This window comes from Modicisalibacter sp. MOD 31.J (assembly GCF_020147985.1).
Classification (GTDB): domain Bacteria; phylum Pseudomonadota; class Gammaproteobacteria; order Pseudomonadales; family Halomonadaceae; genus Modicisalibacter; species Modicisalibacter coralii.
Genome location: NZ_JAGXFF010000001.1, coordinates 554,316 through 667,182 on the forward strand (window position 1 = coordinate 554,316; position 112,867 = coordinate 667,182).

A 112,867-nucleotide genomic window follows, 5' to 3' on the forward strand; every position below is an offset into this window, starting at 1 on the left:
CGCGGCACGCCGACGATCGTCGACCTGCAGCCCTCCGGGCGCTATCTGATGGAGGAGTTCTACTACGCCGGCGGGCTGCCGGCGGTACTCAAGCGCCTCGGCGAGGCCGAGCGGATTCCCCACAAGGACGCCCTGACCGTCAACGGCAAGACGCTGTGGGACAACGTCAAGGACGCCCCGCTGTACAACGACGCGGTGATCCGTCCCCTCGAGGATCCGCTGCGCGAGGACGGCGGCATGTGCATCCTGCGCGGCAACCTCGCCCCCCAGGGCGCGGTGTTGAAGCCCTCGGCGGCGACTCCCGAGCTGATGACCCATCGCGGCCGCGCGGTGGTGTTCGAGGACTTCGACGACTACAAGGCGCGCATCAACGACCCCGATCTCGACGTCACCGCCGACGACATCCTGGTCATGAAGCACTGCGGGCCGCGTGGCTATCACGGCATGGCCGAGGTCGGCAACATGGGCCTGCCCGCCAAGCTGCTCGAGCAGGGCGTCACCGACATGGTGCGGCTCTCGGATGCGCGGATGAGCGGCACCGCCTACGGCACCGTGGTGCTGCACGTCGCCCCCGAGGCCGCCGCTGGCGGCCCGCTGGCGGCGGTCGAGAACGGCGACTGGATTGCGCTCGACGCCTACGCCGGCACCCTGCACCTGGAGGTCGACGACGCCGAACTCGAACGCCGGCTGGCCGAGAACGACCCCACCGCGGCGTCGCGCCGGATCGCCAGTAGCGGCGGCTACCGCCAGCTCTACATCGAGCACGTGCTGCAGGCCGACGAGGGCTGCGACTTCGACTTCCTGGTCGGCTGCCGTGGCGCCGAGGTGCCGCGGCACTCGCATTGAGGACGACACGACGATGATTGCCGCGACAACGCTGGAATGCGTCTGGCAGGGGCGGGCCATGCTCGGCGAAGGGCCGGTGTGGTGCCCGGAGCGTGGCGCGCAGGGGGAGTTGCTGTTCGTCGACATCCTCGGCGGGCGCCTGCACGCCTTCGACCCGGCTTCGCAGAGCGCGCGTAGCTGGTCGCTCGACGAACCGGCCTGCTGGCTGGTGCCGCGCGACGACGGTGACGGTTTCGTTGCCGGGCTGCGCTCGCGGCTGGTGCATCTGCGCCTGGGTGAGGCAGGGCCGGTGATCGTCGCCGACTGGCCGACCCCCGAGGAGCCCGCCGGCAACCGCTTCAACGACGCCAAGGCGGACGCCCGCGGGCGGCTGTGGTTCGGCTCGATGGACGATGCCGCCGAGCGAGCCAGCGGTTCGCTCTATCGCTGGGACGGGCGCGGCGTGACGCGCGTCGACGCCGGCTACCGGGTGGCCAACGGACCGGCGCTGAGCCCCGACGGGCGGACGCTCTATCACAGCGATACGCCCAATCGCACGATCTACGCCTTCGACCTGGACGAGTGGGGCGCCCCCGGCAATCGCCGCGAGCACATCCGTTTCGGCGACACCCAGGGCTACCCGGACGGCATGACCTGCGACGCCGAGGGCGGGCTGTGGGTCGCCCACTGGGACGGCGGCCGGATCAGCCGCTTCGGCCCCGACGGCCGGCTCGACGAGACGCTGCCGGTACCCGCCTCGCGGGTGACCTCCTGCTGCTTCGCCGGGCCCGAACTCGAGCGGCTCTACATCACCACGGCGGCCGTCGAGCGCGATGGCGAGGCGCTGGCCGGCGGCCTGTTCCGCGTCACCCCGGGCGTTCGCGGCCTGCCGGCGGCGCGGGTGGCCACGCGGGTGGCCACGCGGCTGGCCGCGAGGGCGCCGGCGTGAGCGCGCGGCTGGCCGGCAAGCGGGTCTTCGTCACCGGCGCCGCGGCGGGCATCGGTGCGGCGATCGCCCGGGCCTGTGCCGAACAGGGCGCGGCGGTGTGTCTCGCCGATATCGACCTTGACGGCGCGCGGCGCCTGGCCGGGGAGCTAGCCTCAGCCGGGCATCGGACGCTGGCCGTCGAGTGCGATATCGCTGAACGGGCCTCGGTCGAGATGGCCGTGGCGCTGGCCCGCGAACGGCTGGGGCCGCTGACCACGCTGGTCAACAACGCCGGCATGAACGTCTTCCACGAGCCGCTGGCGATGCCCGACGATGCCTGGCGGCGCTGTCTCGCCGTCGATCTCGAAGGGGCCTGGCTGTGCAGCCGGGCGGTGTTGCCGGACCTGCTCGCCAACGGTGGCGGGACGATCGTCAACATCGCCTCGACCCATGCCTTCTCGATCATTCGCGGCTGTTTTCCTTACCCGGTCGCCAAGCACGGCCTGATCGGTCTGACCCGGGCACTGGGCGTCGAGTACGCGGCACGCGGTGTGCGGGTCAACGCCATCGCGCCGGGCTACATCGCCACGCCGGCGGTCGAGGCGCACTGGCGGACCTTCGACGACCCGGCGGCGGCGCGCGGGCGCATCGAGGCCCTGCTGCCGCCGGGGCGGCTGGGGCGCCCGGAGGAGGTCGCCATGACCGCCGTGTTCCTGGCCTCGGACGAGGCGCCGTTCATCAACGCCAGTTGCATCACCATCGACGGCGGGCGCGGCGCCGTGCATCACGACTGAGCCGGCCGAGGGGCGCTGTCGGGGGCGAGTTGCGTCGCGGCAGCGGCGGCCTGCGCTAGGCGGCCGGCCGGCGTGCCAGTGCCATCAACAGGCCGGCACCCACCAGACTGCCCGCACCGCAGCGATGCAGGCAGCGGCGCAGGCGCGCCGTCATCCACCGGGCTCCCGTGGTGGAAAGCAGGGTATAGCCCAGGTCCGAGACGATGCCGACACCCAGAAACGTCGAGAAGAGGATCGCCAGCTGGGGCAATACGGGGGGTGGCGGGATTGACGAATTGCGGCATGAAGGCCATGAAGAACAGAATGCGCTTGGGTTCGACGATAAGAGACAAGGAGGGGAGTGTGGACATGATGCTGTTGCTGGCATTTCTGCCGGCGTGCTTTGCCTTGAACATGGCGTTTGGCCCCAACAACCTGTTGGCGACGACCAATGCCGCCCGTGTCGGTCCCTTGAAGGCCATCATCGCCTCGCTGGGTCGGATCGCCGCCTTCATCCCCATGATCACGATAGCGGGCGTCGGCCTGGGAACACTGCTGGCGACATCGATGTGGTTCTTCCTGGCCCTGAAATGGTTGGGTGCGGCCTATCTGGCCTGGCTGGGCGTCAAACTCTTGATGAGCAAGCCACAGGCGGTGACGTTCGAGGACGCGGCGCCGCAGTCGGCATGGCGCCTGATGCGCCAGGAGTTTCTGGTCGCGGCCGGCAATCCCAAGGCGATCCTGATATTCACCGCCTTCCTGCCGCAGTTCGTGACACCCGAACATTACGCGCTGAGCTTCACGGTCCTGGGTGGGCTGTTCCTGATGATGGAAGTGCTGGCCATCGCGATCTATGCCGTCCTGGGCAGCAAGATCGGCCAATACTTGCGTAGCGGCAAGGCCATGCAGTGGTTCAATCGGGCCAGTGGCGGCTTGATGTTGCTCTTCGGTCTTGGCCTGATGACGCTGAAACGCCCCGCTACCTGAACTCGGCACTTGCACTCGGCGATGCAAGGCCCGGGAGCGAGGAGCGCGGTATGCTGGGACGATTCGACCGATCAAGGAGCCAAGGCATGACGCTGACCCTCGAGAATACCCTGTTGCGCCTGGAGGTCGCCCCCGAGGTGGGCGGTTCGGTGGTGCGCTTCGAGGCATTGCGCCGGGACGGGCCGGTGGCGCTGTTCCGGCCGGGCGATCCCGACTCCGACGACCCCAACGTCATGGGACTCTACCCGCTGGTGCCCTGGTCCAACCGGATCAGCGGCGGGGGCTTCGAATGGCAGGGCGAGCACTATCCGCTCGCCGCCAACCGCGACGGCGAGCCGCTGCCCATCCACGGTGACGGCTGGCAGGGCGTCTGGCGGGTGGCCCATCGCGCCTCCACCCAGGTGACCCTGGAGCGCGAGTCCGCCCATCAGCCACCGTTCGACTACCGCTCGCGGCTGATCTATCGGCTCGATGGCGGCACGCTGACGGTGGAGCTGGTCGTCACCCATCGGGGCGAGACGCCCGCGCCCTATGGCCTGGGCGTGCATCCCTGGTTCCCGCGAACTCCCGGCGCGACGGTCACGGCGGGTGCCGACGGCGTCTGGGACGTCGACGCCGCGCAACTGCCCACCGCCTGGCGCGGTATCGACGACGCCGGGCAGTGGGACTTCCGCCATGGCCGGGCATTGCCCGACGGCGCGATCGACAACCTGTTCACCGGCTGGAATGGTCATGCCCGGCTGGACTGGCCCGAGCGCGACCTGAGCCTGTTCATCGATACCGACCCGCCCTGTCCGCGCTATCTGGTCTACTCGCCGGGCAGTGAGGCGACGTTCTTCTGCTTCGAGCCGGTCACGCATCGGGTCGACGCCCATCATGCCCAGGCACCGCTCGAGGAGGGGTTGGTGGAACTCGCCAAGGGCCAGACGTTGCGTGGGCGATTCCGCTTCCAGGTCATGGCCTGAGTACCGAGCGGACCAAGCGGCGCGAGGCGCCCACGCGCTGAAGTGACTACGCCGACAAAAAAACGGGGCGAGCCTGAGCTCGCCCCGTCGCCTGGGTTGCTAGCGCCGGGTGGCGCTCAATCCTCGTCCTCGGGCAGTGCGTAGGCGACCACCTGATCGCCGACCTGCTGCTTGAGGATGGTGTTGCCGCCACCGATGAACACCACGTATTCGCGCCCTTGGTACTCGTAGACTGCGGGGTTCGAGACGGACGGCGCCTGGGCCTGATCCGCCCACAGCTCCTCGCCGGTCTCGAGCGAATAGGCGCGCACCTTGGCATCCATCGAGGCGCCGATGAACACCACGCCGCCGGCGGTGACCGCCGGGCCGCCGATGGTCGGCGAGCCCCAGCTTTCGGGCATGAAGAAGCCGTACTGCTGGGACGCCCCGACGGGCCGACGCCATTTCACGTCGCCGGTGGTCATGTCCAGGGCGACGATCTCGCCGTAGGGCGGTTCCCAGCAGGGCATGCCGAGCCAGTTCAGGGCGACCTCGAGGCGCATGCCATAGGGCGCCCCGGTCTGCGGGGCGAAGCCGCTCTCGTTGCCCGAGCCGCTGTTGGCCTTCTCGTAGGCCTGGCGATCGTACAGCTTGACGTACTGCACGAGCCGCGAGGTGTTGACGATGGCGGTCTGGCTCTCGGGATCGAAGGCCACGCCGCCCCACTGTACGCCACCGGCGCTGTCGGGGAAGGTCAGTGCCCCTTCGCCCTGGGTGGTGGGCGGCGTGTACATGCCCTCGTAGTGGAGCTCGTCCCAGAGCGCCGAACACTCGCCGCCGCTCACCGCGTCGGCCAGCCACCAGACCTTGGGCTTCTCGGACTGGTCGAGCAGCGGCGCGGGCTTGGTCGGGAAGGGCTGGGTCGCCGCGTACTTTTCACCCTTCACGGAACCGTCGCCCTGGGGCACCGGGCGCTCCTCGATCGGCCACACGTCCTCGCCGGTCAGCCGGTTGACGACGAACAAAAAGCCCATCTTGGTCGACTGGATCAGCGCCGGGATCTGCTCGCCGTCGACGGTGATGTCCATCAGCGTCGGCGCGGCATTGATGTCGTAGTCCCAGACGTCGTGATGTACCCACTGACGTGACCACACCACTTCGCCGGTATCCACGTCGAGCGCGGTGGTCGAGGTCGCCAGCGGCGCCTCTTCGGTCCGGTTGCCGCCCCAGTAGTTGGGCGAGGGCGAGGAGACCGGCAGGTAGACGAGGCCGTGTTCCTCGTCGGCCGACATGTGCGTCCAGACGTTGGCGGTGCCGCTCTTCTCGCGCATTTCGTCGGACAAGGCCTGGAAGGTCCATTCCCGCTCGCCGGTGCGGGCGTTGATGGAGAACACCGTGCCCGGCGGCGCCTGTTCGAAGGCCCAGTCCTTGCCGGCCCAGCCGAGAATCAGGTGATCGCCGACCACCGTCGGCGGCTGCAGCAGCGACAGCGGCCACTTGGCGTGGGTGTCGTTCCACTGGTTGACGTCGAGCACGCCGTTGTCGGCGAACGACTGGCAGGCCTTGCCGGTATCGGCGTCCACGGCGAACAGGCGGGCGTCCATGGTGCCGATGTAGACGATCTTCTGACACGGCTCGCCGTCGACCGGATCGTCCGCCTCCCAGTAGGCCACGCCGCGGTTCTTCAGCGCGGGCTGGGTCATGGCCTCGAGCGTGGACTGGGTGTCGAAGCTCCACTTCTGCTCGCCGGTGGCCGGGTCGAGCGCCAGGATCCGGTAGAACGGGGTGCCGATGTAGAGCGTGTCGTTGGCGAAGATGGGAGTCGCCGACCAGACCGTGGCGGGCAAGTCGCCCGAGCCGTCGGAGACGTCGCCGGTATGCACTTCCCAGACCTTTTCGAGATCGTCGACGTTGTCGGTGGTGATCTGATCGAGCGGGCTGTACTTCTGGGCGTTGAGCTGACCGTGGAAGCTGTCCCAGGTCGGCGTCTCGGGCACCAGCGGAATCGGCGGGCCGGAGGCTTCGTCGCCCGCGGCGGCGTCGCTCGTCGCGTCCGCCGTCTGCCCGGGCGTCGGGGCCTGGGGCTCGGTCGACTGCTGATCGGGTGTCTGTTGCGGGTCCGCGGACTGCGTCTGGGCCGAGGCCATCAGGGGCACGACACAAAGCGTCAGGGCGGTGGCCGTGGCGAGACGCTTCAGGGCGAATCGGGGGGTCGACATGGCGTGCTCCTCAGGCATGGGTGGGGCGGTTGGTACGGGGCGAGCGGATCATGTCGATGATCAGCCCGACGAGACCCACGGCCATGGCGACGGTGATCCACCATTGGTGCAGCAGGAGTCCGGCAAAGCCGGTACCGGCCAGCCCCAACAGGATCAGCACGCGCAGCGCGATACGGCTACCGCGACCCGAGGCGGCGGCGAGTCCGAGCGCCAGGATGGCGAGCACGACACAGGCGAGAATGGCGACCAGCGCGCCCAGCGTGCCGTTGACGCCGGTCAGCGGGGTGAAATAGGCGTAGAGGGCGACGGCGAGCCCGGCCAGCGAGGCCGCTAGCAGCAGGATGGCGCCCGATCGGGACGAGGCGGATTGCGACATGGCGTTTCTCTCTCCTTGGGAAACCGAAGGCGATGTGAGCGTCCTGACCGGCGTAGATCGTTAGCCGGTAAACGATGGGGTCGTGATATTAGCAGAAAGTCGTAGGCTTTTATCAGGGCCGGCGTTTGCAACCGCCGACATTCAGCCACTCAACCGGGCCACGGCCACCACCAGGCCGAAGGCGGCGACACCGGCGATCACCGGCCACCCCAGGGTGCGGGTGCGCCGCCACACGATCAGGGTAGCGCCGATACCCACCAGTGTCGCGCACCAGCCGACGGGATCCTGGCGCTGTGGGATCAGTGACACACCGAACAGTGCGGCGATCATCAGCGGCCCCAGCATGCTCAGCCACGCGGGCAGGGCGCCGGCAGCATCGGCGTCGTTGCCGGGGCGACGCAGGCGGTGACGCATCCACAGCAACGGAACCAGGCGCAGGGCCAGGGTACCGAGCGCGGCGATCGCCACGCCCAGCCACAGCGAGCCGTTCATGCGCCACCTCCGGCGCCCGGCCGGCGAGGCTGTCCGGCCAACTGGAAGCAGAGGGCGCCACACAGTGCCGCCAGGGGGATGCTGACATTGGTGTAGCCACCCAGGGAGAACGCCAGCGCCGCCGCCACGCTGACGCCCAGCGCCAGCGACCAGCGTGGCGAGGTGAAGCGCGGTGCCAGCAGTACCAGGAACAGCGCCGGCAGCGCGAACGGCATCACTTCGCCGAGCAGCGGCCAGCGCCGGGTCAACCATTCCCCGGCGACGGCGCCGAGCAGACTGCCGGCGATCCAGCTCAGCCAGGCCAGCCCCGCGGCGCCCGCGAACCAGCCGAGGCGCCGCTCCGGCGGCATTTGCGGCAGGCGGGTGTGGGCCAGGGCGAAGATCTGGTCGGTCAGGCCGTGCATCAGCCACGGCCACCAGCGGCTGGCGGTCATCCAGGGCGCCAGGTTGGGGGCATAGACCAGGTGGCGAACGTTGATCAGCAGCGTCAGGGCCACCGTCAACCACAGCGGAGCGCCGCCGGCGGCCATGCCGACGAACAGGAACTGCGAGGCACCGGCGTAGATCAGGGTCGAGATGGCGACGACCTCCCAGGTCGAGAAACCCGCCTGGACGGCCACGAGGCCGAACGAGACCGCCACCGGGACATACCCGCCGAGCAGCGGCAGCGCTTCGCGCAGCCCGGCCCTCCAGGCCGGCGACGGGTCGTGCAAGCGAGCATCGTTCATGGTTGCTGCCCGCCGGCGTAGACGATCGTCACCAAAAACGTCGCCGCCTCGCGAGTGGTGCGATAGGCGTGGGGGCGGTCGGCGGCGAAGGTGTGCCGATCGCCGGCGCCCAGGGTCTGCAGCGACTCGACGGGGCCGGCCGCGAGCGAGCCGCCGATCATGCAGATGGTCTCCTGTGTTCCCGGCGAGTGAGGCGCGGCGAGACGCTCGGTGTCGGGCTCGCAGTGCATCCAGTAGGCATCCACGGCCGGGATGTCGTGGCCGCGATCGAGCAACTGGACCCTGACCCCCGCCTCGCCGAGCGTGGCGGTGATCGGTGCGACCAGGGCACCGAAGGGCACGTCGAGCTGGATCGCCAGGCGCCACAGGGTATCCAGCGTGGGATTGCCGTCGCCCTGTTCGAGTCGCGACAGGTTCGACTTGGCGATGCCCGCGCGTGCCGCCAGTTGCGACAGCGACCAGCCGCGGCGCTGGCGCAGCGTCTGCAGGTGCTTTCCCAGGGTATGCAATGACGGCTCGTCCATGCGCGCTCCGTACCTATCGGCTGTTCTCTAAAAAGAACGTTCTATAAAAGGAACGACGCGGCGTCAACCCATGAATTGCGCGGCGTGGCCCGAAACGCCCGCCGCACGGGGCCGGCAAGGCCGGTAGCGGGCTCGGGCAGGGCGCAGCGGGAGGGGCCGTCCGCTCGGCCAACGTCGCATCAGCGACACCCATGACGCTTTTGGGATTCCCCCCGTCGCTTCCAAGCGTCGAGTCGGCCGGGCGCAGGGCTATTCTGCGGCCATGACGCCAATCCTCGGGAGCCGACCATGACCCCGCAAGCCCTGCACGACGACGCCATCGTCATCGACGGCCTGATCATCGCCAAGTGGAACCGCGCGCTGCTGGAAGACATGCGCAAGGGCGGCCTGACCGCCGCCAACTGCACCGTGTCGGTGTGGGAAGGCTTCCAGGCGACGGTCGACAACATCGTCAGAAGCAACGCCCTGATGGCCGAGTGCAGCGATCTGGTGCGCCCGGTGTACACCACCGCCGACATCACCCGCGCCAAGGAGGAGGGCAAGACCGGCATCATCTACGGCTTCCAGAACGCCCATGCCTTCGAGGATCAGATCGGCTACGTCGAGATCTTCAAGAAGCTCGGCGTGGGTATCGTGCAGATGTGCTACAACACCCAGAACCTGGTCGGCACCGGCTGCTACGAGCGTGACGGCGGCCTGTCCGGGTTCGGCCGCGAGATCGTTGCCGAGATGAACCGCGTGGGCGTCATGTGCGATCTGTCCCACGTCGGCGAAAAGACCTCCCGTGAGGTGATCGAGGCCTCCGAGAAGCCGGTCTGCTACTCCCACTGCCTGCCCGCCGGCCTCAAGGAGCACCCGCGCAACAAGTCCGACGAGGAACTCAAGTTCATCGCCGACCACGGTGGCTTCGTCGGGGTGACCATGTTCACGCCCTTCCTGCGCGCCGGCGTCGACGCCACCGTCGACGACTACGTCGAGGCCATCGAGTACGTGATGAACATCGTCGGCGAGGATGCCATCGGCATCGGCACCGACTTCACCCAGGGTCACGACCAGGACTTCTTCGAATGGCTGACCCATGACAAGGGCTACGCCCGGCGCCTGACCAACTTCGGCACGATCATCAATCCCGAGGGCATCCGCACCATCGGCGAGTTCCCCAATCTCACCGAGGCGCTGCTGCGTCGCGGCATGAGCGAGACCCAGGTGCGCAAGATCATGGGCGAGAACTGGGTGCGCGTCCTGAAGGACGTCTGGGGCAGCTAAAGCATTCAGAAGGAAGAGGAGAGGAGCAAGAGCGCGGCCGCCGCGCGTTTTTCCACCCTCTTCCCCCTTATCTCTTCTTTCTTCTTATAACGATAATTCGAGGAATCCAACCGTGACCAAAATGGCCCCCGAACTGCCCATCGAAGTGGACAGCGAGACCGGCGTGTGGACCACCGACGCGCTGCCGATGCTCTATGTGCCACGCCACTTCTTCATCAACAACCACATCGCCGTGGAAGAGGCGCTGGGTGCCGAGAAATACGCCGAGATTCTCTACCACGCCGGCTACAAGAGCGCCTGGTACTGGTGCGAGAAGGAGGCCGAATGCCACGGCCTCGCGGGGGTGGACGTCTTCGAGCACTACATGACGCGGCTCTCCCAGCGCGGCTGGGGACACTTCATCACCGAGGCGATCGACCTCGACGCCGGCACCGCCCAGGTGCGCCTCGAGCACAGCGCCTTCGTCTATCAGCTCGGCAAGGTCGGGCGCAAGGTCGAGTACATGTTCACCGGCTGGTTCGCCGGGGCCATGGACCAGATTCTCGAGGCCCGCGGCAGCGATCTGCGCACCATCGCCGAGCAGACCCAGAGCGCCGCCGAGGAAGGCTGCGACGTCGGCCGCTTCACGGTCGTTCCCCGTCACTACCTGGCAGGTTGAGGTTCCCGAGATGGCATTCGATGCGTTGTTCAAGCCGATCGAGATCGGCAATCTCACCATTCGCAACCGCGTGGTCAGCACCGCCCACGCCGAGGTCCATGCCACCGACGGCGGCATGACCACCGATCGCTACGTCAAGTACTACGAGGAGAAGGCCAAGGGCGGCTGCGGACTGTGCATCTGCGGCGGCTCCTCGCCGGTGTCGATCGACAGCCCCCAGGCTTGGTGGAGCTCGGTCAACGTCTCCACCGACCGGATCATTCCGCACTTCCAGAACCTGGCGGACGCCGTGCACAAGCATGGCGGCAAGATCATGATCCAGATCACCCACATGGGCCGCCGCTCGCGCTGGGACGGCTTCGACTGGCCGACCCTGCTGTCGCCGTCGGGCATTCGCGAGCCGGTGCACCGCTCGACCTGCAAGACCATCGAGGAAGAAGAGATCTGGCGGGTCATCGACGACTTCGCCCAGGGCGCGCGGCGCGTGAAGGAAGGCGGGCTCGACGGCATCGAGCTGTCGGCCGTGCACCAGCACCTGATCGATCAGTTCTGGAGTCCGCGCGTCAACAAGCGCGAGGACCAGTGGGGCGGCAGCTTCGAGAATCGCATGCGCTTCGGCATGGAAGTCATCAAGGCGGTGCGCGCCGAGGTCGGTGACGACTTCGTGGTCGGCCTGCGCATCTGCGGCGACGAGTTCCACCCGGACGGCCTGACCCACGACGACATGAAGCAGATCGCCGCCTACTACGATGCCACCGGCATGATCGATTTCTTCGGCGTGGTCGGCTCGGGGTGCGATACGCACAACACCCTGGCCAACGTGATCCCCAACATGTCCTATCCGCCGGAGCCGTTCCTGCACCTGGCGGCGGGTATCAAGGACGTGGTCAGCGTGCCGGTGATCCACGCCCAGAACATCAAGGACCCCAACCAGGCCAGCCGTATCCTAGAGGGCGGCTACGTCGACCTGGTGGGCATGACCCGCGCGCACATCGCCGACCCGCACCTGATCGCCAAGATCAAGATGGGCCAGACCGACCAGATCCGGCAGTGCGTGGGCGCCAACTACTGCATCGACCGACAGTATCAGGGGCTCGACGTGCTGTGCATCCAGAACGCCGCGACCTCGCGCGAATACCTGGGCCTGCCCCACGAGATCGCCCCCAGCGACGGGCCGAAGCGCAAGGTGGTGGTGGTCGGCGGCGGTCCCGGCGGCATGGAGGCGGCGCGCGTCGCTGCCGAGCGCGGCCACGACGTTACCCTGTTCGAGGCATCGGAGCAGATCGGCGGCCAGATCACGCTCGCCGCCAAGGCGCCGCAGCGCGACCAGATCGCCGGCATCACCCGCTGGTACCAGCTCGAGCTGGCGCGGCTCAAGGTCGACCTGCGCGTGGGCACCCGCGCCGACGAGGCGACCATCGCCGACCTGCGGCCGGACATCGTGGTGCTCGCCACCGGCGGCCAGCCGTTCCTGTCGCAGGTGCCCGAATGGGGCTATTCCGAGGATCGCGGACAGAGCCTGGTGGTCAGCACCTGGGACATCCTCGGCGGCGCCGTGGAGCCCGGCAAGAACGTGCTGATCTACGACACCATCTGCGAGTTCGCCGGCGTCTCGGCGGCGGACTACCTGGCCGACAAGGGCGCCAAGGTCGAGATCGTCACCGACGACATCAAGCCCGGCGCGGCGGTCGGCGGGACCACTTTCCCGACCTATTACCGCAGCCTCTACGAGAAGGAGGTGATCATGACCTCCGACCTGGCGCTGCACAAGGTCTATCGCGAGGGCGATGCCCTGGTCGCGGTGCTCGAGAACGAGTACACCGGCGCCCAGGAGGAGCGGGTGGTCGACCAGGTGGTGGTCGAGAACGGCGTACGCCCCGACGAGGCGCTCTACTACGCGCTCAAGGAACGCTCCCGCAACAAGGGGCAGGTCGACATCGAGGCGCTCTACGCCATCCAGCCGCAGCCTGCGCTGGCGACCCTGGACGATGACCCGGATGCCGGCTTCGTGCTGTTCCGGCTGGGCGACTGCACGGCGCCGCGCAACACGCACGCGGCGATCTACGATGCCCTGCGGATCTGCAAGGACTTTTAACCCCAGTCATAAGCTGTAAGCCGGAAGCTGTAAGAGCACCTTCCCAACGCATGACGAGGTGAGCATCCGAGGGGCTCATCTCGCCATGCGGGTTGTGAAAGGATCTCCGCCAGAAGGGGGGGACTTACCGCTTACAGCTTAAGGCTTACAGCTCCTCATTGAGGAGAGGTGAGTACCATGCTCGATATCCTCCTGCCGATCCTGATCTTCTCCGCCCTGGCGCTGGCGGCGATCGGCGCCGTGCGGCGCATTCGCCTGTGGCGCCAGGGGCGGCCGTCGCCGGTGCCCGTGCTGCGTGGTCTGGCCGCGGTGCCGCGGCGTTATCTGGTCGATCTGCACCACGTGGTGGCGCGCGACAAGGTGATGTCCAACACCCACGTCGCTACCGCCGGCGGCTTCGTCGCCGCCATGGCGCTGGCGATCGTCGTCCACGGCCTGGGGCTCGCCGAGGGCGTGCTGGGCTGGCTGCTGCTGGCGGCCAGCGCGACGATGTTCGCGGGTAGCCTGTTCGTCGTCCGGCGCCGGCGCGACCCGCCGGCGAGGCTGTCCAAGGGCCCCTGGATGCGTCTGCCCAAGAGCCTGATGGCGTTCTCGCTGGGCATCTTCGCCGTCACCCTGCCGGCGGTGGGCGTGCTGCCCGCCGACGCCGGCGGCTGGCTGGTGGCGGTACTGCTCGCCGCGGTGGTGGCCTGGGGGCTGGCCGAACTGGTGTTCGGCATGACCTGGGGCGGGCCGATGAAGCACGCCTTCGCCGGTGCCCTGCACCTGGCCTTCCATCGCCGGCCGACGCGCTTTTCGGACAAGCGCGGGGGCGAGGGCCGCTCGACCGGGCTCAAGGCGCTGGACCTGGACGACGCCGACGCGCCGCTGGGCGTCGAGAAGCCCGCCGACTTCACCTGGAACCAGTTGCTGGGCTTCGACGCCTGCGTGCAGTGCGGTCGCTGCGAGGCGGTGTGTCCGGCTTTCGCCGCCGGCCAGCCGCTCAATCCCAAGAAACTGGTGCAGGACATGGTGGTGGGCATGGTCGGCGGCAGTGACGCCCGCTACGCCGGCAGTCCATACCCGGGCAAGCCGGTCGGCGAGCACGCCGGCGACCCCCACGGGCCGATCGTCGCCCGGGAAGGCACCGCCCTGGTCGACGCCGAGACGCTGTGGTCGTGCACCACCTGTCGCGCCTGCGTCGAGGAGTGCCCGATGATGATCGAGCACGTCGACGCCATCGTCGACATGCGGCGCTTCTTGACCCTGGAGCGCGGCGAGACCCCCAACAAGGGCGCCGAGGTCCTCGACAACCTGATCGCCACCGACAACCCCGGCGGCTTCGATCCCGGCTCGCGGCTGCACTGGGCGGCGGATCTCGACCTGCCGCTGATCGCCGATCGCGGCGAGGCGGAAGTGCTGCTGTGGCTGGGCGACGGGGTCTTCGACATGCGCAACCAGCGCACCCTGCGTTCGCTGGTCAAGGTGCTGCGCGCCGCCCGGGTCGATTTCGCGGTACTCGGCAACGAGGAGCGCGACAGCGGCGACGTGGCCCGCCGGCTGGGCGACGAGGCGACCTTCCAGCGTCTCGCCCGGCGCAACATCGCCACGCTGTCCCAGTATCGCTTCGACCGCATCGTGACCTGCGATCCGCACAGCTTCCACGTGCTCAAGAACGAGTACGGCGCCCTGGGCGGCGACTACGAGGTCTTCCACCACAGTACCTACCTGCACACCCTGATCGAGGCCGGCGCGCTCAGCATCACGCCGACGGCGCTGGGTCGGGTGACCTATCACGACCCCTGCTACCTGGGGCGCTACAACGGCGAATACGCCGCGCCCCGGGCGGTGCTCGAGGCCCTCGGTGTCGAGCTGGTCGAGATGGCGCGTTCCGGTTACCGCTCGCGCTGCTGCGGCGGTGGCGGCGGGGCGCCGATCACCGACGTGCCCGGCAAGCAGCGTATCCCCGACATGCGCATGAACGACGTGCGCGAGACCGGCGCCGAGCTGGTCGCGGTGGGCTGTCCGCAGTGCACCGCCATGCTCGAGGGCGTGGTGGCCGAGGACCGTGCCGAGATCAAGGACATTGCCGAGCTGGTCGCCGCGGCGCTCGGCGATGACGCCACACCGGCGCCGGCCGCCAGCGATACGCGGCGCACGACCGAGGAGGTGATGGGATGAGCGATATCGTCCGTCGCGATCCGCGCAAGGAGTGGATCGCCCGCAACCGGCTGCACCCCGAGCATTTCGCGGTGCTCGCCGAACTCGGCGGGGAGGGCGCCTCGCCCAGCGAATGGATCGGCCCCAGCGGACTGGTACGTCGTAACCCGCGTGCCGTCGGCTTCATCGGCCCCAACGGCATCAAGCGCATCGATCGCAGCGGGGGTCAGCGCGGTGCCCAGGCCGCCCAGGGCCGCCGTAGCCAGGCCGGGCCGACGCGGCGTAGCGTGGCGATCGAAGATCCGGCGTTCCTGATCGCGGTGGTGCCGGACCTCACCGGCGGCCGGCTGTCGTCCCACGACCGGGACCTGCTGGGGTTGGCCCGGCAACTGGCCGATGCCGACCCCGAGCGCCCCGGTGCGGTGCTGGCGCTGACCTTCGGCAGCCACAAGGAGACGGCCTTCGGCGATGCCGGGATCGACCGCCTGATGGTGTTCGACGAGGCGATCTTCGATGGTTACGCCCCCGAGGCACGCCTGGCCGCGCTGCAGGCCGTGGAGCGCGAGCTTGCCCCGCGTCACTGGCTGTTGCCGGATTCCTCGCTGGGCGGCGGCGAGCTTGGCCGGCGTCTGGCGGTGCGGCTCGGCGAGCGCGCCGCGACCCAGGTCTGGCAGGTCGAGGCCGATGCCGAGTCGCCCTCCGGCTGGCGCTGCACGGCGCGTGCCTCGGCGGGGGCCAATGACCTGCGCCGGCCGCTGCCGCGCGTCGCACTGGCCCTGGCGGAGTGCGCCGAACCGGTCAGCGAGACGCATCACGCGGCGCGCCCGTTGACCTTGAGCCAGCCGCTGCCCGAGGCCTTCACGCGCATCGAGGACCGTGGCGCGGTGGCGGTGGATCCCGCCGGGGTGGCACTCGCCGAGGCCGAGTTCATTCTTTCCGCCGGCAACGGCGTGCGCGACTGGGACGCCTATCACCATGCCGCGCGGACCCTGGGTGCCACCGAAGGGGCGTCGCGGGTCGCGGTGGACGACGGCTTCATGCCGCGTGACCGCCAGGTCGGCGCCACCGGTACCTGGGTCACCGCCCGGGTCTACGTGGCGGTGGGCATCAGCGGTGCCATTCAGCACCTGCAGGGCATCCAGCGCTGCGACAAGGTGGTCGCGATCAATCTCGATCCCGGTTGCGACATGATCAAGCGCGCCGACCTCGCGGTGATCGGCGACGCCGGCGCGGTTCTCGAGGCACTGGTGGCGAGGGTCGAACGCGAACGCCAGGGGGCGGAGGAGCAGCGTGATGTCGCATGACACGACGAAGCAGGCGTCGGGCGGGCTCGACGTGGCGGTGCTGGTCTCGGTGGGGCGTCATCCGCTGACCGCCCGCGCGCGGCGCGCCGATCATGACGCCCGGGCGGTGGAATTGGCCCTGGGCCTGGAGGCGGCGCGGGTGCGCCTGATGCATGCCGGGCGCAACGACCCCGACAGCGAGGCGGCGCTGCGGGACTATCTGGGCATGGGCTTCGCCTCGCTGACGCGAATCGATCAGCCCGCCGGCGCCGACGTGCTGCCGGCGCTGCTCGAGGCGCTGCGCGAATCGGCCCCGCAATTGCTGTTCACCGGCTCGCGGGCCGAGACCGGCGAGGGGTCGGGGCTTCTGCCCTACCTGCTGGGCGAGGCGCTGGGCTGGCCGGTGGTCACCGGCATCGCCGCGGTGGAGAGCGTCGAGGGCGGCACGGCGACGCTGCTCCAGGCACTGCCACGCGGCCAGCGGCGGCGCCTGCGGGTGCGCCTGCCGGCGCTGATCAGCGTCGACGAGGCGGGGCCGGCGCCGCGTCAGAGCGCCTACGGTCCGGCCCGGCGCGGGACGCTGAGCGCCGAGATCCGGCCCGCCGAGACGGATGATGCCCTGGCGGGGTGGACGCTGGAGCCGGCCCGGGCGCGTCCCAAGCGGCTCAAGATCGTCAAGGCCAGCTCGGCGCGGGAGCGCTTCAAGGCCGCTGCGGCCAAGGCCGAGGGCGGCGGCGGGCAGGTGCTCACCGATGTCACGCCCGAACAGGGCGCCGAGGCGATCTTCACCCTGCTCAAGGAAGAGGGCGTGCTGCGCCACTGAGTCGGTACCTCGGCGTCCTGACTTGTCATGATCCTCGCGATGCGGCCCAATTGGGGTTCATTCGACACGAAGGCGTCGCGGTGCGATCAGCGCCGCGGCGGCGAGGGGCATGAAGCGAGCGTTGCGCAAGATCGAGTCGCTGCTGCGGCGACTCCCCGTGGGCCGTCGGTTGATGCTGGCGGTCGCGGTACTGGTGGTGCCGATGACGGTGCTGATCGTCGTCAGCGTGTCGGTACTCGAGCGTCAGGAAACCCGCTTGCAGCGTACCGTCGATGAGGCGGTGACGCTGCTGGTGCCCTTGGCCACTCTCGAGTACGACCTGCAGCGTGCCCTGACCGACGCCCTGGCGGCGGAGACCGGCGAGGCCGTGCCCGACTACGGTGGCCTGACCGGGGCCATCGACCGGCTGTTCGCGCAGCTTGCCGCCGCCGCCCCCGAGCGTGACCGGTTGCAGCAAAGCCTGGCTCGGGCGCGCTCGGCCTGGCAGACGGCACGGCCGGCCATCGCGGGGCTGGTCGAAGAGACCCGGCCGCTGCACCTGGCCGGCGATGCACCGGTCTTCGCCACCGTGCGTCAGCGTCTCACCGCGGCCATCGACGATCTGCAGCAGGTCCAGACCCACCTGTCGGCGGCGATCCAGCGGCGGGCCGCCCTGGCCACCCGGGCCCAGCAGCGCCAGCTCGAATGGTTGGTCGGTGCCTGGGGCGCGACGCTGCTGATCGCCGCCGGACTGTTCGCGCTGATCGTGCTCTCTATCGTGCGCCCGGTACGGGATCTCGGGCGTACCGTCCAGCGACTCGGCGAGGGCGATCTGACGGCACGTGCCGATACCCGGGGCGGTGACGAGCTGGGTACCGTCGCCGGCTATCTGAATGCCATGACCCATCGCTTCGCGACCTGGCGGCGCATCATGGAAGACGCCGCCAACCAGGACGCGCTCACCGGACTGCCCAATCGCCGGGCGATCCTGGCGGCACTCGAGGCCGCCCTGGCGTCGAGCGCCGCCACGCAGACCCCGGTCGGCGTGCTGATGATCGACGTCGACCACTTCAAGCAGATCAACGACCAGTATGGCCACGTGGCGGGCGATCGGGCGCTGGCCTGGATCGCCGGGACCCTGCGCGGGCAGTTGCGCAGCGAGGACCACGTCGGTCGCTACGCCGGCGACGAGTTTCTCGCCGTGCTCCCGGGCAGCGGCGAGGAGGAGACGCGCCAGATCGCCGAAAGGCTCTGCGAACAGGTCCGACAGGCGGCTCTGGGCGACCCGCGGCGCCCGACACTGACCATCGGCGTCGCCGCCAGTCACGATGGCGAGACGCCCGCCGAGGCCCTGATCGAGATCGCCGACCGGGCCCTGTACCGCGGCAAGCAGGCCGGACGTGGCCGGGTGGCGCCGAGCTGACGCTCAGCCGCGGTCGAGTTCGGCGAAGCGTTCGGCGTCGACCGTGGGCAGCGTCTCGAGGCCCGGTCGGGCGAAGAAATAGCCCTGTTGGCGGCTGATGCCGGCGGCGCGCAGCCAGCGTGCCTCGGCGGCGGTCTCCACGCCTTCGGCGATCAGGCGGCAGCCGATCCCTTCGGCCATGACGATCGCCGCGCGCACCAGCATCTGACGTCGCGGGTCGCGATCGATGCCCATCACCAGCTGGCGGTCGAGCTTGAGGGCTTCGGGATGCAGCTCGGTGAGCAGGTCGAGGTTGGCGTAGCCGGTGCCGAAGTCGTCGAGTGCGGTGGAGAAGCCCATCGCGTGATAGGTGTCGACGATACGCTTGAGATGCCCGCGGTCGGTGATCGCTTCGCTCTCGACGATCTCGAAGTTGATCCGTTCGATCGGCCAGGCGTGGCGCTCGGCGGCCTGCAGAGTGGCCTGGATGCAGGCGCTGGGCTCGTAGACGGCGTTGGGCAGGAAGTTGATCGACAGCACTTCGCGCATGCCCAGGCGGCTGGCCAGCTCGATCGCCTTGACCCGGCAGGCCTGATCGAAGCGGTAGAGGAGGGTGTCGTCGAGGCGTTGCAGGATGTCCCGGGCCGATTCGCCCTGCGTGCCGCGCACCAGGGCCTCGTAGGCTATGATCTCGGCGTGCGCGACGTCGACGATCGGCTGGAAGGCCATGGTGAAGGCGAACGGCAACGGCCGGTCACAGCGACCACAATGCTCCTCGACCCGTGCGCAATGCGTCATGGTTTTTTTCGCTCCCTGGTCGTTGTCGTTGGCGGCGCCCGTCGGCCGTCGTCGAGGGTATACCGCTATCGGTGCCGGGCCGACATGACCCGTCGCATCGCCCGGGACGGGCGTCCCGGACGATGCTATTGCGTGCCGACACTCTTATCGGCAGCAACGCGCGATGCTTGTGTCCCCGGCGTTCGGCGCTGGCCGCGCACCACCAGCACCACGCCGCTCAGGGCGACCAGCATGCCGGCCAGCGCCACCGGGCCCAGGGTCTCGTCGAACAGCCACCAGGCCTCCAGCGCGGTGAGCGGCGGCACCAGATAGAACAGGCTGGCGACCTTCGACGCCGCGCCGCGACGGATCAGCGCCATCAGCAGCAGGATCGCCGCCACCGACAACACCAGTACCAGCCATGCCAGCGTGAGGGCGAAGGTCGTGTTCCAGACCACGGGCGCGTCCTCGAGCCACAGCGACCCCAGCCCCAGCGCGACGCCGGCCGCCAGATACTGCATCACGCTGCCGCCGAGCAGGGGCACCGCCTGGCAGAAGCGCTTCTGATAGAGGGTGCCGAGCGAGATGCCCGCCAGCGCCGCGACGATGCACGCCAGGGCGCCGATCCCGAAGCCGTCGAAGACGCCGTCGCCATCCGGCGCGAGATTGCCGCCGAGCACCATCACCACACCCGCCAGGCCCAGCACGAGTCCCAGCCACTGCCAGCGGGTGAGACGCTCGCCGAGCAGCGGCCGGGCGAGTACCGCGGTCAGCAGCGGCTGCAGCCCGACCAGCAGCGACGCCAGCCCGGCCGGCAACCCCCGGTCGATGGCGTAGAACACCCCGCCCAGGTAGGTGGCGTGAACCAGCAGGCCGGTCACCGCGGCGTGCAGACAGAGCGCGGGCGTTTCCGGCCAGCGTGCCCGCAGGACCAGGGCCAGCGGCACCAGCACGGCCAGCGTCAGGGCAAAACGGATCGCCAGGAAGGCGAAAGGGGCGGCGTAGGGCAGGCCGAACTTGGCGCCGATGAAGCCGGTGCTCCACAGCACCACGAACAGCCCGGGCATCGCCGCCAGCCAGGGCGACGCTCGCTGGCTCGTCAACTGGCTCATGGTTGCGACTCGCGACGCCGCAGGGGCATGTTGTCGATGATCTCGAAGACCTGCCGGGGGGCCACGTAACCCTCGAGCTGCATCTTCTTGCCGCCGTCCAGACCTACCAGGATCACCGTCAGCGGCGCCGTCGCCGGGACCTCGAGTGCCTCGAGCAACGCGCGGGTCTCGGTGTCGGTCATCGGCTTGCCGGCGCGTTGCCCGGCGCCCTCGACGACGGTGTAGAGCAGCATCTTGCGCGCCTCGGCGGCCGCGTGACGCTGGCTGAGGCCGTCGCGCAGGCGCCGGTAGTCGGGGGCCTCGCCATCGGGGGCGACGATGATCAGCGGGCGAAACAGGCCGCGATCGGTGATCAGCGGATTGGCCGGATTCTCGGCGGCGCTTGCCGGGCCGGCCAGCAGCGTCAGCCACAGCAGGAGGGCGTGCCAGGGCCGGGCGTGTTGCAACGGGGCAGTCATCCTCGGGACCTCGAAGAGCGGCGATGCCCACCAGCAGACCAGAATCGGCGCCCGGGCGCCAGCCGTCGTGGTGACGACCTCGTGCTTTGGTCTAACGCGTTGAGTTCATGGGTAAACTGGTCTGACCAGAAGCGGGTCACAAGCGGCGCGGCCGGCGCGCCTTTTCAGGCCGCGATGCCGATGAGGCGGGTGTCCGACAGCGTTGACGAATTCAGTGGTCAGCCAACGCAACTCGGCTACTGTGAACAGCGGGACGTACTGCCGCGTCAGGCAGCACGGGTACAACAACAAGCCGCATCACCCCGTCGAGGGTGGCCTGATTCCCAGGAGACCTTGCCATGCAAGACGAAACGCCCAATACGCCCGCTACCCGCCAAGCAACCCCCGACACCCCGGCCACGACGGTGTCGCCATCGCCCTCGCGTCGCCATTTCCTCAAGGGGGCCGCCGTCGGTTCCGCGGTGGCGGTCGCGGCGCCCTGGGTCGGCAACGTTCAGGCCCAGCAGGGCATCCAGATCCGTATGCAGTCTTCCTGGCAACCGGGCACGACGGGTTACAAGACCTTCGAGACCTGGGCCAACAGCGTTCAGGAGCTGACCGGCGGCGAGGTGACCATCAAGCCCTTCCCGGCCGGTGCGGTGGCCGGGGCCTTCGAAGTCGCCGATGCGGTACGCAACGGGGTGCTCGACGGCCAGAACTGGTTCACCGTCTACTGGCCCGGCAAGATGCCCGCCGGGGTCTTCCTCACCGCCTATCCCATGGGCCTGTCGATGCCGCATCAGTGGGACATCATGTTCGGCGCCTACGGCGGGTTCGGCATCGCCAAGGACCTCTATCACAAGCAGGGCCAGGAACTGCTGGGCTATGTCCATCATGATCTCAACCTGATCCATTCCAAGGTACCACTGCGCAGCTTCGACGACTTCAAGGGCATCAAGCTGCGCATGCCCGGGGGGATCGTCGCCGAGACCTTCGCCTCGATCGGCGCGCGCACCACGCTCTTGCCCGGTTCCGAGGTCTATCCGGCGCTGGAGAAGGGCACCATCGATGCCGCCGATTACACCGGCGCGGCGGTCAACTACGAACTGGGCTTCTGGCAGGTCGCCAAGTACATCATCATGGGCCCGCCCTCCACGCCCTGCCTGCACCAGGCCGTCGACCTGATGGACATCGCCGTCAACCGGCGCGTCTACGAGCGCATGTCGCCGCAGACCCAGGATCTCATGCACGAACTGGTATCGGCCTATTCCCGCGATCACTATGCGGCGATCCAGAAGGCCAATGCCGAGGCCTGGCCCAAGTATCGCGAGAAGGGCGTGGAGATCATCCACCTCTCCGAGGACGATGCCGACCGCTTCCGCAAGGCGGCGATCCCGCTGTGGTTCAAGTGGGCCAACAAGGACCCGGATGCCACCCGGCTGTTCCGCGCTCACCTCCAGACCATGCAGGACCCGGCGGTGGCCCTGGTGACCGACGAGGACATCAAGGACTACTCGCTGAACGGCTGATCGGCCCCTGCCCGACCCCGCCGTCGGCCAGGCCGGCGGCGGGGCGCTCCGACGACATGCATACCGGTACCGTGGCGGTCTTCTGATCGCATCGACGGGGGAGAGCCCATGAATCTACAAGTCAATTTCGTGCTGCCCCATTGGCTGTACTGGGCGGTGCTGCTGGTCCTGCCGCTGGTGGTGATGGGCCTGGTCGAGCGCAGCTTTCGGCGTGGTGGCCGGGTCAGTGGCTCGACCACCGGCGAGGCCCCCGCCGCGGCGTCCGACGCCGCCTATCGGCCCCCGGGCAACGGCCTGACCCGGGCGATCGATGCGATCTCCGGCTTCACGGGCCGCTACGTGGCCTATTGGGCGCTGATCGCTCCGTTCGCCTACTGCTACGAGGTATTCGTCCGCTACGCTCTCAACTCGCCGACCAACTGGGTCCACGAGTCGATGTTCCTGATGTTCGGCATGCAGTACCTGCTGGCCGGGGCCTATGCGCTTCGCGAGGGCGGCCACGTGCGCGTCGACATTCTCTACACCCGCGGGCGCCCGCTGACCCGGGCGGCGCTGGACCTGATGACCTCGGTCTTCTTCTTCGTCTTTGCCCTGGCGCTGTTGTCCACCGGTTGGACCTTCTTTTCGCAGTCGGTGGACCAGAACAGCGTGTTCTTCGGTGCCGGCTACGCCAACGAGGTGTCGTTCACCGAATGGGCGATCCAGTACTTTCCGATCAAGTTCACGCTGTTCTTCGGCGCCGTGCTGCTGCTGCTGCAAGGAGTCGCCCAGTTGATCCGCGATCTCCAGGCCTTCCGCCACGCCCTGAAGGCGCGCGACGGCAATCTCGTCTTCGCCTGGGCGATGGTGATGCTGGGGGCTGTGCTGGCGGTGGTGTTGCTGTTCGAGATCGTCAACATCGTGGTCAACGACTACGAGTCCTTCGCGCTGAGCGTCGAGCACCGTCTCGCCGGCGTGGGGATCGGTACGCTCACCGCGCTGATGTTCGGCACGCTGATGCTGGTGCTGATGGCCGGTCTGCCGTTGGCCTTCGTCACCGGCGGGCTGGGCGTGGTGTTCCTCTATCTGGTCGGCGATCAGTTCATGCTCAACATGATGCCGTCGCGAATCTTCCCGATGATGACCAATTACCAGCTCTCGGCGATCCCGCTGTTCATCTTCATGGCGGCGGTGCTCGAGAAGGCCGGGCTGATCGAGGAGCTGTTCGACGTCGTCTACAAATGGATGGGCGGGCTCAAGGCGGGGCTGGCGATCGCCACCATCGTCGCTTCGACGCTGCTCGCGGCGATGGTCGGGGTGATCGGTGCGGCGGTGGTGACCATGGGCCTGATCGCGCTGCCGGCGATGCTCAAGCGCCACTACGATCCCGAGATCGCCCTGGGCTCGATCATGGCCGGCGGCACCCTGGGTATCCTGATTCCGCCGTCGATCCTGGCGATCATCTATGGCGTGGTCGCCCAGCAATCGGTGGGCGAGCTGTATCTGGGTTCGCTGATCCCCGGGCTGCTGCTGGCCGGCATGTACGCCTTCTACGTCTGGCTGCGCGGCAAGCTCAACCCGCGTACCGCGCCGGCCCTGCCGTCCGAGGATCGGGTCGGCACCCGCGAGAAGCTGCGTCTGCTGCGCAACATGCTGGCGCCGATCATTCTGGTGATCGTGGTGCTGGGGGTGATCTTCACCGGGCTGGCCACGCCGGTCGAGGCGGCGGGTATCGGCACCTTCGGCGCCATGGTGGTGGCCGCCATGCACGGTCGCCTGACCTGGCCCAATCTGCACGCGGCGTGCATGACCACCCTGGTCGCCACCGCGATGGTGATGTGGATCATCTTCGGGGCGACGATCTTCGTCGGCTTCTACATCCTGCAGGGCGGGCAGACCTTCGTTCAGGAGCTGATCTCCGGTGCCGGACTGGGGCCCTATGGCGTCCTGGCGATCATGATGCTGCTGCTGATCGCGCTGGGCATGTTCCTGGACTGGGTGGGTATCCTGCTGCTGGCGGTGCCGATCTTCGTGCCGCTGATCCAGCCGCTCGAGTTCGACGGCCTGTTCGGCCTGCCCGGGGTCTCGGCCGCCGATGTCTCGCTGTGGTTCGGGGTGATCTACCTGGTCAACATGCAGATGTCGTTCTTGAGCCCGCCGTTCGGCTATGCGCTGTTCTACATCAAGGGGGTGTGCCCGCCGCACATCACCATGGCGCAGATATTCCGCTCATCGCTGCCGTTTCTGGGCATTCAGGCGCTGGGGCTGTTCCTGGTGATCGTGTTTCCCGCGCTGATCACCTGGCTGCCGGATCTGGTCTACGGGTGAGATCGACCGGAAGGCAGGCAAGGGCGCCCTCGGGCGCCCGTTGCCCCTACAGCCAGGTCGACAGGGTGAGCGAGCCGAACTGGTCGGAAGTGTCCTGGGACTCGAACTCGCGGGTGCGCCACACGTTGGTGAAGGCGACCTGCCAGCGATCCCAGCTGACCACCACGCCCGCGGTCAGATCGCCGACCCACTCGCGGCGGTCGACGCTGTGGCTGTCCTCGAAGGTGTTGCCGTCGAGCAGCAGGTTGTGGGCCATATAGCGCCCTTCGGCGCCCAGGAAACCGTACCAGCCGAAACCGTCGTCGGCCTCGAAGCCCTGGCGGCCGCCCAGGGCCGGGGCGACGCTGGGAATGCCGAAGCTCTTGTCGAGTCGCCGGCCGAAACGTACCGCGCCGCCGCCGCCCAGGTAATCGTAGAGGTTGCCGATCTGGAAGGTGGCGCTGGGGCCATACTCCCATTCCAGGCCCGCCCCACGGCTCTGCCACCACCAGGCCTTGTTGCCGGCCACGCCGATCAGCGGCTCGTTCTCGAGCTGGTGGGACCAGCCTTCGGGCTGGTCGCTGCCGATCATCCGATGCACGCCCTTCTGCAGGACCTTGCCCCCGGCGGCGGGGCCCACCCAGCCGAGCTGCAGGTCGAGCATCGAGGCCTCGCGCCAGCCGTCGTGCTCCACATCGTCATAGAGCGACACCCCACCGATCACCAGGCCGGCATAGGGGCGGTCGTCCTCGATCAGCTCGCTGCGCTCGATGTCATTGGGCGTGTAGATCTGATGGGCCAGGTGATAGCCGACGGCGTCGACGTCACCGGCCTGCCAGCCGGGAAGCCAGTCGGCCAGGCGCCGTGACCAGTGATCGGCATCGGGCAGGCTGATCCGGGTGAGTTCGACGCCGCTGGTGTAATGACCGTCGTCGCCCGACGAGAACAGGTCGTTGGTGACCTTGAGCGAATAGAGGTCGTCGGCCTGAGCCACGGGGGCGGCAAGCAGTGCCAGACACAGCACCAGGGGGGGTCGGTTGAATGAGGCGTGCATGGCTCTTCCCTGAGTGGTTGTAAACATACGAAGGCGTATGTTGATGATCAATTTAGCAAATGTTAGCGACGAAACCAACTGCCCGCCAGGCGCGCGAGTCGGGTCGCGATCCCGATTTGGTAATTTATTTCCTTTAGTGTAAAAATATTTGCAGTTTGGCGATAGCCCTCTAGAATGGCGTGTATTCCAGTGAACGAGCGCGCCCATGACGTCATCAACGCCCCCGGCCGATTACGCCCAGCTTCAGGCCCTTCCGGCCCGGGTCCGCCGCGGCGACCCCGAGGCCCCGCGACTCTCCGTCAAGGCGCTGGACCTGCTCGAGGCGCTGGTCGGCGAGCCCGAGCGGGTGGGCACGTCGAGCATCTCGCAACTCGCCGAGTGGCAGGGCGTGCACGCCTCCCGCCTGACCCGATTGTCGCGGGCCCTGGGCTTTTCCGGTTTCAAGGCCTTCCAGGCCCTGTTCCGCCGCGACCTGACCGGTGGCGCCTTCTATTCGACCCGCGCCGAGCGGCTGCTGGATTTCGGCGAGACGCCCGAGGCGCAGCCCGACGCCGCTTGGGACCGCGCGCTCTGGCAACAGGAGATGGCCAATCTCTCCAGCGCGGCGGAGGGTCTCGACGCGCGGCTTCTCGAGCGTGCCGCGCGCGCGGTGATCGCCGCCCGGCGAGTGCACGTAGTGGGTCTCAGGGCCAGCTTCGGCGCCGCCCATTACCTGGCCTACTACCTGGATTATCTGCGCCGTGACGTGCAACTGGTTTCGCCCCAGGCCGGCGTCGACGTCGAACGGGCCCTGGACCTGGGCCGCGACGACCTGGTGATCGGCATCGCCTTTCGTCCCGAAACCCGGGTCAGCGTCGACTACTGCCGGCTGGCGATCGAGCAGGGTGCCGGTCTCGTGGCGCTGACCAATCATCCGCGTTCGCAACTCGCAGGGCTCACGGACTGCCGACTGGTCGCGCCCGCCGAGGGGCCGTTCTTCTTCAACCCCATGAGCAGCCTGTTCATGCTGGTGGAGATGCTGCTGTCGCGCATCGCTCGGGCCATGGGGCCCGAAGCGGTGACCGCCATCCGCCGCCGCGAGGCCCTGATCGCCCGCTTGCACGTCGAATGACGCGCTTCCTCACCCCGTGCCCTCCAAGGAGGTTCTCGATGTCCCCGGTCACCGATTCCGACGCCGCCCGGCCGGGCGCTGCGCCCCTCTCCGCTCGACTGACGGCTGCTTACGGACGTGCCGATGCGGGCACGCCCGCATCGGACACTCTGTTGATCAACGAGCAGTCGCGGCTGCTCGAGGCCCATGGCAAGCGGGTCTACAAGTTCGGCTTCGGCCAGTCACCGTTTCCGGTCTTCGCCCCGGCGGTGGCGGCGCTCGCCGAGCATGCCGCCGAAAAGGCCTACCTGCCCGTGCAGGGGCTCGCGGCGTTGCGCGAGCAGGTGGCGGCGTTTCATCGCGCCACCGACGGCAGCGACTGGCAGGCCGAACGCGTGCTGGTGGGGCCGGGCAGCAAGCTGCTGCTGTTCGCGCTGATCAAGGCGCTTCCCGAGGCGGACATCCTGATCCCGGCGCCGGCCTGGGTCTCCTATGCGCCCCAGGCGCGGCTCGCCGGTCAGCGGGCGGCCCGCCTGGCGGCGGATTTCGCGACCCGCTGGCAGGTCACCGCCGAGCGGCTCGAGGCGCACTGCCAGGCCGAGCCGGAGCGACTCAAGGTGCTGATCCTCAACGCCCCGGGCAACCCCACCGGTCTCTCGCCCACGCCCGACGAGCAGCGCCGGCTGGTCGAGGTGGCGCGGCGGCATGGCGTGCTGGTGCTGGCCGACGAGATCTACGCCATGCTCGATCACGCCGGCGCCCACCGTGCCTTCGCCCGCGATTATCCCGAAGGCACGGTGACCACCAGCGGGCTTTCCAAGTGGTGTGGCGCCGGCGGTTGGCGGTTGGGCGTGATGCACGTGCCCGCCGCCCTGGGCGACGAGCTGTTCCAGCGCCTGATCGGGCTGGCCTCGGAGACCTGGTCGAGCGTGACCAGCCCCGTCCAGTACGCCGCCATCACGGCCTATACGCCGAGTCCGGCGCTGACGGCCTACGTCGAGCGCCAGCGAAGGATCCTCGCCGAGCTCGGCCAGTGGTGTGCGGCGCGCCTCGATGCCGCCGGAGTACGCACCCACGCCCCCGATGGCGGTTTCTACCTGTTTCCGGACTTCGAAGCCTATCGCGAGCGGCTCGCGACCCGTGGCATCACCACCAGCGCCGAGCTCACCCGTTGCTTGCTCGACCAGGCGGGTGTCGCGCTGCTGCCGGGCAGCGCCTTCGGCGCCGAGCCGGCGCAGTTGACGGCGCGCCTGGCATATGTTGATTTCGAGGGCGCTGCATTGCTCGACGCCGACGGTGACGCGATCGGTCATCCGGCGACGCAGGCTCTGGTCGGGGGCATCGAGGCGCTCGTCGCCTGGCTCGAGGGGCTCTGATCCGAGGGCGCCTGATTCGAGGGCCCTGGCCTGTCGCCCGAGGGCGACGGATGTAGTGACCGGGGAACTCGAATTTTCAATGCGTTACACGAAATTCAGGAACCCTGAGGCGGATGCGACGTCACAGTCCTACACGTCACGAACCAATCAATGTTGTTGGAGGTTTTACATGCAAAGGATCACTGCCCTGTTCGCTGCTGCGCTGCTCACCGCCGGAATGGTCTCGGCGCCCGCCATGGCGCAGGAGAGCGGCAGCCAGACGCAACAGCAGCAGACCCAGCAGGCTGCGCCCTCGGCCGAGGACTTCACCGACGGGCAACTGCAGAAGTTTGCCGATGCCTCCCAGCAGATCGCGGTGATCTCTCAGGACTACACCCAGCGTCTGCAGAAGGCGGACGACCAGTCCAAGCAGCAGGAGATCCGCAAGGAGGCCAACGACAAGATGGTGTCCGTCGTTCAGGACAGCGGCCTGACGGTCGAAACCTTCAACGCCATCGGCCAGGCGATCCAGCAGGATCCCGAACTGATGAAGCGGGTCCAGTCAATGGCCAACGAATCCGCCAATTCCTGATCCGTACCCGCGGGCCATCGAATCACGCGAAGGGGGCGCATCGGCGCCCCCTTCGTGTGTCCGGGTGTCGCCCGTGTCTCAGAGGCGACCGTCGTCGACGAGATCGGTGGGTACGGTGGGGGCCCGGCGGCGGTGCTGCTCGGCACGCAGCCCGCGGTAGAGGCTGACGCACATCAACAGCAGCACCACGGTGAACGGCAGGCCGGTGGCCACGGCGCCGGCCTGGAGCGCGCCCAGCGCCTGGCTGCCGCCGCCGTAGAGCAGGGCACCGGCGATCACCCCTTCCAGGGTCGCCCAGAACACGCGCTGCCCCTTCGGTGCGTCGAGCTTGCCGCCGGCGGTGATGCTGTCGATCACCAGCGAGCCCGAGTCCGACGAGGTGATGAAGAACACCAGCACCAGCACGATCGCCAGTGTCGAGGTCAGGCCGGGCAACGGCAACTGGGCGAGCATGTGAAACATCGACAGCGAGACGTCGTCGATACCCTCGGCCAGAGCGCCGATGCCGTGGGCGGCCTGGTACAGCGCGGTACCGCCGAAGGCACTCATCCACACGATCGTCACCAGTGTGGGTACCAGCAACACGGCGATCAGGAATTCGCGGACGGTGCGCCCGTAGGAGACCCGGGCGATGAACATGCCGACGAACGGCGACCAGGAGATCCACCAGGCCCAGTAGAACACCGTCCAGCCATGGAACCAGCTGGTGTCGTCGCGACCGATCCAGTTCGACAGCGGCACGATGTGGGTCAGGTAATCCAGGCTCGCGTGACCGATGCCGGTGACGATCAGCAGTGTCGGCCCGGCGGCGATGACGAACAGCAGCAGCGCCGCGGCGATCACCATGTTGATGTTGGAGAACAGCTTGACGCCGCCGTCGAGCCCGCGCCACACCGAGAACAGGGCGATCGCGCTGACCACCACGATGATCGCGATCTGGGTGCCCAGGGTGTTGGGGACGTCGAACAGGAAGGCGAGCCCGCCGGCGGCCTGGGTGGCGCCCAGGCCCAGCGAGGTGGCCAGGCCGAAGATGGTCGCCAGAACCGCGACGATGTCGATGACGTGCCCGGGCCAGCCGCGGACCCGCTCGCCGAGCAGCGGCTGGAACGCCGAACGCAGGGTCAGCGGCAGCCCCTTGTTGAAGGCGAAGAAGGCCAGCGACAGCCCCACCACGGCGTAGATCGCCCAGGGGTGCAGGCCCCAGTGGTAGAGCGTCGCGCCCATCGCCGCGCTGGCCGCGTCCGGGGTACCGGCGGGCACGTTGAGCGGGGTGCCGTACCAGTCGGTGTAATAGGCCACCGGTTCGGCGACGCTCCAGAACATCAGGCCGATGCCCATGCCCGCGGCAAACAGCATGGCGAACCAGGACAGGGTCGAGAACTCCGGTCGCGCGCCACTGCCACCCAGGCGAATGCGGCCCACCGGCAGCACGATCATCGTCAGGCAGAAGATCACGAAGACGTTGCCGGCGATCATGAACAGCCAGTCGAAATGGTCGATGGCCCAGGTTCGCGCGGTGACCATCTGGGTGTTGGCGGCGTCGGGGTAGACCAGGGCGTAGATGATGAACGCCAGAATGGCGATCGCCGAAAGCGGGAAGACCGGATTGTGGAAATCCAGTCCCAGTACCTGGGTGTTGTCCTGCCCCGGGCGCATGACGGGGCCGTCTCGTTGTTCCATGGGCTTTCCTCGTTGTTGTTGTTCACGCCGCGGCGTGCGGTCGCGACCGGCTGATTCTTCGCCGGGGCCGGCAGGCTCGGTTGTCTGAAACCGACCTCGGCGTGCGGGCCGACGGCCGTGCGAGACTCGACTGGTGGCGAGATGCCCGGAAGCGACATGCACATGACAATGCTCGGCATGCCCGGGTGCCGGGGGCTGCCGGGCGTTGCGCCGACCGGGCCGAGCGTTGACTATCTGACGAGAAGTCGACGGCAGGGGCTCCCGCCCCGGGTGATCAGGAGGTGCGTCATGATGATTGTCGAGTTGATCGATGGGGACGATTTTCGCGCCCGGCTGCAGGCGCTGGACGTGCGGATACCCGATCACGCCTGTCCCGAGACCTGCGCGCGGATGGCCCTGCGCAAGCACGTCGAGGTGGGCGTGCCGGGGCTCCAGGAACTGGTCCGGGAACTGATGGCGCACACCGACGTGATGCTGCCCTCGGTGCGTCAGGCGATCGAGCGCTTCCTGCTGCCCGGCTTGCGGTGAGCGACCGCGGGACCGCACACCTGGAGAGGCCCATGGGGGCCTAGAGGGGGCCCCGGGCAGCCGGCCCGGGGCGTCATGGCCTCAGTCGGGCCTTTGCAGGGCGAAGCGATCGGTGACGCGGGCGTAGTCGGCACCGGCCAGACGGCCGACCGGGCGCAGCGTCTCGATATCGACGTGGCGACCGTCCCACACCGCCGGGTCGGCGTGGATGACGACGATCTCGGCGAGCACCAGACGCCCGGCTCGCGGCCGGTCGCCGAAGCGCACCACCTCGCGGACCCGGCAACCGAAGGCGATCGGTGCGTCGGCGATGCGTGGCACCCGCAGGTCACCCAGGGGCGCCTTGTCGAGTCCGGCGTGGGTGAATTCGTCCTCGCCGGGGGGCAGGGTCGCGCTGGTGGCGTTGAGGGCCTCGATCAGGGCTTCGCCACTGATGTGAACCACGCATTCGGGGACCGCCTCGATGTTGCGAACGGTGTCCTTGGCCTGGCTCTGCGCGTCGAGCAGCGGGGCGAAGGCGAGGATCGGCGGGTCGACGCTGGCGACGTTGAAGAACGAGAAGGGCGCCAGATTGGCGTTGCCGTCGGCGTCGACGGTGGAGACCCAGGCGATCGGCCGCGGCGCGATCGAGCCGCTCATCAAGCGGTAGAGGGTTGCCGGCTCGAGATCGGCGGCAGCGAACGACGACGTGTCGGATGGTTGGGACATGCGCAGCCTCGTGGCAATCGGATTCGCCGCTATCCCATCATGCGACTCGCCGGGCGTCCAGCACCCGGCGAGCCGGTCCCGCCGGATCAGCCCTGGGCGAGCTGCAGCGAGGGAGCGTGGCCCAGGTTGGCCAGCATGCGTTCGCCGTACCAGTCCAGGAAGTCGATCACGCCGAACTCGTAGGTCTCGGAGTAGGGGCCGGGCTGGTAGGCCATGGAGTTGATGCCGCGCTGGTTCTCCTCGGCCAGGCGCCGGTCCTGGTCGTTGGTGGCGTCCCATACCCGGCGCAGTTCCTCGGGATGATAGTCCTTGCCCTCGACCGCATCCTTGTGCACCAGCCACTTGGTGGTGACCCGGGTCTGCTGCGGGCCGAGCGGCATCACCCGGAAGACCACCGCATGATCGCCCATGAAATGGTTCCACGAGTTGGGCAGGTGAAGAATGCGCAGCGAGCCCATGTCGGGATCGGTCAAGCGGCCCATGAGCTTCTGGCAGCCCGGCTTGCCGTCCAGGGTCATCGACACCGTGCCGTCGAGCAGCGGCGTCCGCGTCAGGCGGTTGCGCTTGCCGAAGCGGGTGAGCTGCCAGGGCACGTTCTGGCAGCTCCAGTCGGCCTGCTTGCGCTCGACCAGCGCCTTGTAGGATGCGGTGGCCCGCGGGTCGTCGGTATCGTCGAATTCCTGCAGCGAGTTGAGCAGTTCCGGATGGGACCCGTTGCAGTGATAGCACTCGCGGTTGTTCTCGATCACCAGCTTCCAGTTGGCCTGCTCGACGATGCTCGATTCCACCGCGACCTTGACGTTGTCCATCTCGTAGGGCTCGAGGTAGTGCTCGAGCGAGACCAGGAAGTCGTCGATGGCCGGCGGCTGTTCGGCCAGGCTGATGAACATGAAGCCCCCGGCGCTGCGCACGTGCACCGGCTTGAGGCCGTAGCTGGCCAGGTCGAAGTCGGCGCCCATGTCGGTGCCGGCGAACAGCAGCCGACCGTCGAGCTCGTAGGTCCACTGGTGATAGGGACAGACCAGCTTGGCGACCTTGCCCTTTTCCTGCACGCACAGTCGTGAACCGCGGTGGCGACAGACGTTGTGGAAGGCGTGGATCTCGTTCCCGGCACCGCGCACGATGATCACCGAATTGTCGCCGACCTCGACGGTCATGTAGTTGCCCTTGGCGGGGATCTCGCAACTCATGCCGGCGAACAGCCACTCCTTGGCGAAGATCTGCTGCATGTCGAGCGCGAACAGGCGCGGATCGTTGTAGAACGCCTGGGGCAACGAGAAGGTGCGGTCGCGTTCGTGCAACAGGTTGGCGGTGGCCTCCTTGACGCTGCCCAGGGGGTCTTCGAACGGGGAACGAGCTATCAGGTCCATGAACGAGTCCTCATGCATCGCTGCCTCCCGCGAGGACGGCGATGACAACGGTCGGTGATGATCGGGGAATGCACGGCGTGTCTGTGGCGGCAACGTCCCGTTAGCCACCACGGTTGCGCCGAGTGTGGCCGAGCGCTGGCCATGAGGGTTGTCTGGGCGCGACCTGAGACGATATCGAGGGCGACGTCTGCCCGGGGGGCGAGGGGGGACCCTGGACGTGCCTGACATGTGCAGGTCGTTGGCAGACAAGTCGCCCTGCCGGGGCGTGCCCCAGAATGCCAACACGACGAGGGCCTCGGCAGGTGGTGGGGGCAGTCGTCAGGCAGCCCATGTTCCGGCAGGCAGAGACAACGATGACAATGAATTACTTCAATCCGGTGACCACCCAGACCTGGACCAACGGTCGCCACCGCGTGCGTTGCGTCAAGGTGATCCAGGAAACCTGGGACGTCCGCACCTTCTGCTTCATGGCCGAGCAGCCGGTGCTGTTCTTCTTCAAGCCGGGGCAGTTCGTCACCCTGGAACTGGAGATCGATGGCGAGCCGATCATGCGCTCCTATACCATCTCCAGCTCGCCGTCGATCCCCTACAGTTTCTCGATCACCGTCAAGCGTCTGCCCGACGGCCGGGTCTCCAACTGGCTGCACGACAACCTCAAGGTCGGCGACGAGCTGGCGGTGCACGGCCCGGTGGGCGACTTCAACGTCATCGACTACCCCGCCGAAAAGGTGCTGTTCCTGTCGGGTGGCGTGGGGATCACCCCGCTGATGTCGATGACCCGCTGGTTCTTCGACACCAATGCCAACGTCGACGTCGACTTCGTGCATTGCGCGCGCTCGCCGCGTGACGTGATCTATCACCGCGAGCTGGTGCACATGTTCTCGCGGCTGCCGGAATTCAAGCTGCACGTGGTCTGCGAGAACAAGTCCGACATCGGCGAGGCCTGGGCCGGCTACCGCGGTTTCCTCACCGAGGCGATGCTCGAGCTGATGGTCCCGGACTATCTCGAACGCGAGATCTTCTGCTGCGGTCCGACGCCCTACATGAACGCCGTCAAGCAGATCCTGCGCAGCAATGGCTTCGACATGAGCCATTACCATCAGGAGTCGTTCGGTGCCACGCCCCTCGACGTCCGCGAGGACGTTCGCGAACTCGCCGAGCAGGCCGAGGCCGAGGCCGAGGAGATCGATTACGCCGATCTGCTCCAGGTGGAATTCGCCGGGTCCGGCAAGAGCGTGCGCATCCAGCCCGGCGAGACGGTCCATGCCGCCGCCGCCAAGCTCGGCCTGCACATTCCCAAGGCCTGCGGGATGGGGATCTGCGGTACCTGCCGCGTGGGCATCAAGTCCGGCGAGGTCGAGATGGACCACAACGGCGGGATCACCGACGAGGACATCGCCGAAGGCTACATCCTGTCCTGCTGCAGCCGGCCCAAGGGGAACCTGGTGGTGGATTACTGAGACCCCGGTGTTGCGGCGCCGCGGTGTGCGCCGAACAGTCGGTGCAGCAGGCCGCGGAAGGCGGCCTGACGCCAGCGGGCGGGGCCGCTCGGCGGCATCAGGCCGGGCTTGAAGCCGGCGGCGATGAAGGGCCGGATCAGCGTCGGGTCGGCGCTGATCACATGGACCGGCACGTCGCGACTGGCGTCCTCTCCGGTGATCAGCGGTGCCGGCTGATGATCGCCGAGCACGATCAGCAGGGCCTCCTTTCCCAGATAGCGCTCGGCGAATCCGCCCATCGCCGCCAGCGCATAATCGATCGCGCGAATGTAATGGTGGCGTACCCGCTCCGGGTCCTGCCACAGGACTTCCGGGCTCGGGCCGGCGTCCGCCCAGGGCGCGAAACGCCCGCCGCCGGCCAGGCCGTCCCAGTCGTCGAGCAGCGGCAGGATCGGCGTCCACGGGGCATGACTCGAGATCATCGCCAGCTCGGCGAACAGCGGTCGCGCCTGGCGTTCCCGGTAGTCGGCGAAGAAGCGCCAGGTGTACTGGTCGGGCATGGTCACCCAGTTGAGGGCGGGCCCCTGATAGGGGATGTTGCGGGCGTCGAGGATCGCGTCGTAGCCCAGCCGGCGCCCGGCCGGCCAGGGGGCGGTGATCGCCGGCATGATCGCCACGCTGCGCTGCCCCGTGAGGCGAAAGTCGTCGACCAGCGTCGGCGCCCCCTGGGCCAGCAATAGGTCGTAATGCCGCTGGCTGGTCAACCACAACCCGCTGATCACGCTGCCGTGCGCCAGCCACGACTGCCCGCCCTGTACCGGTGCGGTGAGCCGGGCGCTGGCGACATGCAGCCCGGCGGCCGCAAAATCGCGGCGCAGGCGTTCGAGCCGTGGCTGGAGTACCGGAGCATAGCGCGGGTCGAACAGCGCCGATACGCCGTAGGACTCGATGAAGGTCAATGCCACGTCGTGGCCGGCCAGTCCGGGAAGTGCCCGGGCGGGGGCGGCCCGTTCGGCGAGCCGTCGGCGGAAGTCGCTCAGGGTGTCGTGTGTCTCCCGCCATTGCTGCCAGTGCCGCTCGATCAGCGTCAGCGCTGGCGTCGCCAGCGGTGCCGGCGCCGTCAGCGGGGCCAGCCCGGCGCCCAGCGGCACCAGCATCAGCGCGATAGCGGCCCGGTGGCGGGCTGCGACCGGTAGCGGACGGGCCCCGGCCAGCAGTCGCGTCAGCCCCCACGTCAGCATCAGCCACAGTGCCGCCGCCACCACGAGCCCGGTCACGGTCAGGAACTTGCCGACATTGTCGATCATCAAATGGTAGGCTGGGCGTGCCAGACTGGTGTCGAGCAAGGGATTGAAGGCACGCCCCAGGCTCAGCCGGGCCAGGGCGTCGAGGATCGCGAGCAGCACCAGCAGACTCAGCACGCCGGCCAGCCAGGGGGCGAGGCGGCGACGCGTGCCGCGACTCGGCAGGGCCAGCGCGAGCAGCAGCCAGGGCGCTTCCAGGGCCAGCCAGCCGTGTCCGGCCATGGAGTGCGTGAGGAACGTCAGACTGGCGAGCAGCAGATTGATGACGAATAAAATTAGCAGGTTATGATACAAGGGCTCGCTCCGCATCGGTAACGGCAGGCACCGGGCGTGGATGACGGGTTCCCATCATTGCCCAGGCGCGTCGGCAACGGCAAACCGCTATAGTGTGGGCAGTGAACAGAGGGGTCGCATTGTTAACTAGGGAATGAGGAATGCACATGAAGGTGTGGCAATGCTTGGCGCTGGCAGGCCTGTGTCTGGCCGTGCCGGTCGCCGAGGCTCAGGAAACGTCTGCACCCCCGCAGGAATCGAGTCAGTCGTCTCAGGCGCCGGCCGCCGACGAGGGCTCGTCGCAGCAGAATGCGTCGGCACCGCAGGGCGCCGCCCAGAATCAGCCGGCATCGACCGGGCAGGAAGCGCCCCCGGCGCCGCGCGAGGACTGGACGCCCCAGGCGCTCTTCGATCGCGTCATCGAACGGGCCAGGACCCTGGCCGGGCAGGAGTACAGCAAGCCCCAGTCCCAGTTGCCCGATGCCCTGAAGAATCTCGCCTACGACGATTACCGCAACATCCATTTTCGCAAGGAACACGCCCTGTGGCGTGACGACCGGCTGTTCGAGGTGCAGTTCTTCCACCCCGGTTTCCTCTATGACGTGCCGGTGGAAATGCACGTCCTCAAGGGCGGGCGCATCGAGGACATCGGCTTCGAGGCGTCGATGTTCGATTACGAGGATTCCGCGTCCGCCGTCAAGGAGGTGGTGGAGAAGACCGACCCCGCCAAGCTGGGGTTCGCCGGCTTTCGTCTGCACTATCCGGTCAACACCCCCGACTACAAGGACGAGATCGCGGTCTTCCTCGGCGCCTCCTATTTCCGGCTGGTCGGTCGCGGCCAGGGGTATGGGCTGTCGGCTCGCGGGCTGGCGGTCGACACGGCCACCCAGGGCGGCGAGGAGTTTCCGGCGTTTCGTGCCTTCTGGCTGGTACGCCCCGAGCCCAACGCGTCCGACATGATCCTCTTCGCGCTGCTCGACAGCCCCTCGGTCACCGGGGCCTATCGCTTCGACATCCATGCCGGTGCGAACACGGTCGTCGACGTCGATGCCCGGCTGTTCGCCCGCCAGGAGGTCGGCAAGCTGGGCGTGGCGCCGCTGACCAGCATGTTCCTGCACGGCGAGAACAGCCAGGGCGACTATGACGACTATCGCCCCGAAGTGCACGACTCCGACGGCCTGCTGATGCACACCTCGACCGGTCAGTGGATCTGGCGGCCGCTGTCCAACCCGCCCTCGCTGAACGTCACCCAACTGCGCGACACCGACCCGCTGGGCTTCGGCCTGATGCAGCGCGATCGCGACTTCGAGCACTATCTGGACATGGATGCCGGCTATCAGCGTCGTCCCAGTCTGTGGGTGCGTCCCGACGAGGGCGACTGGGGGCAGGGCGGCGTCGAGCTGGTCGAGATCCCCACCGACAAGGAGATCCACGACAACATCATCACCTACTGGGTCCCCGACAAGCCGTTCAAGGCCGGCGAGTCGCGGCGTTACCAGTATCGCCTGTCGACCCATGATGGCGCGGTGCCCGACGAGTCGCTGGGCCGGGCGGTGCGCATGCGCAACGGCTGGGGCGCCGATCCGGGGCAGAAGAACCCGCCCTCGCACGGCCTGCGGCGTTTCGTGGTCGACTTCCGCGGTGACGCGCTCGCCGGCCTCGATGCCTCGCAGCCGGTCAAGGCCGAGCTCAACGTCTCCCACGGCAAGGTCAACGACCTTCAGGTGCGGCGCTTGCCCGACGGCAAGACCTGGCGTGCGTCCTTCAAGCTGGACCCGCAAGGCGAGTCCGCCGACATGCAGCTCGAACTCAAGCTGCGCGGTCAGCGGTTGACCGAAACCTGGAGCTACCTGTGGAATCCCGATGTCCTGTGAAAACGACTCCCGTACACAACATCCGAGCCACGCCGGCGGCGCCACCCTGGGTGCCGTCGCCGGCGAGCGCCCCGATGACGACACGCCCGGCGCCGACGCTCACGAGGCGCCTTCCGGCGATTCCCGTTCGGCCGGTTGCCCCGGTGGCCAGGGCATGCCGCTGTTGGGATTGCGGCGGCTGATCTTCTTCACCCTGTCGGTGGTGACCAGCCTGCAGGGCGCCTACATGATGTTCGACATCCTGCGTGCCAACGGCCTGACCGTGCTCGAAGGCACCATCCTGGGGCTGTTCGTGTTCATGTTCGCCTGGCTGACGGTCTCGTTCTGGTCGGGGATTGCCGGCTTCCTGGTGGTGGTCTTCAAGCGCGACCCGCTGACCCTCAAGCGGGCCACGCCGCTCGACGAGACCCTCGATCCCGAGCGGCGCATCGCCCTGGTGATGCCGGTCTACAACGAGGAAACGTCACGCGTGATCGCCGGGCTCGAGGCGACCTGCGATTCGCTGGTCGAGACCGGCAAGGCGGCGGCGTTCGACGTCTATCTGCTCAGCGACACCACCGATTCGGAAATCGCCGAGGCCGAGCGGCGTGCCGCGGCGGCCCTGCGCAAGCGCCTGCCCGGCGGGCTGCGGCTCTACTACCGCCGCCGCGAGCGCAACATCGGCCGCAAGGTCGGCAACCTGGAAGACTTCTGCTGCCGCTGGGGTCAGGCCTACGAGAGCATGATCATCCTCGACGCCGACAGCGTGATGGGTGGCCGGACGCTGGTGCGCATGGCCGCCACCATGCAGGCCAATCCACGCCTGGGGCTCTTGCAGACCGTGCCGCTGCCGGCACGGTCCAATACCCTGTTCGGGCGCTTCCTGCAGTTCGCGGCGACCCTCTACAGCCCCATGCTGGCGGCCGGGCAGAGCGTCTGGCAGGGCGACACCGCCAACTACTGGGGGCACAACGCGATCATTCGCATCGAGGCCTTCGTCAATCACTGCGGGCTGCCGGCGCTGCCCGGCAAGGCGCCGATGGGCGGCGACATCCTCAGTCACGACTTCGTCGAGGCGGCGCTGCTGCGTCGCGCCGGCTGGGAGGTCCGGCTCCACGCCGGCCTCGAGGACAGCTACGAGGAACTGCCGGGCAACATGGTCGACTACGCCAAGCGCGACCGTCGCTGGTGTCAGGGCAACATGCAGCATCTGCGCCTGCTGCTCTCGCGGGGGCTGCACCCGATCAACCGCCTGCACTTCCTGCTCGGGGCGCTGGCCTACATGGCCTCGCTGCTGTGGCTGATCATGCTGGGCCTGAGTACCGTCGACGCCGTGGTGCGGGCGGTCGCCAAGGTGCGTTTCTTCAACGAGGGCTACCAGCTGTTCCCCGAATGGCCGGAATCCAAGGTGGCGATGATCGCCTCGCTGCTGGTGATCACCGTGCTGATGCTGTTGCTGCCCAAGCTGCTCGGGATGATCGTCGGCCTGCTCCAGCGACGGCGGGATTTCGGCGGCGGTTTCCGCCTGGCGGTCAGCGCGTTTCTCGAGGTGCTCTTCTCGATTCTCATCGCGCCGTTGATGATGGCCTTCCACGCCTGGTTCGTGGTCAGCGTGCTCGCCGGGCGCACCGTGTCATGGAGTTCGCAGGTCCGTGGCGGCCGCCTGATCCCGTGGCGCGTGGCGTGGCGGCGCACCGGGGCGATGACCCTGCTGGGCCTGCTCTGGGGCGGCGTGAGTTATTACTACGCTCCGTTGTTCTTCTGGTGGCTGTCGCCGGTATTGCTGGGCATGGTCGCCTCCGCACCGCTGCTGCGCTACACCAGCAGCATCCGGGCCGGTGAGTGGCTGCAGCGCCACCGCCTGGTGTGCATCCCCGCCGAGGTCAATCCGCCCTGGGTGCTCACGCGGCTGGAGCAGCTCGAGGCGAATCCGCCGAGCGACGAGGCGGCCGATGTCGATGCGGCATCGCTGCTGCCCGAGACCGAGCGACGTCAGACGATGCCCACCCAGTCGCTCAAGGCCTGGTGGGGGTTGGGTGGGGCCAAGCCACCGGCGGCGGAAAGCGCTTAGGCGATTAAGGTCTAGCCAAATTTCCACAAATAACTTCATGATATAAAGCATGGCGGTCAAAATGCGCACTGAATCTCTTTCAGCCGCAGGACCGCCATGTCTCCCGATGCCTGGATCTCGCTCGCGACCGTCGCCATCGCGTTTGTCCTGATGGGCACGACGCGTCTCGGCGCCGACATGATCCTGCTCGGCGGGGTGATCGTGCTGCTGACCCTGGGCGTGATCGGTCCGCAGCAGGCACTGGCCGGCTTTGCCAACGACGGCCTGTTCACCGTGGCGTTCATGTACGTGCTGGTCGCCAGCATCCGCGAGACCGGCGGCATGGATCTGATCATCCGTCACGTGCTGGGCCGGCCGCGCGGCGAGGCCGGCGCCATGGCGCGCCTGCTGGTGCCGGTCGCGACGATGAGCGCCTTCCTCAACAATACCCCGGTGGTGGCGACCTACGTGCCGGCGGTGATGAGCTGGAGCCGGCGACTCGACTTCAAGGTGCATCGTTTCCTGATTCCGCTGAGCTTCGCCTCGATTCTCGGCGGCACCTGCTCGCTGCTGGGCACCAGCACCAACCTGGTGGTCAATGGCCTGCTCACCGCGCGCTACCCCGAGGACTCGCTGCACCTTTTCGCCATCGCCTGGGTCGGCGTGCCGGTGGCGTTGGTGGGTCTCGGTTACCTGCTGTTCGCGGGGCGCCGGCTGCTGCCCGATCGGCGCAGTGCCGCCCAGGCCTTCGAGAACCCTCGCGAGTTCACCATCGAGATGGCCGTCGACCCGGAGGGCCCGCTGGTCGAGAAGACGGTCGAGGAGGCCGGGCTGCGTCATCTGCGTGGCTTGTTTCTGGTCGAGATCGAACGTGGCGGCAACGTGGTCAGCGTCGTCGGCCCGGGTGAGAGGCTCAAGGCCGGCGACAGACTGGTGTTCGCCGGTACCAGCGAGGCGGCCATCGAACTGCAGCAGTTCCGCGGGCTGCGACCGTCGAGCCTCGGCGAGTCGAGCCTGCAGAAGGATTTCCGCGAGCGCCGGCTGGTCGAGGCGGTGGTCTCCGATCAGTGCCAGTTCATCGGCCAGCGTATCCGCGAGGGGCACTTTCGCACGCTCTACGGCGCCGCGGTCCTGGCGGTCTGTCGCAACGGCGAGCGGGTCGACGGCAATCTGGGCCAGGTTCGCCTGCAGCCGGCCGACGTGCTGTTGCTCGAGGCGCGCCCGCCGTTCATCGAGCGCCATCGCCAATCGCGGGACTTCCTGCTGATCAGCCAGGTCAACGGCCAGGCGCGTCCGGTCCACGAGAAAGCCTGGCTGGCGTGGACGATCCTCGCCGGGGTGGTGGCGCTGGCCAGCTTCGGCGTGTTGAGCATGCTCAATGCGGCGATGCTCGGCGCCCTGGCGAGCCTGCTCACCCGCTGCTGTTCGGTCGGCGCGGCCAAGCGCAGCCTGGATACCCAGGTGCTGCTGACCATCGGGGCCTCCTTCGGCCTGGGCGCGGCGCTGGACAGTTCCGGGGCGGCGGCGGCCGTGGCCCAGCAGGCGATGACGCTGGCCGGCGGCGACCCTTACCTGATGCTGATCGGGGCCTATGTGCTGGTCGCGCTGCTCACCGAAGTGGTGACCAACAACGCCGCGGCGGTGATCGCCTTCCCCATCGTCACCGCCGGCGCCGAGAGCCTGGGGGTGAGCGTCATGCCGTTCGCCGTCGCGGTGATGTTCGCCGCCTCGGCGAGCTTCCTGACCCCGCTGGGCTACCAGACCAACCTGATGGTCTACGGCCCGGGCGGCTACCGTTTCGGCGACTTCCTGCGGGTCGGCGGGCCGCTGAGCGTGCTGGTGGGGGTTACCTCGCTGCTGCTGATTCCGCGGGTCTGGCCGTTCTGAGGCGTGGCGTCGGATGGCGTGATAGGCTGTGCCGTTCCTGTTCCATCCACACGGCGCCGAGGAGAATGGCATGGCACGCGAGCCACGGGTGATCGAACCCGCTAACGGACAGGTGGCGGACGCCGCGCTGATTCTGCTGCACGGCCTGGGGGCCGACGGCAGCGACTTCGAACCGCTGGTGCCGGCGCTCGGCCTGCCGCGCGAGCTGGCCCTGCGGGTCGTCCTGCCGCACGCCCCGGTCCGGGCGGTGACCGTCAACGGCGGCATGCGCATGCCGGCCTGGTACGACATCCTCGAGATGGACCTGTTGCGCAAGATCGACGTCGAGCAGCTCGAGGCCTCGGCGGCGACCGTGCAGGCGCTGATCGATGCCCAGCGCGAGGCGGGCATCGACAGCCGGCGGATCGTGATCGCCGGCTTCTCCCAGGGCGGGGCGGTCGCCTATCAGGCGGCGTTGACCTATCCGCACCGGCTCGCCGGCCTGCTGGCGATGTCCACCTACTTCGCCACCGGTGACACGCTCGACGTCGCCGAGGCCAATCGCGACCTGGCGGTCGAGGTGCACCACGGCACCTTCGATCCGATCGTTCCCGAATCGCTGGGGCGGGTCGGCTACGAGCGAGTCCGTGAGCTGGGCCTGCCGGCGCACTATCGCAGTTACCCGATGGCCCATGCCCTGTGCCCGCAGCAGATCGCCGATATCGGCGGCTGGCTGAAGCGGCGCCTGCCCACCGCCTGATCGCGTTCTTGTGCGGCGGGCGACGGCCCTGTTCTATTCCAGGCTGCCCTTGAGCTGATCGAGATCCGCCTTCGAGGGCAGCGACGCATAGGCCCCGGGGCGGGTCACGGCGTGGGCGCCGCAGCGACAGGCCACGTCCACCGCCCGTTCGAGACGCGCCGTGTCGTCGCACCAGGCGGCGAACGCGCCGGCATCGATGTCGTCCTCGGCGAGCAGGGCGAGCAGCCCGCCGATGAAGGCATCGCCGCCGGCGGTGGTATCCACGGCCCGGACCGCCGGCGGCGTGACCGTGAGCCGCTGATTGAGCCGGTGAACCTCCACGGGCGCGGCGCCATCGGTGATCACGATCAGCTTCACCCCGGCGGCGAAGCGTTGATTGAGCCAGGCGTCCACCGGATGATCGCCGCGCAGCGCCTCGACCTCGTCCCGCGAGAGCTTGAGCAGGTCGGCGCGATCGAGCAGCGCCGTGGCCAGGCCGATATCCACCTGGCCCTCGGGCCACAGGTTGTGGCGCAGATTGGCGTCGACACTGACCAGGCTGCCCGAGCGCCGCGCGATGTCGGCCAGCGCCAGGGTGGTCTCGGCGATCGCCTCTTCGGTGAGGCTGTTGCTGCACAGGTGGACGATCGCCGGCTCGGCGAAGATCCCCGCCGGTAGGTGCTCGAGGCGATAGAGCAGGTCGGCGGCGGGCGGACGGTAGAAATCGAAGGTCCGCTCGCCGTCGGCGTCGCGGGAGACGAAGGCCAGGGCGGTGCGGGCCTCCGTCGTCACCCTCACGCCCGAGGTGTCGACGCCGTGGCTGGCCATCTCGGCGGTCAGCAGGCGGCCGAAGCGGTCGTCGCCGACCATGCCCAGGAAGTGGCTTTCCACGCCGAGCCTGGCACAGGCCACGGCGACGTTGGCCGGCGCGCCGCCGGCATAGGGCGTGAAGGTCTCCGTGCCGCCGGTGTCGTCGCCGAGCCGGCTGGAGAGCATGTCGACGAGTGCTTCGCCGAAGGCGATGACGGGAATCATGAACGCTTTCCCTGACTGGTGGATGGGCTCTTGCCCTTGCCCCGGCCTTCACGCTTGGCGGCGGCGGTGTCGCCACCCTGGTTGCCGGGGAAGTGCTGACGGACCAGGGCCAGCAGGCCCTGGGTCGAGGCGTCGAAATCCTGGACCCGCTCGTCGATGCGCTCGCTGATCTCGCCGGCGATGCGCTTGCCGAGCTGGACGCCCCACTGGTCGAAGGAGTTGATGTTCCAGATCACCCCCTGGACGAACACCTTGTGCTCGTAGAGCGCGATCAGCGCGCCGAGGTTGCGCGGCGTCAGCTCGTCGAGCAACAGGGTGCTCGATGGGCGGTTGCCCGGGCAGCTGTAGGGGTCGAGCTGGCTGCCCTGCTGGCTGCCCTCCATGAAGGCGTTGGCCTGGGCCAGCATGTTGGTGAGCAGGGCGAAGTGGTGCTCCTCCATGCCCTCGTCGGGCTTGAGCGAGGCGATGAAGTCGATCGGCACGTAGCGGGTGCCCTGGTGGAGCAACTGGAAGAAGGCGTGCTGGCCGTTGGAGCCGGTCTGGCCCCAGACGATCGGCCCGGTCTTGTAGTCGACCGGGTGGCCGAAGATGTCCACCGACTTGCCGTTGGACTCCATGTCGAGCTGCTGGAGGAAGGCCGGCAACTGATGCAGGGCCTGATCGTAGGGCACGATGGCGTGGGTCTCGGCACCGTGGAAGTTGATGTACCAGATGCCGATCAGCGCCATCAGTACCGGCATGTTGCGGTCGTTGGGCGCCTCGATGAAGTGGCGGTCCATCTCGTAGGCGCCCTCGAGCAGCTCCATGAAGCCGTCGAAGCCGATCGACAGGGCGATGGGCAGGCCGATCGACGACCACATCGAATAGCGCCCGCCGACCCAGGCCCAGAACTCGAAGACGTTCTCCTCGCGGATGCCGAATTCCATGGCCGCCTTGCGGTTGGTGGAGGCGGCGATGAAATGGGCGCCGACGTCGGCGTTCTCGCCGGCGTTGTCGAGGAACCAGCGCCGCGCGGTCTTGGCGTTGAGCAGCGTCTCCTGGGTGGAGAAGGTCTTGGTCGAGACGATGAACAGCGTGGTCGCCGGGTCGAGCCGGCGCAGGACCTTCTGGATGTGGGCGCCGTCGACGTTGGAGACGAAGTGGAAGTTGAGGTCCTGGTTGCGATACTCGAGCAGGGCCCGGCAGGCCATGTTGGGCCCCAGGTCCGAACCGCCGATGCCGATGTTGACCACGTCCTTGATGCGCTTGCCGCTGTAACCCTGCCAGCTGCCGTCGCGCACGGCCTCGGAGAAGGCGCGGATCTGCTCGCGGGTACGCTTGATCTCGGGCATCACGTCCTTGCCGTCGACCATCAGCGGGGCGTCACCCTGGTTGCGCAGGGCGGTATGCAGCACCGGGCGGTTCTCGGTGACGTTGATGATGTCGCCGGAGAACATCTGCGCGCGACGCTGGACCAGCGCCGAGTGATCGGCGAGTTCGAGCAGCTTGTCCAGCACCGTGTCCGAGATGTGGTGCTTGGAGTAGTCGAGGAACAGCCCCCCGACACGCAGGCTCATCTTGTCGAAGCGCGCCGGATCGGCGCTGAAATAATCGCGGATGCGGTCGTTGGCGGTTTCCCGGTGGAGCGTCTCGAGGGCCTGCCAGGTGACGCTGCGGGTGAGTTGGAACATGGGGGGCGTGTCCTCTTGTTGTCCGTTTTGCTTGCTGGGCCTTGTACGAAAACTGCCTGCGCTCGTCGCCTTTTCGTACAAACCCTGGATGAATCGTGTCACCCGATCTTCTCAGAGGGCCTGACGCTTGTCACCGGGCGCTCGCCGGCTGCGCCGAGCCTGTGGCCCCGTGGCTCGTGCCACCTGGCCGTCACCGCCACCGGGCGCCGAAGGGTCATGCCACGCGCTGCCCGCGGGATTCCTCGAGCAGGGCGAACCAGGTGGCACGATCGATGGCATGGCTGCCATCCGCGGCCAGCTCGCGGATGCGCGACTCGCGCAGGGTGCCGATCACCGGTACCGGGCCGCCGGGTATCCGGCGCAGCCAGGCCAGTGCCAGTCCGGCGCGGCTGACCTGATACTCCTCGGCGAGTCGGGTCAGCGAATCGCCCAGCACGTCCTCGAAGACCGTGCCGCCCCCCAGCGGCGACCAGGCCAGGGGCCGCTGGCCGTCGTGAAGGACGGCATCGTAGCGGCCGTCGAACAGAGGTTCGGCGTGAGCCAGAGAGAGTTCCAGCTGATGGGCCACCAGCGGGTGGCGCATGGCGTCCTGCAGGCGCCGCCATTGCTCGGGGAGGAAGTTGGAGACCCCCACGGCGCCGACCTTGCCGCTGTCGATGGCGTCGTCCAGGGCCGCGGCGGTGGCCTCGACTTCGATCAGCGGGTCGGGGCGGTGGAGCAGGAAGTGATCCAGACGCGCGACGTTCAGCCGCGACAGCGCGGCATCGATGGCCGCCTTCAGATACGCCGGCGAGGTATCGTAGTGCTTGACGCCGTGGCCGGAGTCGTCGAGCTGGGGCAGCACGATGTCGGCCTTGGTCACCACGCGGACCCGGGCGGCCAGCGCCGGGCGGGCGCGCAGCGCCTCGCCGAAGCGTGTCTCGCCAGCGCCCTTGCCATAGATGTCGGCGTGGTCGAACCAGTGGAGCCCCTCGTCGAGGCGTGCCTCGATCCAGTCGGCCAGTCGCGCCGGGGTGTTCAGGGTATGGGCCTCGTGGAGGCGCATCATGCCCAGCAGGAAGGGCACGTCGAAATCCAGGGAATCGCTCATCGGGCGGTCTCGTCGCGGCTGATCGTGGTCGCCAGCAGATGCTGGGCACCGGGCACCAGCCATACCGGGTCGAGGCGCGTGCAGGCCGTCTCGACGCAGACGAAACGGTGGCCGGCCTCGCCGGGTACGTCGTCGGGGGGTGCGTCGTCGGGCTGCCAGACCACCGTCGAATCGCTGCCCTGCTTGGCGATGCGCAGGCGGCGCCGACCGTCGTCGAGGATCGTCTCGCGGTTGGACTGGTAGATGCGGTCGACCGCGCCGCGGATGCCCAGTTCGCCCTGCTGGACGTGCTCGGCGAAGTCCTCGAGCTTGTCCAGGTAGCGCGCCCCGGCGAGCCCCTCGACCCGACAGGCATGGCTGTGGGCGACGGCGAAATAGCTGTGCAGGGCGGCGGTCAGCTTGACCGGCGTCTCGCCGCGATGCTCGGTGATCAGTTCGACCTGCAGGCGCTGGGCGTTGGCGCGGATCACCGCACGCGGCACGAGTTGGCTGTGCAGGCGCTCGACGGGGGAGAGGTGCACCTCGACGCCTTCGGCGTGCTCGTCGGCGGCGTCGAGCCGCCACTCGGCCTTGCGCGCCGGACCGTGCATCGGTCCCGAGTGGTCCGGCGACTCGTCGGCGAAACGCTCGTCGGCGAACCACGGCCAGCACAGCGGAATGCCGCCGCGAATCGCCCCGGGCAGGTCCTGGGGCGTGGGGGTCACCCACAGCCAAGCGTCGACCGATTCGTCGGCCGGACGATAATGAAGCACCTGGGCGCCCTGCAACGACACCGCCAGTTCCCCCCAGGGCTCGTTGGCCAGCCACACCTCGCGGCCGGCCCACTCGGCGCGGCGCTGGCCGTGGGTCGCGTCGAGCAACTCGCGCAGGGATGCCGGAATCATGTCACCTCCTCGTTGTGCAATGCCTCGCAGGCGCCCAGCAGCCCCGTCCAGGGTGCCGTGACCACCCACACCGGAATGTCGGCATTGTAAGCGCTCATGCGGCCCTTGTCGGCAAAGGCGCGGCGGAAGTCGCTGTCCGGCAGCCAGTCGAGCAGGCGCGGCACGATCCCGCCGCACAGGTAGACGCCGCCACGCGCGCCCAGGGTCAGGGCCGCGTCGCCGCAGACGTCACCCAATATCTTGAGAAAGCGCAGCACGCTGGCCTCGGCCAGGCTCTCGCCGTCCCGCGCCGCCTGGGTGACCTGAGCGGGGCTGTCGAAGCGCGTTTCCGCGCCCTGCAGTCGGGCGAAGGCGTGATACAGGTCGAGCAGCCCCTGGCCGCAGAGCAGGCGTTCCACCGAGACGCGCCCGTAGCAGTCGCGGAAGTAGGGTAGCAGTTGCTGTTCGACGGCATCGGTGGGCGCGAAGGTCACGTGGCCGCCCTCGGTGGACAGCGGAATCCAGGCGTGACGGCCGGGGAAGAGGCCGGCCACGCCCAGCCCGGTGCCGGGGCCGATCACCAGGCAGGCACGGTGCGCCTCGGCCTCGCCGTTACCCACCGGGACCAGGTCGTCGGCGGCGACATGGGGGACGCCGAGGGCCTGGGCGGTGAAGTCGTTGATCACCTTGAACAGGGTCAGGCCCAGCGCCGCCTGGACCTGGCGCTTGGAGAAGCGCCAGGCGTTGTTGGTCATGCGCACTTCGTCGTCGTGGACCGGGCAGGCGAAGGCCAGACAGGCCTCCCGCGGCGCGGAGGCATCGCTCACCCCGGCCGCCTCGAGGTAGGCGTGGATCGCCGCCTCGAGGGTCGGGTAGTCGGCGCAGGCCAGGGTACGGATCTCGTAGGGCGCGAAATCCCCCGGCCGCACCAGGGCGAAGCGGGCGTTGGTACCACCGATGTCACCGATCAGGGCCGGACGGCTCATGCCTGCCGATCCCCGTCGACGTCGCGGGCCTCGAAACCGCCGAAGGTCGCCGCGCCTTCCTCGGCGCCGCCGACCAGGCTGCGGAAGCCGGCGAACAGCTCACGACCCATGCCGTAGCGGTAGGTCTCGATGTCGGTGGTGGCCAGCTCGCGGGCCTGCCATTCGGCATCGTCGACCAGCGCCCTGAGTTCGCCGCGTTCGGGGTCGAGGCGCACCACGTCGCCGTCGCGCAGCCGCGCGAGCGGGCCGCCGTCGTAGGCCTCCGGGGTGACGTGGATCGCCGCCGGGACCTTGCCCGAGGCGCCGGACATGCGCCCGTCGGTGACCAGCGCGACCTTGTAGCCGCGATCCTGGAGCACACCCAGATAGGGAGTGAGCTTGTGCAGTTCGGGCATGCCGTTGGCGCGCGGGCCCTGGAAACGCACGACGACGACCACGTCGCGGTCGAGCTCGCCGGCGTCGAAGGCGTCCTTGAGCTCGTTCTGGTCGCTGAACAGGCGTACCGGGGCCTCGACGCGACGGTGCTCGGGCTGAACCGCGGAGATCTTGATCACCCCCCGGCCCAGATTGCCGTCGAGCACCGCCAGCCCGCCGGTGGGCGAGAACGGGTCGCTGACCGGGCGCAGCACGTCGCGGTCCATGCTCTCGGTGGGACCGTCGCGCCACACCAGCTCGCCGTCCTCGAGGAACGGCTCCTTGGTGTAGTCGGAGAGATCGCCGCCGAACACGCTGGGCACGTCGCGATGGAGCAGCCCGGCGTCGAGCAGCTCGCGCATCAGGAAGCTCATGCCGCCGGCGGCCTGGAAGTGGTTCACGTCGGCCTGCCCGTTGGGGTAGATGCGGGTCATGCTGGGCACCACCGCCGAGAGTTCGGCGAAGTCGTCCCAGGTGATGGTCAGCCCGGCGGCGCCGGCCATGGCGACCAGGTGCAGGGTGTGGTTGGTCGATCCGCCGGAGGCCAGCAGGCCGACCATGGCGTTGACGATCGCCTTCTCGTCGATCTGCTGCCAGAACGGCCGGTAGTTGCCGCCCGGTTCGCTGTTGCGGATCGACTGCTCGGCGGCGTAGCGGGTCAGCGCCTCGCGCAGCGGGGTGCCGGGGTTGACGAAGGAGGCGCCCGGCAGGTGCAGGCCCATCATCTCCATCATCAACTGGTTGGAGTTGGCGGTACCGTAGAAGGTGCAGGTGCCGGGGCTATGGTAGGACTCCGACTCGGCCTCGAGCAGCTCGGCGCGGCCCACCTTGCCTTCGGCGTAGAGCTGGCGGACGCGGGCCTTCTCCTTGTTGGGCAGGCCGCTGGTCATCGGTCCGCCGGGGACGAAGATCGCCGGCAGGTGGCCGAAGCGCGCCGCACCGATGAACAGCCCCGGGACGATCTTGTCGCAGATGCCCAGGTACAGGGCGGCGTCGAACATGTTGTGCGACAGCGCCACCGCGGTGGCCATGGCGATCACGTCGCGGGAGAACAGCGACAGTTCCATGCCCGGCTGACCCTGGGTCACGCCGTCGCACATCGCCGGCACCCCGCCGGCGAACTGGGCGGTGGAGCCCATCTGACGGGCGGCGTCCTTGATGATGTCGGGAAAGGGGCCGAGCGGCTGATGCGCGGAGAGCATGTCGTTATATGACGAAACGATCCCCAGGTTGGCGCTGTTCATCAGCTTGAGCCGATTCTTGTCCTGGCTGCCGCAGGCGGCGAAGCCGTGGGCCAGATTGCCGCAGGACAGTTCGCCGCGATGCACGCCGTGACGGTGCTGTTCCTGCATGTGTCGCTCGTATTCGGCGCGGCGCGGGGCCGAACGTTCGCGAATGCGCCGGGTGACGCTGGAGACGGTGTCGTGGACAGCCATGGCAACCTCTTGTCACGGTCGGGGGGTGTGAGTATGTGTGTAAATTTACCAAAAAAATTACTTGAACGTCGTCATCCTTTGGGCCAAATTGTGGCTAAAGCGTAGGATTATTTCATCGTGGTTGCCTCCCGGGCCGGCCTCCTCCGGCAGCGGGCATGCGGCCGCGTATCGGGTTCACGTCAGTCGTATCGAAGGAGGCCACCATGACCTTGCGTGTCGCCATCAACGGGTTCGGACGTATCGGTCGCAACGTGCTGCGGGCGCTGTATGAGAACGGCTATCGGGATCGCATCCAGGTGGTTGCCATCAACGATCTGGGCGATCCGGCGCTCAACGCCCATCTGCTCAAGCATGATAGCGTGCATGGCCGTTTCTCTCCGGAAGTGGGCCACGACGACGAATCGCTGAGCGTGGGCGAGGACCGCATCGCCACCTTCGCCCAGCGCGATCCCGCGCAACTGCCCTGGGCGTCGCTCGAGATCGATCTGGTCATGGAGTGCACCGGGCTGTTCACCAAGCGCGAGGCCGCCGCCAAGCATCTGCAGGCCGGCGCGCAGCGGGTGTTGATCTCGGCGCCCAGCCCGGATGCCGATGCCACCGTGGTCTATGGGGTCAACGACGATGTGCTGACCGGCGAGCATCGGGTGGTCTCCAATGCCTCGTGCACCACCAACTGCCTGGCGCCGGTGGCCAAGGTGCTCAACGATGCGGTGGGTATCGAGAACGGTCTGATGACCACCGTGCACGCCTACACCAACGACCAGAATCTCTCGGACGTCTATCACAAGGATCCGTACCGGGCGCGCAGCGCCACGCAGTCGATGATTCCCACCAAGACCGGCGCCGCGGCGGCGGTGGGGCTGGTGCTGCCGGAACTCGACGGCAAGCTCGACGGGCTGGCGGTGCGCATTCCGGTGATCAACGTCTCGCTGGTCGATCTGACCTTCACCGCCGGTCGCGACACGTCCAAGGAAGAGATCAACCGGTTGATGGAGCAGGCGGCCGCCGACTCGTCGGTGCTGGCGGTCAACGCCCAGCCGCTGGTGTCGATCGACTTCAATCACGACCCCAACTCGTCCACCTTCGACGCCAATCACACCCGCGTCAACGGGCGCCTGGTCAAGGTGATGGCGTGGTACGACAACGAGTGGGGCTTCTCCAACCGCATGCTGGACACCGCCCTGGCGATGCAGGCCGCCGCCTGAGGGGTGTCCCACCGGGTGTGGTGGCGCGCCGGTGAAAACGCTTCGCGCACTCACGGCTCCGCACGGAATGTTGCGCCGCCGCGCCGCCACCTTCCATGACTTGAGCTAGCGAGTGCTTGGGGTGCCTTTGGGCACCCTTTTTTCTTGCGCTGTCTCATGCTTTCGGCGGATTGCGGGGCGGCTTTCTTCAGCAGTGGTCGGCACAGCTGCTAGGCTTTTCTCGATCCATGGGCGCAAGAACCACCCCGACGACCACGCGTCTTTGCTGATACACTTGGGTCGGAAGCTTCCATTCACCCGGCGGAAGGCGGTGGGCGTGTGCCCGGTACCGTCTCGGCCATGACGACTGTGTACCAGGACCATGCGTGACAGTGTTGCCCAGGCCCACCTGCTGATCGGTGCGACGCTGCGGGATCCGCAGCGCCAGCGCGAGGGGCGTGTCGTGGGCGTGGATCAGACCCGCGACGTACCGGCATTGTGGCTGGTATGGAGCGACCAGTCGAGGGCCGAGCGCGTGACCCTCAGCCGGCCCGAGTTGAGCCGCCTGGTCGAGGGCTGTGCTCCCCAGCAGCGCGCGGCTCCGGCGATCGATGACGATGGCGGGCGGCGTGCGAACGTCGCTGCCGGCGCCGACCGCGTGCGCCGTTCGGGGTCCGAGGTGCGGGGTGGGGCATCCCCGGCCGCGGTGGCCTTGAAACGTACCGGCGGTGAGTGACCGGCCACGCGGAGCGTGCGCCCCGGCGGTGTCCAGGGAATCGGAAGAGGGGGACGGTGTGCATGGTGGCATCGCCGTTACAGTTGTTGCCGCGGTTCATGGAAGCGATGCTGGGGGCATCGCCCGCCGTCGTCTATGCGACCGATCCGGGGTGGTGGCAGGGGCGCCTGCACTACCTGGGAGTCAACGTCGCCGAGCTGTGCGGTATCGAGCGCGAGGCGCTGCGCGAGTGCCCCCAGCGCTGGCTGGAGTGCATCGACGCCAGTTGTCGTGAATCGCTGTTCGCGCAGCTCGAGACGGCCCGTCACGACGGCACTTCCCGCCTTTGCCTGCAGTACGCCGTGTTCCATCTCGACGGCACCCGTCATCACCTGCAGGACGACATCGTCCTGCATCGCGGCACCGACGGCGAGCTGGTCGAGCTGGTCGGCTCGCTGGTCGACGTCACCGAGCGTCAGACGCTGCTGGAGCGCTTCGAGAAGCTCAGCGAGCAGCTTCCCGGCACTCTCTATCAGTGCCGGCTGGCCCCCGACGGACGCCTCGACTTTCCCTTCGTCAGCGCCGGTATCCGGCGCCTCTTCGGCCTTGCCCCGGAGACCGTGATGGGGCGGGCCTCGGTGGCACTGGAACGGGTCCATTCCGAGGACGGCGAGGGGCTGTGGCGCAGCATCCTGCGCAGCGCACGGCGCCTCAGCGTGTGGCGTCACGAGTTCCGCTACCACCATCCCGATGGCTACCAGCTGTGGGTGCATGGCCAGGCCAAGCCGGAAAGACAGCCGGATGGCAGCATTCTCTGGCATGGCTTCTGTGAAGACGTCACCCTGCGCCGACAGGCACAATTGGCACTCGCCGAGAACGAGCGGCGCTATCGCTTCATCGTCGAGAACGTCAGCGACCTGATCCTGTTGCTCGATGCCGATGGGCTGTGCCGCTTCGCCTCGCCCTCGGTCGGCCGGATTCTCGGCCATGCGCCCCAGGATCTGCAGCTGCGCCCGATGATCGAACTGCTGCCGCCGGACGACGCGTCGCGTGTCCAGCGGCACATTCACGAAACCGCGCGGATGGGCAGCAACCTGCGTCTCGAGCTTCGCGCGCGTCACGCCCAGGGGCACTACGTATGGCTGGAGACGGCCTGTTCGCCCTATGTCAGCCCGCTCAATGGTCGTTACGAGTGGATCCTCGCGGTGGGGCGCGACGTCACCGACCGCAAGCTGCGCGAGATGAAGCTGCACGAGCTGTCGACCATCGACAGCCTCACCGGCGCCCTCAATCGCGGCGCCTTCCTGGGGTGTCTGCGCAGCGCGCTGGAGGCAGCCGATCCCTCGGCCGCGCGATCCTCGCTGGTGATCTTCGATATCGACCACTTCAAGGCCATCAACGATACTTGGGGGCACGCCGCCGGTGATCTGGTGCTCGCCAGCCTCGGCGAGATCTGCCGCAGCACGCTGCGTGCCCACGACATCTTCGGGCGCATCGGCGGTGAGGAGTTCGCCCTGGTGCTGGTCTCGCAGCCGCTTCAGGAGGCCATCGGGCTCGCCGAGCGACTGCGCGGGAAGTTCGAGAACGTGCTGGTCGAGTTCCACGGCGAATGGCTCAACTTCACGGTCAGTTTCGGCGTCGCCGAACGCCGCGACGACGAGCCCATCGAGGATCTCATGCACCGGGCCGACATGGGCCTCTATGCCGCCAAGCGGCACGGCCGCAACCGGGTCCATCGGGCGCCGGGCGAGCCGACGGACGACAAGACGCCGTGACGCGCGCTCGGCCGCCGCGCCAAGACCACGAAACAAGGAGAAACCATGCGCACCCTGCTCAAGCTGCTGTGTCTGCTACCCGTCCTGCTGATCCTTTCGCCGGCTCAGGCCCAGGAGGCGGGCAAGGCGGACACCTCGCCGGTGACCATCGCCCAGGGCCCGCGGGTCGTCGGCGAACCGTTCACGTATTCCACCGGCGGCCAGACCTACCAGGGCTACCTGGCACGCAACGTCGCCGACGACGAGCCCCGCCCGGCGGTGCTGATCGTCCACGAATGGTGGGGGCTCAACGACTATGCCAGGGCGCGCGCCGACCAGTTGGCGGCACTGGGCTTCGTGGCGCTGGCCGTCGACATGTACGGCAACGGCGAGACCACCACCCACCCCGACGAGGCCGGCCAGTTCGCCAGCCGGGTGATGCAGGACTGGCCCACCGCCCGCGCCAGCCTCGAGGCGGCGATGGCCAAGCTCAGCCAGAATCCGGCGGTCCGCGGCGACCGCATGGCGGCGATCGGTTACTGCTTCGGCGGGGGCGTGGTGATGAACATGGCGCTCGCCGGGATGCCCATCAAGGCGGCCATCAGCTTTCACGGCAGCCCCACCCGGGCGGTGACCAACCCGCAGCCCTTCGACGGCGTGGTGCAGATCCACAACGGTGCCGACGATCCGCTGGTCAAGCGTGACGATCTCAAGGCGATGGCGCGCACGCTCAAGGCCCAGGGCGCCAAGGTCAAGGTGGTCAACTACCCCCACGCCAAGCACGCCTTCACCAATCCCCACGCCGATGCTCTCGGCGCCGAGGACGACCTGCCGCTGGCCTACAACGCTGCTGCCGATGCCGCCTCCTGGCAGGCCGCGCTGCTGGCGCTCGACAAGACCCTCAACGGCGACTGAGCCTGGCCGGCCCGGGTGCCCGGGTCGGTTCCGGACAACCCCGTCGTTTCGGCCGCCGTCGCCGGGCGTCGCAACACCTTTCCGGGGCCGGCCTCCGGGGTCCGGCCGCTCCCGGAGCCGGCCGCACCAAGCGTGCGGACTGCCCATGGCGTCGCTTCCCCGGGGAACGCGCTGGGCACGGTTCTCGACCGGGGCGCATGGCGATACCCTATCTACCCCCACCCACGCGATCGCGATGGGCATAGGCCGCCCTTTGCCGCGACGAACGCCACAGGGAGAGCGAGACATGCGCTTTGCGATCGAGACGCTGAACGCCGTCGAGGCGCTGCCGGCAACGGCCTGGAATGCGCTGGTGCCGGCCGATCAGCCGTTTCTGCGCCACGAGTTCCTGCATGCCCTGGAGGCGAGCGGTGCGGTGTCGCCCGCCAGCGGCTGGACGCCGCGGCATCTCGCGGTGCGTCTCGACGGGGTGCTGGTGGCGCTGCTGCCCCGTTATCTCAAGGATCACTCCTTCGGCGAATATATCTTCGACTGGGCCTGGGCGGACGCCTGGGAGCGCGCCGGGGGCGACTATTACCCCAAGGGACTGACGGCGGTGCCCTTCACCCCGGTGCCCGGTGCGCGGCTGCTGATGGGGGATGGCGCGGCGCGGCGCGAGGTGATGGCGGCGCTTGGCGAGCATTGCTGTGACGCGACGCTGTCGAGCTGGCACCTGCTGTTCGCCGAGGACGCCGAGATCGACGACTGGCTGGCGGTGCGGCCCGAGCTGCTGGAGCGGGCCGCGGTGCAGTTCCAGTGGCGCGATGCGGGGTTCGGCGACTTCGCGGGCTTTCTCGCCGCGATGAGCGCCAAGCGCCGCAAGGAGGTGCGCCGCGAGCGGCGCCGGGTCGCCGAACAGGGCCTCGAGATGGTGCGCCTGGAGGGCGAGGCGATCGATGCCGCGGCACTCGAGCACTTCTACCGCTGTTACCGGATCACCTATTACGAGCGCGGCCAGCAGCCCTACCTGTCGCTGGATTTCTTCCGCCGCCTGCGCGAGACGATGCCCGAGGCGCTGCTGCTGGTCCAGGCGTGGCACGGCGCGCGGCCGGTGGCCGCCGCGCTCTGCCTGCAGGGCAGCGAGACCCTCTACGGGCGTTACTGGGGCAGCGAGGTCGAGGCCGACTGCCTGCACTTCGAGGCTTGCTACTACCAGGGCATCGAGCATTGCCTGGCGAAGGGGCTGACGCGTTTCGATCCGGGCACCCAGGGCGAACACAAGCTGAGCCGCGGTTTCGCGCCGCGCCGGCTGCGCTCGCTGCACTTCATCGCCCACCCGGGCTTTCGTGACGCGGTGGCGCGCTTCTGCGCGGAGGAGCGCGAGCATGTCGCGGCCTATGCGCGTCACGCCGAGACACGGCTGCCGTTTCGTCGCGACCACGATGCCGCTGGGGAAGCGCTGAACAAATAGGCGAGCGGGATGAAGCGGGCGTCGCCACGCCGCAAGGCGCCCGGCGCACAGGAACCGCAGCATATGGGGTATATGTGAGGATTCCGACCGGGCTGGCGTTCCAGCACCGCGCAACGCAGCGATTCGTCGGGGACGCCGAGTTCGTGCAGGCATTTGTGCAGTGTTTCCCTGGCTGAGCGGCGAACGGGGCGATAGCATGCCCGCAGGGAATGCGAGGACACCGGGACCATGGATTTTCTCTTCGAAGCGGCCGTACTGTTGGGTGCGGCGATCATTGCGGTGCCGCTCTTCCAGCGGCTGGGACTGGGATCGATCCTCGGTTATCTCGCCGCCGGGCTGATTCTCGGTCCGTCGGTCAGCGGCTTCATCGCCGAACCCGAGACGGTGCTGCACTTCGCCGAATTCGGCGTGGTGATGCTGCTGTTCATCATCGGCCTCGAACTCGAGCCGGCGCGGTTGTGGCGTCTGCGCAAGCGTCTGCTGGGCCTGGGCAGCCTGCAGCTGATCGGTTGTGCGGTGCTGCTCACTCCGCTGGGACTGGCCCTCGACCTGCCGATGGATCGCGCCATCCTGCTGGGTCTGATCCTGGCGCTGTCGTCGACCGCCTTCGCCCTGCAGGTGCTCAACGAACGCCATCAGCTGGCCGCCCCGCACGGCCAGGCGGCGTTCGCCATCCTGCTGTTCCAGGATCTGGCGGTGATTCCGTTGCTGGCGCTGCTGCCGCTGTTCGCCGGCGACATCGGCCTCGCCTCCGGCGATACCTGGCTGACCGTGCTGCGCAGCGTGGGCATGGTGGTCGCGGCGATCGTCGTCGGGCGGCTGGTGTTCCCGCGGGTGCTGGCCTTCGTCGCGCGCAGCGAGGTCCACGAGGTGTTCACCGCCGCGGCGCTGTTCATGGTGCTGGGCATGGCGCTGGTGATGGACTGGGCGGGGCTGTCGATGGCGCTGGGCGCCTTCCTCGGTGGGGTGATGCTCGCCGATACCGTCTATCGCCACGAGCTCGAGGCCAATATCGAGCCGTTCAAGGGGCTGTTGCTGGGACTGTTCTTCATCGCCGTGGGCATGTCGGTGGACCTGTCGCTGGTCTTCCACAACCTGCCGTGGGTGCTGGCCATCACCGCCGGCCTGGTGATCGGCAAGCTGGTGGTGATCGGCCTGGTGGGGCTCGCTGCCCGGCTGCCGCGAGCCGAGGTACCACGCCTGGCGGCGGTCATCGCCCAGGGCGGGGAGTTCGATTTCGTGCTGCTCACCGCCGCGGTGAGCGCCGGGGTCTTCGAGGCGCGCATCGCCAGCCTGTGCATCGCCGCGGTGACGCTGTCGATGGCGCTGACGCCGTTTCTCTACCAGGCCGGGGAGCGCCTGGGGGCGCGCTTCAGGGACAAGCGTCCCTACGACGGCGATTTCGGCGATTCGTCGCCGCCGGTGTTGATCGCCGGGCTGGGGCGCTTCGGTCAGATGGTCGCGCGGGTGCTCAAGAGCCAGGACATCCTGTTCACCGCCCTCGATCCCAACATCCGTCAGGTCGAGTTCATCCGCCGCTTCGGTTCGCAGATCTACTACGCCGACGCCTCGCGCCTGGATCTGTTGCGGGCCGCCGGCGCCGAGCGTGCCCAACTGCTGGTGGTCGCCGTCGACGATGCCGAGACCGCGTCGCGGATCGTTCGTCAGTCGCGGGCGCATTTCCCCGAACTCAAGATTCTCGCCCGCGCCCGCAATCGCCATCACGCCTGGGAGCTGATGGAGATGGGTGTCGACGTGGTGGTTCGCGAGACCTTCGCGGCGAGCATGGAGATGAGTCTCGAAGTCCTCAAGGGCCTGGGTTACCCGAGTTCCAACGCCATGGACGCGGTACGCACCTTCCGCGACTTCGACGTGCAGCTGTTCCACGATTCCTACGCGCATCGTCACGACGAGGAGGCGCTGGTCGCCAACGACCGGGCGGCAATGGCGGAGCTGCGCTCGCTGTTCCAGAAGGAGTTGAGCGGGCGAGCGCCACGCGATGCCACGCCCGGTGTCGCGCGCAGCGAGCCCGAGGCCAACTGACGCCGATCACCCGAGGCGACTATCTGAAGCCACATACCTGACAGAGAGGGAGGCGCGGATGAGCGATCGAGACTGGCACGAGCGCTTGGCGGCGCTGGGCCTGGAGATCGTCGGTGAGCCGCGGGCGCTGGCCGGCGGCGACATTGCCGAAGTGAGCCGCCTCGAGACCCGCCAGGGGGCCGTCGTCGCCAAGCGCGACGACCCGCGGACGCTGGCGGCCGAGGCCGACGGCCTGCGTGCGCTGCGCAAGGCCGGCAGCGCGTTGATCGTGCCCGAGGTCATCGCCCTGGACGACGACCTGCTGGTGATGGAAGCCCTCGACGCCGGCGGACGCCGCGACGGTGCCCGACTCGGCGAGGGGCTGCGCGAGTTGCACGGGGTGGTCGGCGAGACGCACGGCTGGCCCCACGACAACCGCTGCGGCCCCACCCCCCAGCGCAACACGCCGTGCGCCGACGGTCGAGTCTTTCAGCGCGAGCAGCGGCTGCTGGCGCTGGGGCGGGCCTGCCTTGAGCGCGGTTCGCTCGAACGCACGACCTTCGCGGCACTCGAGCGCATCGCCCGGGGCCTCGAGGCCTGGCTGCCCGATGCGCCGCCGCGGCTGGTCCACGGCGACCTGTGGTCGGGCAACGTACTCTACACGCCCCGGGGCCCGGCGATCATCGATCCGGCCGTGTACTACCACTACCCGGAGGTCGACCTGGCGATGCTGACCCTGTTCGGTCACCCCGGCGAGGCATTCTTCGAGGCCTACTGGGACGGCGGGGCGCCGGACGACTGGCCGCGACGCGAGCGGCTCTTCCAGCTCTACCCGCTGCTCAACCACCTGCTGCTGTTCGGCGGCGGCTATCGAGGCGCCGTGGAACGTACCATCGCCGAACTGACCTGATCAGGCTCTTGTCTCAGCCGCGGCCGGCACCGCGCAGTCGCGCCAGACCGTGACGCAGGCGCGCGGCGAGGCCTGAATGGCGTGCGCCGAGAAAGGCGCGTATCGGCTCGACCTGGTCGCGCTGGTTGAGCATCGGCGCGTGCCCGCAGCCGGGCACCTCGAGGGTGGTCAGGTGGGGCCGTTCGGTCTGCATGCGCGCCAGGGTCGCCGCCGAGAGGATGTCGGAGCGCTCGCCGCGGATCGCCATCAGCGGGCACTCGAGGGACTGCCACATCGGCCACAGGTCCTGCGGGGAATCGTGAAGAAACTGTTCGGCGATGCGCGGATCGAAGTGAAACCCCCAACTGCCGTCGATCAGCCGTCGCGAACTCTCCAGGGCCAGGCGTCGCCAGGCGTCCTCGCCGTCGATGCCGAACTCGGCGTAGTGATGCTTGAGCTCGGCGAGCAGCTCGCTGAAGGTCGAGAAGCGGTGCGGCACGGCAAAGTAGCTGGCCAGCTGGGCCAGGCTGTCGGCGTCGATTTCCGGCCCCACGTCGTTGACGATCAGCCGCGAAATGCGCTCGCGGCCGCTCTCTGAACCGGCCAGCAGGATCCCCAGCAGGCCGCCCATCGAGGTGCCCAGCCAGGCTACCCGGTCGAGGCCGAAATGATCGAGCACGGCCAGGGCGACATTCTGATAGTGGCTGTAGAGATAGTCGTGGGCGGGAAACAGCGACCAGCTCGACAGGCCGCGTCCGGGCGTGTCGGGGGCGATCACCCGCCACTCGGGGCCGAGCCGCCGTGCCAGGTCGTGGAAGTCGCCGCCGTGGCGCGACAGGCCGTGCCAGGCGAGCAGCGTCCGGCGCCCTTCGGGGTGCCAGACGCGTACCGCCACTTCGAGAGCGCGAAAGCGGATCAGCTCGAGCGCATCCATGGGACCTCTCCCTCAGTGTGCACCCCTGCAGTGTAGCGCCTATGCTGTGTTGCAGCATGAGGCATCCTGCATTCAGGGGCGCATCAGGTCGAGCAGGGTATCGACCACCACGGTGCCGCGCTTGTCGATCGGCAGTTCCTCGGGATCGCGCAGCCAGTCGTGGAAGAGGCCGCCGATGCAGCACTGCAGCATGTCGGCGGCCATCTCGGGCGACAGCGACGCCTTCAGTTGACCGCAGCGCTTGGCCTCGCGAAAGGAATCCAGCATCGATTCCAGGCAGTCGCGTTTCATCTGGCGCTGCATCTCCAGCGGATCGATGTCGCTGAAGAACTCGCAGCGGTGGATGAGAATCGAGTGGATGCGCTGATAGCGCGGTTCCTGAAGCCGCGCGAAGCTTTCGTGGCAGGCCAGGCGAATGCATTCCAGTGGCGAGGGGTTGTCGTGGGTCGCCTCGATGGCGCGGGCGAGATCCTCGAACGGCAGGCGTACGCGTTCCAGCAGGGCGTGGAAAAGATCCGCCTTGTTCTTGAAATGCCAGTAGACCGCGCCACGGGTCATTCCGGCGCGGCGGGCGATCTGCTCGAGTGAGGTGCGCGCGACCCCTTTCTCGTAGAACAGCGCTTCGGCCGCGTCGAGAAGAGACTCCCGGGTCGCTTCGGCTTCGGCTTTGGTGCGTCTGGGCATGGCGACTGAATGCTCTGGAGGACGGGTAGAAGGCGACTTTTTTGACGCCATCTTACCCCATCGCCCGAATATTTACATTCATGGTTGTATGGCTGTAGTCTTGCGTCATTCGTTATTCGACTAAGGGATGTCATGATGGAAGCCGTGATGCTTCGAAGCCGCAAGCGGTGGCTTCTGCCGCTGGCGCTCGCCGCCGTGCTGGCGGGTTGCGGGGAGGGCGATTCGGGCGGTGAGAAGTCCGCTCAGGCACAGCAGGCGCCGCCCCGTCCCGCTCAGGTGATGACCGTGGAACCGCGCGATCTGACGCTGGACAGGCAATACCCTGCCATGGTGCGCAGCAATCGCGAGGTCACCGTCATGGGCCGCGTCGAGGGCATCCTCGAGGCGCGTCATTACGAGGAGGGTAGCCGGGTCGAGAAGGGCGATCTGCTCTATACCATCCAGCCCGATGCCTATCAGGCGACGGTGCGTCAACGCGAGGCCGACGTGCAGAGCGCCGAGGCCGAACTCTACCGGACCCAGCGCAACGCCGATCGTTACCAGCGCCTGTATCAGCAGAACTCGGTCAGCCAGCAGCAGCTCGACGATGCCAAGGCCGACCTGCGGGCGGCCCAGGCGACCCTGGCCCAGGCCAAGGCGGCGCTCGACGCCGCCAAGATCGACCTGAGCTACACCCAGGTCCGCGCACCGGCGAGTGGCATGATCAGCCTCAGCCAGGTCAACGTCGGCAGTCTGGTCCAGCCGCCCGAGGCACTGACGACGATCACCCCGCTGGATCCGCTCGACGTGCGCTTCTCGCTGCCCGCGGTGGATGCCCTGGCCCTGCGTCAGCAGCGTCAGGCCTCGCCGGGGCCGCTCCAGGCGGCACTCACCGCGCCGGGCACCGGCGGGGCGAGCACTGCGCCCAACCGGCTCGAGGGGCACGTCGACTTCTTCGGCGCGCGGGTCGACGAGTCCACCAGCACGGTGCAGGCCGAGGCCGAATTCGCCAACCCCGATCATCTGTTCCTGCCTGGGCAGTTCGTGCGCGTGTCGCTGACCGACGTCAAGCGCTACGACGTGTTCGCGGTGCCCGCGGTGGCCGTCACCGAAGGGCTCAAGGGGCCCCAGGTGATGGTCCTCGACGACAAGGACACCGCGCAGGCGCGTTTCGTGTCGCTGGGCCAGCAGGCCGGCGACTGGCAGATCGTCAGCGACGGTCTCGAGAAGGGCGATCGGGTGATCGTCAGCGCCATCGGCAGCATCAGCCCGGGTGACAAGATCGAGCCGCAGCCCTTCGACGGCGACCCCGAGACCGGGCAGGACAAGCCGGTCGCCGACGGCAGCGGCCGCCAGGGCGATGATGCCGGTCAGGGCGGCAAGGATGACCAGGCGTCGGCGTCCGGATCGGCGGCGCAGGGTGAGGATGGGGGCGAGGGATGAATTTCTCGAGCGTTTTCATCCGCCGGCCGATCTTCGCCACCGTCATCTCGGTGATCATCGTGCTGATCGGGCTGATGGCGGTGCGGGTGCTGCCGGTGGAGCAGTACCCGCGCGTGGTGCCGCCCAGCGTCAGCGTCACGGCGACCTACCCGGGGGCCAGCGCGCAGACCGTCTCGGATACCGTGGCCTCGACCCTCGCCGAGGAGGTCAACGGCGTCGAGAACATGATCTACATGACCTCGGCGAGCTCCGACAGCGGCAGCATGTCGATGCAGATCTACTTCTCGATCGGTACCGACCCGCAGACCGCGACCATCAACGTCAACAACCGCGTCCAGCGGGCCCTGTCGCAATTGCCCAGCGAGGTCCAGGCCCAGGGGGTGACGGTCGAGCAGCGCTCCAACAGCGTGCTGATGTTCGTCGCGGTCACCTCCAGTTCCGAGGCCTATGACTCGCTGTTCCTGACCAACTACGCCAACCTCAACATCACCGACGAGCTCAAGCAGCTTCACGGGGTGGGGCAGGCGCAGGTACTGGGCAATCAGGAATTCGCCATGCGCGTCTGGCTCAACCCCGACAAGCTGGCCCAGTACGACCTGACCCCGGCGGAGGTGTCGGCGGCGATCAAGGCGCAGAACACCGTGGTCCCGGCGGGCAAGCTGGGGGCCGAGCCTCAGGATGACCCGACCGCCTATACCTACACCATCACCACCCAGGGGCGGCTGAAGGACGTCGACGATTTCCGCAACATCCTGCTGCGGACCAACGAGGACGGCTCCTCGCTGCGCCTGGGTGACGTCGCGCGCGTCGAACTGGGCAAGAACAGCTACGGCGTGCAGGGCTACGTCAACAACAAGCCGATCGCGCCGATCGCCATCTACCTGCAGCCCGGTGCCAATGCGCTCGACGTGGCGGGCGAGGTCAAGGACAAGATGGCCGAGCTCAAGAGCCGCTTCCCGGCCGGGCTCGACTACGAGATCCCCTACGACACCACGCTGTTCATCGATGCCTCGGTCTCCTCGGTGGAGCACACCTTCATCGAGGCGCTGCTGCTGGTGATCGCCATCGTCTTCGTGTTCCTGCAGAGCTGGCGCTCGACGCTGGTGGCGATGTCGGTGGTGCCGATCTCGGTGGTCGGGACCTTCGCCGGCATGTACCTGCTCGACTTCTCGATCAACCTCTTGTCGCTGTTCGGCATGATCCTGGCGATCGGGATCGTCGTCGACGATGCCATCGTGGTGATCGAGAATACCGAGCGCATCATGGAGGAGGACGAGAGTGCCACGCCGCTCAGCGCCGCCTTCCTGGCGATGAAGGAGGTCTCCGGCGCGGTCATCGCCACGGCGCTGATCATGGCCGCGGTGTTCATCCCGGTGGGCTTCATGGGCGGGATCACCGGCCAGATGTACCAGCAGTTCGCGATCACCATCGCGATCTCGGTGGCGATCTCGGCGGTGGTGGCGCTGACCTTCACGCCGGCGATCAGCGCGCTGTTCCTCAAGAACGCTCACCACATCGAGCATTCGCGGCTGTTCCGGACGATCCACAAGCCCTTCGACTGGTTCAACAAGGGCTTCGCCAAGATCACCGATCTGTTCATGGCGGTGACCCACTTCCTGATCCGGCATGTGGTGCTGACGCTGGTCCTGCTGGTCGCCATCGGCGCCGCCTCCTGGGCGATCTACGAGCGGCTGCCGAGCGGGCTGATCCCGGCGACCGACCAGGGGGTCGCGCTGGCCGCGATCTCGCTGCCGGCGGGGTCGTCGTTCGCCCGCACCGATGCCTACATGCACAAGCTCAGCGAGCGGATGGAAGAGATTCCGGCGGTCGAGTACGCGGTCAGCGTGCCCGGCTTCGACATCCTGTCGAGCTCGGCGAACACGGCGAAGGGCGTGATGTTCGTGACCATGAAGCCGTGGAGCGAGCGTGACATCGGGGTCGAGGATCTGGTGGGCATGATCATGAAGGCCGGCGCCGAGATCCCCGGCGGCAAGGCGATGGCCTTCAACATCCCGCCGATCCAGGGGCTGTCGACCACCGGCGGGTTCACCGGCTATCTGCAGTCCTTCGACGGCGCCTCGCCGCAGGCGCTGGCCCAGGCCTCGATGAAGGTGATGCAGGCGGCGGCGAAACGCCCCGAACTGACCCGCGTGTTCACCACCCTGGATGTCAACGTGCCGGTCTTCGACGCCACCGTGGATCAGGACAAGGCGCGGGCGCTGGGGGTCGATCTGGGCGATCTCAACACCACCCTGAGCAGCACCTTCGGCAGTTCGTTCGTCAACTACTTCACCAAGGCGAGCCGCAGCTTCCAGGTCTACATGCAGTCGGAGGCCGACTATCGCCAGCATCCCGACGATCTGAAGGACGTCTATGTGCGCGGCGGCGACGGTCAGCGCATTCCGCTCTCCGAGCTGGTGACCTTCGAGCGCAGCAAGGCCCCCTCGGTGCTCGACCGCTACAACGTCTACCCGGCGGCGCGCTTCCAGGGCGAGCCGGCACCCGGCTACAGTTCCGGCCAGGCGGTGGAGGCGATGCAGGAAGTGGTCAGCCAGACGCTGGGTAAATCCTATGGCATGGGCTGGACCGGCGAGGCCTTCCAGCAGCGTAACGTGGGCACCGCCGCAGCGCTGGCGCTGACCTTCGGCATCGTCATGATGTTCCTGATCCTCGCCGCCCAGTACGAGAGCTGGACGCTGCCGCTGGCGGTGGTCTCCGCGGTGCCGTTCGCCTTCATCGGCGCGGTGGTCGCGGTCTACCTGAGCGGCATGAGCACCAGCGTCTACCTTCAGGTGGGACTGCTGGTGGTCGTGGGTCTGGCGGCCAAGAACGCCATCCTGATCGTCGAGTTCGCCGAACAGCAGCGCAAGCACGAGGGGCTGTCGGTGGTCGAGGCGGCGCGCGTGGCGGCCCGCCAGCGCTTCCGGCCGATCGTCATGACCTCGCTGGCGTTCATCGGCGGCTCCCTGCCGCTGGCGCTCGCCACCGGCGCCAGTGCGGCGAGCCGCAATCAGATCGGCACGCCGGTGGTCGGCGGGATGATCGCGATCACCGTGCTGGCCAGCGTCTTCGTGCCTGCCTCCTACGTGCTGATCATGAAGGTCACCCATACGCTGTCGCGCTGGGTGGGACGCGACCCCGACAAGGCTGGCAAGCCGGCCGACGAGCGCGGTTGAGTCGCGAAGCCGTTGCCGTGTCACGCAAAGCCAAGGCCCCGGGGTCTTGGCTTTGTCGTTGACAGGCGTCAGGCTTCGGGGGCCGATGACGGACAGCCCAGGCTTGTCTGAAAAGTCGGCGAGCGACGGTCAGACAAGGCAAAAATCAGCGAGCAAGCGGAGTTTACGGGTTGTAAATGAGCATTGTGAGCTGATTTTTAACGCCGTGTGGCCGAGCGCAGGCATTTTTCGGACAACGCCTGGGGAGGTGGCATGTCGTTGAGATATCTGTGCCGGCTGCTCTGCCTGCTGGCCATGCTGATGGCCCCGGCGGCGATGGGGCAGGGGCTGCCGGGGGGCTTCGGGGGCGGCGGCGAGTCGGCCGATTCGTCCTCCGATTCGCAGCAGTTGCAGGATTCGCTGGATCGGGTGATCGCCACCCTGGAGGACGACGCGCAGCGCAGGCAGTTGCTCGAGCAGCTCAAGGCCTTGCGCGAGACGACCCGCGCCGCGGCCGGGGGCGGCGACACCGAGCAGCGCCAGGGGCTGCTCGGCGCGCTGGCCGACTCGCTGACCGATCTCGGCGAGCAGGCCGAGGCGGGGCGGTCGCCGCTGGCCATCTGGGGCCGGCGCAGCCAGCGGGCGCTGGACGACCTGGATGGGTTGATCACCGGGATGGGTCACAGCGAAGTGATTCGCCAGAGTCTCGAGGCCCTGACCCTCACCGCGGTCTGGCTAGGGCTGCTGTTGCTGCTGATGGCGGCCGGGCGGCTGTTGGCGCGACGCTACGACTGGCCACTGGCGCTACCGCCGGAACCGCGCCCGGCGCTGCTGGTGGTGCACTTCCTGCGCAAGGTGCTGCCCTGGGCGCTGGCCTTTGCCGCCATGCTGGCCAGCCTGCGCTGGCTGACCCAGCCCAGCCCGGCGCGGGCCAGCGTGCTGGTGATCGCCTATGTCACGCTCTGCGGACGCCTGCTGTCGACGGTGTTCGACGAGGTGATCGCGCTGTTCACCCGGGGGCACCGCCGCGTGGCGGTGGCGATCCTGCGCCGTCAGGCGCCGCGACGGCTGTTCGTGATCGGTGCCCTGGCGGCGTTCGGCGACGCGGTCAACAGCGAACGGCTGGTGACGCTGCTGGGCAATGACCTGGCCGGCTGGCTGTCGGTGCTGGCCAATCTGCTCGCGGGGCTGCTCAGCGGGGTGCTGGTGCTGCGCATGCGGCGTCCGGTCAAGCACCTGATCCGCAACCGGCCCTATTCGCAACGCCGCGACTCGAGCACCCTGCGCGACGTGGCCGTGGCGCTGGGGCGCTTCTGGCATGTCCCGGCTCTGCTGCTGATCGGGGCCTCGCTGGTGGCGATCTTCGTCTCCGTCGGCGATGCCGACGTGGCCTTCACCCGGGCGATTCTCTGTGCGGCACTGCTGGTGCTCTCGCTGGTCGCCAGCAGCGGCCTGCACCGGCATGCCGAACGCGCCACCCGGCGCCGACGCAAGTCCCAGTATCGGCGGCGTCTCGAGCGCTTCGGCTATACCCTGGGGCAGTTCATCGTCTGGGGGCTGTTCGCCGAGCTGTCGCTGCGGGTCTGGGGATTGTCGCTGCTGGGCATCGGCCAGGAGGGCGCCGTGAGCGCGCGAATCGGCCATGCCCTGCTGCGCATCGGCCTCACCGTGCTGCTCGCCTGGCTGATCTGGATCTTTGCCGATACCGCCATCCAGCGCGCCTTGCGCGGCTCGGCCAGTGCCCGCGGTCGGCGCATCCACAGCACCCGGGCGCAGACCATCACCCCCATGATCCGCAACGTGGTCTTCACCACCATCCTGGTGATCGCCTCGATCGTCGGGCTGGCCAATCTCGGTGTCAACGTCACGCCGCTGCTGGCCGGTGCCGGGGTGATCGGTCTGGCGATCGGCTTCGGTGCCCAGACGCTGGTCCAGGATCTGATCACCGGGCTGTTCATCCTGATCGAGGACTCGCTGTCGATCGACGACTTCGTCGACGTCGGCGGGCACATGGGCACCGTCGAGGGGCTCAGCCTGCGTACCGTGCGGCTGCGCGATCTGGATGGCATCGTGCATATCATCCCCTTCAGCCAGATCAAGGGCATCCAGAACTTCGCCCGGGAGTTCGGCACCGCGCTGATGCGTATCCGCGTCCCGCATACCATGAAGATCGACGCCGCCACCGACCTGGTTCGCGAGGTCGCCGATGCCTTGCGGCAGGATCCGATGATGCGTCACCACATCTGGTCACCGCTGGAATTGCAGGGCATCGAGAGTTTCGATCAGGGCGCGGCGATCCTGCGCGTGCGCATGCGTACCAGCCCGTCGATGCAGTGGGATGTGGCGCGTGCCTTCAATCTGCGTCTCAAGCAGCGGCTCGACAGCGAAGGCCAGGACCTGTCGCTGCCGCGGATGAGCGTGGTGCTCGAGACGTCGCGCGACGGCGGTGATGACGGCCGCGACGTGGCGATGCCCCCGCGCCGCGCCTCGGCCACACCACCACCGGAGGGGGCCGATGGCGAGCCGCAGTAGCGGCCGCTGGCACCCTTATTGCTTTCCCTAATGTGGCGCCGTCTTCCGGCGGCGCCGATTCTGCCGGTTAGCCCGGCTGCGGTGGCATCGGTCGGCGGATACCCGGCGCTTGCGCACCGCCAGGGTGCATGGCGCGGGGGTGTGCTGCACCACGGGGGAGCCGGCCATCATCGGCCGACGCATCAGGGAGCGAGGCGGGGCCGCGATCGGGGAGCGGTGCCTATGCAAGTCTCGATGCTGGATACCCTGTGGGTGTTGTGGGGGGCGATGCTGGTCTTCGTCATGCAGGCCGGTTTCCTGTGTCTGGAGTCGGGCGTCACGCGTGGCAAGAATGCCATCAACGTGGCGATGAAGAACCTCGCCGACTTCACGGTAACCGTGGCGGTGTTCTGGCTGGCCGGGTTCGGCCTGATGTTCGGCGACGGCGTGGCCGGCCTGGTCGGCAGGGATCATTTCCTGCCCACGCTGGGGGTCGGTCACGATGCCTGGCTGGCCTGCTTCTTTCTCTTCGAGGCAATGTTCTGTGCCACCGCCACCACCATCGTCTCCGGCGCGGTAGCCGAGCGCATGCCGTTTCTTGCTTACCTGGCGCTCACCGTCGGGGTAGGCGTGCTGGTCTATCCGCTGTTCGGTCACTGGGCCTGGGCCAGCGCACTGAGCGACCGGCCCGGTTGGCTGGAAGCGCGTGGCTTCGTCGACTTCGCCGGCTCGACGGTGGTCCACAGCCTGGGCGGCTGGGTGGCGCTGGTCGCGGTACTGCGCATCGGCCCGCGCGCCGGCCGCTTCGTGCCCGGGCAGGCCGCCAGGCCCGTGCCGGCGAGCAATCTGCCGCTGGCGATGCTCGGCGTGTTGCTGCTGTTTCTCGGCTGGTTCGGCTTCAATGGCGGCAGCACGCTGGCGCTCGACGAGCGGGTCCCCGGGGTGCTGGTCAATACCGTGATGGGCGCCGTGGGCGGGGTGCTGTCGGCCATGCTGGTGGGCTGGCGGCTGCGTCGCTACGCCGAGGTCATGTATGCCATGAATGGCGCGATCGCCGGTCTGGTGGCGATCACCGCCGGCGCGCATGCGATGACCGCCGGCCAGTCGCTGTTCATCGGTGCGCTGAGCGGGGTGCTGATGGTGGTGACCAGCGAGGGGCTGCTCAAGTACCGCATCGACGACGCGGTAGGGGCGATCCCCGCGCATCTGGTGGCCGGCATCTGGGGGACCCTGGCCGTAGGGCTGATGGGCGATCTCGACCTGCTGGGTACCGGTCTCGATCGCGCCCATCAGGTCGCGGTGCAGTGCCTGGGCATCGCGGTCTGCGCGCTCTGGGGCGGTGGTTCGGCCTGGCTGCTGCTGGCACTGATCGGGCGCGGCCTGCCGCTGCGGGTCACGCCGGACGCCGAGCGGCTGGGGCTGAACGTCGCCGAACACGGGGCGCGCAGCGAACTCTTCGATCTGCTCGAGGCGATGCGCCGCCACGAGCGCAACGGTGATGTGCGCGGGCGTGTCGAGGCCGATCCGTTCACCGAGCTGGGCGAGATCGCCGCCGGCTACAACCGGGTGTCGGCGGCGCTGGAAAAGGCCATGGCCCGGACCCAGGTGCTGGTGCGCAATCTCCGCGACGGCCTGGTGACCTGGCGCGCCGACGGTATCCTGACGAGCCTCAATCCCGGCGCCGAAACCCTGTTCGGCGTGACGGCCGAGCGCGTCGTCGGCCAGCCGCTGAGCCAGCTGATCCAGGGCGATCTGCCGCAGCCCGGGCAGCGCCGCGAACTGCGGGTGGCCAACGCCGACGGCGAGCCCCGGTATCTCGAGCTGCAGTTCAGCGAGGGGGCCGCCGGCTCCGAAGCGGAGTGTGCCGCGCTGGTCCGCGACATCACCGATCGGCGCCGTGTCCAGGAACAGTTGCATCGCGAGCGCGACCTGGCGCAGGTCACTTTGGCATCGATCGGCGATGGCGTGATCGCCACCGATGAGGTCGGCCGGGTGACCTTCATCAACCGCGAGGCGCAGCGGCTGACCGGCTGGTCGCAGGAGCAGGCCCTCGGCGAACCGATTGCGCGGATCTATCGGCTGGTCGACGAGACCTCGGCGGAGCGCGTCCCCAACCCGGCTCGCTGGGTGCTGGGTGGGGGCAAGCCGCACGTGGGGGCGACCACTCATCTGCTCACGGGACGCGACGGCCAGTGCTGCCCCGTGCAGGACTCGGCGGCACCGATTCGCTCGCGTCACGGGATCGTCATCGGCGCGGTAGTGGTCTTCCACGATGTCTCGCTGACCCGCGACCTGTCACGCAAGCTCAATCATCAGGCGACTCACGATGCGCTGACCGGCATGGCCAACCGGCGCAAGTTCGAGCAGTCGCTCGGCGAGCTGGTCGAGCAGAACCAGGCGGGCGCGCGGCATGTGCTGTGCTATCTCGACCTCGACCAGTTCAAGGTGGTCAACGATACCTGCGGGCACATGGCCGGCGACGAACTGCTGCGGCAGGTCGCGCGATTGCTGCGCGACCGGGTGCGGGCTTCCGATCTGCTGGCGAGGCTGGGCGGCGACGAGTTCGGCATCCTGCTCTACGACTGCCCGCTGGACAAGGCACGAGCGCTGGCCGAACAGGTGCGCGCGGCGATCGACGATTTCCGCTTTGCCTGGCAGGGGCGGGTCTTCTCGATCGGCGTGAGCATCGGCCTGGCGGGCATCGACGCCCGTCGCGGCCTGGACGACGTGCTGAGTGCCGCCGATGCCGCCTGCTATGCCGCCAAGGAGGGCGGGCGCAACCGCGTGCACGTCTACCAGCGCGACGACAGCGTGCTGATCGAGCGTCACGGCGAGCTGCAGTGGGTGCCCCGGCTGCAGGCGGCGATCGACGAGGACCGGCTGCGCCTGTATGCCCAGCCGATCGTGCCGGTCGACGATCCCGGCGCCCGGGTACATCACGAGATCCTGGTGCGTCTGCAGGAGGGCGAGCGGCTGGTCACGCCGGGGACCTTCATGCCCGCCGCCGAGCGCTACAATTTGATGCCGCGCATCGACCGCTGGGTGGTCACCAATGTGCTGGCCTGGCTTTCCGACCGCTGTCGGCGTTCGGCGGACTGCGGCCTGTGGTCGGTGAACCTCTCCGGGGCCTCGCTATCCGACGAGCGATTCTGCGAGGAACTGCGCGACTGGGTGGCGGCGGCCGGGCTGCCCGCCGGCACGCTGTGCTTCGAGATCACCGAGAGTGCGGCGATCGCTCAGCTGTCGCGGGTCGTCGAGCTGATCGAGCGGCTCAAGGCGTTCGGCTGTCTGTTCGCCCTCGACGACTTCGGGGCCGGGCTGTCGTCGTTCGGCTATCTCAAGCAGTTGCCGGTGGATTTTCTCAAGATCGACGGCCGTTTCGTCCGCGACGTCGACAGCGATCCCATCGATCGGGCCATGGTCGAGGCGATCAACAGCGTCGGCCATACCCTGAACCTGCGCACCATCGCCGAGTTCGTCGAGACGCCCTCGGTGCTCGAGCAGTTGCGCCGGCTCGAGGTGGATTTCGCCCAGGGCTATCTGGTGGATGCGCCCACGCCGCTGGAGGCGTTGGACAATGTTCGGGTGATGCCGCGTTAGCCGTCGCCCGGTGTTGGGGCATGGCTCAAAGCCCGCTCAGCCAGCCCAGGGCAAAGGCCACGCCGGCGGTGACGACGACCAGCAGCGGGATCAGCCACATCAGGCGGTAGCGCCAGCGGGTCAGGGTCGTCTGGGCGTTGACCAGGGCGTCGACCTTGGCGGTCAATTGCTGGTGGCGCGAGTCGGCGATGTCCGGCGGCAGCGAGAAATCGTTGGCCACGTCGCCCTGCCAGTGGGGGGCATGGGTCAGGCCGAGCCGGGAGCGCAGCCGGCCGATGTCCGATAGCCGGCGGTGCAGGCGGTCATAATGGTCGCGACGGGCATCGACGCCCAGCACCGCCTCGGCGTCGTGCTTCAGCGCGGTGTGGCGACAGGCCTCGATGGCGGCATCGATGGTGCGTGAGTCGGCGTCCGCCGGCACGCCCAGGCGTTTATACAAATCGCGCATCTTGCATCAGGATCTCGTAGGCTTGCTGGATTCGCTGGAAGCGCAGCGAGGCGGTGGCCATGCGCTGTTCTCCCTGACTGAAGACGCGGTCGGGATGGTGGGCCTGTGCCAGGCGCCGGTAGGCCTTCTTGATGTCCTGGCGTGACGCGCCGTCCTCGAGGCCCAGCACGCGCAGGGCCCGTGACGCCGGATCGCCGTAGGCCGGACGTTCGCGATGTGCGCGGGCGTATTCCTCCTCGCGCTCGCGGCGTTCCCGTTCCTGACGTTCCCGCTCGCGACGTTCCTCGCGCTCGCGCTGCTCGCGGGCCTGCTCTTGCTCCCGGCGGCGCTGTTCGCGGGCGCGGCGCTCGGCGGCCTCCCGGGCCTGGCGCTCGCGCTCGCGGGCCTGCTCGCGACGCCGTGCCCGGCGTTCGCGCCAGCTCTCGCGGGCTTGGCGGGGCGTTGCCTCGTCCGGCTCCGGTGTCTCCCGCTCGGCACCGGCGTGCGCGCCCTGGCCGCTGTAGCTGTCGTGGCGGTGCCGGGTCTGCTCCCGCGCCTGCCAGTAATCGGCATGGCTGGGGTCCGCGGGGGCTGGCAACGCCCGGCCGGCGACCTCCTTGAACAGCGCGGCGAAGGTCGGCGGCGAGACGCCCAGCAGGTCGGCGAGAAAGCGCAGGACGTGGTTGTTGGCACTGCTGGGGGGGCCGTCGCTGGTTGCCAGGCCGATCGCCTGGCTCAGGAACGGATGAGCCTGCTCGCGCCAGAGATCCTTCTGCAGCACTTCGGCGGCCAGTTGCAGAGCCGTGAGGTCCTGGGCCGCGGCGATCTCGATCAGCGGCTGCAGGGCGTGGCCGTGCCGGAACCGGGCGGCCAGGGTGTCGAGATAATGGCGATCCTCGGGCAATACGCTGCCCTTGCTGGCCATGACCCAGGCCAGCATCAGCAGGGCAGCAGTGTCCGTCTGGTTGCGACTCTTGAGAAGCAGCAACTCGAACGGCGAGAAGGGCGCTGGGGCCATCGACGACTCCGGCCGGATTCAGCAATGACGATTCGGAGGCCGAGTATACCGGACCCCAGCGTTGGATGGGCGGGGCGATGGCGTCGCGTGGCTTTCACGCTGTCGGGCGCCGGCTTCAACCGCCCATCGGTGATGGCTTGCCGAGATTCTCGGGCCCGAAGGAATCCGGCAGCAGGGCCTCCATGCTGTAGGACTTCAGGCACTGCCCGTCGGCGTCGAGCACGTGGATGCGCGTGGTGGGCGAGGCGAATTCGCGAATGCGCTGGCGGCAGTCGCCGCAGGGCGTGCACCGATGCGCGCCGGGGCCGATCACGTAGAGCGTGGCGATGTCGCGTTCACCGGCGGCGACCATCGCGGCGATGGCCCCGGCCTCGGCGCACAGTCCCTTGTAGTTGGCGATCTCGACGTTGCAGCCGGCATAGCGGGAGCCGCTGGGCGTCTCGATCAGCGCCCCGACCGGGTGGGCCGAATAGGCCACGTAGGCGTGGTCGCGAACGGCGAGCAGGCGCTCGACGATGGCCGGGTCGATGGGGCTCATGAGGCGGCCCTCGCGGCGTCGTCGCGCAGCACGCCCTCGAGGGCGACGCGCATCATCTCGTCGAAGGTGGTCTGGCGCGCCTCGGCGTCCAGCGCCTCGCCGCGCAGGATGTGGTCGGACACCGTGCAGATCGTCAGCGCGCGGGCGCCGAACTCGGCGGCCACGCCGTAGAGGCCGGCGGCTTCCATCTCGACCCCGACGATGCCGTAGCGCTTGAGCGTGGGCATCAGGGCGTCCTCCGGCGAATAGAACAGGTCCGCCGAGAACAGGTTGCCGGTGCGCACCGCGATGCCCAGCTCGCCGGCGGCGTCGACGGCGTGCCGGGCCAGCTCGAAATCGGCGATGGCGGCGAAGTCGTGGCCGAGAAAACGCGTGCGGTTGACCTTGGAGTCGGTACAGGCGCCGGTGCCGATCACCACGTCGCGCAGCGCCGCGTCTTCGCGCACCGCACCGCAGGAGCCGACGCGGATCAGTGTGGTGACGTCGTAGTCGGTGATCAGCTCCTTGGCGTAGATCGAGGTCGACGGGATGCCCATGCCGTGGCCCATCACCGACAGCCGCCGGCCCTTGTAGCTGCCGGTGTAGCCGAACATGTTGCGCACGGCGTTGACCTGGACGACGTCGTCGAGAAAGGTCTCGGCAATGTACTTGGCACGCAGCGGGTCGCCGGGCATCAGCACGGTGTCGGCGAAGTCGCCGCGCGTGGCCTGGATATGCGGAGTCGCCATGGATTACCTCATGCGGTCTGGGAGTGGGGAGCGGTATCGAGGAAGCCACGGCCGTCGTCCATCGGCTCGAGCCCGAAGTAGGCGGCGAGCGTCTGGCCGATGTCGGCGAAGGTCTCGCGCGCGCCCAGCGAGCCGGGGACGAGGCCGGCGCCCAGCGTCAGTACCGGGACGTGTTCCCGGGTGTGATCGCTGCCGGTCCAGGTTGGATCGCAGCCGTGGTCGGCGGTGAGGATCAGCAGGTCCTCGGGGGCGAGGCGCGCGAGCAGTTCCGGCAGTCGGGCGTCGAAGGCCTCGAGCGCCGCGGCGTAGCCGGCGACGTCGCGGCGATGACCGTAGCGCATGTCGAAGTCGACGAAGTTGGTCATCACCAGGGTGCGATCCTCGGCGCGCGCGACCTCGGCCAGGGTGGCGTCGAACAGCGCCTCGTGGCCGTCGGCCTTGATCTTGCGGGTGATGCCGCAGTGCGCGTAGATGTCGGCGATCTTGCCGATCGACACCACCTCGCCGCCGGCCTCGGCGAGCTTCTGCAGCACGGTGGGCGAGGGCGGCTCGACGGCGTAGTCGCGACGGTTGCCGGTGCGCTCGAAGGTGTCGGGCGTCTCGCCGACGAAGGGGCGGGCGATGACCCGGCCGATGTTGTAGGGCTCGAGTGCCTCGCGGGCCAGCTCGCAGAGCCGATAGAGCCGCTCGAGGCCGAAATGCGTCTCGTGGGCGGCGATCTGGAACACCGAGTCCGCCGAGGTGTAGACGATCGGCTTGCCGCTGGCGATGTGCTCGGCGCCGAGCCGGGCGATGACCTCGGTCCCCGAGGCGTGGCAGTTGCCGAGCACGCCGGGCAGGTCGGCTTCCTCGATCAGCCGCTCGAGCAGGTCGGCGGGAAAGCTCGCCTCGCGCTCCTCGAAATAGCCCCAGGCGAAGCGCACCGGCACGCCGGCGATCTCCCAGTGGCCGGAGGGGGTGTCCTTGCCGGTGGAGATCTCCCGGGCATGGCCATGAGCGCCGATCACCTCGGCGGGCGGGGTGATGCCCTCGGCCCAGGCGCCGGTGCTCTCGTGGTGGGCGTGAAACAGCCCCAGGCGCGCCAGGTTGGGCAGCTGCAGCGGCCCCGAGCGATCGGCGTTGTCGGCCTCGCCGCGCGCGCAGGCGGCGGCGATGTGGCCCAGGGTATCGGCCCCGGCGTCGCCGTAGGCCGCGGCATCCTCGGCCGCACCGATGCCGAAGGAATCGAGAACCAGCACGATGGCGCGTTTCATGACCTTTCCCCCTGCCCGGCAGGCGCGTCGTCCGGGCGAATGATCTCGTGAATCAGCGGGCGCGGCGCGCCGGGCTCGCCGAGGATGACGGCGCGGCGGACGCGCTCGGCCGCGGCCGCGAAGTCCGCTTCGCTGCGCGCGTGGATGACGGCCAGCGGGCGTTCGCCGTCGACCGCCTCGCCGAGGGCGGCGATCTCGCTGAGGCCGACGGCGTGGTCGATCGCCGCGCCGGCGACGCGCCGGCCGCCACCCAGCTCGACCACCGCCATGCCCAGCGCGCGGGTGTCCATGGCGGCGACTCGGCCGGCCCGCTCGGCGTGCACCGCGCGAACGACCGGTGCCTCGGGCAGGTGCCGGTCGGTGGCCTCGACGATGTCGTGCGGCCCGCCGAGCCCCGCGACCATGCGCGCGAAGCGCTCGGCGGCGGCGCCGGAGGCCAGCGCGCGGTCGAGCCGTTCGCCGGCCTCGTCGTCGTCGGCGGCCAGACGGCCGGCCTTGAGCATCTCCACGGCCAGTGCCCGGGTGACCCGATACAAGCGGCTGTCGGTGGCCTCGCCGCGCAGCACGGCGAGCGCCTCGCGAACCTCGACGGCGTTGCCGGCGCTCGCCGCCAGCACCTGCTCCATGTCGGTGATCAGCGCGGTGGTCGGCGTGCCGGCGCCGGTGGCGATGGTGGCGATCGCCCGGGCCAGCGCCTGGGACTGGGCGTGCGTCGGCATGAAGGCGCCGTTGCCGGTCTTGACGTCCATGACCAGCGCCTCGAGCCCGCAGGCGAGCTTCTTGCCGAGGATCGAGGCGACGATCAGCGGGATCGACTCGACGGTGGCGGTGACGTCGCGGACCGCGTAGAAGCGCTTGTCGGCCGGGGCGAGTTGGCCGGTCTGACCGATGATCGCCACGCCGACGTCGCGCACCAGCTCGCGAAAGCGCGCCGGATTGGGAGTGACGTCGTAGCCGGGGATCGCCTCGAGCTTGTCCAGGGTGCCACCGGTGTGGCCCAGGCCGCGGCCCGAGATCATCGGCACGTGGGCGCCGCAGGCCGCCACCCAGGGGCCGAGGATCAGCGATACCACGTCGCCGACGCCGCCGGTGGAGTGCTTGTCGATCACCGGGCCGGGCAGGTCGAGCGTCGTCCAGTCGAGGACCTCGCCGGAGTCGCGGATCGCCTCGGTGAGGGCGATGCGTTCCGGCGTGGTCATGTCGTTGAGATAGACGGCCATGGCGAAGGCGCCGATCTGCTCGTCGCCCACACTGCCGTCGGCGATGCCGGTGACGAACCGGCGGATCGCTTTGGCATCGAGTTCGCGGCCGTCGCGCTTGGCGCGGATGATCTCGGCGGTGAGCATCAGTAGCCTCCCGAGTGCGTCTCGTCGTTGCCCAGGCCGAGTGTCTCGAGCAGGTTGCCGAGCAGGCTCGAGGCGCCGAAGCGGAAGTGGGCCGGGGTGATCCAGGCGTCGCCCATCAGCTCGGCGGCCAGCGCCAGGTAGGCCGCGGCGTCCTCGGCGCTGCGCACGCCGCCGGCGGCCTTGAAGCCCACGTCGCGACCGCTGTCGCGGATCGCCGTGAGCATGATCTCGGCGGCCTCGAGGGTGGCGTTGACCGTCACCTTGCCGGTGGAGGTCTTGATGAAATCGGCGCCGGCCGCGATGGCGATGCGACTGGCCTGGCGGATCAGCGCGGGATCGGTGAGCTCGCCGCTCTCGATGATCACCTTGAGGCACTTGTCGCCGCAGGCGGCCTTGCAAGCGGCGACCAGCCGTTCGCCGACGCGCGCGTCGCCGGCCATCAGCGCGCGGTAGGGGAAGACCACGTCGACCTCGTCGGCACCCGCGGCGATGGCCTCCCGGGTCTCGCGCTCGGCGCGGGCGACGTCGTCGCTGCCGTCGGGAAAGTTGGTGACCGTGGCGATCCCGACCCGCCCGGCGAGGCCGGCGGCCTCGAGCGATCGGCGGGCGACGGCGATGAAGCGCGGGTAGATGCACACCGCGGCGGGGGCGCCGGCCGGCGTGTTCGCCTGGCGGCACAGCGCGTCGATGCGCGTGTCATCGTCGTCGTCGTTGAGGCTGGTCAGGTCCATCAGGGCGAGAGCCCGGCGAGCGACCTGCTGGATGTCTGTCATGAGCGGGTTCCGTGTTGGCATGGCGTGCAAAGCGAGGGTAAGCGTGGCCCGACGGTCGCGTCATGGTCCTGATGAATGCGACCGTCGGGTGAGGCCCGGCGTTCCCGGCGGGCGCTGGTGGTCATGGGTGGCGGCGATTCAGCCGGCCAGGCTGATGAAGAAGCCGGCGATCACCGCGGACATCAGGTTCGAGAGGGTGCCGGCAAGCACCGCCTTGAGGCCGAAGCTGGCGATCTCGTGACGCCGGTTGGGAGCCATGCTGCCCAGTCCGCCGAGCAGGATGGCGATCGACGACAGGTTGGCGAAGCCGCACAGCGCGAACGACAGCACCGCCTTGGTGTGGGCGCTCATCGCCTCGCCGGTGGCGGCGACCACCTGCTCGCCGCTGATGTAGGGGGCGAGGTTGACGTAGGCGACGAACTCGTTGACCACCAGCTTCTGGCCGATGAAGGAGCCGGCCACGTTGGCCTCGTTCCAGGGAATGCCGAGCAGGAAGGCCAGCGGCGAGAACAGCCAGCCGAGGATCATCTCCAGGCTCAGGTCGTCCATGCCGAACCAGCCGCCGATCCCGCCGAGCAGGCCGTTGATCAGCGCGATCAGGGCGATGAAGGCGAGCAGCATGGCGCCGACGTTGGCGGCCAGCTGCAGGCCCGACGAGGCGCCGCCGGCGGCGGCATCGAGCACGTTGGACGGCTTGTCCTCGGCCTCGATCTGCTCGACGTGGGCGGTATCGTCGTCCGGCTTCTCGGTCTCGGGCATCAGGATCTTGGCGAACAGCAGCCCGCCCGGCGCGGCCATGAACGAGGCGGCCACCAGGTAATCCATGGGGATGCCCAGCGCGGCATAGCCGCCCAGTACCGAGCCGGCCACCGAGGCCAGCCCGCCGCACATCACCGCGAACAGCTCGGAGCGGGTCATGTTGGCGATGAACGGGCGGACCACCAGCGGCGCCTCGGTCTGGCCGACGAAGATGTTGGCGGTGGCCGACATCGACTCGGTACGCGAGGTACCCAGCACCTTCTGCAGGGCGCCGCCGAGGATGCGGATCACCCACTGCATGATGCCCAGGTAATAAAGGACGGCGATCAGCGACGAGAAGAAGATGATCACCGGCAGTACCTTGATGGCGAAGATGAAGCCCACGCCGCTGCCCGGGTCGGCGAGGCTGCCGAACAGGAAGTTGATGCCGTCGTCGGCATAGGTCACCACCTGGCTGACCGCATCCGAGATGGTCTTGAGGACCGTCTGGCCGAAGGGCACGTAGAGCACGAAGGCGCCGACACCGGCCTGAATGGCGAAGGCACCGCCGACGGTGCGCAGGCGAATCGAGCGACGGTTGGCAGAAAACAGTACGGCGATCAGGATCAGCGTAGCCATCCCGACCAGACTCATGATTATTGTCATGGGGCGTCCCTAGTTGCAGCGTGACGATGAAGTGGCGACAGCCGAGGCGGCAAGCCTCGTCCGGCCGGGATTATAGGGGGTCGACGCACGGCGCGTCGCGGCCGGCGACAGGGGCGGTGACGCTGCACCGATGGCGGGAAGCGCCATCACGGCAGGCCGGGCAAGCGGGGCGATCATCGGGGGATCCTCGTGATTGTCGTTGTGATCTTCGGGACATGACGCCGGGGACGAGGTCGGGCGTCGAATGCCGGTGTTAGTAACCTAACAGTGAATGTTATTTTTATCACATTTTTAATCGCATCCCGTACGGGCTGTCAATCCGCCCAACGTCGGCACCGGCCGGGCGCTGGGCATTTGCCGGGATGTGCGCAACAATCGCTCGTGACGACGACCCAGCTCGAGGAGAGAAACGCCAATGAAGGGCCGCAGTGCATTGCGTCTGGCGCGTCTGCGCGAGGCGCTGGCCCAGGGGGGGACCCTGCATCTGTCCGACGCCGCGCGACTGTGCGGGGTCTCGGAGATGACCATTCGCCGCGACGTGGCGGCCAGCGAGGGCACCATGACCTTCCTGGGCGGCCGGCTGGTGATGGCCCACGATCCGCAGTTCGCGCCGCTCTACGACCTCGACGAGCAGAAGGGTAGCCACCCCCTGGCCAAGAAGCGTCTGTGTCAGCGGGCGGCGTCGTTCATCGAGGAGGGCGACACCCTGTTCATCGACTGCGGCACCACGCTGCTGCCGCTGGTGGGCATGCTCGCTCCGGAGCGACAGCTGACGGTGGTCACCTACGCCCTCAACGTGGCCAACGCGGTGAGTCATCTCTCCAATGTCCGGCTGGTGCTGCTCGGCGGGCTCTTCCATGCCGCCTCGTCGTCGTTCGAGAGCGACGACATGGCGGCGGCGATCCGCCGCCTGGGGATCAACAAGGCCTTCATTTCGGCGGCCGGGGTACACGTCGACAAGGGCGCCAGTTGTTTCCACTTCCACGAGGTGGGGCCCAAGCAGGCGGCGATCGCCAATGCCGAGCGGCGCATCCTGGTCGCCGACGACAGCAAGTTCGGCGTCGTGCGCCCGGCGTACTTCGCCACCCTCGACGAGTTCGACGTGATCGTCACCGACAGCGAGGCGGGGCGCCAGCTGTCGACCCGCGAATCCCGGGGTCTGCCACGGGTGATGATCGCCTGACCCGGAACCCGGCGGGGAACGGTCTGTCATAGCGGGAGCGCCGGGGCCATCCGGCGTCGCTTTTCACGGTCGCTGCCTTATACTTTTGGCGTACTTTCGTCAAGATGCGCACCCCTGCGGCAAATCGTCCCTTCTCATTCATCAGCCATTCACACACAATGCGCGCGTTCTGCGGCAAGGGCAGACCGGCCATCGACGCTCGCTGGATTTCCGCCAGCACGCCATCTCTGACAGCGTCTGCCGGACAGCGCTCCCGCCCTGTCGACTTGCCGAACAGGCGTCGTGGCAACCGTTGTTGCGCCAGCCCCTCCCGCTAGGTTACTGGCAACGGTCTCGGCCGATGGCCGTCTCCATGCTCTGACGAGGTCGTGAGATGAGGAAAAAGAAATACCCGCGTATTTTCAACATCTTGCCGCTTCTGCTGCCGCTGTTGCTGAGTGGTTGCGGGTCGGCATTGATGGATCCCAAGGGGGAGATCGGCAACGAGCTCAAGTCGCTGATTCTGACGGCCTTCGGCTTGATGCTGATCGTCGTTATCCCGGTAATCGTGATGACGATCCTTTTCGCTTGGCGGTATCGTCATTCCAACCTGATGGCCAAGTACGCGCCGGAGTGGTCGCACTCCAACGCGATCGAAGTGGTCGTGTGGCTGATCCCCTGCGTGATCATCGTCTTCCTGGCGATCCTCACCTGGAACACCTCGCACTCGCTCGACCCGCACAAGCCGATCGCCGACAAGGAGGACACCCTGCAGATCGAGGCCGTCTCGCTCGACTGGAAGTGGTTGTTCATCTATCCGGAACAGGGCATCGCCACGGTCAACGAGCTCGCGCTGCCGGTGGACAAGCCGGTGCACTTCCGCGTGACCTCGGGGTCGGTGATGAACTCCTTCATGGTGCCCACCCTGGGTAGTCAGATCTATGCCATGGCCGGCATGGACAACGACGTCTACCTGGTCGCCAACGAGAAGGGCGTCTATCCTGGCCGTTCCACCAACTTCAGCGGTGAAGGCTTCGCCGAAATGACCTTCGATGCGCACGTCACGTCCGAGCAGGACTTCCAGGCGTGGGTCGACAAGGTACGTGGCGGGTCGGACACCCTGTCGTACCCCGACGGTTACCGGAAGCTGGCCGAGCCGACCGAAGATGCGCCGGTCCAGTACTTCTCGAGCGTTTCACCGGATCTCTACCAAGACATCATCGACAGCTTCCGTTACGGAGACGGCGGTCACGGCGAGCATGCCGGAGAGCATGGCGAAACGCCCATGAGCGCGGAGGCAGCGGAGTAACGTTATGTTCGGAAAACTCACTCTAGAGGCGATCCCGTTCCACGAGCCGATCATCATGGTCACGGCCACGGTGATCGGCCTCGTCGGCGCGCTGATCGTCGGCGGACTCACCTACTATCGCAAGTGGGGCTATCTGTGGTCGGAATGGATCACCTCCATCGACCACAAGAAGCTCGGCATCATGTACTTCCTGGTGGCGCTGGTCATGCTGATCCGCGGCTTCGCCGACGCGATCATGATGCGTACCCAGCAGGCCATGGCCGCCGGCGGCGCCGAAGGCTATCTGCCGCCACACCACTATGATCAGATCTTCACCGCCCACGGCGTGATCATGATCTTCTTCGTCGCCATGCCCATGGTCATCGGTCTGATGAACCTGGTGGTGCCGCTGCAGATCGGCGCGCGCGACGTGGCCTTCCCGTTCATGAACAACCTGAGTTTCTGGCTGTTCGCCGCGGGGGTCGTGCTGGTCAACATTTCGCTGGTGGTTGGCGAGTTCGCCAAGACCGGCTGGCTGGCCTATGCGCCATTGTCGGAACAGCAATACAGTCCGGGGGTCGGCGTCGACTACTGGATATGGGCGCTGCAGATATCGGGGATCGGCACCACGCTGACCGGTATCAACTTCTTCGTCACCATCCTGAAGATGCGCACCAAGGGCATGACGCTGTTCCGCATGCCGATCTTCACCTGGACCGCGCTGTGCACCAACGTGCTGATCATCGCCTCTTTCCCGATCCTCACGGCGACCATCGCGCTGCTGACCCTGGATCGCTATCTGGGCATGCATTTCTTCACGAATGACATGGGCGGCAACCAGATGATGTACGTCAACATGATCTGGGCCTGGGGCCACCCAGAGGTGTACATCCTGATCCTGCCGGCCTTCGGTGTGTTCTCGGAGGTCATCGCGACCTTCTCCAAGAAGCGCCTGTTCGGCTACAACACCATGGTCTGGGCGACGGTGGCGATCACCTTCCTGTCGTTCATCGTCTGGCTGCACCACTTCTTCACCATGGGTGCCGGTGCCAACGTCAACGCCTTCTTCGGGATCGCCACGATGATCATCGCGATACCCACGGGGGTGAAGATATTCAACTGGCTGTTCACCATGTATCGCGGCCGGGTCCAGTTCACCTCGCCGGTGCTGTGGACCGTGGGCTTCATCATCACCTTCACCCTGGGTGGCATGACCGGCGTGATGCTGGCCGTGCCGGGCGCCAACTTCGTGCTCCACAACAGCCTGTTCGTGATCGCGCACTTCCACAACGTGATCATCGGCGGCGTGGTGTTCGGCATGATGGCGGGTTACGCCTACTGGTTCCCCAAGGCGTTCGGCTTCAAGCTCGACGAGAAGTGGGGCAAGCGCAGCTTCTGGTGCTGGCTGGTCGGCTTCTACGTGGCCTTCATGCCGCTGTACGTGCTGAGCTTCTACGGTGCCATGCGTCGCATGCAGTCCTACGAGAACGCCGAGTGGCAGCCGCTGATGCTGGTCGCCTGGGTCGGCGCCTTCATCATCCTGCTGGGTATCGCCTGCACCGTGATCCAGTTGATCGTCAGTATCCGCGATCGCAAGAAGAACGCCGATCTCACCGGTGACCCGTGGGATGGCCGGACCATGGAGTGGGCCGTGTCCTCACCGCCCCCGTACTACAACTTCGCGCATCTGCCGGAAGTCAGCTCCATCGACCATTTCTGGGAGATGAAGAAGCAGGAAGGCTTCACCGCGCAGGCACCGACGCACTACAGCGACGTGCACATGCCGAAGAACACCGCGGCGGGTCCGATCATGGGCATCATCAGCATCGCGCTGGGCTTCGCTCTGATCTGGCACATCTGGTGGCTGGCCGGGTTGAGTGCCGCAGGGATGTTCGTGACGTTCCTGATGCGTATCTTCAACGAGAACATCGACTACCACGTCCCCGCGGCGGAAGTCGAACGCATCGAGCGCGAGCACCATAAACGGCTGGAGATGCAGGCGTAATCATGGCAACCGATACTCTTACCAACCACGACGCTCATGCTCACGAGCATGAGCACCACGACGCCGGGGACATGAAGGTCTTCGGCTTCTGGATCTACCTGATGAGCGACCTGATCATCTTCGGGTCACTCTTCGCCGCCTATGCCGTGCTCTCGCCGAACACGGCCGGCGGCCCCACGCCGGGGGAGATCTTCGAACTGCCGTTCGTGCTGGTCGAGACCTTCCTGCTGCTGTTCAGTAGTTTCACGTACGGCATGGCCGTACTGGCCATGAACGACGACAAGGCCGCCCAGGTCCGCAACTGGCTGGTGATCACCTTCCTGCTGGGCGCCGGCTTCGTGGGGATGGAGATCTACGAGTTCCATCACCTGATCGTCGAAGGCTTCGGCCCGGATCGCAGTGCCTTCCTGTCGTCGTTCTTCACCCTGGTCGGTACCCACGGGACCCACGTGACCTTCGGGCTGATCTGGATCCTGGTGATGATCTATCAGGTTTCCACCAAGGGTCTGACCCCCACGACGCGGCCGCGGATCATGTGCCTGAGCCTGTTCTGGCACTTCCTGGACATCGTCTGGATCTGCGTGTTCACCATCGTCTATCTGATGGGAGTACTCTGATATGAGTGGTTCACACACCGCACCCGGTGGTGCCAGCCACGGCAGCACCAAGACCTACATCACCGGTCTGATCCTGTCGATCGTGTTGACGGTCATCCCGTTCGGCATGGTGATGAGCGGTGGCTTCAGCACCTCGGCGACCCTGATCACGATCCTGATCATGGCGGTGCTGCAGGTACTCGTGCAGCTGATCATGTTCATGCACCTGGACAGCAAGTCGGAAGGGGGCTGGAACCTGATCTCGATCGTCTTCGCGCTGACCATCCTCGTGCTGATCGTCGGGGGTTCGATCTGGATCATGCACAATCTCATGATCAATACGATGTGAGCGACCTGATCGTGATGATCAAGCGCTACTATTCCCTGACCAAGCCGGGAATCATCTTCGGCAACCTGATCTCCGTGGCGGGGGGGTTCTTCCTCGCCTCGCGGGGGGACGTGGACTTCACGCTCCTGCTCGCCACGGTGGTCGGGCTGGCCCTGGTGATCGCTTCGGGATGCGCGTTCAACAACTACATCGACCGCGACATCGACCGCCTGATGGAGAGGACCCAGGATCGGGTCCTCGTCCAGGGGCTGGTCTCGCCGCGCGCCACCCTGGTCTTCGCCACACTGCTGGGCGTCGCCGGCTTCGCGGTCCTGTATTGGGGAACCAACCTTCTGGCCGTGCTGTTCGCGGCGCTCGGGTTCGGCGTCTACGTGGGGCTCTACAGCCTCTACCTGAAGCGCCATTCGGTCTACGGCACCCTGGTGGGCAGCCTGTCCGGGGCCGCACCGCCGGTGGTCGGCTACGTCGCCGTGAGCAATCGGTTCGACCTCGGCGCGCTGACCTTGCTGCTGATCTTCTGCCTGTGGCAGATGCCGCATTCGTACGCCATCGCCATCTTCCGCTTCAAGGACTATCGCGCGGCGTCGATTCCGGTACTGCCGGTGCTCAGGGGGGTGAAGACCGCCAAGCACTACATCACCGGCTACATCCTCGCCTTCCTGGCCGCCACGCTGATGCTGAGTCTCACCGGCTACGCCGGTTACGGCTATTTCATCATCGCCGCGGCCATGGGCGGCTACTGGCTGTACATGGCGCTGACCGGCTATCGTGCCGGCAACGACGAGGCCTGGGCGAAGAAGGTCTTCGTCTTCTCGATCTTCACCATCACCGCGCTGAGCGTGATGATGTCGATCGACTTCCAGTTGCCCGGTTCGCCGGTGCTGTGGACGTCGCTGCGCTGACGGCAGTGCCACCCGGCTTCCCGTGCTCTCGAAAGCCATGCGCTCCGGCGTGTGGCTTTTTTCGTTGTCGCGGCAATGCGCCGTGGCGATTCCGCTGTCTACACTGAGGGCAACGCGGGGACGGGCCTCGCGGCCTCGAGGAGGGAGCGAGATGAGCGACGAGGTCAGGATTCATCCGGCGGTTGACGAGGGCATGCCGCCGGCACGCGACGATTTCGCGGGGGGCACCCTGGTCTGCCACTGTACCGAGCATCAGGTCGTGGTGGCGGTACACGAACAGTGCATGCACAACCACGTCTGTGGCTGCACGCGCTGCTGGAAGCCCGCCGGCGCGCTGTTCTCGATGGTCGCCGTGGTGCCGCGCGAGAGCGTCAGCGTGCTCGCCCACGAGGAAAAGCTCGAGATCGTCGACGAGCAGGCAGCGATCCAGCGTCACGCCTGCCGGGAGTGCGGCGTGCATCTGTTCGGGCGCATCGAGGATACCGCGCATCCCTTCCACGGGCTCGACTTCATCCACCCCGAGCTTTCCCGCGAGACCGGCTGGGCGCCACTGACCTTCGCCGCCTATGTCTCGTCGATCATCGAGTCGGGGGCGGATCCGCAGAACATGGCCAATGTCCGCGCGCGTCTCGAGGAGCTCGGGCTCGAGCCCTACGACTGCCTGTCGCCGTCGCTGATGGACGCCATCGCCATCCATCGGGCGAAGGCCAATGGGGTGCTGGTCGGCGAGCGCGCCGCCTGAGCCGAAGCGCTTGCGCGGGACCGGAGGGAGCGGCCGGCCCCGCGCGTTAGCTCAGCCGGTAACGCGCTCCAGCGCGCGTTCCAGGGTGGCGACGCTGCGCTCGACGTCGTAGAGCTTGTCGAGGCCGAACAGGCCGATGCGGAAGGTGGCGAAGTCGTCACCTTCGTCGCACATCAGTGGCACGCCCGCGGCGACCTGCAGGCCGGCGTCCATGAATCGGCCCGCGACGCCCGTATCGTCGGTGTAGCTGACCACCACCCCGGGGGCCTGGAAACCCTCGGCCGCCACGCTGGGGAAGCCGCGCTCGACGAGCCGGGCACGAACCCGCTCGCCAAGCGCCCACTGCGCCTCGCGCAGGCGCTCCAGCCCGTAGGCTTCGGCCTCGTGCATCACGTCGCGCAGCCGCGTCAGACCGTCGGTGGGCAGGGTCGCGTGGTAGGCGTGGCCGCCGTTCTCGTAGGCTTCCATGATCGACAGCCACTTGCGCAGATCGGCGGCGAAGCTGGTACTGGTGGTGGCGTCGATGCGCCGCCGCGCCTCGGCACTCAGCATCACCAGGCCGCAGCAGGGCGATGCGCTCCAGCCCTTCTGCGGGGCGCTGATCAGGATGTCGACGCCGGTGGCCTGCATGTCGACCCAGAGGGTGCCCGAGGCGATGCAGTCGAGGACCAGCAGCCCGCCGACCTCGTGGACGGCCTCGGCAAGGCGCCCGAGATAGTCATCCGGCAGCAACATGCCGCAGGCGGTCTCGACGTGGGGCGCGAAGACCAGGTCGGGCCGCTCCTCGCGGATCGTCGCCACCACCGCGTCGATCGGCGCCGGGGCGAAGGGGGCCAGCGCGCCTTCGCCCTGACGGCGGGCCTTGAGGACGTGGCTGTCGGCAGGAATGTCGCCCATCTCGAAGATCTGCGTCCAGCGATAGCTGAACCAGCCGTTGCGGATCACCAGGCAGCGCCTGTCGGTGGCGAACTGGCGGGCCACCGCTTCCATGCCGAAGGTACCGCTGCCGGGGACGATGGCCACGGCGTCGGCCCGGTAGACGGCCTTCAGCGAGTGCGACAGGTCACGCATCACGCCCTGGAAGGCCTGCGACATGTGATTCAGCGAGCGGTCGGTATAGACCACCGAATACTCCAGCAGGCCGTCGGGATCGACATCGGGGAGCAGGCCGGGCATCATCGTTCTCCTGTTTCTGTATACAAAGTCTCAGGATATTCGCTGGCACCGGCTTCGGCCAGGCGTGATCCGCGTCTTTTTGCCCGGTCTGCAGACGATCTTGCCGGCCTTCCCCGGCAAGGGCCTGTTACGACCCTTGCCTTTCCCTTCGACCCGACGATGCGACGATGCCTCACTTGCGCGCCTATCTGCTGTTGCTCCTCGTGGTGGTCATCTTCACCGGCAACATCCTGGTGGGGAAGGCGCTGAGCAGCTTGCCGCCGCTCACCATCTCGTTCGGCCGCGTGGCGATCGCGCTGCTGGTGATGCTGCCGCTGGGCTGGCATCAGGCGCGGCGCGCCTGGCCTGCGTTCCGTCGCCACTGGAAGCCGCTGACGGGGCTGGCGCTGAGCGGTGTGGCATTCTTCAATGCGCTGATCTACCTCGCCCTGGGGCATACCTCCCCGACCAACGTGGCGATCCTCGAGAGCACCATTCCGGTGGTGACTTTGCTGTTCAGTTTCCTGCTGTTCGGCGAGCGTTTCCGCGGCGTTCAGTGGCTGGGCGTGGCGCTCTCCCTGGCCGGCGCCGTGGCTGTGATCACCCGTGGCGGGGCGGCGGGCTTCTCGCTGGACGGCGTCAATCGCGGCGATGCGGTGATGCTGCTGGCGGTACTGGTCTGGGTGGGCTATTCGCTGCTGGTCAAGTCGCACATGGCCAAGTTCCCGCGTTATGGCGGGCTGCTGGTCATGCTGGTGATCGCCAATCTGGTGATGGGCCCCCTGGCGCTGATCGAGAACCTGCTGCGTCCCGTGCCGCTGACGATTTCCCCGTCGCAGTGGCTGGGGCTGGCCTATCTGGGGATCTTCCCGTCGGTGGTGGCGCTGCTGCTGTATAGCCATGCCATCGGCGAGGTGGGGCCGACCCGCTCGGCGGTCTTTCTCAACCTGCTGCCGGTATTCACCATGCTCGGCGCCTGGTGGCTGCTGGGCGAGCGCATCCAGGCGGTGCAACTGGTCGGCAGCCTGGTGGTGATCGGCGGGGTGCTGCTGACGACCCGCGCACGTGCCTGACGGACGGTACTCATGACGCGAATCCAGGCAGCAAAGCGTGCAAGAACGCCGGGCAGAGCGACGCGTGCCGTGTGCGCATGCGTCGCTCTCCCGGGGGTCAGGGCGTGGGCGTATCGGTCGCCTTCTCGGGCTTCGCCGTGTCGCCCGCCACCTGACTGTACAGCGACGTCAGGAGTTGAGCCCGGGTGAAGAAGGTCTGTGGCGGCTCGGGCAGCGGGAAGGGCCGGCCAGCCAGCAGCAGCGATCCCGGCACGCCGGTGGGATCGGCGCGCAAGGCCTCCAGACGGGTGAAATCGACCAGGAAACGGTGATCCTTCAGGGCCTGGTCGACGGCGGCCAGGACGTCCTCACTGGGCGGCGTGCCGACGCTGGAGTCGCCGCCGTGCTCGACCGGATAGGCCTGGGCGAAGAGCGTGCCGGCGCCGTCCCAGCCGAGCTTGAAGGGCTGGTCGATGATGCGCACCGGGGTGCCGTCGGGAATCCGGTGGACGAGGTTTTCGATGTCCCGCGGCAGCATGCGGATGCAACCGTGGGAGACCCGCATGCCCACTCCCTGCGGCCGGTTGGTGCCATGGATCATGTAGCCCGGCAGCCCCAGGATCATGGCGTACTCGCCCAGCGGGTTGTCGGGCCCGGCCGGGACCACGCTGGGCAGCGGCCTGCCGTCCTCGGCGTGCTCCCGGGCGATGCTCTTCGGTGGGTACCAGGCGGGGTCCTTGATCTTGGTCTCGATCCGGGTCGTGCCCAGCGGGGTCTGCCAGCCGGCCCGGCCGATGCCGATGGGGTAGGTCTCGACCCGGGGCGACTCGCCGTTGCGGGCCGGCGGGTAATAGTAAAGCCGCATCTCGGCGAGATTGATCACGATCCCTTCGCGGGGCCCCGGGGGCAGGATGAAGCGGGTCGGTACCACCACCTGGGTGCCTTCGCCGGGGACCCAGACATTGACGTCGGGGTTGGCCAGGCGCATGGCCTCGTAGCCGATCCCGTAGCGCTGGCCGATATCGATCAGGGTGTCTTCGGCCTTGGCCTCGACGGTCTGCACCCGGCCGACGATGTCGCCCGATTCGGGCAGCGGATAGCGGCCCACCGAGGCGTTGGCGGGTTTCGCCGCCGTCGGGGCCTGCTCGGCAGGCGGGTTGCCTTCCGCGCCTTGCGGGGGCGGGGTCTGGGCCATGGCCAGTCCCGGCCATACCACGCCGAGTATCAGGCTCGTCAGTAATCGTCGCAGTCTTGCTCGCATCCGTGTGTCCTCGATCCTTCTCGGGTCGGCCATCCAGAGAGCGTACGCTAAACCAAGGCGCCGGTCGGGTCCATGGCCAATCCACCGGGCATTGAGTCTGTAGCCACTACAGACAATATCCTCGTCGATCATCAGGCGGTCAGCGACACGAGGGTGTTAACCAATGGCGGAAACCGAACCGGTCATGGCAGACCATCACGAATGGCATGTCGACGGCATGGATTGTCCGAGCTGCGCCGGCAAGATTCGTGGCGCGCTGGAGAGGTTGCCCGGCGTCGAGGACATTCGCGTCTCGGTGATCAACGAGACGCTGTCCCTGTCATTGGACGGGGCGCGGATCTCGCCCGAGAGGGTCACGGCGACAGTGCGTCAGTTGGGGTACCAGGCGTCATTGCGCGGTGAGACGCCGCCGGACCCGGCGGCGGAAGAAGAGACCCGCTCGCGCTGGTACGCCACCGGCAAGGGCAGGCTGGTGCTGGCCAGCGGCGGGGCGCTGGCCGCTGCGACGCTGCTGCGATTGTTCACCGACGAGACGCTGGCCTATTGGGGCTTCTTTGCCGCCTGTCTGGTGGGGCTGGTGCCGATCGCCCGGCGCGCGCTGACCGCCGCCCGGGCCGGCATGCCGTTCACCATCGAGATGCTGATGACCATCGCCGCGGGTGGGGCGCTGATCATCGGTGCCGCCGGGGAGGCGGCGCTGGTGATCTTGCTGTTCTCGATCGGCGAGATTCTCGAAGGGGTGGCCGCCGATCGGGCACGGGCCGGCATCCGCTCGCTGGCCGATCTGGTGCCGCGCAGCGCCCGGCTCGAGACCGCGCCCGGCGAGATCCGCACCGTCGATGCGGCCCATCTCAAGGTCGGCCAGGTCGTGGTGGTGCGTCCCGGCGACCGGATCCCCGCCGACGGCGAGATCCTCGAGGGACGCTCGGCGATCGACGAGTCGCCGGTGACCGGGGAATCGGTGCCCCGGTCCAAGGACGTCGACGATGCCGTCCATGCCGGATCGATCAACCACGACGCCGTGCTGCGCATTCGCGTGACCCGGCCGCCCGAGGACAACACCATCGCCCGGATCATCCGTCTGGTCGAGGAAGCCCAGGAGGCCCGCGCGCCCACCGAGCGGTTCATCGACCGCTTCAGCCGTATCTACATGCCGGTGGTGGTGGGCATCGCGGTGCTGGTCGCCGTGGTTCCGCCGCTGGCCGTCGGCGGTGACTGGAGCGAATGGGTCTATCGCGCCCTGGCACTGCTGCTGATCGGCTGTCCCTGCGCGCTGGTGATCTCGGTGCCGGCGTCGATCGCCTCGGCGCTGTCGGTGGGCACGCGCCGCGGCCTGCTGCTCAAGGGCGGGGCGGTGATCGAGGCGACCGCACGAGCCAGCGTGGTGGCCTTCGACAAGACCGGCACCCTGACCGCCGGGCAGCCGGTGGTCACCGACGTCGTCGCGGCCGACGCAGCGGGCGACGCCGATGCCGTCACCACGCTGGCCGCGAGCCTCGAGCAGGGCTCCAGCCACCCGCTGGCCGAGGCGATCCTCCAGCACGCCCGGACGCGGGGGCTGTCGCTGACCCGGGTGAGCGAGTCGAAGGCCATCGCCGGTCACGGCGTCGAGGGGCGTATCGATTCGCGCCGTGTCTGCGTCGTCTCGCCGCGTTACGCCGCGGAGCAGGGTGTGTTGCCCGAGCCGCTGACGTCACCCATCGCCGCCCTCGAGGCGGCCGGCAAGACGACCGTGGTGGTGATCGACGGCGATACAGCGATAGGCCTGATCGCGCTGCGCGACGAGCCCCGGCAGGACGCCATCGAGGGGGTGCGTGCGCTGGATGCCATGGGCGTGCGCGCGCTGATGCTGACCGGCGACAACCCGCGGACCGCGGCGTCGATCGCCGGGGCGATCGGGCTCGAGCATCGCGCCGGGCTGCTGCCCGACGACAAGGTGACGATGATCCGCGAGCTCGTCGCCCGCGAGCGGGTGATGATGGTCGGCGACGGCATCAATGACGCCCCGGCGCTGGCCGCCTCGCACGTCGGCGTGGCGATGGGCTCGGGCACCGACGTCGCGCTGGAGACCGCCGACGGCGCCCTGCTGCGCAACCGGGTGGGCGACGTCGCGGCGATGATCGGCCTGGCCCGCGAGACCATGGCCAACATCCGCCAGAACATCGTCATCGCCCTGGGCCTCAAGGGAGTCTTCCTGATCACCACCGTGCTGGGGATCACCGGGCTGTGGCTGGCGATCCTCGCCGATACCGGGGCAACCGTGCTGGTCACGCTCAATGCGTTGCGGCTGCTGCGGGCCCGTTCCGGCGCAGAAGCATCGCAGCTATCCCAGCGGGAAGCACCGGCGAGTGGCTCGCCGGTGGGGGCGTGAAGAGCCCTGCCGGGTGTATGGACGTTTGCGCCAATGGCTTGGCCCGCGGAGCGAATCGTCGACAGGCCTGCGAGCGGGGCCGGCCCTCCGGGGCGCCATGAGTCCTTCCCTGGAGGCTACCGACGCTGTCTGACCGCCATGGATGGCGGGAATGCCGAAATGAAAGGGATCTCTTTTCGGTCTTGGCGTCGGACCCCTCTTCGGGCCTGTTTCCGATTCCCTTTAGCCGCTGTCCTAGGCGTCGCCATGAGACAGCCATGTCACGCGCCTTCTTACACCTCCCTGTACAGCTCGGCGCCCTGGTCGCGGAACTTCTCGGCCTGTTCGGCCATGCCGCGTTCGATCGCCTCGCGATCGCCCTCGAGGCCCTTGTCCCTGGCGTAGTCGCGGACCTCCTGGCTGATCTTCATCGAGCAGAACTTGGGCCCGCACATCGAGCAGAAGTGGGCCACCTTGGCGGAGTCCTTGGGCAGGGTCTCGTCGTGGTAGGCGCGGGCGGTGTCCGGGTCCAGCCCCAGGTTGAACTGATCCTCCCAGCGGAACTCGAAGCGCGCCTTGGACAGCGCGTTGTCGCGACGCTGGGCCGCCGGGTGGCCCTTGGCCAGATCGGCGGCGTGGGCGGCGATCTTGTAGGTGATGATGCCGGTCTTGACGTCGTCCTTGTTGGGCAGGCCCAGATGCTCCTTGGGCGTGACGTAGCAGAGCATGGCGCAGCCGTACCAGCCGATCATCGCCGCGCCGATGCCCGAGGTGATGTGATCGTAGCCCGGGGCGATGTCGGTGGTCAGCGGCCCCAGGGTGTAGAAGGGCGCCTCGTCGCAGGCTTCGAGCTGCTTGTCCATGTTCTCCTTGATCAGGTGCATGGGCACGTGGCCGGGGCCCTCGATCATCACCTGGACGTCATGGCGCCAGGCGATGCGGGTCAGCTCGCCCAGGGTCTCGAGTTCGGCGAACTGGGCGGCGTCGTTGGCGTCGGCCACCGAGCCGGGGCGCAGGCCATCACCCAGCGAGAAGGCCACGTCGTAGCGCTGGCAGATCTCGCAGATTTCCTCGAAATGGGTATAGAGAAAGCTCTCCTGGTGGTGGTAGAGACACCACTTGGCCATGATCGAGCCGCCGCGGGAGACGATGCCGGTGGTGCGCCTGGCCGTGAGCGGCACGTAGCGCAGCAGCACGCCGGCGTGGATGGTGAAGTAGTCCACGCCCTGTTCGGCCTGCTCGATCAGGGTGTCGCGGAAGATCTCCCAGGTCAGGTTCTCGGCCACGCCGCCGACCTTTTCCAGGGCCTGGTAAATCGGCACGGTGCCGATCGGCACCGGCGAGTTGCGCACGATCCACTCGCGGGTCTCGTGGATGTTCTGCCCGGTGGAGAGATCCATGATGGTGTCGGCGCCCCAGCGGATGCCCCAGGTCATCTTGTCGACCTCGTCCTCGATGGAGGAGGTCACTGCCGAGTTGCCCAGGTTGCCGTTGATCTTCACCAGGAAGTTGCGGCCGATGATCATCGGCTCGGATTCCGGGTGATTGATGTTGCAGGGGATGATCGCCCGACCGGCGGCCACCTCGTCGCGCACGAACTCGGGGGTGATCTCTTCCGGCAGGCGGGCGCCGAAATTCTCCCCCGGGTGCTGGTGGCCGAGAATCCGCTCGACCTCCTCGCTGCCCAGCGCCTGACGACGCTGGTTCTCGCGAATGGCGATGAACTCCATCTCGGGCGTGACGATGCCCTGGCGGGCGTAGTGCAACTGGGTGACGTTGCGGCCTCCCTTCGCCCGCCTTGGCGCGCGGGTCAGCTCGAAACGCAGCGGGGCGAGCCGCGGGTCGTTGGCGCGGCGGCGGCCGTACTCGGAGGTCGGGCCGTCGAGGAACTCGGTATCGTCGCGGGCCTCGATCCAGGCGCGGCGCAGCTCGGGCAGGCCGCGGCGCAGGTCGATGGCGGCCTCCGGGTCGGTGTAGGGGCCGGAGGTGTCGTAGACCAGCAGCGGTGGATTTTCCTCATCGGCACCGGACGTGCGGGTCGGGGACAGCGTGATCTCGCGAAAGGGGACACGGATATCGGGCCGCGAGCCCTCCACGAAGACCTTGCGTGAACCGGGCAGTGGGGCCACGGCGGCGGCATCGACGCGCGCGGTTTCGGCCAGGGCGTTGTCGGTCAGGGTCGTTCGGGTCATGGTTGTGCTCCACACGGTCTGGGCGGCGCACAGCGTAGGCGGGAAGGGGCCTGGAAGGGACGGGCAGGCGGATCCTTCGCTTGATCCCTACGCCGGTACTAGCCGGATCAGGTTCATCGGGATCCACCGTGATGCCCGTGGGCATAGGGTGATCTCAGCCGGTTCCACCGGCACCCCGTCAAGCGTCGCGCGCGCAAGGCGCGCAGGCAGAGAGCAGTCTGGGCCAGGGTCGGGAAGGGGTCAAGCGGCCGGGGGCAGGCTTCGCCGGCCGAAAGTGGCCGGTCGCGATTTGGCGTTGCGGTACGATGGGCGTCGATCCGATCATCATGCCGGGAGCCCGCCATGCCGCTGGATGCCTCGCTACGCCTGTTGCTGCTTTCCGCCCTGTGGGGCGCGAGCTTTCTGTTCATGCGCATCGCCGCCCCGGCTCTGGGCGCGTTTTCCACCGCCTTTCTGCGGGTGTTTCTCGGTGCGCTGGGGTTGCTGGCGATCCTTGCCCTTTGGTGCGTGCCGTGGCGCTTTCAGGGCCGGGCAAGGGCCGCGCTGCTGATCGGCGTGATCAATTCCGGTATTCCTTTCGCGATGTTCTGTCTCGCCGCCCAGGTGCTGCCGGCCGGCTATTCGGCGATGTTCAACGCCACCACGCCGTTGATGGGCGTGCTGCTCGGCGCGGCCTTCTTCGCCGAGGCGATGACCCGCGAGCGGCTGCTCGGTGTGTCCCTGGGCGTGGTGGGTGTCGGCGTGCTGGTCCAGGCCGGCCCGGTGCCGGTGAGCTGGCAACTGCTGGGCGGCGCGCTGGCCTGCCTGGTGGCAGCCAGCTGTTACGGCCTCTCGGGCTTTCTGGTCAGGCGCTACATCGCCGAGCGCGGCGGGCTGGATTCGCGTCTGCTGGCGCTGGGCTCCCAGCTCGGCGCCAGCCTGGCGCTGGCGCCCCTGATGCTGCTCGAGACCGCGACCCGGCCGTCGCTTGGGGCCTGGGCGCAGCCCGACATCTGGGCGGCAATGCTGGTACTGGGGCTGGCCTGCACGGCGCTGGCCTATCTGCTCTACTTTCGCCTGCTGCAGGACTTGGGGCCGGTCAAACCCCTGACCGTGACCATGCTGGTACCGGCGTTCGGCGTGCTGTGGGGCGCGCTGTTCCTCGACGAGCGGGTGACGCCGGCGCACGGCATCGGCGGCGCGCTGATCGCCCTGGCGCTGTGGCTGATCCTCTTCAAGCGGGCGCCGCGGCGTGACGTCGGGGCAGGGCAGAAACAATGAGACAAAGACGACGGGAGCGAAGCGACGGCGCAGGCCGCGTTGTGCGTGCGGCACGGCCGGTCTCGAGTGCCGGCGCTCGTCGTGTGGCGTGTGTTGTGGAGTCATGCCATGAGACGAGAGAGGGGCCGGCCGTGGGCAGGTCGATAATAATATAAAAACACAAGGTGTTTGACGTGGTTTCGAACTTCGTGAACCGCTGACCGTTTGATTAAGGTTTAACGGTTCATTGCTCTATCGGTTCTTGTGACAAGGGCCCGGTGTAATTATCGCGCTTCAAGAAGCCAAATAATAGCCATGCTTCATGGAATCCGTGAAGTTCTGAACGTTCGTTTAACTTGACGGTACTTTGTAATATGCTTCGATGCTTCAATTGGTGACGAGAATGGATAATTGATCAGTAATTTCTCGATTGTCGGGTGGGGCGCTTATCGACCTCGTTGTGTGATGTCATCGCGCCAGCTTGACGCGCGTTACGGTCTCGACCCCGGTTCGACAGAACGCCAGTTTGGCATTGCCGCGCGGCATGTGGCGGGCGAGGAGGAAACGACGTCGATGATGGCCGCCGAGGCGGCACGGGCGGCGTTGGATGGCGCGGGCTGGGGGGATGATCGACCAGACGTGATCATCGGTGCATGCGGGGTGATGGAACAGCCGATCCCCTCGACGGCGGTACTGGTGCAGAACCGTCTTGGTCTCGGTCACTCGGGTGTTCCCAGTTTCGATGTCAATCAGACCTGTCTGTCATTCATGGCGGCATTCGATATTGCTGCCATGGGAATGGCATGTGGACGTTGGAATCGGGCACTGCTTTTTGCGAGTGATATCGCGTCGGCCGGGCTCGATCCTAATGTCCGCAAGACGAGTTCCATCTTTGGCGATGGGGCAGCAGCGCTGGCGATCGAGGCCGCGCCGGGCGAACCGTGCGGCATGCTGTCGAGTGCGACGGTCACGCATGGCGCTCATCAGGAACTCGCGCGGCTTCGTGCCGGAGGAACGCGATTGCGTGTCGAAGAAGGCTACGAGGCGCTGATTGCCGGCTCATATTTCGAGATGGATGCCTTCGGCATTTTCAAGGCCGCTGCCAAGTTGCTGCCCGGCGTCATTGAGCGGGCACTCACGCAGGCGGGAATCGATCGTGACGCTCTCGCCTGTGTGGTGTGTCATCAGGCCAGCGCTCCGGGTGTCGAGCATGTCAGACGACTTTTCGAGCCTCGGGGAGAGCGTGTAATCACGATCTTTCCAGAGACCGGCAACCAGATAGCCGCCTCGATACCCACCGTGCTTGCTCACGTGCTCACCCAAGGACTCGCCGGGCCGGGCGATCCGATACTGCTGCTCGGCACTGCCGCTGGCGTCAGTGCCAGCGCGATGGTCATCCGGTTATGAGCCGTCGGCGCATGCTCATTACCGGGGCCACCGGCGGTCTGGGCAAGGCCTTGGTGCGTGAAGCGCTGAGACGCGGGCACGAGGTGCGCGCCGTGGGCCGGTCGGAGCCGGCGGGAGAGGTGCTGAGGGCCTTGGGGGCAGAATTCGTCGTGGCCGATCTAGCGGGTGCGGATGTCGACCTCGCCGAGTTGAGCGAAGGCGTCGATAGCGTGATTCATGCGGCGGCCCTGTCGGCGAGCTGGGGGCCACGTCGGGCCTTCGAGACCAACAACGTCCTCGTGACCGAACGTCTGCTCGAAGCGGCTGCCGGCTCGGGCGTGGCCCGTTTCGTGTTCGTCTCGTCTCCGTCCATTTTCGCGACCTTTGGCGATCGGCTCTCGATCGGCGAGCATGACGCGCCTGCCTCCCGGCCTCTCAATCATTACGCGCGTACCAAGGCCATCGCGGAACGCCGGGTGCTGTCTCCTCGCGAGGATGCCATGGCCTGCTGCGCAATTCGGCCACGCGCGCTGGTCGGTCCCGGCGACCGCGTGATTCTGCCGAGTCTGGCCGAACTTGCCGGCCGCCGGCGGATGCCGCTCCCCCGTGGGGGTCGGGCACTGATCGAATTGACCGACATGCGTGATGCGGCCTGGTCCATCTGTGAAGCGGAAGCGCGCGCCCCCGGGCTGGCCGGCAAGGCGATCAATGTATCGGGAGGCGTGCCCCTCGCCGTGGTAGACATTGCCCGACGGCTCACCGCCGCGTTGAACGTGTCACCACGTCTCGTTCCGCTGCCACTGCGTGTCGCGCAGGGTATCGCCGTCTCACTGGAAGCGCTTGCCTGGTTGAGCCGGTCCCGGCGTGAGCCGACACTGACGCGTTACAAGCTGGCGACCCTGGCCTACTCACAGACCTTCGACCTCGAGCCTGCCCGACGGCTGCTGGGATACCGGCCTCGATACGCTGCCCTCGACACGCTGCTGGCCGAAGCGCGGCAGATCGCTTCCCCCCGGGGGGCGCCTTGATTCGCGTCGGTTTTCGCTGGCTCGAACGCGGTTCGTGTCGTCACCCGGAGCGTGCCACGATCTCGAAGGGGAGTCTGTGCCCGGTCGACTTTCCCGCCCTCGTCGGCGTGATCGAGCATCCCGAGCGGGGCCTGTTTCTGTTCGATACGGGCTATGACAGCGCCTTCATCGAAGCCACCACACCGTTTCCCGAACGGCTCTACCGCTGGGCGACCCCCGTCGATATCGGCGCAGGACAGCAATGGAAGACCTGGCTCGACGAGCATGGCATCGACGAGGACCGGATTGCGGGAACCATCGTTTCGCACTTTCACGGCGATCACGTGGCCGGAATCGGGCATCTTGCCCGGCGCCCGGTCTATTGCGCACGTGCCGGGCTTGACGCGCTGCGCCGAACCGGTCGTTTCGCCGGGGTCCGGCGGGGCCTGCTACCGGCCCTGGTGCCTCGTGCGGTCGATGCCAACGCCCGCTTTTTCGAAGATTCACCGGTCAGGCGCTTGCCCGGTGGGTTCGCGCCATTCACCACGGGGCACGACATTCTGGGCGATGGGAGCCTGTTCGCTGTGGAATTGCCGGGGCATTGTATCGGTCATTGGGGGCTTGCCTTGCGTACCACTCGGGACCGCCAGGTGCTGCTCGCGGGCGATGCCGTGTGGCTGGGCAAGTCCATACGCGAGGGTCGGCCGCCGCCGTTCGTCACCACTGCGCTGCTGGGCAACACACGGCGTTATCGCGCCACGCTACAGGCGCTGATCGCGGCCGACAGGGGCAATCGTGAATTGACCATATTGCCCTCCCACTGTGCCGATAGCGCATCGAGGTTTCGCGAGAGTCATGCGGATTGATCGAGTCTTCCTGTCCTGGCTGAGAACGCGGCGGGCACTGCGCATGTCGCCCGACCAACTGGCGGCGAGGCGAGCGGCTTTGTGGCGTGACCTGCAGCCGGTGCTGGCGCGTACGCCTGCGTTATCCTTCCATTCGGGAAGCGATCTGGCCGGCTTTCCGATCACGGATACCGCGAGCTTGCGCCGCGACTACGGTGCCTGGAACAGCCTGGGCATGAGCGATGCGACATTGCGTGCCCTGGCGCAAGAGGCCGAAGAGGGGATGGCGTCCGGTGAATTGTCGGCGGGCTGGTCGACCGGATCGGGGGGCGGCGCCCGTGGCCTGTTTCTGTCGCGCCCCTCGGAGCGTGCCGACTATCTCGGGCAGATTCTTGCCCGGCTACTGCCGGCGCCCGACCTGCTACGGCGTCAACGGCTGGCCCTGCACCTGCGGGCCAGCAATTCGCTCTACAGCGACGTCGGACGTCGCCGCTTCGCCTTTGCGCATGTGCCGCTCGGCGAGTCGACCGAGGCGTCCCTGAAACGACTTAGACAATTCGATCCGACGATCCTGATCGCACCGCCGCATCGTCTCGCCGCTTTTGCCCGGGCCGGAGCGCGCTTTCCTTCCTTGCGGCATCTGTTCTGTGGCAGCGAGCCGGTCAGCGAGGCCGAACGCAGCTTCGTCGACGACAGGTTGGGCTTGAGACCGCGTGGCATCTATCAGGCGACCGAAGGGTTCATCGCCGCCGAATGCGTCGAAGGGCGCCTGCATCTGAACGATCATGTCATGATCATTGAACTCGAGCCGGTACCGGGAACGCCTGGATATCGGCCGATCATCACCGATCTGCGCCGGGTCAGCCAGCCTATCGTCCGTGTCCGCGGCGACGACTACCTCGAGATCGACGCACGACCTTGCCCATGCGGTTTCGCGGGACGCGTCATTCATCCGCCGCAAGGCCGCGTGACGGATATCTGGTACTACGCGGGCCGTGTGCTCACGCCCCCGCGCGTGGTGGCGGCGATCGAAGCTGTGCTGGGGGGCGAAACGAACTGGCAGGCGGTGGCGGAACCCGATCGCGTCGTACTTCGTCTGTCACCTTGCTGTCCGGCCGATATCGCCACGCTTGCCGCGCGATCGCTGACCCGCGAGCTTGGAGGAACGGTGCCGGTCGTGGTGACGCAGGATTTGACCGCGTGGCGCGGTCCCAAGCGCCGCAAGGTGAAAGGTGGCAATGCCTAGGCGTGTCCTGATTACCGGTGCCCGGGCCGCCGCGGCGCTCGACCTCGCTCGCGACTTCGCCGCCGCCGGATGGGAACCGCATCTGGCCGACTGTGTACCGGCGCGGATGGCGAGCTGGTCGAGGGCCCCCGCACGTGTTCATCGTTATCCGGCGCCCAGGTATCAGAGCGCGGCATTCCGCGAGCGCATCGTCGAACTCGTCGAGACCTTGGATATCGATCTGGTCGTGCCGACCTGTGAAGAGGTTTTCCATCTTGCCGCGCCGGCCGTTCAGGGGATTCTGGAAGCGCGTCTGTTTGCTTCGCCGCTTTCGACGCTGCGTCGGCTTCACGACAAGCTGGCCTTCGTCCGTCACTGTGCCGCGTCCGGGTTGCCGGTGCCGGTGTCTCACCCGATCGACTCCGTCCGGGAGCTGACGGGGTTCGCGACTACCAGCCGCGACTGGGTGTTCAAACCGCGGTTCGGTCGTTTCGGTGACTGTACCCGTGTCGCCCCCGGCCCGGCAGAGTTGACCGCGATTACCCCCGGTCCCGATGCGCCCTGGATGGCTCAGCAACGGATCATCGGTGAAGAGACCTGCTTTTATGCCGTCGCGCATCGCGGCGAGCTCGTTGCCTTTGCCGCCTACGGTTCCGAGTGGCGCCTGCAGGGCGGTGCCAGCTACGCCTTCGCCCCCCTGGCCAGTCAGCGTGAACGAAGGCTGCGCGATATTGCCGCGCGTCTGGCGTGCTCCGCGGGCATCCATGGTCAGTTCGCCTGCGACGTGATGTTCGATACCGCGGGTTCCCCCTTCCTGCTCGAGTGCAACCCCCGGGCCACCAGCGGCGTGCATCTGCTCGCTGGTGCGGGGCACCTGGCTCGGGCGATGGCGGATGGCGTTCCTGCCCCCGGAGTCCCGCCATCGGGGGCTTGCTATCTCGGGCCGGCGATGCTCTTGCTGGGCCTGCCTCGTGCGCTGCGTGATGCCAAGGCGCGCCAATGGTGGCGCTGCCTGGCCTCCGGTCACGATGCGATTTCCCGTCCGGGGGATCGGCGGCCCTTTCTCGGCGCATTGGTGGATGCCGCTGCCTTTACCCTGGCAGGCTTCAAGCGAAACATCTCGACCAATGCCGCGACAACGCACGATCTCGAGTGGAATGGCGAGGAATTACCCTGATGAACTACCCCCAGTCGGTGCGAGATGCCTGGCACCTGGTCGCCCTGTCGAAAGATATTGCCCGGCATCGAGTGCGCAAGACGATGTGTTGTGATGTACCCATTGCCCTGTTCCGTGGCAAGCAGGGGATCGGTGCCTTGGTCGATCGCTGTCCGCATCGTAATTACCCGCTTTCCGAAGGCCGGGTGCACAAGGGGGGATTGGAGTGCCCCTACCATGGTTGGCGTTTCGCCAGCGACGGCACCTGCCTCGAGGTACCCGGCTGTCTCGTCGATACGACGCGCGATGACGGTTTGAAGGCCAGTGCGTTGCGTGTGGTCGAGCGCCACGGCGGTATCTTCGTGGCGCTCTCCGATGCGGCGCCAGCCGAGCCACCGTTGCCTCCCGACTTCGGCAATCCGTCACTCGACCATTTCTGGTGGCAGCAGGGTTGCTGGACCGGTCGCGCCTTCGATGCGATCGAGAATGTCATGGACCCTTTTCATACCAACCACCTTCATCACGGGTTCATTCGTCGACGTGACAAGCGATTGCCGGTGTCCTTGATCGTGACCAGCCACGGTGACGGGATCGAAATGGCGATCGAACAGACTGCTCCCGACCTGGGCATGATGTCGCGCTTTCTGGAGCGCAGTCGTTCACGCAGTGTTTCCCGTTATTATCCGCCCACCACCGTGCAGGCCCGCTGGGAAGGCGAGTCCAGCCTCACCCTGTGCGTCACCGCCATCTTCACGCCGGTCACCGAAGGGAGCTTCATGCCCTTCGCGCGCTTTTCGACGCCCAGCGGTATCGTGCCCGGCTGGCTCAAGCAGGCGGCCATACGCCTGTTCCTGGCGCCGGTGGTCTCGCAGGATCGGCGTGCTCTCGAACGCCAGCACGAGGTCATGACGCACTTCGGCCGCCCTGCCTTCATCTCGGGGCCCGGTGACATTCTCAAGACCCGCTTGCATCGTCTGTGGAAGGGAGAGGCACTCGAGCCCGGCAGCGATCCGGCCGTCGAAGTGAGGCTATAGCGTGACTTTCATTGCGCTTCGATGACGCGCCTCGCTCAATGGTGTCTCCTGGTGATCTGCTCTTGCCACGGCGGGAGACTCGCCGTGGCGAGGGCATGGAGGGAGGGGCATGGCTATAGGGCGCGCTGCCCGGCCTCGAGATCGAGCAGCGCGCGCTTGCGCGCCAGCCCACCGGCGTAGCCGGTCAGATTGCCCTGGCTGCCCACCACCCGGTGACAGGGCACCACGAGGGTCAGCGGATTGCGTCCGACGGCACTGCCCACCGCGCGGGCCGCGCCCGGCGCCAGGCCCAGCCGCCGGGCGAGGTCGCCGTAGCTGACGCGCCCGCCGTAGGGGATGGCGGCGAGGGCTTGCCAGACGCGCTGCTGGAAGTCGCTGCCCGAGGGGGACAGCGGCAACGAGAAGCTCGCCAGCCGCCCTGCGAAATACGCCTCGAGCTGGGCTTGAGTCTCGGTGAACAAGGCTTCGCTGAGCAGGGCCTCGTCGCCGGTGACGGTGCCATCGGCGTCGGCAGGGTAGTGGCGCTGACCGACGAAGAAGATCCCAGTGAGGGCGTCGTTCTCGGCGCGCAGGAGCATCTCGCCGAGCGGTGAGTCGATACGGGTTTGGCGGATCATGGACGGTCCTCCGCTGATGAACGGGCAGCCTCGTCGAGGCTGGCGTGATGCCACAGGTGCATGGCGGCGTAGGCTCGCCAGGGCGACCAGGGCTCGGCGTCGGGGCCGAGGGTCGGCCAGTGGGAGGCGAGCCGGCGACGCAGGACGAGATCATTGCCCGGCCAGGCGTCGGGCCAGTCGAGCGCGCGCATGGCGACGATCTGCGCGGTCCACGCGCCGACCCCGGGAATCGACTTCAGGGTGACGAGCGTTTCGTCGAGCGGCGCGTCGGGGCTCAACATCAGTCGTCCGTCGTCGATGGCGCGGGCCAGGGCATGAATGGCCCCCGCCTTGGCGCGGATCAGTCCCAGCGAGGCGAGTTCCGCCGGATCGCTCGCGGCGATGCGCCCGGCGGCGGGGAAGGCGTGGTCGAGCCCGGTCGGCGCGCCATCGGCGTCGAATGGCTCGCCGAAGGTTTGCGTGAGCCGGGTCAGCAGCGTTCGGGCGTGGCCGAGCGAGATCACCTGGCCGACGATCGCCCGCACGGCGACCTCGAAACCCTCGGCGCCACCCGGAACCCGCAGCCCCGGCGTGGCGGCGGCCAGCGCGCCGAGCTGGGTGTCGATGCGGTCGATGCGTGCGTCGAGATCGAACAGTCGACGGGTCAGGCGCAGGTAGTCGATGCTGCGCGCCGCCTGATCGGCGGGGATCTCGAGATGCAGGACGTTGCGTACGGCCAGCGGCGTGACCGCCAGCCAACCGAGCGTGCCGTCGCGATGGCGCACGACCCGGGCATGGCCGGACCCGCGACGGGTGGTGAAGATGCGCTCCACGCCCGGCACGGCGCGTCGGCCGAGGAAGGCGATCAGGGCCTCCCAGGCCAGCGGCGGGCGGTAACCGAGTTCCAGCGTCAAGGTCCTCGACGGGGCGACGGTCGTCCCGCCGGCGGTCTCGCGGCGCAGACGCCCCGGCGGCATGCCGTAGCGCTCGCGAAACACCGCGTTGAAGCGTCGCAGGCTGCCGAAGCCGGCGGCCAGGGCGACCTCGGCGACCGGCAGCGGGGTATCGGTGAGCAGGCGCTTGGCGGCCAGCAGTCGTTGGGTCAGGGCGTAGTCGAGCGGCGAAACGCCGTAGGCGCGGTGAAACAGCCGGCGCAGGTGGCGTGGCGACAGCCCGATCCGCGCGGCCAACGCATTCAACCCGGCGTCATCGAGTGCGCCCTGTTCGATGGCGCGGGCCGCGGCCTCGACCAGGCGGCCGTTGAGATCGTCCCGCGAAAGGGCGCGTCCGCCGCCCGGGGCCCGCTCCGGGCGGCAACGCAGACAGGGGCGAAAGCCCGCCTGCTCGGCCTGGGCGGGGTGCTCGAAGAACCGGCAATGCGCCGGGCGCGGAGTGCGCGCCGGACAGATCGGCCGACAGTAGATGCCGGTCGACAGCACGCCGACCACGAAGCGCCCGTCGAAGCGGGCGTCGCGGGCGCGATAGGCCCGGTAACGCACGTCGTGTGCCGTATCGGCGCCGGTCGAAGGGGAAGCGAGCGTGTCCATGGCGCTACGATAGCGCGTTCCGGCCGGCCCGACTGGTCGGAATCGGCCAGCGATCTGCGGGCCCTCAGTCGTCGATGGTCAAGCGATAGAGGCCGGTCTCGCCGACATCGGTGGTGAAGTAGACGGCGCCGTCGTCGCCCACCGCCACACCCACCGGGCGGGCCCAGCGCCGGCCGTCGGCGTCCTGGAAGCCGGTGACCAGCGCCACCACCTCGCCGTTGTGGCCCTCTTCGTCGAGGCGCACGCCCATCAGGGCCGGTTCTCGGCGCGTCGCCGGATCGCCGGCGGCGCTGCCATTGGGTGCGGTGGCCCAACTGCCGTGGAGGACGCTGATCAGGTCGACGTCGAGCGGGTGATCGTCGGGCAGGAAGGCCAGCCCCATCGGCGCGCTGCGCGCCGGGAAGGTGGCGACCGGCGGCGTGACCGCGCTGGCCGTCTGTGGCGGGGCGACATCGATGCAGTCGTCGCGAGTCGCCTTGCCGTCGACCCACTGGAACCAGGGCATGCCGAAGAAGCGCCCGGGCTCGGCGCGCTCCAGCACCTCGCGGGGGCGTTCGAAGCCCCAGTGATCGGGGCCGTTGTTGTTGACATAGAGCGTGCCGTCGTCGCGCCAGGCCAGCCCGACCGGGTTGCGCAGGCCACTGACGTAGGGTCGCCAGACGGGCGTGTCACCGCTCTCGTCGAGGACCAGCACCCCGCCGCGGCGATCCGTGAAGGGATAATCGTGGCCCAGGTACTGGTTCGAGCAGTTGCCCTGGATACCCAGCGAGACATGCAGCCGGCCGTCCGGGCCCAGGCTCAGCGAGCGCGAGCTGTGTCCGCCGCCACCGGGGATCGCCGCCACCTCGTGGAAGTCGTCGGCGTCGAGCGTGGCGCCCGTGTGGTAGTCGGCGCGCAGCAGGGCGTCGGTGGTGGCGACGTAGAGCGCGTCGTCGCGGCGCACCGCACTGTGCGGGTAGTCGTCGAGACGCACCAGCACCTGCGCCTCGTCGTAGGGCGGTGTCAGACGATAGACGGTGTCGGCCTTGCTGCCGATGAACATCTCGCCGTCGCGGCCCAGGCTGATCAGGCGGGGATTCTCGAGCGCGACGAGCTTGGCGATGTGCGCCCCGGCCGGTGCCTCGAGCCGTTGCGGCGTGCCGGCCACGGCGACCTCGGTGCGCGTCGCCTCCTGTGCGAAGGCGATGGATGCCAGCCCCGGGGCCAGCAGGGCGGCGAGAAGGGTGGCGAGAGAAACGGCAGCGAACCGTGCCAGCATGACGGACTCCGTGGAACGTGAGCGGTTCACGCCAGTGTAGTCGGTGTCCCCAGACCGAAGCGAAACGCCCTCTCAGCGGTAGAGCCGGAAACGGCGATACTCGGGGTGATCCTGCTGTTCTTCCGGGGTCTTGCGGTAGCGCTTGTATTCCCACTGGTACTGGGCGGGGTCGAGGTCGATGACCGCCTCGACGCTGGCGTTGACGCCGCGTGCGGCGACCGCCTCGTCGGGGTCGTAGACGCGCTCGTCGGCGGCCAGGAAATGGATCTCGAAGCCGCCCTGCGCCAGGCGGCGGGCGACGCCGGTCACCACCCGGGCTCGGGTGCGTGCCACCAGCTTGGGCAGCAGCGTCGCGGTGTAGGCGGGACGGTGATAGAAGTCGGCGAACACGCCGCCGCTCCAGTCGGGTTCCTGGTCGGGCAGGATGCCCACCGCCTGGCTGCCCTTGAGTGCCTTGAGCAGGGCGGCGACGCCGCGGGCGTTGGTGGGCACCAGCGCGGCGCCCATGCGCTCGCGCCCCCGGCGGATCACCGGGTCGAGCTCGGTGATCTTGGGCGGCTCGTACATGGCGGTGAAGGGGAAGTGGCTCGACAGCCAGAAGTTGAGGACCTCCCAGTTGCCGAAGTGCGGCGCCAGCACGATCACCCCGCGCCCCGCCGCGCGCGCCTCGTCGAGCAGCTCGCGGCCGTGCACGGCGTGAATCGAACGCTCGACGCGTTGCGGCGCGCCCATCCAGGCAAAGCCCAGTTCGAGCATCGTCGCCGTGGAATGGCACAGGCTGTCGCGGGCCAGCCGGCGGCGCTGGCCGGCGTTCTGTTCGGGGAAGACTTCGCGCAGGTTGATCTCGGTGACCTGACGCTCACGGGCGCTGAGGCGATGAACCAGCGGACCCAGACCCCGGGCCAGACGCCACAGCAGGGCGGGCGAGCAACGCGCCAGCAGCCGCCACATGGTGGCGATGGCCTTGGCCTGGAGCGGTTTGGAACGGGGTGGTTCACTCATCGATCGTGGCTGTCTGGACACCGGGGGCGGGCATTATAGCGACATGGCCGCCCGCCTTCAGCCTTGCGTGCGCGGGTCCTTACCACAGCCAGGTGTCGACGTTGCTCGGCGCGCGTTTCTCCTGCAGACCCTTGAAGCCCTTCACGCAGCGCACGATCACCCATACCGCCAGGGCGATCAGCAGCAGCAGGCCGATGCCGATCAGCGACAGCACCAGGGCGACGATGCCATAGAGCAGGCTGATCCAGAAGGTGCGGATCTGATAACGATAGTGTTCGTCGAGCCAGACCGGCCCCTTGCCGCGGTAGACATAAGCGATCACCACGCCGATCACCGGCGTGATGCCGACCACGAAGCCGGCCAGCATCAAGGCATAGACCACCGTGGCGATGGTGGTGTCGGCGGGTTGGGGTGATTCGCTGGCGACGGGTTGCTCGGTCATGAAGCCTCCATGGGTTGACGGTCGGGGCGGCAGAGTTCGATCAGGTTGTTGTCCGGATCGCGTAGGTACAACGAGGTGATCGGCCCGTTGGCGCCCTGGCGGGCGACCGGGCCGGTTTCGATCTCGACCTGCAGGGCGTCGAGGTGCGCCTTGACCTCGTCCAGCGGCAGCAGGCTGCGAAAGCAGATGTCCAGGCTGCCGGGGGTGGGGCAGCCGGCGCGCGGGGTGATGGTGGTGTCGACCTGATGCAGGCGCAGGGCGATGTCGCCGAATACCAGGTCGACCCGCTCGATGTCCCGATAGCGTGTCTCGAGCCCCAGCACGCGGGTGTAGAAGTCCACGGCTCGGGGTATGTCGGTGACGACGACGACCAGATGATCCAGGCCCGCTAGCATGGTGATGTCCCCCGTGGGCAATCGGCACGGACGCGTTGCGGCAGGTCCGTGCATGGCTGTTATCGTCCTTCAGGATACGCTAATCGTTCTCATCCTGCCCCGTCGCCGTGTGCCTCGCAAGCCCCGCTCGTGGGCCGCCTGCGGCAAACCGCGAAGGGTACCAGACCGGGTGTCCGCATAAGCGGGAATTATGCAGCGATTTTCTTGATCCAGGCCGCTTGAATTCGCTTTGTGGCACCGGTCGGCCGGCGTATAGTCGCCGGCGAAATCGCGACCCGCGTTCGCCGGGTTGCTGCGGGCGTCCTGCCCGGATGATGACAAGAGGTTATTCCTGCATGTCGCGGCAACTGCTGGCCATGGCGCTGGCTCCCCTGTTGGGGCTTTTCATTCTGGGCATCGGCAACGGCTTCTTGGCGACCCTGATCACCCTGCGTCTGGACGCCGCGGGCGCCTCGGCGGTGGTGATCGGCTGGGTCTCGTCGGCCTACTTCATCGGCCTGGCCATCGGCGCGCTGCTCAACGACCGATTGCTGCTGCGCATCGGGCACATTCGCGCCTATGCCTGCTTCGCCTCGCTGGTGGCGGTGACCGTGCTGCTCCAGGGGCTGTGGCTCAATGCCGGGGCTTGGTTCGCGCTGCGCCTGATCGGTGGCTGGGCGACCGTCGGTGTCTATCTGGTGATCGAGAGCTGGCTGCTCACCACCGCCGACCCGCGCGTGCGCGGCCGGCTGCTGGCCCTGTACATGGTCTCGCTGTACGCCGCGGGGGTGATCGGCCAGTTGCTGCTGGGGGTGACCGATGCCGCCGGGGTGACGGCGCCCTTCATGGTGATCGGCCTGCTGGCCTCGCTGTCGGTGTTGCCGATGGCGATGATCCCGCGGGTCTCGCCGTTGATCGAGCACGCCGAGCCGTTGCCGCCGCTGCGGCTGATCCGTCTCACGCCGACCGGGGTGATGGGCTGCTTCGGTTCCGGCATCGCCGTCGCCGCGATCTATTCGCTGCTGCCGCTCTATCTGCAGCGCAACGGCCTGTCGGTGGAGCGCATCGGACAGATGATGGCGCTGGTGGTGCTCGGGGGCATGCTGCTGCAGTACCCCATCGGCCGCTGGTCGGATCGCCACGATCGGCAGCTGGTGCTGATCCTGATCGGCGTTGCCTGCATGGCCCTGTCGATGGGAATCCTGTCGCCGGGGGCTTCGCCCTGGTTGCTGGCGGGATTGCTGTTCCTGCTCGGCGGCGGGATCTTCGCGATCTATCCGGTGGCGGTCAGCCATGCCGCGGATCGTGCCCCGGCCGGCGCGCTGGTGCGCATGAGTCAGGGCCTGCTGCTGATCAATGCCCTGGGTGCGGTGGTCAGTCCGCCGCTGATCACCCCGGTGATGTCGTCGGTCGGCGATGTCGGTCTGTTCTGGTCGCTGGCCGCCCTGGGCGGCTGCCTGGCGCTGTTCTTCACCTGGCGGCGCAGCCGGCGCCCGGCACCGCTGCCGATGGCACCCTTCACGCCCAACCCGCCGCAGACGGTGGTCGGGGCCGAGCTCAACGTCACCCAGGAACTGGTCGAGGGGGCGATCGAGCACGAGCACATCGAGGACCTGTCGCTGGCCGTGCCCGACGTGGCCGTTGCCGAGCCGGTCTGGCAGGCCGGCGAGACGCCCGCCGACAGCGAGCCCGGGGCGCCCCGGGACACCCGCCAGCGCGATTCCGTCGATTGATCCCACCTTTCACCGGCCACGCCCGACGCCCAGCGTCGGGCGTGGCGTTTTGGGGCCCCGGTGGCCGCGCCGGGTTGGCCGAACGGCGGCTTTTCGGTCATGGTTAAGGCCGAGAGGCGACACGTGGATAGCGGGTGTTGCATCCATGTCGTCAGTCGCCAGTGTTTTCTCAATCGGAGAGCGAAGCGATGGACAAGGGACGGATCGGGGTCGTCGGCGCCGGCACCATGGGCCAGGGCATCGCCCAGGTGCTGCTCGCCGGCGGTCGCGAGGTGATGCTTTACGATGTCGCCGAGGCGGCGCTCGAGCGCGCCGAGGCGGCGATCACCAAGGGACTGGACAAGCTCGTCGACAAGGGGCGGCTCGACACCGAGACGCGCGAGGCCGCCCTGGCGCGGCTGAATACCGTCACCCAGCTCTCGCTGCTGAGCGAGTGCCGGGCGATCATCGAGGCGGCGCCCGAGCGCGAGGAACTCAAGACGGCGCTGTTCCGCGACCTGGCCAAACTGGGCGACGACATCGTCCTGGCCTCGAATACCTCCTCGCTGTCGCTGACCCGCCTCGCCGCCGTCTGCCGGCGCCCCGAGCGCGTGGTGGGCATGCACTTCTTCAACCCGGTGCCGGTACTCAAGCTGGTCGAGGTGATCCGTGCCGAGCAGACCGCGGACGACACCGTGGCGGCGGTCGAGGCGCTGGCCCGCGAACTGGGCAAGACGCCGGTGGCGATCGCCGATTCGCCGGGATTCGCCGTCAACCGCCTGCTGGTGCCGATGATCAACGAGGCGGCCTTCCTGGTGCAGGAGAACGTCGCCGCTGTCGACGATATCGACCAGGCGATGCAACTGGGCGCCGCGCATCCCATGGGGCCGCTGGCGCTGGCCGACCTGATCGGACTCGACGTCTGCCTGGAGATCATGGAAGTGCTGCACGACGGCTTCGGCGATCCCAAGTACCGCCCCTGCCCGCTGTTGCGGCGGATGGTCGATGCCGGCCACCTGGGCCGCAAGAGCGGACGCGGCTTCCATGGCTATTCCTGAACCCTGTTCCCGACTCACGGAGGTGTGTGATGAGCGAGGCATTGGTACGACTCGACGAGCAGGCCGGAGTGATCCGGCTGACCCTGAACCGGCCCAAGGCGCTCAACGCCTTGAACAGCGAGTTGATCGGCGAGCTGGATGCGACCCTGGCGGAACTCGAGACGCGCCGCGACCTGCGCGCCGTGCTGATCACCGGCGCCGGCGACAAGGCCTTCGTCGCCGGCGCCGACATCGCCGAGATGCGCGACAAGACCCCCGAGCAGGCGCGCCGCTTCGCCACCCAGGCGCTGGCCACCGTCAAGCGCCTGGAACGGCTGCCGGTGCCGGTGGTGGCGCTGGTCAACGGCTTCTGCCTGGGGGGCGGTTGCGAGCTGGCGCTGGCCTGCGACTGGGCGGTGGCCAGCGACAATGCGATCTTCGGCCAGCCCGAGGTGGGGCTGGGGGTGATCCCCGGCTTCGGCGGCACCCAGCGCCTGCCGCGACGCGTGGGGCCGGCGATGGCGCTTGACCTGATCACCACCGGGCGCAAGATCGACGCCGCCGAGGCGCTGCGCATCGGCCTGGTCAATCGCGTGGTGCCCCAGGGCGAACTGGACTCGCTGGCCGAGGAGTTGGCCGGTCAGTTGGCCGGTAACGGGCCGCAGGCGGTGCGCGCCGCCAAGCAGGCGATCCACGACGGTCAGGGCCAGGGGCTCGACAACGCCCTGGCGCTGGAGACCAGCCTGTTCGCGCTGGGCTTCGCCGGCGACGAGCAGAAGGAGGGCATGAGCGCCTTCGTCGAGAAGCGCAAGCCCGACTTCTGAGCCGGGGCCCGGCCGGCTGGATGCCTGCGGGTCAGCGCGCCGGGTCGATGGTGCCGCCCAGCGAGGCGTTGCGCCGGAACCAGCCGGCGATGCTGGCGCGCGGGTGCCGGGTGGGCAGCACGGCATGCGGTACCCGGTCGGAGAGAAAGCACACGAAGGTCCCCGCCTCGGGGCGCACCCGGGTGAGTTCGCGGGTCGCGTCGTCGGTGGCGTAGATCGCCATCTCGCCGCCCCCGTCGGCGGGCCAGTCGGGGGTCAGGTAGAGCACCGTGGAGACCACCCGGTTGGCGCGGCCCTGGAAGCTGTCGAGATGGGTACGGTAGAAGCTGCCCGGCGGGTAGTGGGCGAAGTGGGCCTCGAACTCGAACAGCCCCAGGTACAGCGCGCGGTTGATCTGGCGCTGCAGTTCGGCCATCAGTTGCAGATAGTCGCGCTGGGCCTGGCTCTCGCGGGTCAGCCAGTGAATGGCGTCGCCGCGGATGTCGCGGCGCAGGCGGTGCTGATCGCCGCGCCCGATGCCGGCGGCGTGCAGGGCGTCCGCCGCGGCGAGAGTACGGATCTCGTCGTGCAGGGCCCGACACAGGCCGGCGTCGACGATGTCGCTGCCCACGAAGTAGCCGGTTTCCACCAGGCCATCGACGAGCCGGTTCAGCGCGTGGGCGTCGAGCGTGACCCGCGAGGCGGGGGAGGCGTCGGAAGACGGCATCGGCAAGGTCTCTCGCAGACAGGAAATGGCACGGTCAGGCCGGAGGTCAAAGATCGACGTCGGGCACCGGTCTGGCCCGCTCCGGGCGATAGCGTAGCTCGCCGCCGGGTGGGGCGCTATCCAGACTCACCGGCCGACCGAAGCCCTCGGCGAGCAGTTCCACCAGCATCATCGCCGACAGCCCCCAGATCACGTGCCCCTGGGCCTGGTAACTGGGCACGTAGCGCCTGTGTTCACCGACGGTGATCACGTCGGTATGGCTGCGCCGGTCCTCGAGGAACAGCGTCAGCGGCACCTCGAAGATGGTGTCGAGCTCGCCGAGCTGGGGGCGCAGCGGCAGGTCGGGCGGGATCACGCCGACGAAGGGGGTGACGCGAATGCCGTGCAGCGAAATGACATCGCTCAACCGCCCCAGCAGGCGTACCCGGTCGGGCGGCAGCGCGATCTCCTCGCGGGCCTCGCGCAGGGCCGTGGTCAGCAGGTCCGGATCCTGGGGTTCGCGCTTGCCCCCCGGGAAGGCGACCTGGCCGGCGTGCTGCTTGAGATGTCCCGCCCGGCGCGTGAACAGCAGCGTCGGCGCCGGGCGTTCGACGATGGGGATCAGCACCGCGGCCTGGGGCAGGGCGAGGCCGGTCTTGCGCGGCGTGTGCGCTTGCAGGCGCTCGTGAAGTTTCTCTAACATGGACATCTCGCGGGTTTCGTTCCTTTTATTACCCAGCCATCGCGAGGGCGTCAATGCCTTCGTCTGCCGCCCGAGGTGCCGATGAACTTCTGCAGTCATTGCGGTGCGCCCGTCCGCTTCGCGATTCCCGAAGGCGACGACCGACCGCGCTATCTATGCGACGCCTGCGGCAGCATCCACTACCAGAACCCGCGTATCGTTGCCGGCACCCTGCCGATCCGCGACGGCCAGGTGCTGCTCTGCCGGCGTGCCATCGCGCCACGCTACGGCTACTGGACCCTGCCGGCGGGCTTCATGGAGAACGCCGAGACCACCCTCGAGGCCGCCGCCCGGGAGACCCTCGAGGAGGCCCGCGCCGAGGTCAGGATCCATGACCTCTATACGCTGATCAACCTGCCGCACATCGATCAGGTCTACATGATCTTCCGCGCCGACCTGACGGGAGACTTTGCCGCCGGCCCCGAGAGCCTCGAGGTGGCGATGTTCGATGAAGACCAGATCCCCTGGGACGAACTGGCCTTTCCGACCATCGAGCGCACCCTGCGCCACTATTTCAGCGATCGCCGCCACGGGGTGTTTCCGCTGCACATCAGCGACATCGGCCCGGAGGATCGGGAACGCTACTTCGGCAGTGCCTGATCGCCACGGCAATGCCCCCTCCTAGGGTGGCGGTAACGGGTGGGAGCGAACTCGTTCGCGACGAATTCGCCATCCAGCCCACCGCTATCGGGAATGAATTCCTTCCCACGGCAGACTACAAATCCTCCAGCTTCCAGACCTCGTAGGCCGGCTCCTCGTAGGGGTGCGCGGCCTTGAGCGCGGCCACCGCGTCGCGGATCAGCGCGTCGGCGCAGACCAGCTCCACCTTGAGTTCCAGGACACGCTCGAGATCGCCGACCCGGCCGATGTGCGGGTCGGCGCCCGCCAGCGGGCGGAACTGGCCGAGGCCACGGGTCTGGAAGCAGCAGGCCTCGTAGTCGCCGATACGTCCGGCGCCGGTGGCGAAGACCGCTTCCTTGACCGGCTCGGCGTCGCGGAGGGG

At 68.0% G+C, this 112,867-nt stretch carries 96 protein-coding genes and 1 riboswitch (1 of these 97 running past the window's edge); of the genes, 54 read left to right on the plus strand and 42 right to left on the minus strand.

The genetic code is table 11. The features are described from left to right. The 3 genes from KGR00_RS02525 to KGR00_RS02535 form a co-directional block, all read left to right on the plus strand. The coding region (locus tag KGR00_RS02525) for a dihydroxy-acid dehydratase (protein WP_224424109.1) at positions 1-846 on the plus strand (846 nt) is incomplete at its 5' end. Positions 847-859: 13 nt separating this feature from the next. Beyond that, positions 860-1,774: an SMP-30/gluconolactonase/LRE family protein gene (locus KGR00_RS02530; protein ID WP_224417782.1), complete on the plus strand. Its 915-nt coding sequence runs from the start codon at positions 860-862 to the stop codon at positions 1,772-1,774. Next, positions 1,771-2,547 carry an SDR family oxidoreductase gene (locus KGR00_RS02535; RefSeq protein ID WP_224417781.1) on the plus strand — a complete coding sequence of 259 codons (777 nt, stop codon included), beginning with the start codon at positions 1,771-1,773 and terminating at the stop codon, positions 2,545-2,547. Before KGR00_RS02530 ends, KGR00_RS02535 begins: the two co-directional genes overlap by 4 nt. A gap of 55 nt (positions 2,548-2,602) precedes the next feature. Here KGR00_RS02535 and KGR00_RS02540 read toward each other — a convergent pair whose 3' ends face one another. Then, positions 2,603-2,797 (minus strand): hypothetical protein, encoded by a 195-nt coding sequence (locus KGR00_RS02540; RefSeq protein ID WP_224417780.1) that lies wholly within the window; start codon positions 2,795-2,797, stop codon positions 2,603-2,605. 98 nt (positions 2,798-2,895) lie between these two features. Here KGR00_RS02540 and KGR00_RS02545 point away from each other — a divergent pair, with 98 nt between their 5' ends. Further along, positions 2,896-3,513 (plus strand): LysE family translocator, encoded by a 618-nt coding sequence (locus KGR00_RS02545; protein ID WP_224417779.1) that lies wholly within the window; start codon positions 2,896-2,898, stop codon positions 3,511-3,513. An 86-nt stretch (positions 3,514-3,599) separates the two neighbouring features. Beyond that, positions 3,600-4,478: an aldose 1-epimerase gene (locus KGR00_RS02550; protein WP_224417778.1), complete on the plus strand. Its 879-nt coding sequence runs from the start codon at positions 3,600-3,602 to the stop codon at positions 4,476-4,478. A gap of 116 nt (positions 4,479-4,594) precedes the next feature. Here KGR00_RS02550 and KGR00_RS02555 read toward each other — a convergent pair whose 3' ends face one another. The 5 genes from KGR00_RS02555 to KGR00_RS02575 form a co-directional block, all read right to left on the minus strand. Continuing rightward, on the minus strand, positions 4,595-6,676 hold the full coding sequence (locus tag KGR00_RS02555; protein ID WP_224417777.1) for a pyrroloquinoline quinone-dependent dehydrogenase: 2,082 nt from the start codon (positions 6,674-6,676) through the stop codon (positions 4,595-4,597). A 10-nt stretch (positions 6,677-6,686) separates the two neighbouring features. Continuing rightward, positions 6,687-7,052 carry a hypothetical protein gene (locus KGR00_RS02560; RefSeq protein WP_129139026.1) on the minus strand — a complete coding sequence of 122 codons (366 nt, stop codon included), beginning with the start codon at positions 7,050-7,052 and terminating at the stop codon, positions 6,687-6,689. A gap of 141 nt (positions 7,053-7,193) precedes the next feature. Continuing rightward, positions 7,194-7,544, minus strand: coding sequence for an AzlD domain-containing protein (locus KGR00_RS02565; protein ID WP_224417776.1), 351 nt, complete (start codon positions 7,542-7,544; stop codon positions 7,194-7,196). After that, entirely contained in the window at positions 7,541-8,272 is a 732-nt protein-coding gene (locus tag KGR00_RS02570; RefSeq protein ID WP_224417775.1) for an AzlC family ABC transporter permease, read from the minus strand. Before KGR00_RS02570 ends, KGR00_RS02565 begins: the two co-directional genes overlap by 4 nt. Beyond that, positions 8,269-8,796, minus strand: coding sequence for an XRE family transcriptional regulator (locus KGR00_RS02575; protein WP_224417774.1), 528 nt, complete (start codon positions 8,794-8,796; stop codon positions 8,269-8,271). The genes KGR00_RS02570 and KGR00_RS02575 overlap by 4 nt, the downstream gene beginning before the upstream one ends. 288 nt (positions 8,797-9,084) lie before the next feature. On the opposite strand from KGR00_RS02575, the gene KGR00_RS02580 reads away from it, so the two are divergent. The 7 genes from KGR00_RS02580 (at position 9,085) to KGR00_RS02610 (ending at position 18,462) form a co-directional block, all read left to right on the plus strand. Beyond that, positions 9,085-10,062: a dipeptidase gene (locus KGR00_RS02580; RefSeq protein WP_129139029.1), complete on the plus strand. Its 978-nt coding sequence runs from the start codon at positions 9,085-9,087 to the stop codon at positions 10,060-10,062. 112 nt (positions 10,063-10,174) lie between these two features. Then, entirely contained in the window at positions 10,175-10,720 is a 546-nt protein-coding gene (locus tag KGR00_RS02585; protein WP_129139030.1) for a 4-vinyl reductase, read from the plus strand. 10 nt (positions 10,721-10,730) lie between these two features. Next, complete coding sequence (gene dgcA / locus KGR00_RS02590; protein ID WP_129139031.1) at positions 10,731-12,815, plus strand: dimethylglycine demethylation protein DgcA; 2,085 nt, start codon at positions 10,731-10,733, stop codon at positions 12,813-12,815. Between the two features lie 177 nt (positions 12,816-12,992). After that, complete coding sequence (locus KGR00_RS02595; protein WP_224417773.1) at positions 12,993-14,975, plus strand: (Fe-S)-binding protein; 1,983 nt, start codon at positions 12,993-12,995, stop codon at positions 14,973-14,975. Beyond that, a complete protein-coding gene (locus KGR00_RS02600) occupies positions 14,972-16,258 on the plus strand; it encodes an electron transfer flavoprotein subunit alpha/FixB family protein (RefSeq protein ID WP_224417772.1) in 1,287 nt (428 codons plus the stop codon). The genes KGR00_RS02595 and KGR00_RS02600 overlap by 4 nt, the downstream gene beginning before the upstream one ends. Continuing rightward, complete coding sequence (locus tag KGR00_RS02605) at positions 16,248-17,060, plus strand: electron transfer flavoprotein subunit beta (protein WP_224417771.1); 813 nt, start codon at positions 16,248-16,250, stop codon at positions 17,058-17,060. Before KGR00_RS02600 ends, KGR00_RS02605 begins: the two co-directional genes overlap by 11 nt. A 109-nt stretch (positions 17,061-17,169) precedes the next feature. Continuing rightward, positions 17,170-18,462, plus strand: coding sequence for a diguanylate cyclase (locus tag KGR00_RS02610; RefSeq protein WP_129139035.1), 1,293 nt, complete (start codon positions 17,170-17,172; stop codon positions 18,460-18,462). Positions 18,463-18,465: 3 nt separating this feature from the next. Here the strand turns inward: KGR00_RS02610 and KGR00_RS02615 are convergent, their stop codons facing one another. The 3 genes from KGR00_RS02615 to KGR00_RS02625 all read right to left on the minus strand — a co-directional run bounded on the left by KGR00_RS02615 (position 18,466) and on the right by KGR00_RS02625 (position 20,788). Further along, positions 18,466-19,239, minus strand: a complete 774-nt coding sequence (locus KGR00_RS02615; protein ID WP_224417770.1) for an EAL domain-containing protein — start codon at positions 19,237-19,239, stop codon at positions 18,466-18,468. A gap of 125 nt (positions 19,240-19,364) precedes the next feature. Then, a complete protein-coding gene (locus KGR00_RS02620; RefSeq protein WP_129139037.1) occupies positions 19,365-20,330 on the minus strand; it encodes an EamA family transporter in 966 nt (321 codons plus the stop codon). After that, positions 20,327-20,788, minus strand: coding sequence for a DUF4174 domain-containing protein (locus KGR00_RS02625; RefSeq protein WP_224417769.1), 462 nt, complete (start codon positions 20,786-20,788; stop codon positions 20,327-20,329). Before KGR00_RS02625 ends, KGR00_RS02620 begins: the two co-directional genes overlap by 4 nt. Positions 20,789-21,126: 338 nt before the next feature. Between KGR00_RS02625 and dctP the strand changes: the two genes are divergently transcribed. Both dctP and KGR00_RS02635 read left to right on the plus strand, forming a co-directional pair. Further along, the gene (dctP, locus tag KGR00_RS02630) at positions 21,127-22,296 is read left to right on the plus strand and encodes a TRAP transporter substrate-binding protein DctP (RefSeq protein WP_129139039.1); all 1,170 of its coding nucleotides are present in this window, start codon (positions 21,127-21,129) and stop codon (positions 22,294-22,296) included. A 108-nt stretch (positions 22,297-22,404) separates the two neighbouring features. Further along, positions 22,405-24,603 (plus strand): TRAP transporter large permease subunit, encoded by a 2,199-nt coding sequence (locus KGR00_RS02635; protein WP_224417768.1) that lies wholly within the window; start codon positions 22,405-22,407, stop codon positions 24,601-24,603. A 46-nt stretch (positions 24,604-24,649) separates the two neighbouring features. Here KGR00_RS02635 and KGR00_RS02640 read toward each other — a convergent pair whose 3' ends face one another. Next, positions 24,650-25,636 (minus strand): lipid A deacylase LpxR family protein, encoded by a 987-nt coding sequence (locus tag KGR00_RS02640; RefSeq protein ID WP_224417767.1) that lies wholly within the window; start codon positions 25,634-25,636, stop codon positions 24,650-24,652. A 205-nt stretch (positions 25,637-25,841) separates the two neighbouring features. Between KGR00_RS02640 and KGR00_RS02645 the strand changes: the two genes are divergently transcribed. From KGR00_RS02645 to KGR00_RS02655, 3 genes are all read left to right on the plus strand, one after another. After that, positions 25,842-26,747 (plus strand): MurR/RpiR family transcriptional regulator, encoded by a 906-nt coding sequence (locus tag KGR00_RS02645; RefSeq protein WP_224417766.1) that lies wholly within the window; start codon positions 25,842-25,844, stop codon positions 26,745-26,747. Between the two features lie 38 nt (positions 26,748-26,785). After that, entirely contained in the window at positions 26,786-28,102 is a 1,317-nt protein-coding gene (locus KGR00_RS02650; RefSeq protein WP_224417765.1) for an aminotransferase class I/II-fold pyridoxal phosphate-dependent enzyme, read from the plus strand. Between the two features lie 169 nt (positions 28,103-28,271). Beyond that, the gene (locus tag KGR00_RS02655) at positions 28,272-28,673 is read left to right on the plus strand and encodes a DUF4168 domain-containing protein (protein ID WP_129139044.1); all 402 of its coding nucleotides are present in this window, start codon (positions 28,272-28,274) and stop codon (positions 28,671-28,673) included. Positions 28,674-28,751: 78 nt separating this feature from the next. Here KGR00_RS02655 and KGR00_RS02660 read toward each other — a convergent pair whose 3' ends face one another. Next, a complete protein-coding gene (locus tag KGR00_RS02660) occupies positions 28,752-30,353 on the minus strand; it encodes a BCCT family transporter (RefSeq protein WP_224417764.1) in 1,602 nt (533 codons plus the stop codon). A 288-nt stretch (positions 30,354-30,641) separates the two neighbouring features. On the opposite strand from KGR00_RS02660, the gene KGR00_RS02665 reads away from it, so the two are divergent. Further along, positions 30,642-30,881: a hypothetical protein gene (locus KGR00_RS02665; protein ID WP_129139046.1), complete on the plus strand. Its 240-nt coding sequence runs from the start codon at positions 30,642-30,644 to the stop codon at positions 30,879-30,881. A gap of 81 nt (positions 30,882-30,962) precedes the next feature. Here KGR00_RS02665 and KGR00_RS02670 read toward each other — a convergent pair whose 3' ends face one another. Together KGR00_RS02670 and KGR00_RS02675 are read right to left on the minus strand one after the other, a co-directional pair. Next, positions 30,963-31,589 (minus strand): flavin reductase family protein, encoded by a 627-nt coding sequence (locus tag KGR00_RS02670; RefSeq protein WP_224417763.1) that lies wholly within the window; start codon positions 31,587-31,589, stop codon positions 30,963-30,965. A gap of 86 nt (positions 31,590-31,675) precedes the next feature. Next, the gene (locus tag KGR00_RS02675) at positions 31,676-32,959 is read right to left on the minus strand and encodes an aromatic ring-hydroxylating dioxygenase subunit alpha (RefSeq protein ID WP_224417762.1); all 1,284 of its coding nucleotides are present in this window, start codon (positions 32,957-32,959) and stop codon (positions 31,676-31,678) included. Between the two features lie 353 nt (positions 32,960-33,312). On the opposite strand from KGR00_RS02675, the gene KGR00_RS02680 reads away from it, so the two are divergent. Further along, positions 33,313-34,419, plus strand: coding sequence for a hybrid-cluster NAD(P)-dependent oxidoreductase (locus tag KGR00_RS02680; protein WP_129139049.1), 1,107 nt, complete (start codon positions 33,313-33,315; stop codon positions 34,417-34,419). Here the strand turns inward: KGR00_RS02680 and KGR00_RS02685 are convergent. Further along, entirely contained in the window at positions 34,413-35,996 is a 1,584-nt protein-coding gene (locus KGR00_RS02685; protein ID WP_224417761.1) for an alkaline phosphatase, read from the minus strand. The two genes, KGR00_RS02680 and KGR00_RS02685, sit on opposite strands and share 7 nt — an antisense overlap. A 146-nt stretch (positions 35,997-36,142) precedes the next feature. On the opposite strand from KGR00_RS02685, the gene KGR00_RS02690 reads away from it, so the two are divergent. From KGR00_RS02690 to KGR00_RS02705, 4 genes are all read left to right on the plus strand, one after another. Beyond that, positions 36,143-37,849, plus strand: coding sequence for a glucan biosynthesis protein (locus tag KGR00_RS02690; protein WP_129139051.1), 1,707 nt, complete (start codon positions 36,143-36,145; stop codon positions 37,847-37,849). Beyond that, the gene (mdoH, locus tag KGR00_RS02695) at positions 37,839-39,899 is read left to right on the plus strand and encodes a glucans biosynthesis glucosyltransferase MdoH (RefSeq protein WP_224417760.1); all 2,061 of its coding nucleotides are present in this window, start codon (positions 37,839-37,841) and stop codon (positions 39,897-39,899) included. Before KGR00_RS02690 ends, mdoH begins: the two co-directional genes overlap by 11 nt. Before the next feature lie 96 nt (positions 39,900-39,995). After that, complete coding sequence (locus KGR00_RS02700) at positions 39,996-41,765, plus strand: SLC13 family permease (protein ID WP_129139053.1); 1,770 nt, start codon at positions 39,996-39,998, stop codon at positions 41,763-41,765. Between the two features lie 70 nt (positions 41,766-41,835). Further along, positions 41,836-42,504: an alpha/beta fold hydrolase gene (locus KGR00_RS02705; protein ID WP_224417759.1), complete on the plus strand. Its 669-nt coding sequence runs from the start codon at positions 41,836-41,838 to the stop codon at positions 42,502-42,504. A gap of 33 nt (positions 42,505-42,537) precedes the next feature. Here KGR00_RS02705 and KGR00_RS02710 read toward each other — a convergent pair whose 3' ends face one another. The 6 genes from KGR00_RS02710 to edd form a co-directional block, all read right to left on the minus strand. Next, positions 42,538-43,518 carry a carbohydrate kinase gene (locus KGR00_RS02710; RefSeq protein ID WP_224417758.1) on the minus strand — a complete coding sequence of 327 codons (981 nt, stop codon included), beginning with the start codon at positions 43,516-43,518 and terminating at the stop codon, positions 42,538-42,540. Beyond that, a complete protein-coding gene (gene pgi / locus KGR00_RS02715; RefSeq protein WP_224417757.1) occupies positions 43,515-45,188 on the minus strand; it encodes a glucose-6-phosphate isomerase in 1,674 nt (557 codons plus the stop codon). The genes KGR00_RS02710 and pgi overlap by 4 nt, the downstream gene beginning before the upstream one ends. Positions 45,189-45,402: 214 nt before the next feature. Then, entirely contained in the window at positions 45,403-46,278 is an 876-nt protein-coding gene (locus tag KGR00_RS02720) for an aldo/keto reductase (protein ID WP_129139057.1), read from the minus strand. Then, the gene (locus KGR00_RS02725) at positions 46,275-47,162 is read right to left on the minus strand and encodes a D-hexose-6-phosphate mutarotase (RefSeq protein ID WP_224417756.1); all 888 of its coding nucleotides are present in this window, start codon (positions 47,160-47,162) and stop codon (positions 46,275-46,277) included. The genes KGR00_RS02720 and KGR00_RS02725 overlap by 4 nt, the downstream gene beginning before the upstream one ends. After that, positions 47,159-48,127 (minus strand): glucokinase, encoded by a 969-nt coding sequence (glk, locus tag KGR00_RS02730; RefSeq protein WP_224417755.1) that lies wholly within the window; start codon positions 48,125-48,127, stop codon positions 47,159-47,161. The genes KGR00_RS02725 and glk overlap by 4 nt, the downstream gene beginning before the upstream one ends. Next, positions 48,124-49,977 (minus strand): phosphogluconate dehydratase, encoded by a 1,854-nt coding sequence (edd, locus tag KGR00_RS02735; protein WP_129139060.1) that lies wholly within the window; start codon positions 49,975-49,977, stop codon positions 48,124-48,126. Before edd ends, glk begins: the two co-directional genes overlap by 4 nt. A 203-nt stretch (positions 49,978-50,180) precedes the next feature. Here edd and gap point away from each other — a divergent pair, with 203 nt between their 5' ends. The 7 genes from gap (at position 50,181) to KGR00_RS02770 (ending at position 58,927) form a co-directional block, all read left to right on the plus strand. Further along, the gene (gene gap / locus KGR00_RS02740; protein ID WP_129139061.1) at positions 50,181-51,182 is read left to right on the plus strand and encodes a type I glyceraldehyde-3-phosphate dehydrogenase; all 1,002 of its coding nucleotides are present in this window, start codon (positions 50,181-50,183) and stop codon (positions 51,180-51,182) included. A gap of 361 nt (positions 51,183-51,543) precedes the next feature. After that, the gene (locus KGR00_RS02745; protein WP_224417754.1) at positions 51,544-51,897 is read left to right on the plus strand and encodes a hypothetical protein; all 354 of its coding nucleotides are present in this window, start codon (positions 51,544-51,546) and stop codon (positions 51,895-51,897) included. Positions 51,898-51,959: 62 nt separating this feature from the next. After that, complete coding sequence (locus KGR00_RS02750) at positions 51,960-53,651, plus strand: sensor domain-containing diguanylate cyclase (protein WP_224424110.1); 1,692 nt, start codon at positions 51,960-51,962, stop codon at positions 53,649-53,651. 45 nt (positions 53,652-53,696) lie between these two features. Continuing rightward, positions 53,697-54,545, plus strand: a complete 849-nt coding sequence (locus KGR00_RS02755; protein WP_224417752.1) for a dienelactone hydrolase family protein — start codon at positions 53,697-53,699, stop codon at positions 54,543-54,545. Between the two features lie 286 nt (positions 54,546-54,831). After that, positions 54,832-55,995 carry a GNAT family N-acetyltransferase gene (locus KGR00_RS02760; RefSeq protein WP_224417751.1) on the plus strand — a complete coding sequence of 388 codons (1,164 nt, stop codon included), beginning with the start codon at positions 54,832-54,834 and terminating at the stop codon, positions 55,993-55,995. A 228-nt stretch (positions 55,996-56,223) separates the two neighbouring features. After that, a complete protein-coding gene (locus KGR00_RS02765) occupies positions 56,224-58,038 on the plus strand; it encodes a monovalent cation:proton antiporter-2 (CPA2) family protein (RefSeq protein WP_224417750.1) in 1,815 nt (604 codons plus the stop codon). Positions 58,039-58,096: 58 nt separating this feature from the next. Further along, the gene (locus tag KGR00_RS02770; RefSeq protein WP_224417749.1) at positions 58,097-58,927 is read left to right on the plus strand and encodes a fructosamine kinase family protein; all 831 of its coding nucleotides are present in this window, start codon (positions 58,097-58,099) and stop codon (positions 58,925-58,927) included. Between the two features lie 13 nt (positions 58,928-58,940). Here KGR00_RS02770 and KGR00_RS02775 read toward each other — a convergent pair whose 3' ends face one another. Together KGR00_RS02775 and KGR00_RS02780 are read right to left on the minus strand one after the other, a co-directional pair. After that, a complete protein-coding gene (locus KGR00_RS02775) occupies positions 58,941-59,840 on the minus strand; it encodes an alpha/beta hydrolase (protein WP_224417748.1) in 900 nt (299 codons plus the stop codon). A gap of 72 nt (positions 59,841-59,912) precedes the next feature. Beyond that, positions 59,913-60,524 carry a TetR family transcriptional regulator gene (locus KGR00_RS02780; RefSeq protein ID WP_129139069.1) on the minus strand — a complete coding sequence of 204 codons (612 nt, stop codon included), beginning with the start codon at positions 60,522-60,524 and terminating at the stop codon, positions 59,913-59,915. 147 nt (positions 60,525-60,671) lie between these two features. On the opposite strand from KGR00_RS02780, the gene KGR00_RS02785 reads away from it, so the two are divergent. From KGR00_RS02785 to amt, 4 genes are all read left to right on the plus strand, one after another. Beyond that, positions 60,672-61,946, plus strand: a complete 1,275-nt coding sequence (locus KGR00_RS02785; protein WP_129139070.1) for an efflux RND transporter periplasmic adaptor subunit — start codon at positions 60,672-60,674, stop codon at positions 61,944-61,946. Next, positions 61,943-65,122 (plus strand): multidrug efflux RND transporter permease subunit, encoded by a 3,180-nt coding sequence (locus KGR00_RS02790; protein ID WP_224417747.1) that lies wholly within the window; start codon positions 61,943-61,945, stop codon positions 65,120-65,122. The genes KGR00_RS02785 and KGR00_RS02790 overlap by 4 nt, the downstream gene beginning before the upstream one ends. Positions 65,123-65,374: 252 nt before the next feature. Further along, positions 65,375-67,633 carry a mechanosensitive ion channel domain-containing protein gene (locus KGR00_RS02795; protein ID WP_224417746.1) on the plus strand — a complete coding sequence of 753 codons (2,259 nt, stop codon included), beginning with the start codon at positions 65,375-65,377 and terminating at the stop codon, positions 67,631-67,633. A gap of 222 nt (positions 67,634-67,855) precedes the next feature. Next, positions 67,856-71,212 (plus strand): ammonium transporter, encoded by a 3,357-nt coding sequence (gene amt / locus KGR00_RS02800; RefSeq protein WP_224417745.1) that lies wholly within the window; start codon positions 67,856-67,858, stop codon positions 71,210-71,212. Positions 71,213-71,237: 25 nt separating this feature from the next. On the opposite strand, the gene KGR00_RS02805 is transcribed toward amt, so the two are convergent. The 8 genes from KGR00_RS02805 to KGR00_RS02840 all read right to left on the minus strand — a co-directional run bounded on the left by KGR00_RS02805 (position 71,238) and on the right by KGR00_RS02840 (position 78,699). After that, complete coding sequence (locus KGR00_RS02805) at positions 71,238-71,660, minus strand: hypothetical protein (protein ID WP_224417744.1); 423 nt, start codon at positions 71,658-71,660, stop codon at positions 71,238-71,240. Beyond that, positions 71,644-72,657 carry a DnaJ domain-containing protein gene (locus KGR00_RS02810; protein WP_129139075.1) on the minus strand — a complete coding sequence of 338 codons (1,014 nt, stop codon included), beginning with the start codon at positions 72,655-72,657 and terminating at the stop codon, positions 71,644-71,646. The genes KGR00_RS02805 and KGR00_RS02810 overlap by 17 nt, the downstream gene beginning before the upstream one ends. Positions 72,658-72,772: 115 nt before the next feature. Continuing rightward, complete coding sequence (locus KGR00_RS02815; RefSeq protein WP_129139076.1) at positions 72,773-73,195, minus strand: cytidine deaminase; 423 nt, start codon at positions 73,193-73,195, stop codon at positions 72,773-72,775. Beyond that, on the minus strand, positions 73,192-73,923 hold the full coding sequence (gene deoD / locus KGR00_RS02820) for a purine-nucleoside phosphorylase (protein WP_224417743.1): 732 nt from the start codon (positions 73,921-73,923) through the stop codon (positions 73,192-73,194). The genes KGR00_RS02815 and deoD overlap by 4 nt, the downstream gene beginning before the upstream one ends. An 8-nt stretch (positions 73,924-73,931) precedes the next feature. Further along, positions 73,932-75,176 carry a phosphopentomutase gene (locus tag KGR00_RS02825; RefSeq protein ID WP_224417742.1) on the minus strand — a complete coding sequence of 415 codons (1,245 nt, stop codon included), beginning with the start codon at positions 75,174-75,176 and terminating at the stop codon, positions 73,932-73,934. After that, positions 75,173-76,522 (minus strand): thymidine phosphorylase, encoded by a 1,350-nt coding sequence (gene deoA, locus KGR00_RS02830; protein WP_224424111.1) that lies wholly within the window; start codon positions 76,520-76,522, stop codon positions 75,173-75,175. Before deoA ends, KGR00_RS02825 begins: the two co-directional genes overlap by 4 nt. Beyond that, positions 76,522-77,295 carry a deoxyribose-phosphate aldolase gene (gene deoC, locus KGR00_RS02835; protein ID WP_224417740.1) on the minus strand — a complete coding sequence of 258 codons (774 nt, stop codon included), beginning with the start codon at positions 77,293-77,295 and terminating at the stop codon, positions 76,522-76,524. Before deoC ends, deoA begins: the two co-directional genes overlap by 1 nt. Before the next feature lie 138 nt (positions 77,296-77,433). Next, on the minus strand, positions 77,434-78,699 hold the full coding sequence (locus KGR00_RS02840; protein WP_224417739.1) for a NupC/NupG family nucleoside CNT transporter: 1,266 nt from the start codon (positions 78,697-78,699) through the stop codon (positions 77,434-77,436). Between the two features lie 415 nt (positions 78,700-79,114). On the opposite strand from KGR00_RS02840, the gene KGR00_RS02845 reads away from it, so the two are divergent. The 7 genes from KGR00_RS02845 to gfa all read left to right on the plus strand — a co-directional run bounded on the left by KGR00_RS02845 (position 79,115) and on the right by gfa (position 85,743). After that, complete coding sequence (locus tag KGR00_RS02845; RefSeq protein WP_224417738.1) at positions 79,115-79,882, plus strand: DeoR family transcriptional regulator; 768 nt, start codon at positions 79,115-79,117, stop codon at positions 79,880-79,882. A gap of 373 nt (positions 79,883-80,255) precedes the next feature. Continuing rightward, a complete protein-coding gene (cyoA, locus tag KGR00_RS02850) occupies positions 80,256-81,170 on the plus strand; it encodes a ubiquinol oxidase subunit II (protein WP_224417737.1) in 915 nt (304 codons plus the stop codon). 4 nt (positions 81,171-81,174) lie between these two features. Next, a complete protein-coding gene (gene cyoB / locus KGR00_RS02855; RefSeq protein ID WP_224417736.1) occupies positions 81,175-83,154 on the plus strand; it encodes a cytochrome o ubiquinol oxidase subunit I in 1,980 nt (659 codons plus the stop codon). Between the two features lie 2 nt (positions 83,155-83,156). Then, complete coding sequence (locus KGR00_RS02860; RefSeq protein ID WP_224417735.1) at positions 83,157-83,771, plus strand: cytochrome o ubiquinol oxidase subunit III; 615 nt, start codon at positions 83,157-83,159, stop codon at positions 83,769-83,771. A gap of 1 nt (position 83,772) precedes the next feature. Beyond that, positions 83,773-84,099, plus strand: coding sequence for a cytochrome o ubiquinol oxidase subunit IV (cyoD, locus tag KGR00_RS02865; RefSeq protein ID WP_224417734.1), 327 nt, complete (start codon positions 83,773-83,775; stop codon positions 84,097-84,099). A 14-nt stretch (positions 84,100-84,113) separates the two neighbouring features. Then, positions 84,114-85,001 (plus strand): heme o synthase, encoded by an 888-nt coding sequence (gene cyoE / locus KGR00_RS02870; RefSeq protein ID WP_224419818.1) that lies wholly within the window; start codon positions 84,114-84,116, stop codon positions 84,999-85,001. Between the two features lie 151 nt (positions 85,002-85,152). Beyond that, positions 85,153-85,743 (plus strand): S-(hydroxymethyl)glutathione synthase, encoded by a 591-nt coding sequence (gfa, locus tag KGR00_RS02875; RefSeq protein WP_224417733.1) that lies wholly within the window; start codon positions 85,153-85,155, stop codon positions 85,741-85,743. A gap of 51 nt (positions 85,744-85,794) precedes the next feature. Here gfa and KGR00_RS02880 read toward each other — a convergent pair whose 3' ends face one another. Then, complete coding sequence (locus KGR00_RS02880; protein WP_224417732.1) at positions 85,795-86,919, minus strand: aminotransferase class V-fold PLP-dependent enzyme; 1,125 nt, start codon at positions 86,917-86,919, stop codon at positions 85,795-85,797. Between the two features lie 167 nt (positions 86,920-87,086). Between KGR00_RS02880 and KGR00_RS02885 the strand changes: the two genes are divergently transcribed. After that, positions 87,087-87,971, plus strand: a complete 885-nt coding sequence (locus KGR00_RS02885) for a DMT family transporter (RefSeq protein ID WP_224417731.1) — start codon at positions 87,087-87,089, stop codon at positions 87,969-87,971. A gap of 97 nt (positions 87,972-88,068) precedes the next feature. On the opposite strand, the gene KGR00_RS02890 is transcribed toward KGR00_RS02885, so the two are convergent. Beyond that, positions 88,069-89,211 carry a L,D-transpeptidase family protein gene (locus KGR00_RS02890; protein WP_224417730.1) on the minus strand — a complete coding sequence of 381 codons (1,143 nt, stop codon included), beginning with the start codon at positions 89,209-89,211 and terminating at the stop codon, positions 88,069-88,071. A gap of 184 nt (positions 89,212-89,395) precedes the next feature. Between KGR00_RS02890 and KGR00_RS02895 the strand changes: the two genes are divergently transcribed. After that, complete coding sequence (locus KGR00_RS02895; RefSeq protein WP_224417729.1) at positions 89,396-91,582, plus strand: heavy metal translocating P-type ATPase; 2,187 nt, start codon at positions 89,396-89,398, stop codon at positions 91,580-91,582. Positions 91,583-91,854: 272 nt separating this feature from the next. On the opposite strand, the gene thiC is transcribed toward KGR00_RS02895, so the two are convergent. Continuing rightward, the gene (gene thiC / locus KGR00_RS02900) at positions 91,855-93,753 is read right to left on the minus strand and encodes a phosphomethylpyrimidine synthase ThiC (RefSeq protein ID WP_224417728.1); all 1,899 of its coding nucleotides are present in this window, start codon (positions 93,751-93,753) and stop codon (positions 91,855-91,857) included. A 67-nt stretch (positions 93,754-93,820) separates the two neighbouring features. Further along, positions 93,821-93,941: riboswitch (TPP riboswitch) on the minus strand. Between the two features lie 154 nt (positions 93,942-94,095). Between thiC and KGR00_RS02905 the strand changes: the two genes are divergently transcribed. The 7 genes from KGR00_RS02905 to KGR00_RS02935 all read left to right on the plus strand — a co-directional run bounded on the left by KGR00_RS02905 (position 94,096) and on the right by KGR00_RS02935 (position 101,645). Further along, on the plus strand, positions 94,096-95,013 hold the full coding sequence (locus KGR00_RS02905; protein ID WP_224417727.1) for a DMT family transporter: 918 nt from the start codon (positions 94,096-94,098) through the stop codon (positions 95,011-95,013). A gap of 444 nt (positions 95,014-95,457) precedes the next feature. After that, entirely contained in the window at positions 95,458-96,399 is a 942-nt protein-coding gene (locus tag KGR00_RS02910; protein WP_224417726.1) for a 3-oxoacyl-[acyl-carrier-protein] synthase III C-terminal domain-containing protein, read from the plus strand. Positions 96,400-96,410: 11 nt separating this feature from the next. Then, positions 96,411-97,406 (plus strand): NAD-dependent epimerase/dehydratase family protein, encoded by a 996-nt coding sequence (locus tag KGR00_RS02915; RefSeq protein WP_224424112.1) that lies wholly within the window; start codon positions 96,411-96,413, stop codon positions 97,404-97,406. Next, entirely contained in the window at positions 97,403-98,251 is an 849-nt protein-coding gene (locus KGR00_RS02920; RefSeq protein WP_224417724.1) for an MBL fold metallo-hydrolase, read from the plus strand. Before KGR00_RS02915 ends, KGR00_RS02920 begins: the two co-directional genes overlap by 4 nt. 43 nt (positions 98,252-98,294) lie before the next feature. Beyond that, positions 98,295-99,476, plus strand: a complete 1,182-nt coding sequence (locus KGR00_RS02925) for a hypothetical protein (protein ID WP_224424113.1) — start codon at positions 98,295-98,297, stop codon at positions 99,474-99,476. Continuing rightward, entirely contained in the window at positions 99,469-100,632 is a 1,164-nt protein-coding gene (locus KGR00_RS02930) for an ATP-grasp domain-containing protein (RefSeq protein WP_224417722.1), read from the plus strand. Before KGR00_RS02925 ends, KGR00_RS02930 begins: the two co-directional genes overlap by 8 nt. Continuing rightward, positions 100,632-101,645: an aromatic ring-hydroxylating dioxygenase subunit alpha gene (locus tag KGR00_RS02935; RefSeq protein ID WP_224417721.1), complete on the plus strand. Its 1,014-nt coding sequence runs from the start codon at positions 100,632-100,634 to the stop codon at positions 101,643-101,645. The genes KGR00_RS02930 and KGR00_RS02935 overlap by 1 nt, the downstream gene beginning before the upstream one ends. 113 nt (positions 101,646-101,758) lie before the next feature. Here KGR00_RS02935 and KGR00_RS02940 read toward each other — a convergent pair whose 3' ends face one another. The 6 genes from KGR00_RS02940 to KGR00_RS02965 form a co-directional block, all read right to left on the minus strand. Continuing rightward, positions 101,759-102,262: a methylated-DNA--[protein]-cysteine S-methyltransferase gene (locus KGR00_RS02940; protein WP_224417720.1), complete on the minus strand. Its 504-nt coding sequence runs from the start codon at positions 102,260-102,262 to the stop codon at positions 101,759-101,761. Continuing rightward, entirely contained in the window at positions 102,259-103,788 is a 1,530-nt protein-coding gene (locus KGR00_RS02945) for an Ada metal-binding domain-containing protein (protein ID WP_224417719.1), read from the minus strand. The genes KGR00_RS02940 and KGR00_RS02945 overlap by 4 nt, the downstream gene beginning before the upstream one ends. A 64-nt stretch (positions 103,789-103,852) precedes the next feature. Continuing rightward, positions 103,853-105,046: a PQQ-dependent sugar dehydrogenase gene (locus KGR00_RS02950; protein WP_224417718.1), complete on the minus strand. Its 1,194-nt coding sequence runs from the start codon at positions 105,044-105,046 to the stop codon at positions 103,853-103,855. Positions 105,047-105,118: 72 nt separating this feature from the next. Then, complete coding sequence (locus KGR00_RS02955) at positions 105,119-106,048, minus strand: lysophospholipid acyltransferase family protein (protein WP_224417717.1); 930 nt, start codon at positions 106,046-106,048, stop codon at positions 105,119-105,121. Between the two features lie 79 nt (positions 106,049-106,127). After that, positions 106,128-106,490: a DUF4870 domain-containing protein gene (locus KGR00_RS02960; RefSeq protein ID WP_129139103.1), complete on the minus strand. Its 363-nt coding sequence runs from the start codon at positions 106,488-106,490 to the stop codon at positions 106,128-106,130. Continuing rightward, positions 106,487-106,885, minus strand: a complete 399-nt coding sequence (locus KGR00_RS02965) for a VOC family protein (protein ID WP_224417716.1) — start codon at positions 106,883-106,885, stop codon at positions 106,487-106,489. Before KGR00_RS02965 ends, KGR00_RS02960 begins: the two co-directional genes overlap by 4 nt. 335 nt (positions 106,886-107,220) lie before the next feature. Between KGR00_RS02965 and KGR00_RS02970 the strand changes: the two genes are divergently transcribed. The 3 genes from KGR00_RS02970 to KGR00_RS02980 all read left to right on the plus strand — a co-directional run bounded on the left by KGR00_RS02970 (position 107,221) and on the right by KGR00_RS02980 (position 110,437). Further along, on the plus strand, positions 107,221-108,597 hold the full coding sequence (locus KGR00_RS02970; RefSeq protein WP_224417715.1) for an MFS transporter: 1,377 nt from the start codon (positions 107,221-107,223) through the stop codon (positions 108,595-108,597). 188 nt (positions 108,598-108,785) lie between these two features. Continuing rightward, on the plus strand, positions 108,786-109,634 hold the full coding sequence (locus tag KGR00_RS02975; protein ID WP_224417714.1) for a 3-hydroxyacyl-CoA dehydrogenase NAD-binding domain-containing protein: 849 nt from the start codon (positions 108,786-108,788) through the stop codon (positions 109,632-109,634). Positions 109,635-109,663: 29 nt separating this feature from the next. Beyond that, positions 109,664-110,437: an enoyl-CoA hydratase-related protein gene (locus tag KGR00_RS02980; RefSeq protein WP_129139107.1), complete on the plus strand. Its 774-nt coding sequence runs from the start codon at positions 109,664-109,666 to the stop codon at positions 110,435-110,437. Between the two features lie 31 nt (positions 110,438-110,468). Here KGR00_RS02980 and KGR00_RS02985 read toward each other — a convergent pair whose 3' ends face one another. After that, on the minus strand, positions 110,469-111,143 hold the full coding sequence (locus KGR00_RS02985; protein WP_129139108.1) for a 2OG-Fe(II) oxygenase: 675 nt from the start codon (positions 111,141-111,143) through the stop codon (positions 110,469-110,471). 46 nt (positions 111,144-111,189) lie between these two features. After that, a complete protein-coding gene (locus KGR00_RS02990; RefSeq protein WP_129139109.1) occupies positions 111,190-111,825 on the minus strand; it encodes a CoA pyrophosphatase in 636 nt (211 codons plus the stop codon). A gap of 81 nt (positions 111,826-111,906) precedes the next feature. Here KGR00_RS02990 and KGR00_RS02995 point away from each other — a divergent pair, with 81 nt between their 5' ends. Then, a complete protein-coding gene (locus KGR00_RS02995) occupies positions 111,907-112,464 on the plus strand; it encodes an NUDIX hydrolase (RefSeq protein ID WP_129139110.1) in 558 nt (185 codons plus the stop codon). A 115-nt stretch (positions 112,465-112,579) separates the two neighbouring features. On the opposite strand, the gene KGR00_RS03000 is transcribed toward KGR00_RS02995, so the two are convergent. Next, positions 112,580-112,867, minus strand: partial view of an NGG1p interacting factor NIF3 gene (locus KGR00_RS03000; protein ID WP_224417713.1) — the 3' portion only. Its footprint extends 24 nt past the window's final position; the window shows 288 of its 312 coding nt (coding positions 25-312); its start codon lies off the right edge, out of view; its stop codon occupies positions 112,580-112,582.

What these genes read in the sequence shown, in the direction of transcription:
- KGR00_RS02530 (WP_224417782.1), top strand. Translation starts at nt 860, where the DNA reads ATGATTGCCGCGACAACGCTGGAATGCGTCTGGCAGGGGCGGGCCATG.
- KGR00_RS02545 (WP_224417779.1), top strand. Translation starts at nt 2,896, where the DNA reads ATGATGCTGTTGCTGGCATTTCTGCCGGCGTGCTTTGCCTTGAACATG.
- KGR00_RS02550 (WP_224417778.1), top strand. Translation starts at nt 3,600, where the DNA reads ATGACGCTGACCCTCGAGAATACCCTGTTGCGCCTGGAGGTCGCCCCC.
- KGR00_RS02555 (WP_224417777.1), bottom strand. Translation starts at nt 6,676, where the DNA reads ATGTCGACCCCCCGATTCGCCCTGAAGCGTCTCGCCACGGCCACCGCC.
- KGR00_RS02560 (WP_129139026.1), bottom strand. Translation starts at nt 7,052, where the DNA reads ATGTCGCAATCCGCCTCGTCCCGATCGGGCGCCATCCTGCTGCTAGCG.
- KGR00_RS02565 (WP_224417776.1), bottom strand. Translation starts at nt 7,544, where the DNA reads ATGAACGGCTCGCTGTGGCTGGGCGTGGCGATCGCCGCGCTCGGTACC.
- KGR00_RS02570 (WP_224417775.1), bottom strand. Translation starts at nt 8,272, where the DNA reads ATGAACGATGCTCGCTTGCACGACCCGTCGCCGGCCTGGAGGGCCGGG.
- KGR00_RS02575 (WP_224417774.1), bottom strand. Translation starts at nt 8,796, where the DNA reads ATGGACGAGCCGTCATTGCATACCCTGGGAAAGCACCTGCAGACGCTG.
- KGR00_RS02580 (WP_129139029.1), top strand. Translation starts at nt 9,085, where the DNA reads ATGACCCCGCAAGCCCTGCACGACGACGCCATCGTCATCGACGGCCTG.
- dgcA (WP_129139031.1), top strand. Translation starts at nt 10,731, where the DNA reads ATGGCATTCGATGCGTTGTTCAAGCCGATCGAGATCGGCAATCTCACC.
- KGR00_RS02595 (WP_224417773.1), top strand. Translation starts at nt 12,993, where the DNA reads ATGCTCGATATCCTCCTGCCGATCCTGATCTTCTCCGCCCTGGCGCTG.
- KGR00_RS02600 (WP_224417772.1), top strand. Translation starts at nt 14,972, where the DNA reads ATGAGCGATATCGTCCGTCGCGATCCGCGCAAGGAGTGGATCGCCCGC.
- KGR00_RS02605 (WP_224417771.1), top strand. Translation starts at nt 16,248, where the DNA reads ATGTCGCATGACACGACGAAGCAGGCGTCGGGCGGGCTCGACGTGGCG.
- KGR00_RS02610 (WP_129139035.1), top strand. Translation starts at nt 17,170, where the DNA reads ATGAAGCGAGCGTTGCGCAAGATCGAGTCGCTGCTGCGGCGACTCCCC.
- KGR00_RS02615 (WP_224417770.1), bottom strand. Translation starts at nt 19,239, where the DNA reads ATGACGCATTGCGCACGGGTCGAGGAGCATTGTGGTCGCTGTGACCGG.
- KGR00_RS02620 (WP_129139037.1), bottom strand. Translation starts at nt 20,330, where the DNA reads ATGAGCCAGTTGACGAGCCAGCGAGCGTCGCCCTGGCTGGCGGCGATG.
- KGR00_RS02625 (WP_224417769.1), bottom strand. Translation starts at nt 20,788, where the DNA reads ATGACTGCCCCGTTGCAACACGCCCGGCCCTGGCACGCCCTCCTGCTG.
- dctP (WP_129139039.1), top strand. Translation starts at nt 21,127, where the DNA reads ATGCAAGACGAAACGCCCAATACGCCCGCTACCCGCCAAGCAACCCCC.
- KGR00_RS02635 (WP_224417768.1), top strand. Translation starts at nt 22,405, where the DNA reads ATGAATCTACAAGTCAATTTCGTGCTGCCCCATTGGCTGTACTGGGCG.
- KGR00_RS02640 (WP_224417767.1), bottom strand. Translation starts at nt 25,636, where the DNA reads ATGCACGCCTCATTCAACCGACCCCCCCTGGTGCTGTGTCTGGCACTG.
- KGR00_RS02645 (WP_224417766.1), top strand. Translation starts at nt 25,842, where the DNA reads ATGACGTCATCAACGCCCCCGGCCGATTACGCCCAGCTTCAGGCCCTT.
- KGR00_RS02650 (WP_224417765.1), top strand. Translation starts at nt 26,786, where the DNA reads ATGTCCCCGGTCACCGATTCCGACGCCGCCCGGCCGGGCGCTGCGCCC.
- KGR00_RS02655 (WP_129139044.1), top strand. Translation starts at nt 28,272, where the DNA reads ATGCAAAGGATCACTGCCCTGTTCGCTGCTGCGCTGCTCACCGCCGGA.
- KGR00_RS02660 (WP_224417764.1), bottom strand. Translation starts at nt 30,353, where the DNA reads ATGGAACAACGAGACGGCCCCGTCATGCGCCCGGGGCAGGACAACACC.
- KGR00_RS02665 (WP_129139046.1), top strand. Translation starts at nt 30,642, where the DNA reads ATGATGATTGTCGAGTTGATCGATGGGGACGATTTTCGCGCCCGGCTG.
- KGR00_RS02670 (WP_224417763.1), bottom strand. Translation starts at nt 31,589, where the DNA reads ATGTCCCAACCATCCGACACGTCGTCGTTCGCTGCCGCCGATCTCGAG.
- KGR00_RS02675 (WP_224417762.1), bottom strand. Translation starts at nt 32,959, where the DNA reads ATGGACCTGATAGCTCGTTCCCCGTTCGAAGACCCCCTGGGCAGCGTC.
- KGR00_RS02680 (WP_129139049.1), top strand. Translation starts at nt 33,313, where the DNA reads ATGACAATGAATTACTTCAATCCGGTGACCACCCAGACCTGGACCAAC.
- KGR00_RS02690 (WP_129139051.1), top strand. Translation starts at nt 36,143, where the DNA reads ATGAAGGTGTGGCAATGCTTGGCGCTGGCAGGCCTGTGTCTGGCCGTG.
- mdoH (WP_224417760.1), top strand. Translation starts at nt 37,839, where the DNA reads ATGTCCTGTGAAAACGACTCCCGTACACAACATCCGAGCCACGCCGGC.
- KGR00_RS02700 (WP_129139053.1), top strand. Translation starts at nt 39,996, where the DNA reads ATGTCTCCCGATGCCTGGATCTCGCTCGCGACCGTCGCCATCGCGTTT.
- KGR00_RS02705 (WP_224417759.1), top strand. Translation starts at nt 41,836, where the DNA reads ATGGCACGCGAGCCACGGGTGATCGAACCCGCTAACGGACAGGTGGCG.
- KGR00_RS02710 (WP_224417758.1), bottom strand. Translation starts at nt 43,518, where the DNA reads ATGATTCCCGTCATCGCCTTCGGCGAAGCACTCGTCGACATGCTCTCC.
- pgi (WP_224417757.1), bottom strand. Translation starts at nt 45,188, where the DNA reads ATGTTCCAACTCACCCGCAGCGTCACCTGGCAGGCCCTCGAGACGCTC.
- KGR00_RS02720 (WP_129139057.1), bottom strand. Translation starts at nt 46,278, where the DNA reads ATGAGCGATTCCCTGGATTTCGACGTGCCCTTCCTGCTGGGCATGATG.
- KGR00_RS02725 (WP_224417756.1), bottom strand. Translation starts at nt 47,162, where the DNA reads ATGATTCCGGCATCCCTGCGCGAGTTGCTCGACGCGACCCACGGCCAG.
- glk (WP_224417755.1), bottom strand. Translation starts at nt 48,127, where the DNA reads ATGAGCCGTCCGGCCCTGATCGGTGACATCGGTGGTACCAACGCCCGC.
- edd (WP_129139060.1), bottom strand. Translation starts at nt 49,977, where the DNA reads ATGGCTGTCCACGACACCGTCTCCAGCGTCACCCGGCGCATTCGCGAA.
- gap (WP_129139061.1), top strand. Translation starts at nt 50,181, where the DNA reads ATGACCTTGCGTGTCGCCATCAACGGGTTCGGACGTATCGGTCGCAAC.
- KGR00_RS02745 (WP_224417754.1), top strand. Translation starts at nt 51,544, where the DNA reads ATGCGTGACAGTGTTGCCCAGGCCCACCTGCTGATCGGTGCGACGCTG.
- KGR00_RS02750 (WP_224424110.1), top strand. Translation starts at nt 51,960, where the DNA reads ATGGTGGCATCGCCGTTACAGTTGTTGCCGCGGTTCATGGAAGCGATG.
- KGR00_RS02755 (WP_224417752.1), top strand. Translation starts at nt 53,697, where the DNA reads ATGCGCACCCTGCTCAAGCTGCTGTGTCTGCTACCCGTCCTGCTGATC.
- KGR00_RS02760 (WP_224417751.1), top strand. Translation starts at nt 54,832, where the DNA reads ATGCGCTTTGCGATCGAGACGCTGAACGCCGTCGAGGCGCTGCCGGCA.
- KGR00_RS02765 (WP_224417750.1), top strand. Translation starts at nt 56,224, where the DNA reads ATGGATTTTCTCTTCGAAGCGGCCGTACTGTTGGGTGCGGCGATCATT.
- KGR00_RS02770 (WP_224417749.1), top strand. Translation starts at nt 58,097, where the DNA reads ATGAGCGATCGAGACTGGCACGAGCGCTTGGCGGCGCTGGGCCTGGAG.
- KGR00_RS02775 (WP_224417748.1), bottom strand. Translation starts at nt 59,840, where the DNA reads ATGGATGCGCTCGAGCTGATCCGCTTTCGCGCTCTCGAAGTGGCGGTA.
- KGR00_RS02780 (WP_129139069.1), bottom strand. Translation starts at nt 60,524, where the DNA reads ATGCCCAGACGCACCAAAGCCGAAGCCGAAGCGACCCGGGAGTCTCTT.
- KGR00_RS02785 (WP_129139070.1), top strand. Translation starts at nt 60,672, where the DNA reads ATGCTTCGAAGCCGCAAGCGGTGGCTTCTGCCGCTGGCGCTCGCCGCC.
- KGR00_RS02790 (WP_224417747.1), top strand. Translation starts at nt 61,943, where the DNA reads ATGAATTTCTCGAGCGTTTTCATCCGCCGGCCGATCTTCGCCACCGTC.
- KGR00_RS02795 (WP_224417746.1), top strand. Translation starts at nt 65,375, where the DNA reads ATGTCGTTGAGATATCTGTGCCGGCTGCTCTGCCTGCTGGCCATGCTG.
- amt (WP_224417745.1), top strand. Translation starts at nt 67,856, where the DNA reads ATGCAAGTCTCGATGCTGGATACCCTGTGGGTGTTGTGGGGGGCGATG.
- KGR00_RS02805 (WP_224417744.1), bottom strand. Translation starts at nt 71,660, where the DNA reads ATGCGCGATTTGTATAAACGCCTGGGCGTGCCGGCGGACGCCGACTCA.
- KGR00_RS02810 (WP_129139075.1), bottom strand. Translation starts at nt 72,657, where the DNA reads ATGGCCCCAGCGCCCTTCTCGCCGTTCGAGTTGCTGCTTCTCAAGAGT.
- KGR00_RS02815 (WP_129139076.1), bottom strand. Translation starts at nt 73,195, where the DNA reads ATGAGCCCCATCGACCCGGCCATCGTCGAGCGCCTGCTCGCCGTTCGC.
- deoD (WP_224417743.1), bottom strand. Translation starts at nt 73,923, where the DNA reads ATGGCGACTCCGCATATCCAGGCCACGCGCGGCGACTTCGCCGACACC.
- KGR00_RS02825 (WP_224417742.1), bottom strand. Translation starts at nt 75,176, where the DNA reads ATGAAACGCGCCATCGTGCTGGTTCTCGATTCCTTCGGCATCGGTGCG.
- deoA (WP_224424111.1), bottom strand. Translation starts at nt 76,522, where the DNA reads ATGCTCACCGCCGAGATCATCCGCGCCAAGCGCGACGGCCGCGAACTC.
- deoC (WP_224417740.1), bottom strand. Translation starts at nt 77,295, where the DNA reads ATGACAGACATCCAGCAGGTCGCTCGCCGGGCTCTCGCCCTGATGGAC.
- KGR00_RS02840 (WP_224417739.1), bottom strand. Translation starts at nt 78,699, where the DNA reads ATGACAATAATCATGAGTCTGGTCGGGATGGCTACGCTGATCCTGATC.
- KGR00_RS02845 (WP_224417738.1), top strand. Translation starts at nt 79,115, where the DNA reads ATGAAGGGCCGCAGTGCATTGCGTCTGGCGCGTCTGCGCGAGGCGCTG.
- cyoA (WP_224417737.1), top strand. Translation starts at nt 80,256, where the DNA reads ATGAGGAAAAAGAAATACCCGCGTATTTTCAACATCTTGCCGCTTCTG.
- cyoB (WP_224417736.1), top strand. Translation starts at nt 81,175, where the DNA reads ATGTTCGGAAAACTCACTCTAGAGGCGATCCCGTTCCACGAGCCGATC.
- KGR00_RS02860 (WP_224417735.1), top strand. Translation starts at nt 83,157, where the DNA reads ATGGCAACCGATACTCTTACCAACCACGACGCTCATGCTCACGAGCAT.
- cyoD (WP_224417734.1), top strand. Translation starts at nt 83,773, where the DNA reads ATGAGTGGTTCACACACCGCACCCGGTGGTGCCAGCCACGGCAGCACC.
- cyoE (WP_224419818.1), top strand. Translation starts at nt 84,114, where the DNA reads ATGATCAAGCGCTACTATTCCCTGACCAAGCCGGGAATCATCTTCGGC.
- gfa (WP_224417733.1), top strand. Translation starts at nt 85,153, where the DNA reads ATGAGCGACGAGGTCAGGATTCATCCGGCGGTTGACGAGGGCATGCCG.
- KGR00_RS02880 (WP_224417732.1), bottom strand. Translation starts at nt 86,919, where the DNA reads ATGCCCGGCCTGCTCCCCGATGTCGATCCCGACGGCCTGCTGGAGTAT.
- KGR00_RS02885 (WP_224417731.1), top strand. Translation starts at nt 87,087, where the DNA reads ATGCCTCACTTGCGCGCCTATCTGCTGTTGCTCCTCGTGGTGGTCATC.
- KGR00_RS02890 (WP_224417730.1), bottom strand. Translation starts at nt 89,211, where the DNA reads ATGCGAGCAAGACTGCGACGATTACTGACGAGCCTGATACTCGGCGTG.
- KGR00_RS02895 (WP_224417729.1), top strand. Translation starts at nt 89,396, where the DNA reads ATGGCAGACCATCACGAATGGCATGTCGACGGCATGGATTGTCCGAGC.
- thiC (WP_224417728.1), bottom strand. Translation starts at nt 93,753, where the DNA reads ATGACCCGAACGACCCTGACCGACAACGCCCTGGCCGAAACCGCGCGC.
- KGR00_RS02905 (WP_224417727.1), top strand. Translation starts at nt 94,096, where the DNA reads ATGCCGCTGGATGCCTCGCTACGCCTGTTGCTGCTTTCCGCCCTGTGG.
- KGR00_RS02910 (WP_224417726.1), top strand. Translation starts at nt 95,458, where the DNA reads ATGTCATCGCGCCAGCTTGACGCGCGTTACGGTCTCGACCCCGGTTCG.
- KGR00_RS02915 (WP_224424112.1), top strand. Translation starts at nt 96,411, where the DNA reads ATGCTCATTACCGGGGCCACCGGCGGTCTGGGCAAGGCCTTGGTGCGT.
- KGR00_RS02925 (WP_224424113.1), top strand. Translation starts at nt 98,295, where the DNA reads ATGTCGCCCGACCAACTGGCGGCGAGGCGAGCGGCTTTGTGGCGTGAC.
- KGR00_RS02930 (WP_224417722.1), top strand. Translation starts at nt 99,469, where the DNA reads ATGCCTAGGCGTGTCCTGATTACCGGTGCCCGGGCCGCCGCGGCGCTC.
- KGR00_RS02935 (WP_224417721.1), top strand. Translation starts at nt 100,632, where the DNA reads ATGAACTACCCCCAGTCGGTGCGAGATGCCTGGCACCTGGTCGCCCTG.
- KGR00_RS02940 (WP_224417720.1), bottom strand. Translation starts at nt 102,262, where the DNA reads ATGATCCGCCAAACCCGTATCGACTCACCGCTCGGCGAGATGCTCCTG.
- KGR00_RS02945 (WP_224417719.1), bottom strand. Translation starts at nt 103,788, where the DNA reads ATGGACACGCTCGCTTCCCCTTCGACCGGCGCCGATACGGCACACGAC.
- KGR00_RS02950 (WP_224417718.1), bottom strand. Translation starts at nt 105,046, where the DNA reads ATGCTGGCACGGTTCGCTGCCGTTTCTCTCGCCACCCTTCTCGCCGCC.
- KGR00_RS02955 (WP_224417717.1), bottom strand. Translation starts at nt 106,048, where the DNA reads ATGAGTGAACCACCCCGTTCCAAACCGCTCCAGGCCAAGGCCATCGCC.
- KGR00_RS02960 (WP_129139103.1), bottom strand. Translation starts at nt 106,490, where the DNA reads ATGACCGAGCAACCCGTCGCCAGCGAATCACCCCAACCCGCCGACACC.
- KGR00_RS02965 (WP_224417716.1), bottom strand. Translation starts at nt 106,885, where the DNA reads ATGCTAGCGGGCCTGGATCATCTGGTCGTCGTCGTCACCGACATACCC.
- KGR00_RS02970 (WP_224417715.1), top strand. Translation starts at nt 107,221, where the DNA reads ATGTCGCGGCAACTGCTGGCCATGGCGCTGGCTCCCCTGTTGGGGCTT.
- KGR00_RS02975 (WP_224417714.1), top strand. Translation starts at nt 108,786, where the DNA reads ATGGACAAGGGACGGATCGGGGTCGTCGGCGCCGGCACCATGGGCCAG.
- KGR00_RS02980 (WP_129139107.1), top strand. Translation starts at nt 109,664, where the DNA reads ATGAGCGAGGCATTGGTACGACTCGACGAGCAGGCCGGAGTGATCCGG.
- KGR00_RS02985 (WP_129139108.1), bottom strand. Translation starts at nt 111,143, where the DNA reads ATGCCGTCTTCCGACGCCTCCCCCGCCTCGCGGGTCACGCTCGACGCC.
- KGR00_RS02990 (WP_129139109.1), bottom strand. Translation starts at nt 111,825, where the DNA reads ATGTTAGAGAAACTTCACGAGCGCCTGCAAGCGCACACGCCGCGCAAG.
- KGR00_RS02995 (WP_129139110.1), top strand. Translation starts at nt 111,907, where the DNA reads ATGAACTTCTGCAGTCATTGCGGTGCGCCCGTCCGCTTCGCGATTCCC.